This is a genomic window from Mycobacterium appelbergii (genome assembly GCF_032883035.1).
Lineage (GTDB): Bacteria > Actinomycetota > Actinomycetes > Mycobacteriales > Mycobacteriaceae > Mycobacterium > Mycobacterium appelbergii.
Genome location: NZ_JAMQTH010000002.1, coordinates 1 through 113,794 on the forward strand (window position 1 = coordinate 1; position 113,794 = coordinate 113,794).

115 protein-coding genes and 1 pseudogene (1 of these 116 cut by a window edge) are annotated in these 113,794 nt (G+C 65.9%); 62 read left to right on the forward strand and 54 right to left on the reverse strand.

All coding sequences use genetic code 11. The features are described 5' to 3' along the window. The first annotated feature begins 223 nt into the window (after positions 1–223). The 3 genes from M1247_RS04245 (at position 224) to M1247_RS04255 (ending at position 3,120) form a co-directional block, all read left to right on the forward strand. Positions 224–412, forward strand: a complete 189-nt coding sequence (locus M1247_RS04245; RefSeq protein ID WP_317155033.1) for a hypothetical protein — start codon at positions 224–226, stop codon at positions 410–412. Positions 413–438: 26 nt separating this feature from the next. Further along, on the forward strand, positions 439–1,068 hold the full coding sequence (locus M1247_RS04250) for a cutinase family protein (RefSeq protein WP_317155034.1): 630 nt from the start codon (positions 439–441) through the stop codon (positions 1,066–1,068). Positions 1,069–1,170: 102 nt separating this feature from the next. After that, positions 1,171–3,120 (forward strand): hypothetical protein, encoded by a 1,950-nt coding sequence (locus M1247_RS04255; protein WP_317155035.1) that lies wholly within the window; start codon positions 1,171–1,173, stop codon positions 3,118–3,120. An 11-nt stretch (positions 3,121–3,131) separates the two neighbouring features. On the opposite strand, the gene M1247_RS04260 is transcribed toward M1247_RS04255, so the two are convergent. The 5 genes from M1247_RS04260 to M1247_RS04280 all read right to left on the reverse strand — a co-directional run bounded on the left by M1247_RS04260 (position 3,132) and on the right by M1247_RS04280 (position 5,687). Next, positions 3,132–3,518, reverse strand: coding sequence for a phospholipase D-like domain-containing protein (locus M1247_RS04260; RefSeq protein WP_317155036.1), 387 nt, complete (start codon positions 3,516–3,518; stop codon positions 3,132–3,134). Beyond that, positions 3,515–4,279, reverse strand: a complete 765-nt coding sequence (locus M1247_RS04265) for a hypothetical protein (protein WP_317155037.1) — start codon at positions 4,277–4,279, stop codon at positions 3,515–3,517. The genes M1247_RS04260 and M1247_RS04265 overlap by 4 nt, the downstream gene beginning before the upstream one ends. Before the next feature lie 93 nt (positions 4,280–4,372). After that, positions 4,373–5,050 carry a nitroreductase family protein gene (locus M1247_RS04270; protein ID WP_317155038.1) on the reverse strand — a complete coding sequence of 226 codons (678 nt, stop codon included), beginning with the start codon at positions 5,048–5,050 and terminating at the stop codon, positions 4,373–4,375. A gap of 41 nt (positions 5,051–5,091) precedes the next feature. Next, positions 5,092–5,565: a hemerythrin domain-containing protein gene (locus M1247_RS04275; protein WP_317155039.1), complete on the reverse strand. Its 474-nt coding sequence runs from the start codon at positions 5,563–5,565 to the stop codon at positions 5,092–5,094. Further along, complete coding sequence (locus M1247_RS04280) at positions 5,562–5,687, reverse strand: hypothetical protein (protein WP_317155040.1); 126 nt, start codon at positions 5,685–5,687, stop codon at positions 5,562–5,564. Before M1247_RS04280 ends, M1247_RS04275 begins: the two co-directional genes overlap by 4 nt. Positions 5,688–5,814: 127 nt before the next feature. Between M1247_RS04280 and M1247_RS04285 the strand changes: the two genes are divergently transcribed. After that, complete coding sequence (locus tag M1247_RS04285) at positions 5,815–6,960, forward strand: zinc-binding dehydrogenase (RefSeq protein WP_317155041.1); 1,146 nt, start codon at positions 5,815–5,817, stop codon at positions 6,958–6,960. A gap of 8 nt (positions 6,961–6,968) precedes the next feature. Here the strand turns inward: M1247_RS04285 and M1247_RS04290 are convergent, their stop codons facing one another. The 3 genes from M1247_RS04290 to M1247_RS04300 all read right to left on the reverse strand — a co-directional run bounded on the left by M1247_RS04290 (position 6,969) and on the right by M1247_RS04300 (position 8,877). Further along, entirely contained in the window at positions 6,969–7,808 is an 840-nt protein-coding gene (locus M1247_RS04290; protein ID WP_317155042.1) for a glycoside hydrolase family 16 protein, read from the reverse strand. Positions 7,809–7,887: 79 nt separating this feature from the next. Then, complete coding sequence (locus tag M1247_RS04295) at positions 7,888–8,199, reverse strand: GNAT family N-acetyltransferase (protein WP_317155043.1); 312 nt, start codon at positions 8,197–8,199, stop codon at positions 7,888–7,890. 180 nt (positions 8,200–8,379) lie between these two features. Continuing rightward, positions 8,380–8,877, reverse strand: a complete 498-nt coding sequence (locus tag M1247_RS04300) for a MaoC/PaaZ C-terminal domain-containing protein (RefSeq protein ID WP_317155044.1) — start codon at positions 8,875–8,877, stop codon at positions 8,380–8,382. 71 nt (positions 8,878–8,948) lie between these two features. Here M1247_RS04300 and M1247_RS04305 point away from each other — a divergent pair, with 71 nt between their 5' ends. Continuing rightward, a complete protein-coding gene (locus M1247_RS04305) occupies positions 8,949–10,097 on the forward strand; it encodes a DUF993 family protein (protein ID WP_317155045.1) in 1,149 nt (382 codons plus the stop codon). Positions 10,098–10,099: 2 nt separating this feature from the next. After that, complete coding sequence (locus M1247_RS04310) at positions 10,100–10,906, forward strand: sugar phosphate isomerase/epimerase family protein (protein ID WP_317155046.1); 807 nt, start codon at positions 10,100–10,102, stop codon at positions 10,904–10,906. Between the two features lie 12 nt (positions 10,907–10,918). Here the strand turns inward: M1247_RS04310 and M1247_RS04315 are convergent, their stop codons facing one another. The 5 genes from M1247_RS04315 to M1247_RS04335 are packed head-to-tail and all read right to left on the reverse strand — an operon-like array spanning position 10,919 to position 16,471. Next, positions 10,919–11,932 (reverse strand): LacI family DNA-binding transcriptional regulator, encoded by a 1,014-nt coding sequence (locus M1247_RS04315; RefSeq protein ID WP_317155047.1) that lies wholly within the window; start codon positions 11,930–11,932, stop codon positions 10,919–10,921. A 35-nt stretch (positions 11,933–11,967) separates the two neighbouring features. Next, positions 11,968–12,732: an SDR family NAD(P)-dependent oxidoreductase gene (locus tag M1247_RS04320; protein ID WP_317155048.1), complete on the reverse strand. Its 765-nt coding sequence runs from the start codon at positions 12,730–12,732 to the stop codon at positions 11,968–11,970. Continuing rightward, the gene (locus M1247_RS04325; protein WP_317155049.1) at positions 12,729–14,087 is read right to left on the reverse strand and encodes an MFS transporter; all 1,359 of its coding nucleotides are present in this window, start codon (positions 14,085–14,087) and stop codon (positions 12,729–12,731) included. The genes M1247_RS04320 and M1247_RS04325 overlap by 4 nt, the downstream gene beginning before the upstream one ends. A 45-nt stretch (positions 14,088–14,132) precedes the next feature. Then, complete coding sequence (locus M1247_RS04330; protein WP_317155050.1) at positions 14,133–15,665, reverse strand: acyl CoA:acetate/3-ketoacid CoA transferase; 1,533 nt, start codon at positions 15,663–15,665, stop codon at positions 14,133–14,135. Beyond that, on the reverse strand, positions 15,662–16,471 hold the full coding sequence (locus tag M1247_RS04335; RefSeq protein WP_317155051.1) for an enoyl-CoA hydratase/isomerase family protein: 810 nt from the start codon (positions 16,469–16,471) through the stop codon (positions 15,662–15,664). Before M1247_RS04335 ends, M1247_RS04330 begins: the two co-directional genes overlap by 4 nt. 539 nt (positions 16,472–17,010) lie before the next feature. Between M1247_RS04335 and M1247_RS04340 the strand changes: the two genes are divergently transcribed. After that, positions 17,011–17,670 carry a GntR family transcriptional regulator gene (locus tag M1247_RS04340; RefSeq protein ID WP_317155052.1) on the forward strand — a complete coding sequence of 220 codons (660 nt, stop codon included), beginning with the start codon at positions 17,011–17,013 and terminating at the stop codon, positions 17,668–17,670. 11 nt (positions 17,671–17,681) lie between these two features. Here the strand turns inward: M1247_RS04340 and M1247_RS04345 are convergent, their stop codons facing one another. The 3 genes from M1247_RS04345 to M1247_RS04355 are packed head-to-tail and all read right to left on the reverse strand — an operon-like array spanning position 17,682 to position 21,202. Then, positions 17,682–18,497: an SDR family NAD(P)-dependent oxidoreductase gene (locus tag M1247_RS04345; protein WP_317155053.1), complete on the reverse strand. Its 816-nt coding sequence runs from the start codon at positions 18,495–18,497 to the stop codon at positions 17,682–17,684. A 54-nt stretch (positions 18,498–18,551) separates the two neighbouring features. Beyond that, the gene (locus tag M1247_RS04350) at positions 18,552–19,412 is read right to left on the reverse strand and encodes a dihydrodipicolinate synthase family protein (protein ID WP_317155054.1); all 861 of its coding nucleotides are present in this window, start codon (positions 19,410–19,412) and stop codon (positions 18,552–18,554) included. Beyond that, positions 19,412–21,202, reverse strand: coding sequence for a gamma-glutamyltransferase family protein (locus M1247_RS04355; RefSeq protein ID WP_317155055.1), 1,791 nt, complete (start codon positions 21,200–21,202; stop codon positions 19,412–19,414). The genes M1247_RS04350 and M1247_RS04355 overlap by 1 nt, the downstream gene beginning before the upstream one ends. Positions 21,203–21,459: 257 nt before the next feature. Here M1247_RS04355 and M1247_RS04360 point away from each other — a divergent pair, with 257 nt between their 5' ends. The 6 genes from M1247_RS04360 (at position 21,460) to M1247_RS04385 (ending at position 27,251) form a co-directional block, all read left to right on the forward strand. Next, complete coding sequence (locus M1247_RS04360; RefSeq protein WP_317155056.1) at positions 21,460–22,737, forward strand: MFS transporter; 1,278 nt, start codon at positions 21,460–21,462, stop codon at positions 22,735–22,737. Then, positions 22,734–23,771, forward strand: coding sequence for an aldo/keto reductase (locus M1247_RS04365; RefSeq protein ID WP_317155057.1), 1,038 nt, complete (start codon positions 22,734–22,736; stop codon positions 23,769–23,771). The genes M1247_RS04360 and M1247_RS04365 overlap by 4 nt, the downstream gene beginning before the upstream one ends. A gap of 66 nt (positions 23,772–23,837) precedes the next feature. Beyond that, entirely contained in the window at positions 23,838–24,269 is a 432-nt protein-coding gene (locus tag M1247_RS04370) for a cupin domain-containing protein (protein ID WP_317155058.1), read from the forward strand. A gap of 15 nt (positions 24,270–24,284) precedes the next feature. Beyond that, the gene (locus M1247_RS04375) at positions 24,285–25,646 is read left to right on the forward strand and encodes an L-serine ammonia-lyase (RefSeq protein WP_317155059.1); all 1,362 of its coding nucleotides are present in this window, start codon (positions 24,285–24,287) and stop codon (positions 25,644–25,646) included. Then, entirely contained in the window at positions 25,636–26,340 is a 705-nt protein-coding gene (locus M1247_RS04380; protein WP_317155060.1) for a YoaK family protein, read from the forward strand. The genes M1247_RS04375 and M1247_RS04380 overlap by 11 nt, the downstream gene beginning before the upstream one ends. 35 nt (positions 26,341–26,375) lie before the next feature. Continuing rightward, positions 26,376–27,251, forward strand: a complete 876-nt coding sequence (locus M1247_RS04385; RefSeq protein ID WP_317155061.1) for an alpha/beta fold hydrolase — start codon at positions 26,376–26,378, stop codon at positions 27,249–27,251. 12 nt (positions 27,252–27,263) lie between these two features. Here the strand turns inward: M1247_RS04385 and M1247_RS04390 are convergent, their stop codons facing one another. The 8 genes from M1247_RS04390 to M1247_RS04425 all read right to left on the reverse strand — a co-directional run bounded on the left by M1247_RS04390 (position 27,264) and on the right by M1247_RS04425 (position 33,915). Then, positions 27,264–27,878, reverse strand: coding sequence for an LGFP repeat-containing protein (locus M1247_RS04390; RefSeq protein ID WP_317155062.1), 615 nt, complete (start codon positions 27,876–27,878; stop codon positions 27,264–27,266). Positions 27,879–28,196: 318 nt separating this feature from the next. Next, positions 28,197–28,562, reverse strand: a complete 366-nt coding sequence (locus M1247_RS04395) for a hypothetical protein (protein ID WP_317155063.1) — start codon at positions 28,560–28,562, stop codon at positions 28,197–28,199. Between the two features lie 91 nt (positions 28,563–28,653). Further along, positions 28,654–29,853 carry an NAD(P)/FAD-dependent oxidoreductase gene (locus tag M1247_RS04400; protein ID WP_317155064.1) on the reverse strand — a complete coding sequence of 400 codons (1,200 nt, stop codon included), beginning with the start codon at positions 29,851–29,853 and terminating at the stop codon, positions 28,654–28,656. A gap of 116 nt (positions 29,854–29,969) precedes the next feature. After that, positions 29,970–30,263 (reverse strand): DUF4193 domain-containing protein, encoded by a 294-nt coding sequence (locus tag M1247_RS04405; protein ID WP_317155065.1) that lies wholly within the window; start codon positions 30,261–30,263, stop codon positions 29,970–29,972. Positions 30,264–30,375: 112 nt separating this feature from the next. After that, positions 30,376–31,353, reverse strand: coding sequence for a glycine betaine ABC transporter substrate-binding protein (locus M1247_RS04410; protein ID WP_317155066.1), 978 nt, complete (start codon positions 31,351–31,353; stop codon positions 30,376–30,378). Continuing rightward, the gene (locus M1247_RS04415; RefSeq protein ID WP_317155067.1) at positions 31,350–32,117 is read right to left on the reverse strand and encodes an ABC transporter permease; all 768 of its coding nucleotides are present in this window, start codon (positions 32,115–32,117) and stop codon (positions 31,350–31,352) included. Before M1247_RS04415 ends, M1247_RS04410 begins: the two co-directional genes overlap by 4 nt. Continuing rightward, positions 32,117–33,271 (reverse strand): betaine/proline/choline family ABC transporter ATP-binding protein, encoded by a 1,155-nt coding sequence (locus M1247_RS04420; protein WP_317155068.1) that lies wholly within the window; start codon positions 33,269–33,271, stop codon positions 32,117–32,119. Before M1247_RS04420 ends, M1247_RS04415 begins: the two co-directional genes overlap by 1 nt. Beyond that, positions 33,268–33,915, reverse strand: a complete 648-nt coding sequence (locus tag M1247_RS04425) for an ABC transporter permease (RefSeq protein WP_317155069.1) — start codon at positions 33,913–33,915, stop codon at positions 33,268–33,270. Before M1247_RS04425 ends, M1247_RS04420 begins: the two co-directional genes overlap by 4 nt. 156 nt (positions 33,916–34,071) lie before the next feature. Here M1247_RS04425 and M1247_RS04430 point away from each other — a divergent pair, with 156 nt between their 5' ends. Next, positions 34,072–34,992, forward strand: coding sequence for a TauD/TfdA dioxygenase family protein (locus M1247_RS04430; RefSeq protein WP_317155070.1), 921 nt, complete (start codon positions 34,072–34,074; stop codon positions 34,990–34,992). On the opposite strand, the gene M1247_RS04435 is transcribed toward M1247_RS04430, so the two are convergent. Further along, positions 34,993–35,295, reverse strand: coding sequence for a hypothetical protein (locus M1247_RS04435; RefSeq protein WP_317155071.1), 303 nt, complete (start codon positions 35,293–35,295; stop codon positions 34,993–34,995). A gap of 156 nt (positions 35,296–35,451) precedes the next feature. Here M1247_RS04435 and M1247_RS04440 point away from each other — a divergent pair, with 156 nt between their 5' ends. Next, a complete protein-coding gene (locus M1247_RS04440) occupies positions 35,452–35,751 on the forward strand; it encodes a hypothetical protein (protein ID WP_317155072.1) in 300 nt (99 codons plus the stop codon). 514 nt (positions 35,752–36,265) lie between these two features. Next, complete coding sequence (locus tag M1247_RS04445) at positions 36,266–37,630, forward strand: hypothetical protein (protein ID WP_317155073.1); 1,365 nt, start codon at positions 36,266–36,268, stop codon at positions 37,628–37,630. A gap of 42 nt (positions 37,631–37,672) precedes the next feature. On the opposite strand, the gene M1247_RS04450 is transcribed toward M1247_RS04445, so the two are convergent. Continuing rightward, positions 37,673–38,533, reverse strand: coding sequence for an LLM class F420-dependent oxidoreductase (locus M1247_RS04450; protein WP_317155074.1), 861 nt, complete (start codon positions 38,531–38,533; stop codon positions 37,673–37,675). 150 nt (positions 38,534–38,683) lie between these two features. Here M1247_RS04450 and M1247_RS04455 point away from each other — a divergent pair, with 150 nt between their 5' ends. Further along, positions 38,684–40,162, forward strand: a complete 1,479-nt coding sequence (locus tag M1247_RS04455) for an amino acid ABC transporter substrate-binding protein/permease (protein ID WP_317155075.1) — start codon at positions 38,684–38,686, stop codon at positions 40,160–40,162. Further along, entirely contained in the window at positions 40,159–40,932 is a 774-nt protein-coding gene (locus tag M1247_RS04460) for an amino acid ABC transporter ATP-binding protein (RefSeq protein WP_317155076.1), read from the forward strand. Before M1247_RS04455 ends, M1247_RS04460 begins: the two co-directional genes overlap by 4 nt. Before the next feature lie 2 nt (positions 40,933–40,934). On the opposite strand, the gene M1247_RS04465 is transcribed toward M1247_RS04460, so the two are convergent. Next, complete coding sequence (locus tag M1247_RS04465) at positions 40,935–41,639, reverse strand: DUF3060 domain-containing protein (protein WP_317155077.1); 705 nt, start codon at positions 41,637–41,639, stop codon at positions 40,935–40,937. Positions 41,640–41,889: 250 nt separating this feature from the next. Between M1247_RS04465 and M1247_RS04470 the strand changes: the two genes are divergently transcribed. From M1247_RS04470 to M1247_RS04485, 4 genes and pseudogenes are all read left to right on the forward strand, one after another. Beyond that, the gene (locus M1247_RS04470; protein WP_317155078.1) at positions 41,890–42,756 is read left to right on the forward strand and encodes a peptidoglycan recognition protein family protein; all 867 of its coding nucleotides are present in this window, start codon (positions 41,890–41,892) and stop codon (positions 42,754–42,756) included. Then, positions 42,741–42,926: pseudogene (locus M1247_RS04475) on the forward strand (SAM-dependent methyltransferase); the annotation flags it as partial. The gene M1247_RS04470 and the pseudogene M1247_RS04475, both read left to right, overlap by 16 nt. Before the next feature lie 26 nt (positions 42,927–42,952). Beyond that, positions 42,953–43,651, forward strand: coding sequence for a helix-turn-helix domain-containing protein (locus M1247_RS04480; RefSeq protein ID WP_317155079.1), 699 nt, complete (start codon positions 42,953–42,955; stop codon positions 43,649–43,651). A gap of 396 nt (positions 43,652–44,047) precedes the next feature. After that, entirely contained in the window at positions 44,048–45,142 is a 1,095-nt protein-coding gene (locus tag M1247_RS04485; protein WP_317155080.1) for an MmpL3/TtfA transport complex stabilizer, read from the forward strand. Positions 45,143–45,167: 25 nt separating this feature from the next. On the opposite strand, the gene M1247_RS04490 is transcribed toward M1247_RS04485, so the two are convergent. Together M1247_RS04490 and M1247_RS04495 are read right to left on the reverse strand one after the other, a co-directional pair. Continuing rightward, positions 45,168–45,869 carry a response regulator gene (locus tag M1247_RS04490; protein ID WP_317155081.1) on the reverse strand — a complete coding sequence of 234 codons (702 nt, stop codon included), beginning with the start codon at positions 45,867–45,869 and terminating at the stop codon, positions 45,168–45,170. Positions 45,870–45,897: 28 nt separating this feature from the next. Continuing rightward, a complete protein-coding gene (locus tag M1247_RS04495) occupies positions 45,898–47,469 on the reverse strand; it encodes a sensor histidine kinase (protein WP_317155597.1) in 1,572 nt (523 codons plus the stop codon). A 132-nt stretch (positions 47,470–47,601) separates the two neighbouring features. Between M1247_RS04495 and M1247_RS04500 the strand changes: the two genes are divergently transcribed. Together M1247_RS04500 and M1247_RS04505 are read left to right on the forward strand one after the other, a co-directional pair. Further along, positions 47,602–48,969: a cation:dicarboxylate symporter family transporter gene (locus tag M1247_RS04500; protein WP_317155082.1), complete on the forward strand. Its 1,368-nt coding sequence runs from the start codon at positions 47,602–47,604 to the stop codon at positions 48,967–48,969. 127 nt (positions 48,970–49,096) lie between these two features. Continuing rightward, positions 49,097–49,411, forward strand: a complete 315-nt coding sequence (locus tag M1247_RS04505) for a hypothetical protein (RefSeq protein ID WP_317155083.1) — start codon at positions 49,097–49,099, stop codon at positions 49,409–49,411. Here M1247_RS04505 and M1247_RS04510 read toward each other — a convergent pair. Genes M1247_RS04510 through M1247_RS04525 form a run of 4 tightly spaced genes read right to left on the reverse strand, consistent with a single transcriptional unit; the run spans position 49,383 to position 53,487 of the window. Next, positions 49,383–50,078, reverse strand: a complete 696-nt coding sequence (locus M1247_RS04510) for an N-acetylmannosamine-6-phosphate 2-epimerase (RefSeq protein ID WP_317155084.1) — start codon at positions 50,076–50,078, stop codon at positions 49,383–49,385. The genes M1247_RS04505 and M1247_RS04510 overlap by 29 nt on opposite strands. A 27-nt stretch (positions 50,079–50,105) precedes the next feature. Beyond that, a complete protein-coding gene (locus M1247_RS04515; RefSeq protein WP_317155085.1) occupies positions 50,106–51,029 on the reverse strand; it encodes an ROK family protein in 924 nt (307 codons plus the stop codon). Next, positions 51,026–51,976, reverse strand: coding sequence for a dihydrodipicolinate synthase family protein (locus tag M1247_RS04520; RefSeq protein ID WP_317155086.1), 951 nt, complete (start codon positions 51,974–51,976; stop codon positions 51,026–51,028). The genes M1247_RS04515 and M1247_RS04520 overlap by 4 nt, the downstream gene beginning before the upstream one ends. Beyond that, positions 51,973–53,487: an MFS transporter gene (locus M1247_RS04525; protein WP_317155087.1), complete on the reverse strand. Its 1,515-nt coding sequence runs from the start codon at positions 53,485–53,487 to the stop codon at positions 51,973–51,975. The genes M1247_RS04520 and M1247_RS04525 overlap by 4 nt, the downstream gene beginning before the upstream one ends. A gap of 208 nt (positions 53,488–53,695) precedes the next feature. Between M1247_RS04525 and M1247_RS04530 the strand changes: the two genes are divergently transcribed. The 3 genes from M1247_RS04530 (at position 53,696) to M1247_RS04540 (ending at position 55,862) form a co-directional block, all read left to right on the forward strand. Then, positions 53,696–54,415, forward strand: a complete 720-nt coding sequence (locus M1247_RS04530) for a FadR/GntR family transcriptional regulator (protein WP_317155088.1) — start codon at positions 53,696–53,698, stop codon at positions 54,413–54,415. Positions 54,416–54,522: 107 nt separating this feature from the next. After that, a complete protein-coding gene (locus tag M1247_RS04535) occupies positions 54,523–55,359 on the forward strand; it encodes an aldo/keto reductase (RefSeq protein WP_317155089.1) in 837 nt (278 codons plus the stop codon). Continuing rightward, complete coding sequence (locus M1247_RS04540; protein ID WP_317155090.1) at positions 55,356–55,862, forward strand: cupin domain-containing protein; 507 nt, start codon at positions 55,356–55,358, stop codon at positions 55,860–55,862. Before M1247_RS04535 ends, M1247_RS04540 begins: the two co-directional genes overlap by 4 nt. A 19-nt stretch (positions 55,863–55,881) precedes the next feature. Here M1247_RS04540 and M1247_RS04545 read toward each other — a convergent pair whose 3' ends face one another. After that, positions 55,882–56,193, reverse strand: coding sequence for a hypothetical protein (locus M1247_RS04545; RefSeq protein WP_317155091.1), 312 nt, complete (start codon positions 56,191–56,193; stop codon positions 55,882–55,884). Between the two features lie 315 nt (positions 56,194–56,508). On the opposite strand from M1247_RS04545, the gene M1247_RS04550 reads away from it, so the two are divergent. Together M1247_RS04550 and M1247_RS04555 are read left to right on the forward strand one after the other, a co-directional pair. Further along, on the forward strand, positions 56,509–57,135 hold the full coding sequence (locus tag M1247_RS04550; protein ID WP_317155092.1) for a hypothetical protein: 627 nt from the start codon (positions 56,509–56,511) through the stop codon (positions 57,133–57,135). A gap of 57 nt (positions 57,136–57,192) precedes the next feature. After that, entirely contained in the window at positions 57,193–58,821 is a 1,629-nt protein-coding gene (locus M1247_RS04555; protein WP_317155093.1) for a long-chain fatty acid--CoA ligase, read from the forward strand. A gap of 126 nt (positions 58,822–58,947) precedes the next feature. Here the strand turns inward: M1247_RS04555 and M1247_RS04560 are convergent, their stop codons facing one another. Next, positions 58,948–59,778, reverse strand: a complete 831-nt coding sequence (locus M1247_RS04560) for an alpha/beta fold hydrolase (RefSeq protein WP_317155094.1) — start codon at positions 59,776–59,778, stop codon at positions 58,948–58,950. Between the two features lie 63 nt (positions 59,779–59,841). On the opposite strand from M1247_RS04560, the gene M1247_RS04565 reads away from it, so the two are divergent. Next, positions 59,842–60,447 (forward strand): TetR/AcrR family transcriptional regulator, encoded by a 606-nt coding sequence (locus M1247_RS04565; RefSeq protein ID WP_317155095.1) that lies wholly within the window; start codon positions 59,842–59,844, stop codon positions 60,445–60,447. 124 nt (positions 60,448–60,571) lie between these two features. Here M1247_RS04565 and M1247_RS04570 read toward each other — a convergent pair whose 3' ends face one another. Then, a complete protein-coding gene (locus M1247_RS04570; protein WP_317155096.1) occupies positions 60,572–61,762 on the reverse strand; it encodes a lipid-transfer protein in 1,191 nt (396 codons plus the stop codon). Between the two features lie 79 nt (positions 61,763–61,841). On the opposite strand from M1247_RS04570, the gene M1247_RS04575 reads away from it, so the two are divergent. Next, positions 61,842–62,903, forward strand: coding sequence for an NAD(P)H-dependent amine dehydrogenase family protein (locus tag M1247_RS04575; protein ID WP_317155097.1), 1,062 nt, complete (start codon positions 61,842–61,844; stop codon positions 62,901–62,903). 3 nt (positions 62,904–62,906) lie between these two features. Here M1247_RS04575 and M1247_RS04580 read toward each other — a convergent pair whose 3' ends face one another. Further along, entirely contained in the window at positions 62,907–63,950 is a 1,044-nt protein-coding gene (locus tag M1247_RS04580; protein WP_317155598.1) for a zinc-binding dehydrogenase, read from the reverse strand. 47 nt (positions 63,951–63,997) lie between these two features. Between M1247_RS04580 and M1247_RS04585 the strand changes: the two genes are divergently transcribed. Further along, entirely contained in the window at positions 63,998–64,852 is an 855-nt protein-coding gene (locus M1247_RS04585) for a class II glutamine amidotransferase (RefSeq protein WP_317155098.1), read from the forward strand. An 18-nt stretch (positions 64,853–64,870) separates the two neighbouring features. Beyond that, positions 64,871–65,728: a patatin-like phospholipase family protein gene (locus tag M1247_RS04590; protein WP_317155099.1), complete on the forward strand. Its 858-nt coding sequence runs from the start codon at positions 64,871–64,873 to the stop codon at positions 65,726–65,728. A gap of 1 nt (position 65,729) precedes the next feature. On the opposite strand, the gene M1247_RS04595 is transcribed toward M1247_RS04590, so the two are convergent. Genes M1247_RS04595 through lpqV form a run of 3 tightly spaced genes read right to left on the reverse strand, consistent with a single transcriptional unit; the run spans position 65,730 to position 68,907 of the window. After that, positions 65,730–66,680, reverse strand: a complete 951-nt coding sequence (locus tag M1247_RS04595) for a patatin-like phospholipase family protein (RefSeq protein ID WP_317155100.1) — start codon at positions 66,678–66,680, stop codon at positions 65,730–65,732. Next, a complete protein-coding gene (locus M1247_RS04600; protein WP_317155101.1) occupies positions 66,673–68,388 on the reverse strand; it encodes a CocE/NonD family hydrolase in 1,716 nt (571 codons plus the stop codon). Before M1247_RS04600 ends, M1247_RS04595 begins: the two co-directional genes overlap by 8 nt. Positions 68,389–68,436: 48 nt before the next feature. Then, a complete protein-coding gene (lpqV, locus tag M1247_RS04605) occupies positions 68,437–68,907 on the reverse strand; it encodes a lipoprotein LpqV (RefSeq protein ID WP_317155102.1) in 471 nt (156 codons plus the stop codon). Between the two features lie 121 nt (positions 68,908–69,028). On the opposite strand from lpqV, the gene M1247_RS04610 reads away from it, so the two are divergent. Both M1247_RS04610 and M1247_RS04615 read left to right on the forward strand, forming a co-directional pair. Next, complete coding sequence (locus M1247_RS04610) at positions 69,029–69,553, forward strand: cysteine dioxygenase (RefSeq protein ID WP_317155103.1); 525 nt, start codon at positions 69,029–69,031, stop codon at positions 69,551–69,553. A gap of 2 nt (positions 69,554–69,555) precedes the next feature. Further along, positions 69,556–69,924, forward strand: coding sequence for a rhodanese-like domain-containing protein (locus M1247_RS04615; protein WP_317155104.1), 369 nt, complete (start codon positions 69,556–69,558; stop codon positions 69,922–69,924). Between the two features lie 430 nt (positions 69,925–70,354). On the opposite strand, the gene M1247_RS04620 is transcribed toward M1247_RS04615, so the two are convergent. The 3 genes from M1247_RS04620 to M1247_RS04630 are packed head-to-tail and all read right to left on the reverse strand — an operon-like array spanning position 70,355 to position 73,914. Further along, complete coding sequence (locus tag M1247_RS04620; protein WP_317155105.1) at positions 70,355–72,079, reverse strand: alpha/beta hydrolase; 1,725 nt, start codon at positions 72,077–72,079, stop codon at positions 70,355–70,357. Between the two features lie 9 nt (positions 72,080–72,088). Next, positions 72,089–72,865: an enoyl-CoA hydratase gene (locus M1247_RS04625; protein WP_317155106.1), complete on the reverse strand. Its 777-nt coding sequence runs from the start codon at positions 72,863–72,865 to the stop codon at positions 72,089–72,091. Continuing rightward, positions 72,862–73,914, reverse strand: a complete 1,053-nt coding sequence (locus M1247_RS04630) for an enoyl-CoA hydratase/isomerase family protein (RefSeq protein WP_317155107.1) — start codon at positions 73,912–73,914, stop codon at positions 72,862–72,864. Before M1247_RS04630 ends, M1247_RS04625 begins: the two co-directional genes overlap by 4 nt. A 172-nt stretch (positions 73,915–74,086) precedes the next feature. Between M1247_RS04630 and M1247_RS04635 the strand changes: the two genes are divergently transcribed. Then, positions 74,087–74,929 carry a Bax inhibitor-1/YccA family protein gene (locus M1247_RS04635; RefSeq protein ID WP_317155108.1) on the forward strand — a complete coding sequence of 281 codons (843 nt, stop codon included), beginning with the start codon at positions 74,087–74,089 and terminating at the stop codon, positions 74,927–74,929. A 220-nt stretch (positions 74,930–75,149) separates the two neighbouring features. Next, the gene (locus tag M1247_RS04640) at positions 75,150–75,770 is read left to right on the forward strand and encodes a DUF559 domain-containing protein (RefSeq protein ID WP_317155109.1); all 621 of its coding nucleotides are present in this window, start codon (positions 75,150–75,152) and stop codon (positions 75,768–75,770) included. 68 nt (positions 75,771–75,838) lie between these two features. On the opposite strand, the gene M1247_RS04645 is transcribed toward M1247_RS04640, so the two are convergent. Together M1247_RS04645 and M1247_RS04650 are read right to left on the reverse strand one after the other, a co-directional pair. Continuing rightward, entirely contained in the window at positions 75,839–77,056 is a 1,218-nt protein-coding gene (locus M1247_RS04645; RefSeq protein ID WP_317155110.1) for an acetyl-CoA C-acetyltransferase, read from the reverse strand. Positions 77,057–77,087: 31 nt separating this feature from the next. Then, positions 77,088–78,038 carry an SGNH/GDSL hydrolase family protein gene (locus M1247_RS04650; protein WP_317155111.1) on the reverse strand — a complete coding sequence of 317 codons (951 nt, stop codon included), beginning with the start codon at positions 78,036–78,038 and terminating at the stop codon, positions 77,088–77,090. Between the two features lie 193 nt (positions 78,039–78,231). Here M1247_RS04650 and M1247_RS04655 point away from each other — a divergent pair, with 193 nt between their 5' ends. The 4 genes from M1247_RS04655 (at position 78,232) to M1247_RS04670 (ending at position 83,203) form a co-directional block, all read left to right on the forward strand. Continuing rightward, positions 78,232–79,269 (forward strand): alpha/beta hydrolase, encoded by a 1,038-nt coding sequence (locus M1247_RS04655; protein WP_317155112.1) that lies wholly within the window; start codon positions 78,232–78,234, stop codon positions 79,267–79,269. Positions 79,270–79,298: 29 nt separating this feature from the next. Next, positions 79,299–80,693, forward strand: coding sequence for a cystathionine beta-synthase (locus M1247_RS04660; RefSeq protein WP_317155113.1), 1,395 nt, complete (start codon positions 79,299–79,301; stop codon positions 80,691–80,693). Between the two features lie 256 nt (positions 80,694–80,949). Further along, positions 80,950–81,951 carry a DUF2189 domain-containing protein gene (locus tag M1247_RS04665; protein WP_317155114.1) on the forward strand — a complete coding sequence of 334 codons (1,002 nt, stop codon included), beginning with the start codon at positions 80,950–80,952 and terminating at the stop codon, positions 81,949–81,951. A gap of 97 nt (positions 81,952–82,048) precedes the next feature. Then, positions 82,049–83,203: a cystathionine gamma-synthase gene (locus tag M1247_RS04670; RefSeq protein ID WP_317155115.1), complete on the forward strand. Its 1,155-nt coding sequence runs from the start codon at positions 82,049–82,051 to the stop codon at positions 83,201–83,203. 86 nt (positions 83,204–83,289) lie between these two features. Here the strand turns inward: M1247_RS04670 and M1247_RS04675 are convergent, their stop codons facing one another. The 3 genes from M1247_RS04675 to M1247_RS04685 form a co-directional block, all read right to left on the reverse strand. Next, on the reverse strand, positions 83,290–83,958 hold the full coding sequence (locus M1247_RS04675) for a GOLPH3/VPS74 family protein (protein ID WP_317155116.1): 669 nt from the start codon (positions 83,956–83,958) through the stop codon (positions 83,290–83,292). A gap of 37 nt (positions 83,959–83,995) precedes the next feature. After that, the gene (gene greA, locus M1247_RS04680; RefSeq protein WP_317155117.1) at positions 83,996–84,490 is read right to left on the reverse strand and encodes a transcription elongation factor GreA; all 495 of its coding nucleotides are present in this window, start codon (positions 84,488–84,490) and stop codon (positions 83,996–83,998) included. Positions 84,491–84,713: 223 nt separating this feature from the next. Then, on the reverse strand, positions 84,714–85,136 hold the full coding sequence (locus tag M1247_RS04685) for a DUF4307 domain-containing protein (protein WP_317155118.1): 423 nt from the start codon (positions 85,134–85,136) through the stop codon (positions 84,714–84,716). Positions 85,137–85,230: 94 nt separating this feature from the next. On the opposite strand from M1247_RS04685, the gene mca reads away from it, so the two are divergent. The 4 genes from mca to M1247_RS04705 are packed head-to-tail and all read left to right on the forward strand — an operon-like array spanning position 85,231 to position 88,806. Next, positions 85,231–86,112, forward strand: coding sequence for a mycothiol conjugate amidase Mca (gene mca, locus M1247_RS04690; RefSeq protein WP_317155119.1), 882 nt, complete (start codon positions 85,231–85,233; stop codon positions 86,110–86,112). Beyond that, the gene (locus M1247_RS04695) at positions 86,109–86,390 is read left to right on the forward strand and encodes a hypothetical protein (protein ID WP_317155120.1); all 282 of its coding nucleotides are present in this window, start codon (positions 86,109–86,111) and stop codon (positions 86,388–86,390) included. The genes mca and M1247_RS04695 overlap by 4 nt, the downstream gene beginning before the upstream one ends. Positions 86,391–86,447: 57 nt before the next feature. Beyond that, positions 86,448–88,424, forward strand: coding sequence for a thioredoxin domain-containing protein (locus M1247_RS04700; protein ID WP_317155121.1), 1,977 nt, complete (start codon positions 86,448–86,450; stop codon positions 88,422–88,424). Between the two features lie 10 nt (positions 88,425–88,434). Further along, positions 88,435–88,806, forward strand: a complete 372-nt coding sequence (locus tag M1247_RS04705) for a nuclear transport factor 2 family protein (protein WP_317155122.1) — start codon at positions 88,435–88,437, stop codon at positions 88,804–88,806. 54 nt (positions 88,807–88,860) lie between these two features. On the opposite strand, the gene trhA is transcribed toward M1247_RS04705, so the two are convergent. Then, entirely contained in the window at positions 88,861–89,601 is a 741-nt protein-coding gene (gene trhA, locus M1247_RS04710) for a PAQR family membrane homeostasis protein TrhA (protein WP_317155123.1), read from the reverse strand. 54 nt (positions 89,602–89,655) lie between these two features. Here trhA and M1247_RS04715 point away from each other — a divergent pair, with 54 nt between their 5' ends. From M1247_RS04715 to M1247_RS04735, 5 genes are all read left to right on the forward strand, one after another. Then, on the forward strand, positions 89,656–90,447 hold the full coding sequence (locus M1247_RS04715; RefSeq protein WP_317155124.1) for a (2Z,6E)-farnesyl diphosphate synthase: 792 nt from the start codon (positions 89,656–89,658) through the stop codon (positions 90,445–90,447). 12 nt (positions 90,448–90,459) lie between these two features. Beyond that, the gene (locus tag M1247_RS04720; protein ID WP_317155125.1) at positions 90,460–91,821 is read left to right on the forward strand and encodes a hypothetical protein; all 1,362 of its coding nucleotides are present in this window, start codon (positions 90,460–90,462) and stop codon (positions 91,819–91,821) included. 117 nt (positions 91,822–91,938) lie between these two features. Next, entirely contained in the window at positions 91,939–92,376 is a 438-nt protein-coding gene (locus M1247_RS04725) for a hypothetical protein (RefSeq protein ID WP_317155126.1), read from the forward strand. A gap of 98 nt (positions 92,377–92,474) precedes the next feature. Continuing rightward, positions 92,475–92,879 carry a hypothetical protein gene (locus M1247_RS04730; protein WP_317155127.1) on the forward strand — a complete coding sequence of 135 codons (405 nt, stop codon included), beginning with the start codon at positions 92,475–92,477 and terminating at the stop codon, positions 92,877–92,879. Positions 92,880–93,007: 128 nt separating this feature from the next. Continuing rightward, positions 93,008–94,468, forward strand: a complete 1,461-nt coding sequence (locus M1247_RS04735; RefSeq protein WP_317155128.1) for an FAD-dependent oxidoreductase — start codon at positions 93,008–93,010, stop codon at positions 94,466–94,468. A gap of 101 nt (positions 94,469–94,569) precedes the next feature. Here the strand turns inward: M1247_RS04735 and coaA are convergent, their stop codons facing one another. Beyond that, positions 94,570–95,508 carry a type I pantothenate kinase gene (gene coaA / locus M1247_RS04740; RefSeq protein WP_317155129.1) on the reverse strand — a complete coding sequence of 313 codons (939 nt, stop codon included), beginning with the start codon at positions 95,506–95,508 and terminating at the stop codon, positions 94,570–94,572. A gap of 30 nt (positions 95,509–95,538) precedes the next feature. Here coaA and M1247_RS04745 point away from each other — a divergent pair, with 30 nt between their 5' ends. From M1247_RS04745 to M1247_RS04790, 10 genes are all read left to right on the forward strand, one after another. Then, positions 95,539–96,744 (forward strand): DUF885 domain-containing protein, encoded by a 1,206-nt coding sequence (locus M1247_RS04745; RefSeq protein WP_317155130.1) that lies wholly within the window; start codon positions 95,539–95,541, stop codon positions 96,742–96,744. 21 nt (positions 96,745–96,765) lie between these two features. Next, entirely contained in the window at positions 96,766–98,229 is a 1,464-nt protein-coding gene (locus M1247_RS04750) for a glycine hydroxymethyltransferase (protein ID WP_317155131.1), read from the forward strand. A gap of 117 nt (positions 98,230–98,346) precedes the next feature. Then, on the forward strand, positions 98,347–99,627 hold the full coding sequence (gene glyA / locus M1247_RS04755) for a serine hydroxymethyltransferase (RefSeq protein WP_317155599.1): 1,281 nt from the start codon (positions 98,347–98,349) through the stop codon (positions 99,625–99,627). A gap of 52 nt (positions 99,628–99,679) precedes the next feature. Next, a complete protein-coding gene (locus M1247_RS04760) occupies positions 99,680–100,507 on the forward strand; it encodes an acyl-ACP desaturase (RefSeq protein WP_317155132.1) in 828 nt (275 codons plus the stop codon). 208 nt (positions 100,508–100,715) lie between these two features. Next, positions 100,716–102,029, forward strand: a complete 1,314-nt coding sequence (locus tag M1247_RS04765) for an RNA 5'-3' helicase PhoH2 (RefSeq protein ID WP_317155133.1) — start codon at positions 100,716–100,718, stop codon at positions 102,027–102,029. 74 nt (positions 102,030–102,103) lie between these two features. After that, positions 102,104–102,982, forward strand: coding sequence for a polysaccharide deacetylase family protein (locus M1247_RS04770; protein ID WP_317155134.1), 879 nt, complete (start codon positions 102,104–102,106; stop codon positions 102,980–102,982). 70 nt (positions 102,983–103,052) lie between these two features. Further along, entirely contained in the window at positions 103,053–104,030 is a 978-nt protein-coding gene (locus tag M1247_RS04775) for an Acg family FMN-binding oxidoreductase (RefSeq protein ID WP_317155135.1), read from the forward strand. A gap of 9 nt (positions 104,031–104,039) precedes the next feature. After that, a complete protein-coding gene (locus M1247_RS04780) occupies positions 104,040–104,885 on the forward strand; it encodes a universal stress protein (protein WP_317155136.1) in 846 nt (281 codons plus the stop codon). A gap of 10 nt (positions 104,886–104,895) precedes the next feature. After that, the gene (dosR, locus tag M1247_RS04785) at positions 104,896–105,531 is read left to right on the forward strand and encodes a hypoxia response regulator transcription factor DosR/DevR (RefSeq protein ID WP_317155137.1); all 636 of its coding nucleotides are present in this window, start codon (positions 104,896–104,898) and stop codon (positions 105,529–105,531) included. Positions 105,532–105,540: 9 nt separating this feature from the next. Then, positions 105,541–107,214 carry a sensor histidine kinase gene (locus M1247_RS04790; RefSeq protein ID WP_317155138.1) on the forward strand — a complete coding sequence of 558 codons (1,674 nt, stop codon included), beginning with the start codon at positions 105,541–105,543 and terminating at the stop codon, positions 107,212–107,214. Here M1247_RS04790 and M1247_RS04795 read toward each other — a convergent pair. The 4 genes from M1247_RS04795 to M1247_RS04810 form a co-directional block, all read right to left on the reverse strand. Then, positions 107,211–108,170, reverse strand: coding sequence for an Acg family FMN-binding oxidoreductase (locus M1247_RS04795; protein ID WP_317155139.1), 960 nt, complete (start codon positions 108,168–108,170; stop codon positions 107,211–107,213). The genes M1247_RS04790 and M1247_RS04795 overlap by 4 nt on opposite strands. 149 nt (positions 108,171–108,319) lie before the next feature. After that, positions 108,320–109,732 (reverse strand): class II fumarate hydratase, encoded by a 1,413-nt coding sequence (locus M1247_RS04800; protein WP_317155140.1) that lies wholly within the window; start codon positions 109,730–109,732, stop codon positions 108,320–108,322. Positions 109,733–109,771: 39 nt separating this feature from the next. Next, a complete protein-coding gene (gene glpX, locus M1247_RS04805) occupies positions 109,772–110,800 on the reverse strand; it encodes a class II fructose-bisphosphatase (protein WP_317155141.1) in 1,029 nt (342 codons plus the stop codon). A 58-nt stretch (positions 110,801–110,858) separates the two neighbouring features. Further along, positions 110,859–111,668, reverse strand: coding sequence for a GntR family transcriptional regulator (locus M1247_RS04810; RefSeq protein WP_317155142.1), 810 nt, complete (start codon positions 111,666–111,668; stop codon positions 110,859–110,861). Between the two features lie 200 nt (positions 111,669–111,868). On the opposite strand from M1247_RS04810, the gene M1247_RS04815 reads away from it, so the two are divergent. Together M1247_RS04815 and M1247_RS04820 are read left to right on the forward strand one after the other, a co-directional pair. After that, positions 111,869–112,897 carry a zinc-dependent alcohol dehydrogenase gene (locus M1247_RS04815; protein WP_317155143.1) on the forward strand — a complete coding sequence of 343 codons (1,029 nt, stop codon included), beginning with the start codon at positions 111,869–111,871 and terminating at the stop codon, positions 112,895–112,897. Then, positions 112,894–113,794 carry the 5' portion of a TRAP transporter substrate-binding protein gene (locus M1247_RS04820; RefSeq protein ID WP_317155144.1) on the forward strand. 92 nt of this gene lie beyond the right edge of the window, so the window shows 901 of its 993 coding nt (coding positions 1–901); the start codon lies at positions 112,894–112,896; its stop codon lies off the right edge, out of view. The genes M1247_RS04815 and M1247_RS04820 overlap by 4 nt, the downstream gene beginning before the upstream one ends.

Here is a 113,794-nt window from a genome sequence, read left to right on the forward strand (position 1 = left end):
ACGCCAAGCCTGCCGCGCTGGTCCGACGCCGAGCCCACCCCTCCAACTCGGCACGTTCAGCGTCGGTCAACACGATCACGGCAGCCTGAGGACTGGGCACGGCCTAGTTTAACAACTGAGCCGTAATTAATGACTCAGGACACTAGATGAAGTAACTCGGAACCTTTAACTTCACTTACTCAATTAAGTGAAGTTAACCGGGTGCGGTGACTTCACTTCGGTCGTGAACGCTGCGCTGCTGGCGCAGGAATTGGGCATCGAGTCCACCAACGCTCACCGCTATCTCAATCCCCTCGCCGAGGCGGGAATCCTCATCGAGACGACCAATGGGCCCCGCAATCGAGTGTGGCGTTCTCCTGAAGTACTCGCCGCCCTCGATGCTTTCGCCGACCGCGCCGGGCGGCGAGACTGACCGGCACGGCCCTACCATCGGTCGCTATGACCACCAAACTCGCTTTGATCCTGGCGTTCGCGGCAGTGGCCACCGCAGTCCCGACGATTACGCCCGCGTCGGCCTCAGCAGCGCCGTGCCCCGACGTCGAGGTGGTGTTCGCCCGGGGGACCAACGAGCCGCCGGGCTTGGGCAGTGTCGGCGGTCCGTTCGTCGACGATCTGCGCACCCGGGTGGCGCCACGCACCGTCGACGCGGCGCCGGTCGATTACCCGGCCAGCAACGACTTCAACACCAGCACGGCTGCCGGCACGGACGCGGCGCGAGCCCTCATCGAGTCCACCGCGGCCAACTGCCCGAACACGAAGATGGTGCTCGGTGGCTACTCGCAGGGTGCGGGGATCATCGAGTTGGCCACCAACGAGGCGTCTCCGAATATCGCTGAACACGTAGCGGCCACCGCCCTGTTCGGTACGCCGCGCACCAGCTTCTCCGGCATGCTCGCCGCGCGGACCCTGCCGACGCTTGCGCCCCAGTACGCCGCCAACGCCATCGATCAGTGCAATGACGGCGACCCCATCTGTTGGGAAGGCGGCTGGGACATGGGCGCTCACGTGTCCTACGTGCAGTCCGGAAAAGTCGCGCAGGCAGCCGATTTCGTGGCCGGCCACCTTTAGGGAACTGATCTCGTCAAATCCCGCCCGGAATCCCGGTTCGCCGGTTAGCGTGCCAAAGGCCGAGGTCGACGCACACGGGGTCGACGCACAGGGGAGCGGGCAATGACACGAGCAACTGCGTGGGTTGGTGCTGGAGTTTTCACGGCCGGACTGTCGGCGGCCGTGCTGGCCGGGGCGGGGGCCGCCCACGCCGATGACGACGGTGGCTCGAAGCAGGACGCGAAGCCGTCGACCACGCAGAACGACTCCACCCAGCGATCTCAGCACCGGAAAACGCGCGCGGTGAAGCAGCGGCCGAAATCCGAAGCTTCAGGCGACACGGCCGCTGATACGAAGACCAAGGCCGACACGAAGACCAAGACCACACAACGCCTGTCCCGCACCGAGGACACGCAACGGCCCGCCCGCCAACTCGCTGATTCAGTTCGGGCCAAGGCGCGCAGCGAGTTTCGCGAGGCCACCCGCGATGTTCGGAACGCGGTGCGCGGCATCAGCGCGAAGCCGAAAGCCACCGAAGAGCCACCCAGCGCGGTCGAGGTTCGGGTCCGACCGCCGATCAGCATCCGGTCGGCGCTCGCCGCCCACCGTGAGCGGCAGAGCGCACCGGCCTCGAGTCCGGCAACAGCCAGTGAGCAGCTCGGCCTGCAGGTGACGAAGTTGCGCGACGCCCTGAAGCCGGCCACTGCGGACCAGCCCGACACAGACGGCGCGGTAAGCCTGGCTGCGGCGGTCCAAGCTCCAGCCCACGAGGACCCCCTCGAAGCGGTCCACGACGTACTGCGCAGCCTCGGCGCGGTGACGCTCAATCCCGAGCCGCAGCACTATCCCAAACCGTTGTCGGTGATCGGTGACGTCCTGTTCGACACCATGGCCACGCTGGAACGGCTCGTCGGCGGCGACCCGGTGGTACCGCCGCCACTGCGCGACTCGGTTGAGGTCAGTACGTCCACACTGGTCGTCTCGCCGGGCCACGAAGTCGAATCCAACTGGTATTTCCCGACATCCGCGGACGGTGAGGCTGCACCGACCCGGATGATCTACCTGCAGCACGGCTTCCTGGCGAACGGCCCGCTCTACAGTTACACCGCGTCGTACCTGGCCCAATCGACCAACAGCATCGTGGTCACCACCACGTTCACGTCGAACCCGTTCGAGGCCGACGGCATGTGGCTCGGCGGCGACAAGCTGCACGAGTCGGTCGCTCAACTGTTCCTCGACCCGGACCGCACTGCGCTCAACGCCAGCATGGATACCGCGGAGTTGAAGGCAGGCCGTACCGAAAACGTCGACGTACCGATGGAGTTCGTCCTCGTCGGGCACTCGCTCGGCGGCGGCTTCGCGCCCGGGGTCGCCGGGTACTACGCCGAAGGATTGACCCGCCGGCGCGACCAAGGTCTCGAGGCACCGAATCAGCTTGCCGGCGTGGTGGTTTACGACGCGGTGCCGATGGGCTCCATCATTCCCGATGCCATGGACCGGCTCGACGAACTGGAAACGAACGGGACCGCCGATCCCAGCGACGACGACGGAGGCGATTACATCCCGATCTACGAAATCGGTGCCCCGCTGAATTACCTCAACGTGTTCAGCGACGTCAACGCCCAGCTGTCGGAGGCCAGGCCGGGACAGTTCACCGGCGTGGTGCTCGAAGACGGCGTGCACATGGATTCGATGCAGGGCGGGAATCCGCTGATTCAGGTCGTGGCCTACGTGGTCGCCGGATTCCCGCAGCCCCAGAACCCGTTGGCCATCCGTGAGCTGTCAAGCGGATGGATCAACGACATGTTCGACGAGAACATCGATCCCGCCACCGGGGCGTGCAAGACGGGCGCCGACTGTGCGGGGCAATACGGTGACGGCGATGACACGTTTACGATCAGCACGGCTGAAGGCAACGCGGTAGCGGTGCTGATCGGCACCCAGAAGGCCGAGGATCTCACGTCGCTGCGGGCCATCAGCCCCATCGACTTCATCACCTCCATCCCGACCGGCGTGCTCAATGGCGTGGAGACCACGTGCGATCTGTTCACCGGGGGCAAATGCTCGGTGTAACCGACGTCCCCTCAGGCTGTCTCGCTGCGCTCGGCTTGATAGGAGTGTGGTTCGCTGGCTACCAGCGCGACGGTATCGCCGACGTTGACGGTGACAACGTCGGCATCCGACGGCTCCACAAATGGGAGTCGGAGCAGGCCGTAGAAGTCGTCGGTCCGCACGAAAGTGTGCGCCCGGGCGAACAACGGGTGCACGTCGAACACCCGCACCTGGAGTTCCTCTCGGCTGAGCGTGCCCAATTCTCTGCCGGATTCCGGATCGGTGATCACCTGGCCGGTGGTGGAACGCACCGCAAAGACCATTCCCGGGGTCACACCGGCCTCGGCCCCCCGGTTGAGGACGAGCGTGTAGTCGTCCTCGACGAGTGCGACCTGACCCGTGATCTGCTGTCCGCTCACGAGGCCGCCAACGAATTGCTCTCCCGCAAATGCGATTTCGATGCCGATCCGACGCGGATCCGTGGTCGGAGGGTGTGCTCGTCGGCGGGCAGTGGCATGTCGACGTAGCTCGCGGGGTCCTGCTCGGTTCCCAGCGTGAGCTCGACGGCCGTCTTCGCCTGGAAGAGGGCGATCACGGCCTGCTGGTGACGTTCGGTGCCGAACGAGGTGAGTGCCACCGCGAGCTTCTTGTCGACGTACTCGACTGAACGCTGTAGGTCCGAGGCGGCTGGCGCCTCGGTAGCGGTCTGCGTCCGTTGCTCACCGAGACCGCTGTACCAGCGGTGCCCGAGCGCACCCAGGGTGATCGAGCAGACCGGCACCACCACCACGGTGCAGATCAAGCCGAGGGAGTTGGTCAGCGCGATCGACCCGACAAGACCCAGGAGCATGACGAGGCCCGCGACGAAGAGCAGTTGCAGCGTGGGCGGCACTGCGTCGATCGCCCGCCACAGTTGTTTGGCGATGCGCAGGCCGTATCGAGCGACGTCGGCAATGAAACGGGCGATGCTCAGTATGGTTTTGAGCGCAACCCGGCCGATCTCGTCGGCTTGCTCGCGGGTGAGTGGGGCCTTCGGTGCTGACCATGTCCGCTTCGCCGTCGGCGGCGGGGTGGGGGCCGCCTCGGGTTCGGTCGGCGTCTCGGCGGGCTGCGGTTCCTCGGTGTTGGCCGCAGCGGCCGGGTCGGCCGACACCGCGGGTGCCGGATCCGGTTCAGTCACATTTGCAACATCAGCCACACTCGTATCATCTCTCGATTGACGCCAAATCACCGTCCTGGCGCGCCGAGGGCATGTTGAGCGGGCCGGAAACTGTCAATCAGCAGTCGCCCGCAGAAACGCACGATTGCCGTACCGGTCGAGCGATACCAGCTCGCCGACCGGGCGACGCGTGGTGGGACCGTACTTACCCATCGGCCAGCCGAGCGGGATGACCGCGCACGGAGTCACGTTCCACGGCAGGCCCAGGGCGCGCCTCGCCAAGAGCTTGTTCCACAACGGCAAGGTGATCAGCGCCGCGCCCAATCCGGCCGCACGCGCCGCCAGCAGGAGATTCTGCACAGCCGGATAGATGGAGCCGTAGGCACTGGTCGTCGCCACCGGCGGCCAGACGGGGATGACGCCCTTGAGGCAGGCCACCACGACGACCGGGATCGTGTCGAAGTGCTCGGCTTGCCACCGCACGGCCTTCTCGATCTTGAGCATCTGGTCATCCTGGTCACCCATGCGGCGGGCGGCGATGCGCTTGTAGATCCCGGCGCCGACCTGCAGTGCCCGACGGTTCAGGCGGCCAAGTTTTGCGACGATCTCTCGGTCCTTGACGACGATGAACTCCCAGTTCTGCGCATTCGAACCCGTCGGCGCCTTCATGGCCAACTCCAGAAGGTGGAGCACGAGCGCGTCGTCAATCGGGTCGCTCCTCACCCGACGGATCGCACGTTGGGTACGCATCGCCTCTTCGAGGGGCATGGCCAATGGCTCTTGCTGCGTCATGACCACGATTCCAGCATGGCCGGCGCGAGCCGGTGTCGATTTCAGGTGATCGTCACTCCGCCGCACACCCAACCCGCGGGAAGCTCGGCGGTGCTGAGTAACTCGGCCAATTCGTCGAGATCTCCCTGCGGCAGGGTGTCCGCCTGCGGGTAGAGGATGCGCTCCTCCTTCATGTTGTGAGAGTTCAGCATTTCCAACAGGTTCCGGCATTGCTGCGCAGCGTTGTCGAAATCCCGGTCGGCGACCAGTCGTTCGATCTGGTCCAGAAGCGGCCACATCAGTGCGTGCTCGTGCACCATCACCATCACCGGACCGACCAGGCCGGCCGCACGCAGCGGCGGAAACAGGTACTGCTCTTCGAGATAGATATGGCGCCGGAGCACCGCGACGGCGTCGAGCAACGCGATGTGCTGCTCGCGGGTCGCCGCGGAGGGACCTGCGTCGACGAAACGCAGGATCGCGTCATCGATCGTCCGGTGTTCGCGTTCCAGGGTTGCGCCGAGGGGTGTCGTCATTCGAGTTCGGCCCAGGTCACGTCGAGTCCGGTCAAGGCTCCGCTGCCGGAGCTCAGTCGTCCCGTTGCCGATGCGGGCGGACCCTCCCAGACGGTCCCGGTGCTGCGTTCGACGATGCTCATGTGCCACCCTCCGTGTTTTTACAAGATTGATTTGTAGAAACGCTACGCCCTGCAGTCGAATAAGGCCACGGGCGCTCTCGGACGTAGTGTTCAGGTGAGGTTTCGACTACCGGAACGAGGTACACCGATGACCCAGGCGCCACCCGAGACCGGCTTGGAATTGCGGTCGTTGGTGACAGAAGACGGCACGTTGGAGTTGTCGCTGCACGAGGTGCCGGTGCCAGCGCCGAATACTGACGAAGTCGTGGTGCGGGTCGAAGCGGCACCGGTCAATCCGTCGGATCTGGGTGTGCTGACTCCCGGGGCCGACATGTCGGCGGCGACGATCGAAGGCACCCCGGAGCGTCCGGTTGTCAACGCACCACTGCGGCCGGATGCCTTGGCAGGCCTGTCGGCACGCGTCGGCACCTCCTTGCCGGTAGGCAACGAGGGCGCGGGCACCGTGGTGGCGGCAGGGGAATCGCCGTCGGCGCAAGCCCTGCTCGGCAAGACGGTGGGGATCGCCGGTGGCGGGATGTACGCGCAGTACCGGGTGGTCAATGCCGCGGCGTGTCTGGTGCTGCCCGATGGGGCCACCGCGAAGGACGGCGCCTCCTCGTTCGTCAACCCCCTCACCGCGCTGGGAATGCTGGAAACCATGCGCGGCGAGGGACATTCAGCTCTGGTGCACACCGCCGCGGCGTCGAATCTCGGCCAGATGCTCGTCAAGGTCTGCCTCGCCGACGGGGTGCCACTGGTCAACATCGTCCGCAAGGCCGAACAGGAGGAAATCCTGCGAAACCTGGGCGCAGATTACGTCTGCAACTCGACGTCCCCGTCCTTCGAGGCCGATCTCCTGGAGGCCCTCAAGGCAACATCGGCGACGCTCGCGTTCGACGCCACCGGTGGCGGCACGCTGGCAAGTCAGATCCTCAACGGCATGGAGCAGGCGGCCAACGCGACCGCGACGCAGTACTCCCGATATGGCTCGGCCGTCCACAAGCAGGTGTACATCTACGGCGGCCTCGACACCGGCCCCACCATTCTCACCAGGAACTTCGGTATGGCCTGGGGCGTGGGTGGTTGGCTGCTCACGCCGTTTCTCGCCGGTGCAGGCCCAGATACCATCGCCAGGCTGCGCGACCGCGTCGCCGCGGAACTCACCACAACGTTCGCCAGCACCTACACCCAAGAGGTCTCCCTGGCCGGCCTGCTCAAACCCGACGCATTCAACCGCTACCTCAAGCGGGCGACCGGTGAGAAATTTCTGGTGACACCTCAGGCAGTCCCGTAAAGCGACGTCTACCAGACGCGGACGTAGTCCACGAGCATGTCGGCCGGATACGTACCGGCACTGGGATCTTCGCCGCCCGAGCCCGCGACCGCGAGGTTCAGCACCACGAACATCGTGTAACCCGGCTGGCTGAACGGCCAGTCGGGCAGGGCGCTCGCCGGGACCTCGAAGTAGGGTTTCGCACCGTCGGTGTAGTCCTGCCAGAACCGGGCGCCGTTGGCATCCCACTGGGTCCGCCAGGTGTGCCACCCAGTGTCGACGGCGATGTTGTGGGTCTCCCATTCACCGCCGTTCGACTTGGCGTGCACGGTGGTCGCCGACGGCCATTTACCGTTGCCGTACCACTCGACGATGTCGAGTTCACCCTCGCCCAGGGTGCCCAGCCAGAAGGCCGGCCAGGCGCCCGGCGTCAGGCAGTTGAACTTGATCCGGGCCTCCCAGGTGTGCCCGGCGCCGCCCTCCCACACGCTCGCCAATTTGGCGCCGTAGTACGTGTCGCCTTCCTTGGTGGCGCGGATGACGAGATTCGACTTGCCGTCGACGAACGCGTTCTTGCGGTCGTCGCGGTACTGGCCGATCCGGCCGGGCTGCTCCCAGTAGGTGGGGTCCTTGATGGTCTCGCGGGCCTTCGCGATGGTCCACTTCGACGCGCTGGGCGCCGAGCCTGCAGGCCCGTCGAATTCGTCCGCGAACACGTAGTTCACCGCGGACTGCGGTGCAGACGGCGCCGGGACCGGCGGTGTCTGGGGCTTGGTCGGCAGGGCATTGGCTAGCGGGACGGGCGCGGCCGCTGCGAGCGCGCCCAGTCCGGACAGCATCATCATGCGTCGACGATCTAAGTTGGCCACAGTGGTTCACGATAACCCGGATGTCTACGTGGGTGGCAATCGTTCGGTCTGGCCAGCAAAGCCTGCGCCGGTCAGGATCTCACCGGGCGTCGGTGATATCGGCGTACTCCGGATGCTTGTCGATGTACTCGGCCACCATCCAGCATGTCGGCACTATCCGCAGCCCGGCGGCACGTGTGGAACGCAGCGCTTCGGCGATGAGGATGGTGGCCAGCCCGCGGCCACGGCACTCGGGCAGCACCTCGGTGTGCGGAAACGTGCGGCGGCCGTCGTGGTCGTGGTAGTCGGCGATTCCGACCTGGCGGCCGTCGACCTCGATCGTGAACCGGTCGGGGTGTTCGGTGATGGTGGTGGCGGCGCCGGTTCTGTCACGGGGCGTCTCCGAACTCATCTGACCTCCATTCGCCGAAGCACCACGATAACCCCGGGCGACCGAAAAGGCCCAACCACAACGATTTACACCGAGCGCTCACCGGAGGTCTGAAGCAGACGGCGGAAAGACAACCGATTGTTGCCACCAGTCGCACGCGCGTTTCTTGAACGAGTGTCCGAGCCGATCGGCAGTATCGAGCTACTCGATGGCATTAGGTTTTGGCATAGCTCGGGATGGGTCCGTATTCGCCGTGCGCATCAGGATCGCCTTGCGTCCTGATTGAGTCAGTTCTCCGTGCTGGTTGAGCACCCGCACGGAGAAGGTGACGATGCCCTGGTCGGGGTGTGAGGTGCGTTGCCGCAGTTCGACGATCTCGAAGTCAGCGTGGATGGTGTCACCCAGCCGGATCGGTGCCCGGAAGTTCCACTCCGACAGGCCGAGGAAGGCGATGGCATTGTCGCCGAGAAGTCCGCTGCCCAACATCAGCCCGTGCGCGATCGACAGCCCCAGCAATCCATGGGCGATTCGCTCGCCGAACGCCGAGTTCTCCGCGAACTCGCGGTTGACGTGCATCGGGTTGTAGTCACCGGTCATTCCAGCGAAGGACACCACGTCGGATTCGGTGATGGTTCGGGCTGGCGATTGGAACGTCTGGCCTTCGGTCAGGTTGGGCCAGGACAGTCCGCGCGGCATCATCGAAAGGGCCTCCGGTTTTCGTCTGAGGTATTGGTACGCTTAAAAGGTAACCGGTTACCTAAGGTAGGGCAATGTCACTTTCGCTTCCCGCATCCGACGGTTCGAGTTCGGTCATCGAGCTGACTCCACGTCCTGATCTCGATGTCTCGGCGACACCGCCGCGCAGCCGCACGGTCTACGCGGCCAGCCACGTCGTGGCCGACCCGGTATCGACGAGCATCGTTTCGGGGGCCATTGATTGGGAGGCCACGCTGTCTCTGCGCCGCGATATCTGGAGCGTTGGGCTGGGAATCGCCGAGTCGATGGATACCGCGCAACGCAGTATGGGGCTCACAGGGGCCGACGCGATGGAACTGGCCCGGCTGACCCTCACTGAGGACCCGCGCGACGGGGGCGGCACGGTGGTGGGCGTCAACACCGATCAGCTCAAACCCGGTGATACCTCGCTGGATGACATCACCGGTGCCTACGCGCAACAGCTTGAGTTCGTCGAAAGCCTCGGCGGCACCGCGGTGATCATGGCGAGCCGCCACCTTGCCGCCACCGCCCGTACTGCTGACGACTACCTCAGCGTGTATTCCCGACTGCTCGCCAACACCGACCGTCCGGTCATCCTGCACTGGTTGGGAAGCGTGTTCGATCCTGCCCTCGACGGATATTGGGGAGACCCAGATCCTGCGGCTGCACTGGAGACAGTGCTGCAACTCATCAGCCAGAACGCCAGTCGCATCGCCGGCATCAAGATTTCACTACTCGATCCGCGCTATGAGATCGAACTGCGGCAACGCATTCCGTCGGGGATACCGGTGTTCACCGGAGACGACTTCAACTACACCGACATGATTGCCGGTGACGGTAACGGACACAGCCATGCCCTGCTGGGTGCTTTCGCGGCACTGGCCCCGTGGGCATCAGCGGCGTTGAAGGCGTTGGATTCCGGTGACGAGAACGGATTCCGCACGGTACTCGGACCCACCGAGCAGCTGAGCCGGCTCATCTTTCAGCGGCCGACCCAGTACTACAAGGTGGGCATCGCCTGGCTGGCATACCTCACTGGCAAGCAGTCACATTTTCGGATGCTGGGTGGCCTTGAAGCCGGGCGTGACCTGAGCTACCTCGCCGAACTGATCCGCTGCGCCGATGCCATCAGTTACTTTCCCGACCCGGAGTTCACTGAGCAGCGGGCCCGGATGTACTTCGCGGCCCAAGGCCTCGGCTGATAGTGGACGCTGCACAGCTCAGTTTGAATTCGGCCACGGTGCCGTCACTGGATCTGGATGGTCTCATCGAGATCGCCTGTGCCAACAGTATTCCCGGTGTGGGGCTGTGGCGCGACATCTACGCGGCAGAGGGGGTGGTTCGCGCTGCCCAGCGGATCGCCGCCTCGGGCCTGCAGGTCACTTCGGTATGCCGTGGCGGGATGTTCCCTCACCGTACCGAGTCTGAACGTGTAGAGATCCGCGACGACAACCGGCGCGCCGTCGACGAGGCGGCCGAACTCGGCGCCGACTGTCTGGTCGTGGTGTGCGGGGCTGCGCCCGGACGTGATTTGGGCAGGGCGCGTGAGCAAGTCGCGGACGGGCTGGGTGCCCTCAGTGAGCACGCGGCCGCGTCTGGTGTGATGCTGGCGGTCGAGCCGATGCATCCGATGATGATCGCGGATCGGTCGGTGGTGACTTCGTTGGGGGAGGCCCTCGACATCGTGGAGACGATCAGTCATCCGAACATGGGGATCGCGCTGGACTCCTACCATGTGTTCTGGGATATCAGGTATCCGGAACTGCTATCGCGTAGCACGGCACGCATTCACTCGGTGCAGATCAGCGATTGGGTTGTTCCGATACACAATCAACTGCGCGGCCGCGGCATGCCGGGGCAGGGAAGCATCGACCTACGCACGTTCCTCGAACTGTCTCGGGCTGCCGGGTATCGGGGCTTGGTCGAGGTCGAAGTGCTCAGTGACGCTTGGGCATCGGTGCCGGCTCAGGCCGCTGTCAACGCGATGATCGACGGTATCGCCGGCTTGTGACCATCCCACCGTTCAGGGCGGGCAAGGACCGGTGGAATCCCGGAAGATCGGCTCCGCGTGGAATTCGATGTTCGTGGATTCGGGTGTCGCGGACAGCAATTTCTTCATCGCCTCCCAGGCGGCGTGGCCGAGTTGTTCCTCGTGCATGCGGGCCGTGGTCAACCTCGGGGTCACCCAACGGGCGAGCGGAGTGTCATCGAAACCGGAGACCGAGATGTCGGCAGGAACCCGCAGGCCCATCTCTGACAGCGCGTACATTACCGCCGTCGCCGTCAGATCGTTCACCGAGACGATTGCGGTGCAACCGCAATCGACCAGGCGGCGAAGCTCGCAGGTGAGATCGCCGAGCGGTTCGGAAAGATCGGCCATGACCGCATCCGCGCCCGCGGCCGCGACCATTCGCTGGATGACACCCCAGCGGATGGCATTCTGCTGAGAGCCCTGCCCGGTGACGACGAAGGCGAAACGACGGTGGCCGAATTGGAGCAGCCCGGCCACGATCTGCTCGGTGGCATCGACGACGTCTGTGCGCACCGACGACGCCCGGACCGCCTCCGGGAACGGGCGGTTGATCGTGACCACCGGTTTGTCGGCATTGAGGACCGAGTGCAGATCCTTGTAGGACGAGCGCGGGCTGCAGAGGATCAGACCGTCCGAACGCAGCAGCATCTCGGCCGCCAACGGAGCTTCCTCGCGCGGCGAATTCAGAGAGTCTGCCACGAAAACATGCATGGAATCCCTGGTGGAGGCATGGATGACGGATTGCACAATGATCGCGAAGTGCTGGTTGGTCAGCTCGGGAACCAGCACCGCCACATTGCCGTTACGGCCCGTCGCCAGCGACTTGGCCGCGATGTTCACCTCGTAACCAAGTCGCGCGGCAGCGTCCAGGACACGTTTTTGGGTGCGGTCGGACACTGTCTTGGATGCTCCCGCAAGAACCCGGGACACTGTGGCCACGGAGACCTGAGCCTCGGCCGCAACGTCGCGGACCGTCGGCTTCCTTGCTTCGGGCCGCACAGTCATCGGCGAAATTCTATGCGGTCAGCGATTGCGCGCCGTCACGGCATGACTCCGCCACCATTGACGTGAAGGGTCTGACCGTGCAGCAGGGCCGCCGCCGGCGATGCGAGAAACACTACGGTGGGCGCGACCTGTTCGGGGGTGGCGATCTCACGGGTCACCGAGCCCTGGGTGCGCTGGTGCACCCAGTCCGAATCCGTTGCCAGGTCGGTGATCAACGGGGTAAGTACGGGGCCGGGAGCGATGGCATTCACCCGGATGTCTGGCCCGAGTTCGCGGGCCATCGCACGGGTCAGCCCGAGCACACCGGCTTTGGCCGCCGAATACGACACAAAGTTGTGCGCGCCTTTCAGCGCCAGTTGCGACGAGACATTGACGATCGCCCCGCGGGGCTCGGGCTGACGTGTGAAGCGCTGCGACATCAGCATGGGCCCGGTTAGATCGGCGGCGATGGTGCGGTCCCATGAGGCTCGCGGCATGTCGACGAATGCCGTTTCCTCCATCATTCCCGCATTGTTGACCAAGACGGTGCACCGCCCGAACCGTTCGGCAACCTCATCGAACATCCGGTTCACCGCGGCTTGGTCGGTAATGTCACCCTGCACCGCGCAGGCCGCCGCGCCGCCGGCGGTGAGGTCGCTCGCCAACGTGTCTGCACCGTAGGCGTCGTCGAGGTGGTGGACGGCTACTGCAGCGCCGGCAGCGGCGAACGCGCGGCAGAGCGACATTCCGAGACCCCCTGTGCCACCGGTGATCAGCGCGACCTCCCCGTCGAGCCGGAATGGATCGCCGTGCTCCGTCATCGGCCGCCCGCCGTCGCGAGTGTCGGCGTCGCGAGCGATGACTGCCTGCGGATGCGGGCCGCGGCGATACGCAACGACACGAGAGTTACCACGCAGCACACCGCCAGCAGTACCCCGACCAGCCACGGGCTGCCGTCGGCCGCGATGACGAGACTGGCCGCCACCAGCGGGGCAGGTCCGCCGATCAGGGTGCCCGAAAGTTCGCGGCACAGGGCAACGCCGGAGAACCGGACCTCGGCGGGGAACAGCTGGACCAGGAAAGCGCCCTGCCCACCTGCCATCGCACCGAACGACACCGAGTAGGTCAGGATGAGCGCCAGGCCGATGAGGACCGGTGCGCGAGTGTCCATCAGCACGAACATCGGGAACGCCATCAGCAGGCAGAACGCCGCGCCGAACGTGATGACCTTCGACGGGCCGGTGCGGTCGGCCACGGCGCCGAAAACGGCCGCGAGCACGGCGCCGACGAGCGAGGCGATCAGTGACGCGGTGAGAGCGACGCTGCGCGGCATGGACAGGTTCGTGGTGATGTAGCTCAGCGCGAAGGTGGTGGTGATGTAGGACATGGCCTGGTGGCCGACCATCACGCCGAAACCGATCAGGACCGGACGCCAGTGCTCGCGGACCAGACGCGCCACCGGCACCCGGGCTACCTGGTGTTTCCTTTCGGCGCGCTCTTTGGCGGCAACGAACTCCGGTGCTTCCTCCACCTTGTTGCGGATGAATACCGCCACCAGGAAGATGACTGCGCTGAACAGGAATGGCAGCCGCCAGCCCCAGGTGAGGAATGCGTCACCGGACAGGGTGGCGACGATCAGGAAGGTCACCACACCAAGCGCCGAACCGATTGCTGTGGCGCCGTTGGGAACTGCGGTGGCAAAGCAGCGCCGGCTGGGGCGGACCGTCTCGGAGATGATCGTCATCGTGCCGGCGAGTTCAGCCCCGGCGCCGGCGCCTTGGCAGAGCCGTAGTGTCACAAGCAGTATCGGTGCCCAGAGACCGATGTGTTCATAGGTGGGCAGGCATCCCATGAGGAACGTCGACAGTCCCATCAGCACCAAGGTGAAGATCAGCGCGGGTTTGCGACCGAACTTGTCGCCGAAGTTGGCGATCAGCATTCCGCCGATGGGCCGGGCGAAAAAGCCGACGGCAAAGGTGGCGAACGCAGCCAGAGTGGCAGCCGTAGGCGAGAGGTCCTCGGAGAAGAACAGCGGACCGATCACCAATGCCGAGGCCGCGCCGAACAGGCCGAAGTCATACCACTCGACGATCGATCCGACGGTGCCTGCAACCAGAACCCGCCGTTCCTGCACCGGATCCACCGGCGGTGGGGAGGCTGAGTCTTGTTGTGCCATGCGCGAGGTCCTTGTCTGGGGGAAGAGGTGGGGATGGGTTGGTGGTCAGTACGACCGGTCGAAGAGTGCGCGGTCCATTTCCTTGGGTTCATGCGGCAACGCCACGTCGAAACCAATGTGGGACAAGACATCGCGTTCTAGGTCGATACCCGGTGCGATCTCGGCGAGCTCGAGTTGGCGGTGCTCGTTGAGTTCGAACACTGCTCGTTCAGTGATGAACACCACCGTCTGGCCTCGGTCGCGAGCGAGCGCGCCGTTGAACGAGATCTGTTCGACCGCTGAGACGAACCGCTGGAAGTTGCCTTCCTCATCGATCGACAATCTGCCGGTGCCGGGGTCCCAAGAGGTCCGGAGACCGCCCGCGGTCAGGGTGCCGCTGAAGACGACCTTGCGGGCGCTCTGGCTGATGTTGACGAATCCGCCGACCCCGACGATGCGACCGCCGAAACGGCTGATGTTGACATCGCCTTGGGCGGACACTTCGGCAAATGACAGGAAGGCAATATCGAGTCCGCCGCCATCATAGAAGTCGAACTGGTATGGCTGGTCGATCATGGCGTCGTAGTTCACGGCTGCGCCCGCGTCGAGACCGCTCATCGGCAGACCGCCGACCAGTCCCTGTTCATTGGTGAGCACCACCTGGCCGAGCACGCCGGACTCGGCTGCCGCCACCGACACGCCCGTCGAGATCCCCGACCCCAGATTGCAGACCGCGCCGCTGTGCAGTTCCTGTGCCGCGCGGCGTGCGATGAGGCCTCGCGGGCCGGTCGGCAGGGGTTCCAGACTATCGATGGCCACCCGTTCCTGACCGGCGTACGCCGCACTGGTGGTCAGGTAGGTAGTGGGCTGGTGCTCGTCGACCACGACCAGATCGACCAGAAAATGCGGGATCTTGACGTTCTTGGGCGCGATGGTGTGGGTGTCGACGACGCGGGCGACCTGCACAATGACGGTGCCGCCATTGTTGTGCACGGCCTGCGCCATCGACAACATCTCGCCGAAGTAGGCTTCGCCCTCCATCGAGATGTTGCCGAGCCCGTCTGCGGTGGTGCCGCGCAGCAGTGCGATCTTTGCATCGACTGGCTTGTAGTGGATCAGTGGCCTGCCGTCGATTTCTATTGCTACCGAGGGAGTTTCGCCACTGGTTGCACCCTGGCTGCCTCCGCCGTTCCGTGGGTCGACGTAGGTTCCGACGCCGACGTCGGTGAACAGGCCTGGGCGCCGTGCCGCCGATTCGCGCATCAGTTGAGACAAGGAGCCTTGGGGCACTGTGAACAGTTCGATCTCCCCGCGTATGGCGGCATCCGCAATTCCCGGCGCGTCTACGACGGTCCCACAGACCACGCGCTTGAGTAGGCCGCGGTGGCGTAGCCGGTGTACTCCCTTGGTTGCCTTGTCACCCAGGCCAACCGGATGAATTGTGGTGATCTCTCGGGGTTGCGCCTCCTGCAAGAATCGGTTTTCGAGCGCCTCGAGGAGTCGCTCTGGAACGGCGTGGCCGCCGCCTGAGCCGCCGATCAGCACGGTGTCGTAGCAGGCGATGGCCCGGATTGCCTCGTCGGCGTCAACGAGTCTCATATGTTGGAGCCTTCCGGCGTCGTTAATTGGTGGGTGAACTTCGGCGGCCGCTTCTCGATGAAGGCGCGCACGCCTTCGCTGGCGTCAGCTGATCCGTAAACATCAGCGATACAATCGATTTCAGCCTCTCGGCCGGCAGAGCGGCCCTGCGTGAGGCCGGTGTTGACGCAGTGCTTGGTAGCGCGCATGGACAATTGGGGTAGTTGCGCGAGCTGGTCGGCGATTCGCATTGCTTCGGCTTCACCGCGACCCTCGGGTGTCAACGCGGTCACCAATCCCCAAGACAGCGCCGTGGCCGCATCGATCGGTTCTCCGAGCAGGAGCAGGTGGCGGGCGCGCCCCGCGCCGATGATCTGCGGCAGGCGTTGCGTGCCGCCGCCCGACGCGAAGACTCCTACCTTAACCTCGGGCAAACCGATGACAGTAGTGTCTTCGGCCACCCGAATATCGGCGACAAGCGACAATTCCAGCCCGCCGCCGAGTGTGTGCCCGCGGATGACCGCCACTAGTGGTTGCGGCATATTCTCCAGCGCATCGTAGGCCGCGTGTTCGTCGGCTGACACTTCGCGGCCAGACTCTGGCGTCGTTGGAAACCCCTTGATGTCAGAACCGACCGAAAGGGAACCTGGACTCCCCGAGGTGAGTACGACGGCTCGAATGTCCTCGCGGGTAGTGACTGCTTCGGCGATCTCTCGCAGCCGGGTTCGCATGCCGTTAGTGAGCGGATTCAGCGGTGGGTTGACCAGCCGAATCACACCCACTGCGCCGACCGTGCTGAGCTCGACTCGAGCTTCATTGGGGAACATCAAACCTGCCTGAGGTAACCGGTTACATTTTGTGGTGACGGAGGTTACAACCTCGTAGCGGCGACCGCAAGAGCCGGCGTATAGACCCAGGTAGGCGGGCGCCGGTGGCATCGGAGAGACGGTTGGGTAGCTCGGCAGCGCCGGCTGGCAGCGCGCCGAAGGGGGAACCGAATCCCGTACCGCGCAGCGACTGACGCCGGCGTAGGGGAGGGGCACGTTGTCCGACCCGGTAGAAACGTCCGACGGACGAAAACTCGGCTATCTCGAAATGGGCGATTCGGCGACGCGTTGGGATATCGGGAATTCTGCCCGTTCACCTCTGGCAGAGGTTAGACGATCGGGCGGTACCCGATCCGATCAACACGACGGTCCGCGTTGGTTCGCTCCTGTTCGTAGCGCTTGGCCTGTGTGCCAACATGGTGGGATGAAGTTCGCAGTTACCGCTATCGAACTGTGTTCAAGGGACCGGCGCGTTGACTAAAGATGTGTTTGCTGATGCGATCGGTAACGACGGTGATGAGGCGCCGCTGAGTGAGCAGGTGGCGGCCGCGATCCACCGACAGATTCTGAAAGGTGAGATACCTGTCGGGACCTGGCTCCGGCACGAGTCGCTGGCCAAGGAATTCGGGATCAGCCGAACGCCGGTGCGTGAGGCACTTCGCGTCCTGAATGCGCAGGGCATTGTCACGATCGTTCGTAACAGGGGAGCGCGCGTCGACGGGCACTCGAGTCACGACGTGCTGGAGATCGGAGTGGTGCGCGCCGAGCTCGAGGGTTTGGCGGCCGAACTAGCAGCTGAGCGCATCGACGACGATCAGATCGTCCAGCTCGACAACGCATTGCAGGCGTTTCGACAGATAGCAACGTCGGTCTCGGTCGACGACGATGTGGCCGCGAAGTGGGTACAGGCCAACGAGCTCTTCCATGCGGTGATACTGGAGGCCGCTGGGAACAGGCATCTCACGACCAGCATCAAGGAGCTACGCAGGAAGCTCCCGCACAACCTGTCTTACGGCGGATACAAAGGGAACAGCCGTCTGCTCAACAAGAATGTCCAGGAGCACACCGAGATTGCCGATGCCATCAAGGCGCAAGACGGGGCGGCGGCACGCCGTCTGATGTCGGCGCACATCCGCTCATCCAATGAGACAACAGCTCGCTGGGTCGAACAGAACGCGACGCACCGTTCCATCTCTTGACCGCACGAGCATCAGCTGCTGCTGAGTCGGCCGCCGTCGATGACGATGTCATGCCCGTAGACATGTTTCGCGAGATCCGAGATCAGATAGGCAATCGCACCGACGTGTTCGTGCGGTTGCGCGAACCGACCGTCAGGAATTTTGGGAATAGTGTTCTCCACCCACCCTTCTCGTTCGAACAGAGAGTCATTGATGGGTGAGACGGTGGTTCCGGGCGAGATGGCGTTGACACGGACCCCCTGGGGCGCAAGCTCGGTCGCGAGAGCCCGCATCATTCCGAGCACCGCATGCTTGGAGACGTCGTAGCCGACCGCGCCGGCCGCGCCGCGATACGCAGACGTCGACGATCCACAGAACACCACCTGGCCGTGTGAGTCCCGGAGATGAGGAAGTGCGGCCTGAGTCAGGAAGAACGGGGCATAGACGTTGACCCCGACGTGGAATTCGAGATCTTCGCGAGTGACGTCGGCCATCGGACTCCAGCGCGATACCCCGGCGATGTGGACAAGTGTGGTCAGGCTCCCGAACGCATCGAGGGCGGTCGAGACGATCTGTTGAGGCGATTTCGGGTCGATGAGATCCACCGCGAGAGTTTCCAGCCCGGCCTCCGCCGATTCCGCGGTGGCGCGAAGCCCGTCTGCGTCGCGGTCGACGGCGAGAACTCGTGCCCCGGCCGCCTTCAGCGCACGGGCCGTCGCCGCACCGATCCCACTGCCTGCGCCGGTGACAACGATCGTTCGTCGGTTGAGCCCCGGCATGGTCCAGCCGAGCAACTCAGGCAGGTCCTGGCCCATATTGTCGAGGCGGTGTGCTGTGGAGTTGTTCATGAGGGTCTCCTACTTCGAGTTGAGGTTTCGATCTGACATATAAGCCGGCGGTGGTCAGTAGCCGAGACCACGGCTCAGTGGAGCAAACGCCTGCTGATAGGGGATGGCAGGTGGGCGCACGGCGGCGCTCGCCATCACTCCCTGCCTGCGCCAGTGCTCTTTACGAATCCCGATGCTGGTCCCCTGTTGGATTTCGAAGTGGATGAGCGGACCGACCGAGCTGATCAGGTCGCGCGCGGCATCGAGATCCTCACGGCTCCACAAGCGCATGGTTTCGGTGATGATTTCGGGACGCGTGATCCCGATTGCGGCGGCTGTCGCTCCACTTGCGAGATCCTCGATCAGTCCTGAGCCACCCAGGCCCGACATGAGCGTCAAGTGGGGTGCCGCCTCCTTGAGCTGTCGGATGCGATGAAACGTGGGCTGGGCTTCACTCTTGATGATCGTCACTCCGGTTGCTCTCGCCACTTCCAACAGCGCGTCTGTATCGATTGTCACCCCCGATGATGCGGGGTAGTCCTGCAGCGCAACCGTCAGCCCGGACGACTCTTGAACCTCGTGCACCTGTCGAATCAGTTCTCGGGCGTCAGAGGACAGGACGGGAAGCATCAATGCGCTGAGGTCAGATCCGTACCGGGTGCCGAATGCCTGGGCTTCCCTACGCCTCTGCGCTGCGTCGATCGCCATGACTCCCGCGATGACGGGTACACCACCTGCCAGTGCACACTCGATGGATCCGAGTTTCTCGGCCAGGGTGAGGCTGTTGGGTTCGGCGATGACGCCCAACGCGATCAATCCGCTGCACCCGCGGTCAACCAGGGTCGTCGCGCACGACCGCATCGAGGCGGCGTCCAGGGTGAGGTCGTCGGTGAACGGCGTGGCCAGCATTCCCCAGGAAGCTGCAGAGAATGTCATCAACGGCCCACCGCATAGTTCTGTGCGCCACGGGGATTGGCGGCGGCGGTGATCACGCCGCGTGACCTGTCGGCGGTCACGCTGGTCAGTCTGCCGAGTGACCAGTCGCCGGCTTGCCGTATCCGGTGTCCGGCATCGCGGAGTTGCTGAATGACCGGTGCGCCGATGCGATCTTCGACAACAAGTCCGCCCGGCTCCCAGGTTCGTGGCCAGAAGCTTCCCGGGTAGCTCGTGGTGTGGAACATGGGCGACTCGATGGCTTCCTGTGGCGAAAGACCGGACACCAGCGTGCGGAGAAGATAGAGCAGCTGCCACTGGTCCTGTTGATCGCCGCCGGGAGAGCCCAGGACCGTCAACCGCTCGCCGGTATCCACCAGTGTTGGGCTGAGGGTGGTTCGGGGCCGCCGACCCGGACGTAGTGCGGACGGGCTCGCCGGATCGAGATGGCTCATCTGCAGGCGCGTACCGAGTGCGAATCCGAGCTCCGGGATGGTCGGTGAGGATTGCAGCCAGCCACCGGACGGCGTGACGGAGATGGCATTTCCGTGTTGGTCGATGACGTCGATATGACATGTATCGCCGCGCACCGCTCCGGCAAGCGTGACCGTGGGTTCGCCGGCGGCCCCGTCTTGTTCACCGGCCGCTGTGCGAAGAGTTGGGTAGAACGGTGCGGGAAGCGCGTCGCCGCGGCCTGGCCGAAACTCGATGGACGCCTGATCGCTGATGAGCGCACGTCGGGTCGCGGCGTAAGAGCTCGACAACAACTTTGCGAGCGCGGAATTCGAAAGACCGTCACCGAAATACGCCTCGCGGTCGGCAAGAGCCAGTTTCAGTGTCTCCACCACATTGTGAATGCCGTCCTTCGACGTCAAGTCCAGTGCGTCGTCGTCGAATCCCTCCAAGATCTTGAGGCACTGAAGAAGGACGGGGCCCTGCCCCCACGGACCACTCTTGTAGATCCGTGAACCGCGAAAGCCCATGACCACCGGAGCCTCCCACGTAGCTCGAAACGCCGTGAGATCACTGGCTTCGATGACGCCGCGACGGATCGCGCCGGACGAGTGGAGGTGGGGAGTCGACGTACAGAACCCTTCGATGGCTTTTGCGACAAAACCCTGGGCCCACACGGTCCGGGCACTGTCGATCACCTCGGCGCGGGTGGCGCCGGAACCGGCGGCGTCTCGGGCTTCTCGGCACAGCCGGCGCAACATGTCGGCATAGGTGTGGTTGCCCACCATCGTGCCCGTGGGCGGGGTCCTGCCATCGGGTAACCACTGCGCGGCCGATGTCGGCCAATGCTCGAGGAAGAGGTCCTGGACTGCGGCGATCGCGGCCGCGGCGTGGGGGTGCAGCGGCTGGCCGACTGTGGCGTAGTGGATGGCATAGCTGAGAACGCCGTCGAGGTCCCATGTTCCGTGGTCACGCAATAGCAGTAACCACGCATCGACTGCGCCGGGGACCGCGGCCGCAAGCGCCCCCGAACCGGGGACCGCGTCCAGTCCTTCGTTCGCGAAATGCTCGATCGTGGCCTTTGCCGGTGCTGGTCCCTGCCCGCAGAGGACCATGGGTTTCGAACCGATGGGCGCAACGATTCCGACGAGATCGCCTCCAGGGCCGTTGAGGTGAGGCTCCACGATGTGTAGGACGAAGCCGGCGGCGGTGGCGGCGTCGAATGCGTTGCCTCCACGCTCCAACACTGATTGCGCGACGCTGGAAGCCACCCAGTGCGTCGAGGCGCTCGCTGCGAACGTGCCGACCACGTTGGGGCGGGCGAGGAATCCGTGTGTCACTGGTGGCCTTTCGTCGTGCCGCAACCCGGCGGTCGCCGCATGTGAGCGACGAGGGGACAGGTAAACGATGTAAACAGATTGGATGCTATCTTGACAACATCGCATCCAACTATCAGGGTTGATTATGCGCCGTCACCGTCAACTCCTCGGCGTCCGTAAACCCAGGAGGTCCAGAACCCATGCAATCGCATCCACACGCCCCTCCCACGCCCGTCACGCAGGGTGATGAGAGCCAGGGGCGGAGCGGCGACAACCAGTTGCGCAAGGTCGCCTTTGCGAGCTTGGTAGGCACAACGATCGAGTGGTACGACTACTTTCTGTTCGGCACAGCTTCCGCGTTGGTGTTCGGCAAGGTCTTCTTTCCAACCCTGTCCCCGACGGCAGGCACCCTGGCTTCATTCGCGATTCTGGCGGTGGCGTTTGTCGTGCGACCAATCGGCGCTGTGATTTTCGGACATTTTGGCGACCGGATCGGCCGCAAGAAACTGCTCGTCATCAGTCTGCTGATCACCGGGGGCAGTACGTTCCTGATCGGATTGGTTCCGACGCCGGGGGCCATCGGAGTCTGGGCACCGGTGCTGCTCGTGGTACTCAGAATTGCCCAGGGCCTCGGTGTCTCGGGCGAATGGGGTGGTGCGGTGCTCATCGCTGTTGAGCATGCGCCACCGAAAAAACGAGGTCTGTTCGGCAGTTTTCCGCAAACCGGTTTGGCCCTCGGGCTTCTCCTGGCGACCGGAGCCTTCGCACTCATCGGACTGCTACCCCGAGACGCTCTCCTGGAATGGGGATGGCGTGTGCCGTTTCTTGCGAGCTCCCTGCTTCTTATCGTGGCGTTGTACGTCCGCCTGCAGATCAGCGAGACGCCAGCGTTCGTCGCAGCCCATGAAAAGATGAAAGATGCCAAAGCTGAGAGTATTCCCATTGTTGACCTACTCCGGAATCATTGGCGCCAGCTCGTCCAGGCCATCTCGCTACGGCTGGCCGGGGATGTGCAGGGGTACATGGTCACTGCGTTTGCCGTCTCCTACATCGTCAACCAACTTGGCAGCGAAGGATCCCGGGCGACGTCGGCGGTGACGATAGCGGCGCTGACGTCGGTGGTGGCCGTTCCGATCGCCGGATATCTGTCCGACCGGGTCAGCCGGAAGCGGACCTATCTTGCCGGCACCGTCCTGGGAATCGTCTTTGCGTTTCCGTTCTTCTGGTTGATCGATACCAATTCTTTTGCCGCGATAGTGGTGGCGGTCGTCGTGATGTACACCTTCGCCGGGATGGTTCCATACGCGGTGCAGGGAACCATTTACGCCGAGATGTTCCCCACCCGAGTCCGATACACGGGTACATCGCTCAGTTACCACTGCGCCGGCATCCTTGGTGGCGGTATCGCGCCGATGATCGCCGCGGCGCTCGTGGCGTGGTCGGGAGGAAGCTCGTGGCCGATCTCCGTATACATGGTGGCGATGGGTCTGATCACCCTCGCCGCGACCCTGATGCTGAAGGACCGCGACCACGACGCACTGGAGCCGACCACATGAAACAAGTGACATTCGGACGTAATAACGGGCTTCGGGTATCCGAATTATGCCTCGGAACAGGGACTTTCGGATCCACGCTCCGTCCGGGAGCCAGCCTGGAAGAGGCACGCCGCATTGTCGATCGCTATGCCGCGGCCGGCGGAACATTCGTCGACACCGCGAGCAATTACCAGGAAGGAGAATCCGAGGAGTTCGTCGGAGAACTTCTCGCAAGCCGGCGGGAACAGTTCGTGTTGGCCAGTAAGTACAGTCGCGGATCGGGAAAGCCGGGCGATCGGCTTCTCGCGGGCAACAGCCGTCGCAGCATGGTGCGGTCGGTCGAGCATTCTCTGCGGCGTCTCAAAACCGATTACCTCGATATGTACTGGGCGCACTACGACGATCGCGTCACACCGATCGATGAAATCGTGGGGAGCTTCGACAACCTCATCAGGTCGGGCAAGATCCTGTACGGCGGCTTGTCGAATTTTCCGGCCTGGCGGGTCTCGCGCGCACAAACCCTCGCCGAGATGGGCAGGTTCGCGCCGATAGGGGGAATTCAAGTCGAGCACAGCCTCGTCGAACGCACCGCAGAACGCGAACTACTGCCGATGGCGGAGGCCTTCGGAATCGGCGCGGCGCTGTACTCGCCGCTCGGCGGTGGATTTCTGACCGGCAAGCATCGAACCGGTCAGGCCGGGCGCGGAGTTCTTGTCTACCGCGAGGACACCGAGCAACGAACGGCGATCCTCGACAGACTTGTCGAACTGTCGAAGATGCTGGATGTCTCGCCAGGGGTGCTGGCGATTGCCTGGCAGCGACACCTGCACCACCGCTCTTCGTCGGCTCTCGTGACCATCGCCGGCCCGCGAACGGTGGATCAACTCGACGACTATCTACACGCCGTCGATCTCAATCTGACGGCGGACATCGTGGACAGGCTCAACGAGGTCAGCGCCCCTGCCCTTGGTGTGCCTTTTGACAGCATCGGTGGGCCCACGGATATCGGCGATGATCCGGAGCGCCTTGCCGACCGCGTTGTTCCAGTCAATTAAGAAACCCCCTGGTGTTACGCAATCAGTTCAATACGAGGAGAAAACATGGTCGACAATCCATCCAGCGTGCCTGCGGCCGGATACCCGACAGACCCCGGCGACGAACTCGTCTTCGAGAACGACAGAATTCGCGTGTGGGCCATGAACCTTGGCCCCGGTGAAGCGATTTTCTACCACTCGCATCAGCATGACCATCTGATCCTGTGGCCGACGGCGGGGCGTGCCCGATCGCAGGACATCGATGACGAGGAAGATTGGCAGCACGTCCAGAATGCCGAGAAGAACTTTGCGTTCTTCAAAACCGTCGGTCACACAACAGGATTGACCCCACACAGGCTGAAGAATCTGGAGGATTATCCAGTCACCCACTACATCATCGAACTCATCAGTGAGCGCTCGCCCAGCGCCGTCGAGCTGCCTGCCGAAACAAACGGCAAAGGGGAGTTGTCACGCGAGCACATCGTCCGCGAACCCCGTTCCTCTCATCCGCATACCTGATCGGGCCGCCCGACAGTGACATACGGTGTCTTCGATATTTTCCGTATCGGAATCGGCCCGTCGAGTTCGCATACCGTGGGCCCGATGCGGGCCGCTCGGCAGTTCGCACAGGATGTTTGTGACGTCGCGGTTCGGGGCGACGTCGACAGGATCCGCGTGGAGCTCTATGGCTCGTTGTCAGCGACGGGCGTCGGCCATGCCACGGATCGCGCGATTGTGCTCGGACTCTCGGGCGAAGTGCCGGAGACGGTATCGCGATCCCGGGCCGACGCGCTGGTGGCCGGTCATACCGCCAGCGGCACCGTCAATTTGCTTGGCTCGCATGTCGTCTCGTACAGCGCTGACGATCTGATCTGGAAACTTGACCGCTTACCCGGTCATAGCAACGGGCTACGGTTCCTCGCTCTCGATGGAAACGATCGGGTGGTCGTCGACGAAACTTTCTACTCGATCGGGGGCGGATCAATCAGGCGCGCCGGCTACGGTGAACAACAAAGCGGGAATGACGCGGCCCTTCCCTTCGCCTCAGCGCGTGAGCTTCTCGCGGCATGCGCCGCAACAGGTTTGCCGATCAGCGGCATCGTCCGGATGAACGAAGAGGTCGAGCGGTCTCCGAACGAGGTGTCGGCCGGCCTCCAAGGCATCTGGCGGGTCATGGAGGAGTGTGTGCGGGCCGGACTCGCCGCCACCGGTGTGCTGCCGGGTCCGCTGAGTGTTCCGCGTCGCGCCCACGCCATCCATCAACGTCTCCTGCACACTGACGCCGACCCGTTGAATGACCCGCTGATAGCGCTGGATTGGGTCAGTGCGTTCGCGATAGCCGTCAACGAAGAAAACGCAGCCGGAGGGCGCATCGTGACGGCTCCGACCAATGGCGCGGCCGGGATCGTTCCTGCCGTCCTGCACTTCTATCAAAAGTACACACCCGGAGCACACTTATCCGGCGTCGAACAATTCCTGCTGTGCGCGTCTGCAATTGGCTCACTGATCAAGCAGAACGCCTCGATATCCGGTGCAGAAATGGGATGCCAGGGCGAGGTGGGTTCGGCATGTGCGATGGCGGCTGCCGGACTCTGTGAAGTACTGGGTGGGTCGCCGAAGCAGGTCGAAAATGCCGCAGAAATTGCACTCGAGCACCATCTCGGCCTGACGTGCGACCCGGTCGCAGGACTGGTGCAGATTCCGTGCATCGAACGCAACGCGATCGGTGCGGTGAAGGCCATCAGCGCAGCCAGGCTCGCGCTCAATGGCCAGGGCGACCATACCGTCAGCCTTGATATGGCCATCGAAACACTGCGGTCGACAGGCATGGACATGAAAGCCGAATACAAAGAGACATCGCGAGCTGGACTGGCGGTCAACGTCATTGAGTGCTGACCCGACACCTTGTGCCCGACATCATGTTTCACCGGCACCGGTGCTGCTTATGCTCGCACTCACCTTTTCGACCGGCATCGTCGACGCGGTCGGCTTCCTGGGACTCGACCAGGTGTTTACCGGAAACATGACCGGCAACATCGTCATCTTGGGAATGGGTGTGGCCGGCGCAGACGGTCTGCCGGTCGTCGGTCCCGCCGTAGCTCTCGCGGGATTCATGATCGGAGCCGCCTTCGCGGGGCGCATGCTCAAGGGTGGTGCCGACACCGGATGGTCGACGAGGATAGCCGCCTTGATCGCGCTTACCGCTGCGATCGAAATTGGTACCGCGGGTGTATTCATCGCGCGTGTCAGTGCGAGTCAAGGTGCCGCCGGTGTACTGATCGCAGGCTGTTTGGGGGTCGCGATGGGGGGACAGGCAGCCGCAGCACGACACGTCGCGGTCAAGGATGTGACAACTGTTGTCGTCACATCCACCCTCACGGGCCTGGCTGCTGACGCGACATTCGGAATGGGCGCGCAAGGCGGGGCCAGACGTCGCCTCGCGGCGATCGTGGCCATCCTGCTCGGCGCAGTTGTGGGTGCAGCTTTACTCAAGATCCACATCGGGATCGGACTGATGATGGCAGGGTTAGTCACAGCGACCGTCTCAGTGATCGGCCATGCGGCGTACCGAGGCGGCCGAGGATTCTGACGAGCGCCGGCTACCCGACGCGGGGGAGGGGGACGTTGTCCGAACTGGTGACAACTTCCGACGGTCGGAAGCTCGGCTATCTCGAAGTGGGCGATCCGGACGGGCCGCTCGTCATCCACAACCACGGTGGCCCGGGCAGCCGGCATGAGGCGCATTTCTTTGCGGAGGCGGCGGTCAAGAGCGGCCTCCGGCTGATCTGCGTCGACCGGCCGGGAATGGGACTGTCCACTCCGCAGGAGGATCGCACCTACGCCGGCTGGGCTGAGGACCTGACGGCAGTCGCCGACGCGTTGGGGTATCGGGAATTCGGTGTGACCGGCTGGTCGGAGGGCGGCCCGTGGGCGCTCGCGGCGGCGGCCTATATCGACCCAACACGCCTTCGGCACGTCAGCAGTATCGCTCCGGGCAGCTACGGGACATTCGGTGACAATTGGGCGGCGGAGTACCTGTCAAGGATCGATGCCTTCGGCGGAACTCTCGCGCTGCGCTTCGTACCTGGCTTCCGCGCCATGTACGTAACTCTCGGATTGAGTGCCAAGCACTTTCGTCGACGCTTCATCACGCAGGTCCGCAACTCCGTCAACGACTACGACCGGCAGATCCTGCTGCGACCGCAGGTCGAGTCCGTATTCAGCGACGAAATGGCCGAGTGCTTTGCCCAAGGCAGCGGTGGGCTCGTAGCTGACGCTGAACTCCTCTACCGCCATTGGGCTTTCGACGTGACTCAGATCGAACGGCCTGTCCACCTCTGGCAGGGACTGGACGACCGGCTGGTGCCTGATCCGATCAACAAAGCAGTGGCTGACCAAATGCCCGGAGCGGTATGGCATCCCGTCCGCGAAGCCGGCCACTTCGTGGCCATCGGCTCCGCGGACGAGATATTCGGCCTCGCGTCTGTTGAATTAGGTTGACAGGTAGTGGCCCTACTTCGGCGTCACGGTCTCCGCGAAGGTGCCGTCGCCGTTGTTCAGCCAGGTGATCGTGCCGTGCTGGAACTCGCTGATCCAACCACCTTTGGCGACGTCGGGTCCGCCGGCCGTCTCGGCCTCATCGGCGGTGGGGAAGCCCATTGCGCCTGCCGGGCCGCCGTTTTCGGTGTAGACCCGCAAGATCTCACCCTGCACGACGTGCGCGCCGGTCCCCGGCGATGAGTAGATGGTGCCGTTGGCGAAGGCCTGCACCGTGCCGTCGCCCACCTTCTCCGGCTGTGCGGTCGGCAGGCCCAAGGTCGCCTCGCCGCCGGCCTTGTTGTACGCCTCGGCGGTCGGACCGTCGAGGCTCACTTCACCGACGCCGGGGGCATTGATCGTGGAGGGTGCACCCTCGGTGGCTGACGTGACGGCGCTCGACGCGGCGGAGGATCCGGATTTCGCTGCACTCGTGCCGGCATCGACGGCCGACGATGCGGCGCTCGTAGCGCTGGACACTGCATCTTTGGCGGAATCTTGTGCTTCCTGTGAGCATGCGACTAGGGCTGCACCAGAAATGGCGAAAGCTGCAGCTACGGCTCCTGTGCGTTTCATCAGCTTTGGGTTCATGGTGACGAACGTAACATCGTGCCGGCAACTTGTGTAGCAAACCTCGCCGGCGTGGGAAACCATGCCCAGATCTGGGCAACGCATCGAAACTGGATGTTCACGCGCTCGGCGCGGACCAGAACCCCGACCTCCGCACGTGGTGCGGTACTCCAGGTTTCGCCCGTGACCAGTGCATATGCGAGGACTACTCTACGTAGTAGAGAGCAGGTCCGGGCCAGCCGAAATAATCGGCCGGCAGCGTTGAAAAGAAGCGCTACGAATCCAGCTATCGACCCGGCAACCTGATGTTCGATCGGCCGTTACTCAATCGACCGCGACTCAGTAGTCGGGCGTGCTCACGTCTTGGAGTTCTTCCTCCGGTTGCTGCGGCGTAATCGGTCCGGGCATCTGATTCTGTGCCGGGTTCTGCTGGATCTCGGTCGAGCCGCCGCACTCTGCGCCGGTGACTCCGGGTGGGCATACGGAAGCACTCGCGGGGGCAGGCGAGTTAGGCACCAGGTACGGGGCGCAGTTGTCGGTGAAGGTGTCGTTTTCCTCGCCGCCCGGGCACGCGGCGAGCTGGGCGGGCGCACTGTGCGGTGCGGCACCGACGGCCGTGACCACCGGTGCCATGGCGGCGATCGCGAAGCCGCCGGCGATGATCAGTCGTCGAACATTCGGACGTACCGACAGCCTCTTGGTCACGCACCCATTATGGAGCGAGCGGACGGACCGCGCGGGAGTTCGGCGCCGAAGCCCGGTTGACCCAGCGGTTCCAGGTCAACCGGGCTGGCCGTCAGCCGTTGCTGAACTTGCCGGCCTGGGCGAGAAGGGCTTCGGCGGAATCGACGGGCGGGTAGATCCACTGGGAGTTGATGGCCTGCTTCATCGACTTGGCCTCTTGGCCGGTGGTTTCGACGGTCCGCTCCCAGCCGGTGGTCGTGATCGCCCCGGCCGCACCGAGATCCAGCGCATTGCTGTACGGGTCGGGGGTAAAGGGCAGCAGATCTCCGCCCAGCAGGTCGGCCGCCACATTGTGGCCGGCGAACTTGCCCATCGGCAACGCGTGCTGGCAGCTCTGGATGGTGGTATGGCCGGCGTCGGCCATGGTCACTGCGGTGTCCCCGGCCGCGAACACGTCGGGCACACCGGCCACCCGCAGCTGCGGGTCCACGTTCAGCCGCCCGAAGCGGTCACGCTCGCCAGGGATCTTCGCCGTCAACGGACTGGCCGCCATGCCTGCGGTCCACACCACGGTGGCAGCAGGGAGCACCTCGCCGTCGGACAGCACGATCTGGTCGGTCGCCGCCGACGCCACTGTCACCCCCAGCCGCTGCTCGATCTTCAGTTCATCGATGGCCTTGGCGATGTAGGGCCGGGGCGCGTCGCCGAGTTCAGGTCCCAGCACGTCGGCGCGGTCGACCAGGATGACCCGAACCGATTCGCGTGCTTGATCACTGGGGGCCACCGCGCGGAGCCGGTCGCCGAGCTCGGTGGCGATCTCCAGGCCGGTGAACCCGGCGCCCACGACCACCGCCGTGTATTGGCCGGGAGACGCGCTGCGGTGCGGCAATTGACGCACGTGGTCGGCCAGCGCGCTCGCTGCGGCCAGGGTGTCGATGTCGAAGATGTTGCCACCGCCGGGAATTGCGGGCCGAACCAGTTGGCTGCCGGTGGCCAGCACGAGCCGGTCGTAGGACAACTCGACGGTCTGTCCGTCGCGGCCCACCGCATTCACCGTGCGGGACTCGACATCGATATCGGTAACCTTCGCGGCGACCCGCTCGACGCCGATGGGCCCGAGAACCCGGTCCAGCGCCACCCGCATGCGGTCCGGTTCGCTCTCGTAGAGCCTGGGGCGGATCACCAGGTCGTCGCTGTCACTGATCAGTGTGACGCGGATTTCATCGTCCTGCGCGGCGCGCAGAACGCGGACCGCTCCGGCGGCGCTCCATACTCCCGCGAAGCCGCCGCCGACGATCAGGATGTTCTTCACGATTTATTTCCTCCGGGTTGATGGGTGCCTATCCACCCTCGGCCCCGGAGGCCGTTCATCGAGCCCTGGAAACTCCGTAGTCCTGCCCCGGCACGCGGGTGCCGGGGTCTAGCCGGTCAGGCGCAGTCGACGCAGATCTGCTCGTTGCCCCGCTGCCGGGCCATCCGGCTGTGATGGTGCACCAGGAAGCAACTTGAGCAGGTGAACTCGTCGGCCTGCTTGGGGACGACCCGCACGGAGAGCTCTTCGCCGGACAGATCGATATCGGGCAGGTCGAACGAATCGACCGGCTCGTCCACGTCGATCACCGCGGTGTCCACGGCGGTCCGGCGGCTCGCGAGCTGTTCGATCGGCTCGTCGGTGGACTCGTCTTGATCCTTGACGCGGGGCGCGTCGTAGTCGGTAGCCATGATGATCCTCACTTGTTGAGACCAGTGCTTGGGCAACGTCCTCAGCAAGCCCATTTGTTCCCGCTGGCGGTGTCGGCTAAACCTCACGCCGGGGAATCGGTACCGCGCTCTGCTAGCGGGCGGTGATGAACCCCTGATCGACCATCCAGTCGCGGGCAACCACGCTCGGGTCACGCCCCTGGACGTCGACCTGCTTGTTGAGGTCGATGATGACGTCGTTGGTGAGTGCAGCGGTCACCGGCGCCGTGACCTCCGCTATCTCTGGATGTGCTTCGAAAAAGCCGCGTTTCATGGTGACCGATGGATTGTAGTGTGCGAAGAACTGCTTGTCGTCGGCGAGTACCACGAGGTCCAGCGCGGCGATCCTGCCGTCGGTGGTGAACACCTCGCCGAAGTCGCATTGGGTGCCGTCCGCGGTCGCCTGGTAGATGATGCCGACCTGCAGGATGGGGGTCTGTGCCCGTGCCGCGTCGAAAGCGTAGGCCGCGGCCATGCCCGGAAAACCGTCCTGACGGGCCCGGAATTCGGTGTCCACACATGTCTTGGCCGCCGCCGGATTGGTCCTGACCAACTCCGCGTAGTCCGACAGCGTGCGCACGCCGGTGCGTTCGACGACGCGCTTGCTCGCCGCCAGCGCATAGGTGTCGTCCATCGGTCCGGGCTCCAGCCACACCATGTCGTTGCGGGCCAGGTCCTCGTCACGGACCGCCTCGAACTGCGCCCGGGTGTCCGGAATCGGCTTCTCATGCCCCAGATAGTTGATCCACGCGTTGCCGGTGAACTCGTAGGCGATATCGACCTGGTCGGAAAGCTGCGCCTCCCTGGTGCTGCGGGAACCGACGATGCCGGTGAGGTCCCGCACGTCGGCGCCTGCTGCCGACAAGGTGTATTCCAGGATGTAGCCGAGGATGACCTGTTCGGTGTATTCCTTGGAGCCGACGGTGATCTTCACGCCTTCGAGCGCCGGGTTCGGCGTGATCGACCCTGGCCCGACCTGCAACGGCACCGTGCTGCCGGAACCCAGACCGCAGCCGGCCAGCGTCAACCCGCATACCGCCGCAGCGATCACGCGACGCAGCAAGCGGCTCATCGAAGTCCCTTGGGGTTCAGGTAAAACTCGGCTAGCCCACCCAGCCAGTCCACCAGCAGCGCCAGACATACCGCGAGCACGCTGCCCAGGATCAGTGTCACGTTGTCCTGCAGCTTGTATCCGGTGTCGATGAGAATGCCCAGGCCGCCGGCATTGACCAGAAACGACAGTGTCGCCGTGCCGACCGCGAGCACCAGCGAGGTGCGCAACCCGGCCAGGATGTAGGGCACGGCCAGCGGCAACTCGACGCGCAGCAGCACCGACTCGCGGGACATGCCCTGTCCGCGGCCGGCGTCGATCAGCGACTTGTTCACCTGGTCGATGCCCAGGATCGTGCTGGCCAGCACCGGTAGTAGCGAGTACAGCGCGATGGGCAGCACCCCGATCCAGAACCCGGTCTTGGCGGTCCAGAGAAACAACAGCACCAGCAGGCCGATCGCCGGGGCAGCCTGTCCGATGTTGGCAATGCCGATGAACAACGGCCGCAACAGTTTTGCCCCGGGACGGGTCACCAGCACACCCAGCGGAACGCCGACGGCCAGGACAATCGCGGTGACGGCGAAGGTGATCAGCAGGTGCTGCCAGATCAGCGCCGCGACGTTGCCTGCGTTGATGTTCTCTTTCTGGGTGTCGGTCAGATCGCGATTGAACGCCCAGAACACCACAGCTGCACCCACGACCAGTACCAGCGCCGGCTGAATGAGCAGCCGCAGCCGCTCGGTGCCGGTGGGCCCGGCGGCGGGACGTTCGACGGTGGTGGTCATCAGGACGCGCTGTCTTCCTGATTCGCCTCGTCCCGCAGTCTGGTGATGGTATCGATCAGGGTGTCCAATGTGACCACGCCGGCATACCGGTTGCCCGGCCCGGTGACGACGGCCGACGCATGCTGTTCGGCGAGGATGACTTCCAGAGCGTCTTCGAGGGTCGACTGGGTGCTCACCACGTCGAGGGGCTCGACGACCTCGGCCAGGGTGTGCGCATCACCCAGTTTGTTGCTGCGCACCCAGCTGACCGGCCGGTCCCGGTGATCGAGCACCACCGCCCAGTCGAATTCGCTGGCCGCCAGACGATCTCGGGCCTGCCCGACGGTGTCGTCGACCCGCACTGTCACATGCCCCTGCAGCTGAACATCTTTGACCCGCTGCAGACCGAGTTGGCGCAGCGACGCGCCGGAGCCGACGAACCCGGCCACCGTGTCATCGGCGGGATTGGCCAGAATCGTCTGCGGCGTGTCGTACTGGAGCACCTTCGAACGCTGACCCAACACCGCGATGCGGTCACCGAGCTTGACGGCCTCACCGAAATCGTGTGTCACGAAAACGATGGTCTTGTGCAGATCCTCCTGCAGCCGCAGCAGCTCATCCTGCAAGGTGCTTCGGGTGATCGGGTCGACGGCGCCGAATGGCTCGTCCATCAACAACACCGGCGGGTCGGCGGCCAAAGCCCGGGCCACCCCCACCCGCTGCTGCTGACCGCCGGACAGCTGACGGGGGAAGCGGTCGGAGTACTCGTCCGGCTCCAGCCCGACGAGGTCCAGTAGCTCGTCGACCCGATCATCGACCCGTTTGGAGTCCCAACGCAGCAGGCCGGGCACCAGCCCGACGTTCTGCCGAATCGTCATGTGCGGGAAGAGACCCGCCTGCTGGATCGAGTATCCGATCGACCGCCGGAGGTCGGTGGGTTTGATCGACAGCGCATCCTTGTCGTCGATCAAGATGCGGCCCGAGGTGGGCTCGCTGAGCCGGTTGATCATGCGCATCATCGTGGTTTTGCCGCACCCGGATGGCCCGACGAACACCACGATCTCCCCGGCGGGGATGTCCAGGGACGCGTCGTCGACCGCGGGCTGCTCGGCGCCCGGGTACACCTTGGATACGTGGTCGAGCACGATACGTGCTCCGGTCACTGCGGTTGTCATCGAATCCCTTTCGATGTGGTGAGCCGCCCGATCAACACCAGCACGGCGTCGAGGGCGAGCGCGAGAATCACGATCAGCAAGGTCCCGGTCAGCGCCATGGGCAGTGCGGTGGGGCTGCCCACCCGCGCGAGTCCGGAGAAGATCAGGTTGCCCAGCCCGGGACCTTTGACGTACGCGGCGATGGCGAGCACCCCCATCGACATCTGCGTGCTGATCCGGAGGGCCGACAGAATCGACGGCCACACCAGACGCAACTCGACCCGCCGGAGAGTGGTGAGCCGACCCATCCCGATCCCGCGGGCAGCGTCGATCAGGGCCGGGTCGACGGCGTTGAGCCCGACGATGGTGTTACGGATGATCGGCAGTAACGAGTACAGCACCAGCGCCGTGATGCTGGTGATCACACCGAGCCCGAACAACGGGATCAGCAGACCCAACAACGCGAAGGCGGGAACCGTGAGGATGACGCTCGAGGTCGTGGTGGCCAGATTCGCGGCCAGCGGCGTGCGGTAGGTGAGCACCCCGACCGACACCCCGATCACGGCCGCGATCAGCACACTCTGCACCACCGCGCTGACGTGCTGATACGAGTCGAAAATCAATTGCGCGTGGTGTGCGGTGATGTAGTCCCATAAGGCCGTCATCGCCGAACCCCCACGGCCGTCCTCCCGATTGTTGTCCAGGACCAGTTTGCTGGTACCCGAACTCCATTGAAGCAAAACGATCAACAAAGGTTCCCGTTACGCTCGCGTTGAGTCAAACGGTGGTGTCCTGACCAGGCTGTAGTGCACGGTGGCGGCGTGTCCTCGATTGATGTGGTGAAGCTGGGCGCGAACATCGGTGCCCGCATTGACGGAGTCGACGTGAGCGGCAATCTCGACGCGGCCACGGTGTCCGCGATCAACGATGCGTTGCTCGAACACAAGGTGATCTTCTTTCGCGGTCAGCATGAGCTCGACGACGAAGGCCAGCTGGCATTCGCCCGGCTGCTGGGCACACCCACCATCGCACATCCCACGGTGACCTCACGGGGTGACCGGATCCTGCCGATCGATTCGCGCTACGACAAGGCCAACAGCTGGCACACCGATGTGACGTTCGTCGACCGGATCCCGAAAGCCTCACTGCTGCGCGCGGTTACGTTGCCGAGCTACGGCGGCACCACGACGTGGGCATCGACCGAGGTGGCCTACGAGCGGTTACCTGCACCGCTACGCGCGTTGGTGGAGAACCTGTGGGCCGTGCATACCAACGAGTTCGACTACGCCGCGGACTACGACGGTCGTCACGAGCAACTCGGCGACAACGAACGTCAATATCGCGACGAGTTCACCTCCCAGTACTTCGAAACGGAGCATCCGGTGGTGCGGGTGCATCCCGAAACGGGTAAACGGGTGCTCGTGCTCGGCCACTTCATCAAGCAGTTCGTCGGGCTCAGCGCGGCCGAGTCGGCGACCCTGTTCCAACTCCTGCAGAACCGGGTGACCAAGCTGGAGAACACCATTCGGTGGCAGTGGGAGCTCGGCGACCTGGCGATCTGGGACAACCGGGCCACCCAGCATTACGCGGTGGCCGACTACGACGACCAGTTCCGCCGGCTGAGCCGGATCACGCTGGCCGGCGACGTCCCGGTCGACATCCGTGGTGAGCGCAGCCGTGTCATCGCAGGTGACGCATCGCATTATGCCGATGTCACCGTGCCGGTGTCACTGGCCAGCTGATCAGAGCCGGTACATCTCCCGCGACATCAGCGACGTCTCGAGAAAGGTCAGCCGCGACGGGTAATCGTGCCGATCGCCCTTGCGCTCGGAGCGGGTCAGCCACCAGGTGACGGCGGATGACACGGTGTGGGCATGATGCCGGCGCGGTGGCAAGGGCGCGGCCGCAGCGGTGCTGAACAGCACTTGCTGTTCAGTGATCAGTACGGGGGCGGGGACCGAAGCGTGGGCGGCAGCATTGTTTTTAACGACGTTGCTTTTGACGACATCGTTTTTGACGACGGAAGTTGTTGTCAATTTGCTCATTTCGAACTTCCTTCAATCGAAGCGTCGGATAATTCTGACGCTTGATGTCAGGAAACCTACGGCGGTCGGCGACGATTCTCACGCGTAGTGCACTACCTCATTTTGTCCGTCGGCCGTCCGAAGGGACCTCTGTACGGACTGGGTACAGTCAGCGGCGTGTTTGACGACGCCGCAGGACCAGACGACGACATCGCCGACGACGCCGAACTGGAGGAAGGTGAGGCGGAGCTCGACGAGCAGGACGCCAACGGCCAGGTGTTGTCGATCCGCCGCAACGGCGAGGAGATCCTGACGATCGTTGCGCAGGACGACGAGTGGAGTGTTCACCTGCAGCCGGGTGGCGCCGTGCAGAGCGCATTCCTCGGTTCCCGACGGGACACGCCCGTCTGGGTCAACACCGGCGAGCATCAGATCGAGCGTGACGACGACGGCACGTACGTCATCCGCATCGACTGAACCTGTCTTTTCCGCGACGTATCGAGACGGAATCCGCGGTTTACACGACAGCTGAACACGACAGCGAACTGGACACATCGCGAGATTTGTACAGCGGTCGTAGCTGGCGATGACTTCGCGGGGCGAAGGGTGGCGTAGCTGCCCGGGCCCGGCTGTGCGCTCGGCCACGATGCGTCAGCAAAGTGAGCTGCGGCATAGTTCGGAGAAGTTACCGGCCGGTAAAAGTGCTTCCCGCCGCAACTTTGACACGGGTGGCTAATCCCGGCGCGGGCGGTCCGGAAGTCTGAACGCGGTCCGTTGAAATTTGCGCGGACGTCAACTTGTTGAATCCGAGCTTCGTTTGCTGAAGAAGCATTTGCTAACTGGCGACAGCAAACTACGAATTGGATACAGCTTGGCGCGTCTCATCTCGCGAGCGGCAAGGCAAGCGCTTGACGTGCAATTTCTGGATTGCAATTAAGTTACTCTCAGGTAAGTTCCTCGCTGGGGGACTCATCCAGCAAAAGGAGTTTCAATGCAGTTAGCTGTTCGCTCATACCTGGCGACGGGCGTGGCCGTTGCCGGTGTAGGCGCCTTGGCGGTCAGCCCGCTCGCGCCGCCAATGCCCGATGTCTCGGTTCCGGTGGTGCACTCGTCGGCCGCGGTCGAGTTGTCGTCGTTGGTCAACCCGATCGAGGGCTATGCGGCCGCCTTCACCCAGGCATTTCAGAACACGGTGGCCCTCGGTCAGCGAGTTGCGGACAACCCAGCGCCGATCCTGTCGCAGATCGTCAAGAACCAGCTCACCAGCGCCGCCGCCATCGGCACCTTCGTCGATGCCTTCGGGTCGAGCCTGTCCGGTGCGTTCGCGGAGGCGCCGGAGCAGTTGAAGCTCGCGACTGAGCAGTTCGCCGCCGGTGACGTCTCCGGGGCACTCACCACCGTGCAGAACGCCCTGCTCGGGCCTGTGGTCCAGGCAGTGTTCGACACCCTGTTCCTCAACCCGGACATCTGGGCCGGTTTCCAGGGCGCCCTGCGGCAACCGATTGCCAATGCATTGGCCGTCGTCGATCTGTTGAGTGTGAACAACGTGGGCAGCCTCCTCGGCCCGCTGCTCGCGCCTGTTCAGCTGATCACCGACGTGACCGGCGCGGTCGGGACTGCCGGTGACGACCTCTTCGCGGGCGTCAAGGCCGGCGACTTCGAGCAGGTGGCCAATGCTGTGCTCAGCCTCGGCCCGAATCTGACGCAGGCGATCCTCAACGGCGCCCCGGGTTCCGGGGACTTCGGTGCGGGCCTGCTCGGACCGCAAGGCATCGTCGCGGGACTGCTCACGATCCGGGATCTCGTCGCCGAGGCCATCACGCCCCCCGCGGCCACGACGACGCTGACCGGTTTGGCGGCAGCACCGGCCGTGACCAAGGTGACGTTGGATGTGGCTCCGCAGGCCCCCGCCCTCGAGGCGCCCAAGACGGGTACCGAAACCGGTGCGGCGGAGTCGGCATCCGGCGCGGAGTCGACACCCGCCACAGAAGCTGCGGCAGACGCCCCGGCTGCACCCGCGGAGGCGCCCGCAGAAGCGCCCGAGAAGGAGGCCACGGCTGTGGACACGGCCGGCACTGCGGTCGGGAACATCGTGAAGGAAAGCCCGAAGGCTGTCCCGGGTAAGACCGGGACCAGTGTGTCGACGAAGAAGGTCAACCCGCTCAAGAATGTTCGCGACGGCATTCGCGGCGCGTTGAAGAACGTCAACCAGGGCGTGAAGGACGCTGTCTCCGGCCTCAGCGGCAAGACCGCCAAGCAGGCCAAGTCGGAAAGCTCCGCGAAGACCGGTGGCTCCGCCGACAGCTCCGGTGGTTCCAGCTCTGCCGGCGGCTCGTCTGCCGGCGGCGCCGACTAGTCACGTCGACCCGTCAGTAGGCCCTCTCCTTCGGGAGGGGGCCTACTGCTGCGCTGGGGCCAACCGGCCCAGCACGGCCAGATGTTCGTCGACCGTCGTCAGCCCGGCGCCCATGGTGTTGATCGACACGTGCGAGGCGCCCGCCTCGGCCCAGGCCGCAAGCTCCCGGCGCGCGGCGTCGTCGTCGCCACGCCACGTCACCCGGCCCTCCATCCCGATCGCCGCGGGATCCCGCCCGGCACCGATGGCCGCCTGGGCGACGACCGCGCGGGCCTCCTCGAGCTGGGGTCCGGGCGCCATCATCGGGAACCAGCCGTCGGCCAGGCGCCCGGCCCGCCGGAAGCCGGCGGCCGAGGCCGAGCCGATCCACACCGGAATCGGCCGTTGCACCGGCAGCGGCGCCAACCCTGCGCCGGTCACGACGTGATAGGTGCCGTCGAACGTCACCGAGCGTTCCTGCCACAGTCGGCGGAGAAGTTCGATCTGCTCGGCCGACCGCTTCCCGCGGTCGGTGAAGTTCTCCCCGAGAGCCTCGTATTCGACCGCATTCCAACCGATTCCGACGCCAAGGCGTAATCGCCCATTGCTGAGCAGGTCAACCTCGGCCGCCTGCTTGGCCACCAGGGCGGTCTGGCGTTGCGGCAGGATGATCACGCCGGTCACCAGCTCCACCGAGTGCGTGATGCCCGCCAGGTAGCCGAACATCACCAGCGGTTCGTGGAACGTCGTATCCACGTCGTAGGGGCCGTTCCAGCCCGGGTGAACCGCCGGGTCGGCGCCGACGACGTGGTCGTAGGCCAGGATGTGGGTGTAGCCAAACTCTTCGACCTGTTGGCCGTAGGCCCGCACCGCCCCGGGATCGCCCGCCAACTCCGTCTGCGGAAACACCACTCCTACACGCATCTACATTCCCTTCCTCTACCCCCAGGCAGGTACGACAGCCAATCGGGCTCGATGATTCCCGTATCCGACAAGTGCCCCGAATCGTCCCGCCGCCATGGGCGGGACGATAACGTGGGGCGTCCGCACGACCGTCACGATGGAAGGCGCAGCATGCCAGCCGGTTGGTCACAGCACGTTCACAGCCGAGGATCGCGTTCACCTCTACGGTGGCTCACCTTTTTTGCCGCGGTTCTCGTCGGCCTGGTAGGCACCGCGCTGCTCTCCCCGGCAACCGCCTCGGCGGAGGGCGAGACCTACACCATCGCCACCGACACGACCTTCGCGCCGTTCGAATTCCAGGACAGCAAGGGCAATTTCGTCGGTATCGATATGGATCTCATCCGGGAGATCGCCAAAGACCAGGGCTTCAACGTCGACATCAAACCACTGGGGTTCGACGCCGCGCTGCAGGCCGTACAGGCGAATCAGGCCGACGGCGTGATCGCGGGCATGTCGATCACCGATGAGCGCAAGAAAGTGTTCGACTTCTCCGACCCCTACTTCGAGTCCGGCGTCCAGATGGCCGTTCTCGAGGAAAACACCGACATCAAGTCCTACGAGGACCTCAAGGGCAAGCGGGTAGCGGTCAAGAACGGCACAGAGGGTGCGGAGTTCGCCAACTCGATCAAGGACAAGTACGGCTTCGAAGTGGTGTCCTTCGCCGACTCGTCGACGATGTTCGACGAGGTCAGGACCGGGAATTCGGAGGCCGTCTTCGAGGACTACCCGGTGCTGAACTACGGCATCGCCACGCAGCGCAACGGATTCAAGACGGTGACTCCGAAGGAAGCCGGATCGAGCTACGGGTTCGCGGTGAACAAGGGCCAGAATCCCGAGCTGCTGCAGAAGTTCAACACCGGGCTGAAGAACCTCAAGGACTCCGGTCGTTATCAGGAGATCATCGACACCTACCTCGGGAAAGGCGCCACGACCGACGACAATTCGTTCCTCGGCCTGCTGCGCAGCACGTTCCCGATCCTGATGGAAGGCCTGAAGATGACCGTCATCCTGACGGTCGTCTCCATCGCCATCGCGCTCGTTCTGGGCATCATCTTCGGGCTCATGCGGGTGTCCCGGTCGATCTGGCTGCGCGCCATCGGCACCACGTTCGTCGACATCTTCCGCGGTACGCCGCTGCTGGTGCAGGCGTTCTTCATCTACTTCGGCATCCCGACTGCGCTGGGCTTCCAGATGTCGGCGTTGACAGCAGGCATCATCACGCTGTCTCTGAACGCGGGTGCCTACATGACCGAGATCGTCCGCGGCGGAATCCAATCGGTCGACAAGGGGCAGATGGAGGCTTCCCGCAGCCTTGGCATCGGGTATCTGCCAACCATGCGGAAAGTGATTCTTCCGCAGGCGATCCGCACGATGATCCCGTCCTACATCAACCAGTTCGTCATCACCTTGAAGGACACCTCGATCCTGTCGGTCATCGGCATCGCCGAGCTGACCCAGACCGGCCGCATCATCATCGCCCGCAATTTCCAGTCCTTCTACATGTGGCTGATCATCGGCATCATCTACTTCATCGTCATCATGGCGCTGACCAAACTGTCCGACCGCCTGGAAAAGAGGATGGTGAAATGAGCCAGCTGGTACCCGAGGCCGTCGCGGCCGAACCCGAAGGCACCGTCAAGATCCGCATCGAGAATCTGCAGAAATCGTTCGGTGATCTGGTGGTGCTCGACGGCATCAACACCACGATCAGTCAGGGCGAAGTCGTCTGTGTCATCGGGCCTTCCGGATCCGGTAAGTCGACGTTCCTACGATGCCTCAACAAGCTTGAGGACATCACCGGCGGCAAGGTGACAGTCGACGAATTCGACCTCACCGACAAGAACGTGAATCTGGACAAGGTCCGTCAACACATCGGCATGGTGTTCCAGCACTTCAACCTGTTCCCACACATGACGGTGATCGAGAACGTCACGCTGGCACCGCTGTTGACCAAGAAGATGGACAAGTCGACGGCGGAGAAGCGGGCGCTGGATCTGCTCACCCAGGTGGGGCTGGCCGAGAAGGCGCACGTCAAGCCCGCCACGCTGTCCGGTGGACAGAAGCAGCGGGTGGCGATCGCGCGTGCCCTGGCGATGAGCCCGTCGATCATGCTGTTCGACGAGGCCACCAGTGCGCTTGATCCCGAAATGGTCGGCGACGTGCTCGAAGTGCTGCGGGCGCTTGCCGTCGAGGGGATGACGATGGTGGTGGTCACCCACGAGATGGGCTTCGCCCGTGAGGTGGCGTCTCGCGTCATCTTCATGGACGGCGGGAACATCGTCGAGGACGACACCCCGGCCGAGGTGTTCGACAATCCCAAACATCCGCGGCTGCAGGAGTTTCTGTCGAAGGTGCTGTGAGCTCAGCCCTGCTCGATGACGTTCGACTGACCGGAGTTGGCGATCTCCGGCTGCCCGGTGTGGAACGTGACCTGATTCTCGATGCCCGAAACCACGATGGCTTCGACGGAATCGACCGTGATGTTGTGCCCGATACCCGACACCGCCACGTTGATGCAGTGGCCGGTGATCGTCAGCGTGTTCTCGATGCCGCTGACGGTGACCGTGTTCTCGGCGCACTCGATCGTGCGGTGCTCGTTGATACCGGTCACGACGATCGTTTCGCCCGGCGCCGCGCTGGCGGCAGTCTCCGACGCAATCACCGGGGGCAGCGCTGTGGCCGTCGGTAAGGTGCGGCTCGGCGGTGACGGCGGCTCGTCGGCGAAGACCCCACCGGCATCGGAGGTCTCGCGGTCACTGGTGCTGAGCATCAGGTAAGCCGAGATGCCGCCGGCCACCAGACATGCCGTCACGGCGGCCAGCACGAGCAGAATCCGCCCACCGGAACCCGAGTGCGTCGGCTGGGTGACCGGGACGGGGCCACCATAGGACGGCCACGGCTGTGTCGGTGGCGGCGGAGGAGGGGGGAATGCGTTGCCGTACGTCCACGGCTGTGTCGGTGCGGCGGTGTGCCCCGTGAACTCGTCGGTCCCGAGTTCTGACGCGCGCTTGGAGAGTTGGTGTTCCAGCTCGCCGATGCGGGCCTCGGGGTCATCCTGCGGATCCATGCGCAGATGCTTGCACATCTGCCGGGGCGGTGCGGGGCAAACCTGTTGGAGTGCGCGGTGGTCATTTGCTGTCCGCCATGGCGGCGAACGCTTCGCGGATGGATGATCGGCGTGCGGCGCCGATTCGCGATGGCGAGCAAATGCATTGCCCGATAACCAGTATCGACGAATGATCGGCGTCGGGGCGGTTGTCGGCGACTCGACGTAGCATCGATGTTGTCAGGGTTTGCCAAGGCCGAAAGGAGTCGCCGTGCCGCAGACAGGACCTTGGACCGGTGATCCGGTGTGGCTCGCCGACGTGCTTCGGGCCGAGGGGGTCAACCTCGTCGAATACCCGGGTTGGCGCACCCGCGGGCATGGCGATTTCAAGGACATCCGCGGTGTCATGGTGCATCACACCGGATCCGACAACGCCACTGCGGCGTCCATCGCCAACGGGCGCCCTGATCTGCCCGGCCCGTTGGCGCAATTGCACATCGCCCGCGACGGCACCGTCACCGTGATCGCGGTCGGGGTGGCCTGGCATGCCGGCGCCGGTATGTATCCGTGGGTGCCGACAAACATGGGCAACTGGCACCTGATCGGGATCGAGTGCGCCAACAGTGGTACCAGTCCGACTGCGCCGCACCGCCAGAACTGGCCGGACGCACAGTACTGGGCGCTGGTGCGGTGTTGCGCCGCGATCAACCGCCGTCTCGGGCAGACCTCTGCGCGCACCATCGGCCACAAGGAGTACGCCGGCCGCTCCCAAGGGAAGTGGGATCCCGGCGCCATCGATATGGACATCCTGCGCGCGGACATCCAGGCGCAGATCGGCGCGGTACCGCAGCCCGCGCCCACGCCCCGGCCAGCGGTACCGGTCGGGGAGTACGCGGACATCCTGCTGTTCCGTTCCATGGAAGGGCCGCAGGTGGCCCAGCTGCAACGCCGGCTCCGCTCCGACTATGCCGAATATGCCGGTGACCTCAAGGTCGACGGGGTGTTCGGACCCGCGACCGAAGCCGCCGTCAAGGAATTTCAGCGCCGCACCCGTGGGCTCAAGGTGGACGGCATCGTCGGACCTGCCACCGCGGCAGCGCTCCGTCTGCGATTCGTCGACACCGACCGCGCGGTGTGATCGCCGACGAGGGAGTGCTGGGCGCGCTGCGGATCCTCGGCAATGCCCTCACCCATCCGGCGGCCCGCAGACGGGTGCTGAGCATGCGGCGGACGTTCAACCGGTACCGCGACCAGCTCACCGCTGTGGCGATCGTCGCGGTGGTGCCCGGCGCCGCCGCATCGAAATGACCGCTGCGCCACGGCATGATGGGTTCATGCCGCGGCACGGTGACCATGTGGAAGCAGACCGGTCCGTGGGGCAGCAGCGTCAACGGGTACTCGGGGTGCTGCGCAATGCCGACGGCCCGGTCGAGGTCCAGCAGATCGCCGACGCGCTGCAGATCCACGTCACGACAGCCCGCTTCCACCTCAGCACGCTCGAGGAGCAGGGGATGGTCCGCCGTGGCGGAGTGCGCGGTCGCGGCGTGGGCCGGCCCAGGCTGACCTACGAGATGGTCCCGCGGTTGGACTACGCGGACATCGTCGCGCTCTTCGCGACGCACCTCGGTGGCACGCCGGAGGAACGGGAAGCCCGCGCGCTGCGGATCGGCGCCGACCTGTCGCACCGGGTGCGGCTGGCGCGGGTCCGCGACGAAACCTCGATCACCGATCTGGTCATCGTGACCCTCGGCGAACTCGGATTCCAGGTCCGGTCGGTGCTCAACTCGTTCGGCGAGGTCACCGTGCAGATCTGCACCTGCCCGCTGGCTGAGGTGGCCGTCGACGCCCCCGAGGTGGTGCGCGGCATTCAGCAGGGGCTGATCCAGGAGGTGATCGACCTGAACGCGGAGGTCATCGGCGGTCGGTATGTGGTCGAAGTGCGCCCAGACTCCCGGAATGGTTCGTGCGAGGTCAGTCTCCTGGTCCGGCCGGCGAACATCCGCCCCGCCAGCACTCAGCTTTCACAGGCGTAACAGGGCCGGAGTACGCTGCTGACACATCCACGGCACGGGCAATATGAAATGTTTGCTGGCGTGTCGCGGTGTGATTTGGCGCTCACTTTCCTCGGGAAGGGTAAGAGCCTATTGTGGCGATATCGGTTATAGGGAACGACGTGGCCATTGCCAGTGTCGGTATACCGCCAGGTAATCCGCACGTAACCTATAGCTATTCGAAAATAACGAGTGGGTAACGAAGACTTTTCTAAGTGCACCCTGAGAATTCATCGCCGGGCTTCGCTGATTCGCTGGCGAGCTGTCCCGACGGCTCGATTTTGGTCGCTAGACTCGTCTCAACCGCGTCACCCTGGCGCAGCTAAACCCTGGAATCTACAGCCGGTGTATGTCACACCGGCGGAGGTGCCGATAAGCATGGCAAAAAACTTCTTGCGCGCTGTCAGCAGCGTGCTGCGGCGCGACGCCGCTCCCGACGCCGCGACCGACGGCAGCGTGACTTTCGACGGTGCGCTTGACGACGTCGACGTGGCCGGCCTGACCACCGTGGGCCGTGGTCCGATCGGCGACATTGCCGTCGATGCCGACCGGGAAACCATCGTGGTGACCAACTGCGGCACCCGGAGCATCACCGTCATCAACCCGGCGACGCTGGGCGTCGTCGGCTCGGTGCGCGTCGAGGGTGAGCCCTTCGCGATCGCCGCCGCCTACGACCGCGCCTACGTCAGCACCTCTTCGGCCGGCCACGACGCGATCGTGGAGATCGACACCATCACCGGTGTGGTGCTGACCGAGTATCCGCTGGCGCTGAGCGTGACCGCGCTGGCGACCAGCCCCGACGGCAAGCGCGTGTTCGCGGGCCGGACCGGCGAGGGCCGGGTCGACATCGCGGTCATCGACACCACCGCCGAGCGGGTCGGCACTATCGACATCGCGACCGGCATCGGGATCAACCTCGACGCGCTGCATGTGGACGCCGACGGCACACGGCTCTACGCCGCGACCTCGGATGCGCGTGGCAGCCGCCTGGTCACCGTCAACGCCGAGACCGCTCAGGTCGAGTCGACCGTGTGGATCGGCGCGCCGATCCGTGACCTGGCATTGGGCGCGGACGGTATCGCCTACGTCCTGACTTCGGACCGCGCCCGTCGCGGTGTGGTCAACATCGTGGACCTGGCCGCGGGCACCGTCGTCGGCAGCGTCGAAACCGGCGGCGCCCCCACGCAATTGATGCTCAGCCCGGATGCCACGCGCGCCTACATCGTCGACTACGACCGGGTCACGGTGCTGTGCACCCTGACCTACGAGATCCTCGGCAGCATCGACGTGCAGGCCCAGCCCGCGGCCGTTGCGGTGCGCCCCGACGGCGCCCGGCTCTACATCGCCGACTACGCCGGTCACGTCAATGCGTTCGACGTGGCAGCCTCGCTGCCCGCGCTGTATTCACAGCTGGTCTCCGCCGAGCCCGTGGCAATGCCGCGGCTGCCGGTGCTGGAGATCGCCAGCGCCTGACCCGGCACCGCCTGATCCACCGCCGTCAGCGCCACTGATAACGGGTGCGAGGACGGCCGGCCTTGCCGTACTCGGTGCTCCGTGTCAGCGTGTTGTCGTCGGCAAGACGTTCCAGATACCGCCACGCCGTCACCCGTGACACCCCTACCTGTTTGGCGACCTCGTCGGCGGTCAGCCCGTCGGGACGGTCCCGCACCGCGCGGGCGATCTCATCGGTCGTCTGTGGCGCGGCGCCTTTGGGCGCGACGGATTTGTCTGCAGCCACCCGCAATTCGGACAACGCACGGTCGACCTCGGCCTGGCTGGCGGCATCAGTCCCGGCGGGCAGTGCCGACCGGTAGCGGCGGTAGCGGTCCAACCGGTCACGGAATGCTGCGAACGTGAACGGCTTCAGCAGGTAGGCCAGCGCGCCGTGGGCCACCGCGGCGCGCACCATCTCCAGATCACGCTCGGAGGTGATCGCGATGATGTCGGGCGCCGGCCTCAGCCCGGACAAGCCCGACGCCAATGCGATTCCGCTGGCATCGGGTAGCCCGAGATCCAGCAGCACCAGGTCGATCGGCTGCTCGGAGGCGGCGGCCTCACTCGCGGCCCGCATCGCGTCACGGGCGGTGTGCACCACCGCGGCGGCCGAAAACCCTTCCAGCCGACGGAGATAAGTGTGGTGGGCCTCGGCGATCAGCGGATCGTCCTCGACGATGAGGACGCGGATGGGTGGGGTGCTCATCGGGGCCCTCGGCTCTTCGCGCAAGCGCTCATCGCGGAACCGTCACGGTGACCACCGACCCATACGTCACATCGGCGCGCAGCGCACCACCATGCTTGCTGACCACTTGTCCCACCAGGGCCAACCCGAGACCGTGGCCCGTGGTGTCACCGGCTTTCGTCGAATAGCCACGCTGCATGGCCTGGTCGAATGCCGCGGCATCCATGCCCGCTCCGCTGTCGGCCACCCTGATCAACAACTCGGTGTCGTCCTGGGTCACTGTGACCTCGATCCACGGATCGTCGCGGTCACAGGCATCCATCGCATTGTCGATGAGATTACCGAGAACGGTGACCATTTCCTGCCCGGACAACACGGCATCGGTGGACAACTGGGTGTCCTCGGTGACGGTCAGCGCGATCCCGCGCTCGTCGGCCTGCGCGGCCTTGCCGAGCAGCAGCGCCACCAGCGCCGGCTCGTCCACGGCCTGCGAGAGTTGGTCGACCAGCCGCTGGGACAGTTCGAGTTCACTGGTGGCAAAGCGGACGGCCTCCTCGGCGCGGCCCATCTCGACCATGGTGACCACGGTGTGAAGTTTGTTGGCCGACTCGTGCGCCTGCGCCCGCAGGGAGTCGGCCAGCACCTGCAGTGAGCTGAGTTCCCCCAGGGCTCCCTGTAATTCGGTGCGGTCCCGCACGGTGACCACTTCGGAGTCGACCCCGCGGTCGCCTCGCTCCTGCCCGCCGGAGCCGGAACCGACCACCCCGGACCGGTTGACCACCAGCACGCGGTCGTCGGTGACATGCAACTCGTCCCGGGCCCCCGGGGCATGGATCTGCAGGAACTCCGGAAGGTCCGCGAGCTTCACCGGCCCGGACGGCAACGCCAGCAGGCGCCGCGCCTCATCGTTGACCAGCGCCACGCCGCCGCGGTCCAACACGATCAATCCCTCGGACACCGAATGCAGGATCGCGTCGTGATGGTCGTACATCACGCGCAATTCGTCGGGACGGAGACCGTGGGTCTGACGCAGCAGCCTGCGCCGGATCGCCCATACTCCGACCATCGAAACGCCCAGCGCGGCAGCGGTGACCGCCGCGATGACCGGAATCTGCGCGCGCCAACGCTGTGCCAGGGTCTGTTGGGTGATACCGGCGGACACCAATCCGACGATGCAGCCGTCCCGGTCACGCACCGGCGTGATCGTCCGCACCGAAGGGCCGAGCGTGCCGGTATAGACCTCGGTGAAGGTTTCCCCGCGCAGCGCCGGCTCGACTGTTCCCAGGTAGTGCCCGCCGATCTCGCCGGGGTCGGTGTGGGTGAAGCGGACGCCGTCCGGGGCCATGATCGTGATGAACGCGATGCCGGTGCTTTCCCGTACGGCCTTGGTGACCGGCTGCAGAATCTCCGTCGCCCTGCCCGACTGGATGGCCTCGGCTGTCGACGGTGAATCGGCCAGTGCGGTGGCAATCCCGATGACCTGTTGACGCGCGGCCGCCTCGCCGTCATGGCGGGCATCCAGCAGGGCCAACGCGGTCCCGGCGAGCACCACCACCGCCACCACGAGGACCTGCAGGGCGATGGCCTGCCCGGCCAGGGATCGTGGCCGCGAGCGGCCCAGCAGCGTGCGCCACCACCGCGCCACGGCGACCTCCGGGTTATGTGAACGTAATGAACTAAAACGTGACCTGAGTCACGCATTGGCCGAACCTACTTGCAGAGGACATTCGATGTCGACCTGGAGGTAAGTCCGATGAGCGTCACCCTGGACCGTCAACCGGATCCGGATACGGATCCGCCGCGACGTCGCGATCGTACGCACTGGCTCTATATCGCAGTGATCGTCGCGGTGCTGGCCGGCGTCGCGGTGGGCATCCTGGCACCCGAGGTCGGCAAGAGCGTGGGCGTGCTCGGCACCATGTTCGTGAACCTGATCAAGATGATGATCGCGCCCGTCATCTTCTGCACGATCGTGTTGGGCATCGGTTCGGTCCGCAAGGCGGCCACCGTCGGCAAGGTCGGCGGCCTCGCGTTCGTCTACTTCCTGGTGATGTCCACGTTCGCGCTGGCCATCGGCCTCCTGGTCGGCAATATCATGCACCCGGGCACCGGAATGCACCTGACGGAGGCGACCGCGGGCAAGGGCGCCGAGTTGGCCGAAACGGCTCATGAGGCCGGCGGCCTGATGGACTTCGTGCAAGGCATCATTCCCGAGACCCTGTTCTCGTCGCTGACCGCAGGCAGCGTGTTGCAGGCCTTGTTCGTCGCGCTGCTGGTCGGCTTCGCTCTTCAAGCCATGGGTACCGCGGGCGAGCCGATTCTGCGCGGCATCGAACACCTGCAGAAGCTGGTGTTCAAGGTGCTGATCATGATCCTGTGGCTGGCCCCGATCGGTGCCTTCGGTGCGATTGCCAACGTGGTCGGACAGACCGGGTGGACGGCCGTCGTGCAACTGCTGACCCTGATGCTCGGGTTCTACATCACCTGCGTGGTGTTCGTATTCGGTGTGCTGGGCACGCTGATGCGGGTAGCGGCAGGCGTGTCGATCTTCAAGTTGGTCCGCTACCTGGCCCGCGAGTATCTGCTCATCGTGTCCACCTCGTCCTCGGAGTCGGCCCTGCCCCGCCTGATCGCCAAGATGGAACATCTGGGCGTGGATCGCACCACGGTCGGTGTGGTGGTGCCCACCGGATACTCGTTCAACCTCGACGGCACTGCGATCTACCTGACGATGGCTTCGCTGTTCATCGCAGGCGCGCTGGGCGATCCGCTGTCGGTGACCGAGCAGATCGGTCTGCTGGTGTTCATGATCGTGGCGTCCAAGGGCGCGGCGGGGGTCAGCGGTGCCGGTCTGGCCACCCTGGCCGCCGGGTTGCAGAGCCACCGGCCCGACCTGCTCGACGGCGTCGGCCTGATCGTCGGCATCGACCGGTTCATGTCCGAAGCGCGTGCGGTGACCAACTTCTCGGGCAACGCGGTGGCCACCATCCTGGTCGGCTCGTGGACGAAGACCATTGACAAGGACAAGGTCGACGCGGTGCTGCGCGGCGACGATCCATTCGACGAACTCACGATGGTCGACGACCGTCCGGCGGTCACTCAGGAACCCGCCCGCGTGTAGCAGATGCACAAGGCCCGGCCGGTGATCCCGGCTGGGCCTTTCTGCGTTGAACCGTCTCCCGCTCCCACTCGTAACAAAGGTGAACGATTCACCGAAAAGCTATACGGGAAAACAAGGGAGACAGGCCATGCGCGCATCATCGGCCATGCTGGCTGCAGCCGCGGTGGCAGTGGGAACCATCTTGGCGCCGGCCGCACCTGCTGCGGCAGAGACACCCATCGTGACGATCGGCCAGCTCGAGGCCGACGGGTATCACGTCAACGTCGACCGGGTCGGCAGTGCGCCACTGGATCAATGCACGGTGACCAGCGTCCGTAACCCGCAGACCCAGACCAAACTCATCCGAGTCGAGCGTTTCGGCAAGAACGGCAAGCGGGACTTCGACCTGGTGCCGGTCGTCGTCCGGCGCACCATCACGGTGTCGCTGGATTGCTCGCGGTGAGCGCCTGCCGGAACCATCCGGTGATGGTGGTGGGGTGGGTGATCGCGGTACCGACGACGACCGCATAGGCGCCTGCGTCGAGCGCGGCACGGGCCTGCGCCGGGGTGTGCACGCGCCCCTCGGCCACAATCGGTATCTCGGGCAGATGAGTGACCAGTTGTGCCAGGAGTTCCAGGTCCGGGCCGTCGGTCGGGGACCGGTCACCGGTGTATCCGGCCAGCGTCGTGCCGATGATGTCGGCACCGGCATCATGGGCGCCCAGGGCGTCGTCGAGTGATGCGCAATCGGCCATCACCAGTGTTGGGGCACTTGCCCGTAGCCCTCGGATGGTCTCGGCCAGGGTGAGGCCATCTGGCCTCGGGCGGCGGGTGCCGTCCAGCGCGACGATGTCCGCGCCTGCGTCCCGCACGGCGGTGGCGTGGCGCAGTGTGGGCGTGATGAAAACCCCGTCGCGACCGTCTTTCCAGAGGCCGATCAGTGGAACTGCGGTGCGGCCCTTGATGAATGAGATGTCGGCCAATCCCTGGGCGCGAATGGCGATTGCGCCACCCGCCACCACCGCCTCGGCCATCTGAGCCATGGTTTCGGGATGGCGTAGCGGTTCGCCGGGGTAAGCCTGGCAGGACACGATCAGTCCGCCGGCCAGGGCTTGGATCGGGTTGGGCATGGCTGATCTCCTGGGTAGGACCATATTTCAGGCGGCCCGGGCGTATGCGGCCGCGCCGAGGATTGCCGCGTGCGCCCCGCGTTGCGCGGGTAGCAGCGGGCAGCCTGCGACGGCATCGATGTACTCGCGGTTGGCGGCGTCGGTGACGGCAGACCACCACAATTGACCCGATTCGGCCAGCCCGCCGGAGAGGATGACGGCGTCCGGGTCGAGCAGGTTGACCCAACCACCGATGGCCCGACCGAGGGCCGTGGCCGAGACGGTGAGGCATTCCAGCGCGACCGGATCGCCCGATTCGGCGAGCATGACGATCCGGCGGGTGTCGGGCGCCGCCCCGCCGCGGCGTCGATGCAGCGCGAGAAGTCCGGTCCCGGAGGCGATTGCCTCCAGGTGCCCGGTCCGTCCGCACGTGCACAGCAGGCCCTCGGCTTCCGGCACGGGGGTATGGCCCAGATGGCCTGCCGCGTGCCGGGCCCCGCCCAGGGGAGCGCCGTCGAGGATGAACGAGCCACCGACTCCGGTACCGACGGCCACCATCAGCACGCTGTGCAGGCCCCGCGCCGCGCCGTAGGTGGCCTCGCCGATCGCATGCGCATGCACGTCGTTGATGGCTCGCACCGGCAGGCCGGTCCGCGCCGATACGAGTTCGGCAAGTGGTGTGCCACCCCAGTCCGACAGGTTATGGGTGGCAGAGAGCACCATGCCGTGGTCGCTGTCGATGACCCCGGCCGACCCGATCCCGATGGCGACCGGCGCGGGCAAGCCGCTCTGCGCGGCCTTGTGCCGGATTCCGGTGACCAGCGCGCTCAGGTTGTCGATCATCGCGATCGGACCACTGCCCGCGGGTGTGGCTGCGGTGCAACAGAGTTCGATGTCTCCTCCGGGAAGCACCAGGGCGGCGGCCGTCTTGGTCCCGCCCAGGTCCACACCGATCGTGGCGGCCTCGGTCATCGGCCGCTTGGGGCGGGGCTCAGCTCGCGGGGACCTACCGCGGCCAGGATGGTGCGGACGGCGTCGACGTCGTCACCGGTCAGCGCGTCGAACGGTTCCGGGACCTGGTTGGTGGCGATGACGCCCTGCAACATCAGCGCAGTCTTGAAGGCCCCGACGCCGGCACCCCAACCGGTGACCCCCTTGGCAGACAGGCAGATCTCCATCAGCGCGGCCAACCGATCCTGCTCCGTGCGCCCGGCGGCCCAGTCCCCGGCCGCCAACGCCCGGTGCAGACGCACATATCCGTCGGGATCGACGTTGGCCAGGCCGGGGACGGCGCCGTGTGCACCGCTGAGGTAGGCACCGTCGACGACGAACTCGTGGCCGGTGAGCAACGTCAGCGGTTCACCTGCGGCACGGTTCTTCAGGCACAGGCGACGAAACGAGATGTCGTCGCCCGACGAGTCCTTGACCCCGGCCACGGCACCGCTGCGGCCGAGGTCGACGAGCATGTCGGAGTCCAGCTTGGTGTGCACGCAGACCGGAATGTCGTAGGCATACAACGGAATACGGGCACGGCTGCCGAGGATCTCGAAGTGCCGCCGGATCTGCGGGGTGTCGGTGACGGCGTAGAACGGTGCGGTGGCGACCACCGCGTCGACGCCGGCGTCCTGGGCGACCTTGACGTGGTCGAGCACCCGGGCGGTCTGCGTGTCGATGACACCGGCGAGCACCGGCACCCGGCCCGCGACGATCCGGACCGCCTCGCCGATGATCTGGGCGCGCATCGTGTCGGTGCAGAACGCGACCTCGCCGGTGGAGCCGAGGACGAACAGCCCGTCCACTCCGGCGGTGAGCAGGCGGTCGATCACCCGCTCGAAGGACTCGACGTCGAGTCGGCGGTCTTCGGTGAGCGGAGTGACGACGGGGGGAATGACCCCGGTGAGTCTTCCGGCGCTGTTCATGCTGGTGGCTCCTTGATGTGTTGGTGCTCTTGGGTATTGATCGGTGCGGGCTCGGGCATGGTCTCGGTGCTGTCGGTCGGCCAGACATGCTGAGGTTTGATCAGTCGTTGGACACGCAGTGGGGCGTTGATGCCGATCAGCACGATGACCACCGCGGTGAGCCCGAAGGACAGCACCGCCAAGGCAGTGCCGAGGGGCATTTTCGTGGCGAGGCCTGCGCCCAGGACCGGGGCTACCGCTCCGCCCAGTGCGCCCACGTTGTAGGCGAATCCGAGCCCGGCGGCCCGCTTGTCGACCGAGAAGTAGCCGCCGATCCATTTGGGCAGCAGACCCGAGATCCCTTGTCCGAACACCTGTTGCAGGAACAACAGCAGTCCGAGGAGGAACAGGTTGCCGCCCCCTACCAGGAACACGGGGAAGATCAGGACCTGTGAGACGACCAGGCTCACCCAATATGCGCGCCGGGTGCCGAACCGGTCCCCGGTGAACCCGGCGACGATGCACCCTACGGCGGCGCCGAAGCCGGAGAAGAACAAGATGTTCGCGACGTGTGCCGGGTCGAGAGAGAGGTCGGTCTTGAGGTAGGTCGGTAGCAGGGCCTGGATGGGCCACGAGTAGAGGAATGCGGTGAAGATGATCAGCATCACCGTCAGCCCCGTCGGCCAGCGGGTGCCCTCGAACTGCACCATGAACGATACGAACACGGCCCCGGCGAGGACGGCCAGCGCGGCCACGCCGAGGGCGTTGCCGACGGTGTGGGTGAAGATGAGCAGCAGCGCGCCGAAGGCCAGAAGCGTTGAGACGACGTTGATGATCGATCGGCGGCCCTTGTAGAGCGTGCTGAACATGTCGGGTGCCGCGGTGCGGGTGCCTGCCCGGTGTTGTGCCCGGGCCTCCTCCCAATCGTCGGACTCCGGCAGCGAGCGGCGCAGCCACAGCGCGAGCGCGATGGGGACCAGGCCGATCGCGAACAGCGCGCGCCAACCCCACTCGGGTACCACGAACCGGTACGCCTGCGCCGAGAGGACGGCGCCGATCGAGAAGCCACTGATCAGGAATCCGGAAGCCTTGTTGCGGATGGTCTTCGGCCAGGACTCGATGACGTAGGTCGAACTGGAGCCGTACTCTCCGGCCATTCCGAGGCCGATCAACAGCCGTGCGCCGAAGAGCACCCAGTAGCCCGGAGCCAGTGCGCACAGCACCGAACCCACCGAGAACAGGGTGATGCTCAGGACCATCGAGTTCTTGCGGCCGAACCGGTCGCCGAACGCACCCAGCGCCAGGCCGCCGAACCAGCGGGAGATGAACGCGGCGGACACCAGCGTGGCGCCCATCACCGGCGTCAGCCCGAACTCGCCGATGACCTCGGTCAGGACCAGCGTGATGATCACGAAGTCGAAGCCGTCAAGCAGATAACCGAGCCAGGCAGCGACAAAGGCTTTCCACTGTCGCCGGGAGAGTTGCCGGTACCACACGCTGGGTTCCTCGGCGCTTCTGCTGACCGCGCTCACCACATCGCTCTCCCTTGAACGTCGGATGTCGGATGTCCTATGTCGTGTAGACGGTAGGGCGTCGTGACGTGCAACACAAGCGCTCGGGGTCGGCCTGGTAGCGCGGTTGCTCCTCATCGGTGGACATCTGATGTAGTACGTTCGTTGCTACGGCCGGGACGCTGACCCGACCGGCGGTGTGTGAGAGCTGGAAGGACCGGATCTGTCGATGCAACATGATGTAGCGAGCCTGGTTGCTCCCCGCGAACTCGGCGGCGGAACCGTGGTCAGCCGCATCAAGGAGTACATCCTCACCAATCACCTCTCCCCGGGTGATCCGCTGCCCACCGAAAACGAACTCAGTCAGCAGCTCAACGTCAGCCGCTCCCGCATCCGGGAGGCCGTCAAGACGCTGTCCGCGCTCGACATCGTCGAGGTCCGTCACGGCTACGGCACCTACGTCGGACAGTTGAGTTTCCGCGCCATGGTGGAATCGCTGGCGTTCCGGGGCATGCTCAACGCCGAGGACGGCCTACACGTTTTCGCCGAGCTCGTCGACTTCCGCGAGCTGATCGAGACCAGCCTCGCCGGACAGATCATGGACCGCCTCACCCCGCAGGCGGCACTGAGCATGCGCCGGCTCACCGAGGCGATGGCAGAGAAAGCCGCCAGGGGAGAGGAGTTCCCCGCCGAGGACCGCGAGTTCCATCTGCTGCTCATGGAGACCAGCGGCGCCCTGGCGGTGGGTATGACGGGGGCGTTCTGGGACGTGCATGCGCTGGCCTCCCGGTCGTTGGGCCCACCCGATGACCTGCAGGAGACCGTCGACGGGCACGTGGCAATCCTCGATGCGATCGAAATGGGGGACGCAGATCAGTTGCGGAAGGCGATCAGCGCGCACTACGCCCCGGTCCGGGAACGGATGACGCGCCAGCTTCCGCGAAAGTAGTTGTTCGGCACAGCAACACCGGCGCCGCAACCAGCCGTGTCGACAAAGTCGGCTTCGACGGCAATCCTGGGGACGGGCACCACATCCACCAGGGGGAGAATCAACTCATGATTCCAGCGATCGAACTGAACGACGGCACTCAGATCCCGCAGGTGGGTTTCGGGGTCTTCAAGATCGGACCCGACCAGACGGCGACCGCGGTGCGCAGCGCGCTGGAGGTCGGCTACCGCCACATCGACACCGCGCAGATGTACGGCAACGAAAGCGGCGTCGGCCAGGGCATTCGCGACGCCGGCGTGGACCGGGCCGAGGTCTACGTCACGAGCAAGCTCAACAACGGTTTCCACCGGCCCGACGACGCACGGCGCGCATTCGAGGAGACCCTGACCGCGCTGGGCTCCGATTACGTCGATCTCTTCCTCATCCACTGGCCGTTGCCGACGCGCTATGACGGCGACTTCGTCTCCACCTGGCAGGTGTTGGAGGAGTTCGCCGCCGACGGCCGGGCCCGCAGCATCGGCGTGTCGAACTTCCAACCCGAACACCTCGACAGGCTGGCCAAGGAATCCGACACCGTGCCCGCGGTCAACCAGATCGAGGTTCACCCGTATTTCGGCAACGAGGCCGCCAGGGCCTACGGAATCGAGCACGGCATCGCCACCGAGGCCTGGTCACCGATCGCCAAGGGGAGGGTGCTCGATGATCCGGCGGTTGGACGGATCGCGGAGACCGTGGGCCGCTCACCCGCGCAGGTCGTGCTGCGCTGGCACATTCAGCGCGGTGACATCGTGCTGCCGAAATCGGTGTCACCCGAACGGATGCGCTCGAACCTCGAGTTGTTCGACTTCGAACTCTCGGCGGCCGACATCGCAGCGCTGGTGGCCCTCGACCAGGGCGAAGCCGGCCGAACCGGCCCCAACCCCGACACGTTCGACCGCATATGAGTCGCCACGACGCGTTCCATCCGGACCTGACGGGCACCACGGCGATACCGGCTGCGCAGCGCACGCGGGTGTATCACGTGAAAGCCGGGGATCTCAGCTCGGCGACGGCCCAGACCGACGGCATGCGGCGACTCGCCGCGATCAGTGGCCAGTCGGTCGGCTCCGAGCGCGTCTGGATGGGCGAGACGCACGTCTCGCCGTCGACCCTGTCAGCGAACCATCATCACGGTGAGTCGGAGACGGCCATCTTCGTCCGCAGCGGAAACCCGGTGTTCGTGTTCCACGACGGCATCGGGGAAGTCCGGATCAACACCGCGCCGGGCGACTATGTGTTCGTCCCGCCGTACGTTCCGCACCGGGAGGAGAATCCCGACCCCGACACTGAGGCGGTCGTCGTGATCGCCCGCAGCACCCAAGAGGCGATCGTGGTGAACATCCCACAGCTCTACGCCCTCTCGGACGCTCCCGCCGAACCGCGCCGAGGCCGACACCGGTCGGATTGAGCTGATCAGCTGCCCGCGGTCACCGTTGGCAGTTCAGCGACACCGACACCGTCTGGCTGGTGACCTCGGGGACCAGGATCCGGTCGCCGCCCAGGCCCGGGCCGACGTAGGGCACCAATTGGGAGACCTGCTGAGGGTTGCGCACGCTGGTCACGACGCACTTGTCCAGCGGCGCCGTCCCGATGCGGTCGATGTTGACCGTGTAGCCCTCGGACTGCAGCCGGCTGATGACCTGCTGTGCCGATTCCTCGGCCGACGCGAGTCCGGCCGGCGCGGCGATCACCCCGAACACAGCCACCGAGACTGCAACCAGGGACCACTTCACGCGCATTGACCGCACCTCTTCTGTCGTTTCCGGCCATCATCCTCTCCATACATCGTTTCGGAAACTCAATTCGTTCCCGATCCCGGTGAGATGAATTTCTGCACGGGTTCCGAAACGCCGGCAGCAAAGGGCTCAGGATGTGCGCAGCTGCGTCCTGCAGCCGCATTTGTGGGTGTTGCGGTGTTGCTGCGATTGCGACAGTTCAACCGGTAGGCCACTGCGATACGTGTCCGGCCGCAAAACGGAGCCCCCATCGCTGTGCACGACTTGTTTTATGTTGCTTGGGATTCAGGCATTTCACGGCGGGGAGGGGAACGGAACGTGCCGACACAGGTGTTGCAGATCGACCGGATCGAGAGCACTGACGAGCGGTTCGCAAGCGCCAAGCGTTGGGAATATCAGATCTTCGGGCTGGAGAACGGATACACCACCCGCGAAGACGACGCGGCGACAGAGATGTGCCGGTACCGGCGGTGGGAGCAGTCATCGGAGTTCTTCGTCGGCTTTGACCGTGACGAGCAGGCCGTGGCGATCCTGCGGGCGCTGCGGTGTGACCCCGAACTCGGCATCGACAGCTTCAGCACCGTGTGCGAGGCGGGGGCCTACCCCTTGAGCGCATTGGGCCCGACGAACATGATCCACCGGGACTGGCAGGCGTTCTTCGCCACCGTATCGCCCACGCGCGTCGTCGACCTGGCAAGCCATGCAGTCAGTCGTCGGCATCGTAAAACCGGTGTGATGGAACAGCTTTGGCGTCAACTGTGCGACACGCTGACCACTGACGGCGTCAGTTACGTCACCGTCGCTCTGGCTGTGCCGCTGTTCAACCGGTACCGGACCCGGTTCGGCGAGGCCGTCGAGCAGTTCGGCGAGGTGCTGCCCGGCTATCTCGGCGTCGACAGCGTCCCCGCCATCGTCGACCTCACCCTGCTCGAACCTCGGCGATGACCCCGCCGGGAGCGGAATCTCCCCACGCGCGGCTCCGGCGCAGCTAGCATCGCGCCCGTGGACAGCACTATGCAGAACTGGCCGTTGACGATCACCGCGATCCTGCGGCACGCCTGCGGCGTGAACGCCGATCGCACCGTCACCACGGCCACCGGAGCAGGCGGGTACCGCACCATCAACTACCGGGAGGTCGGCGAGCAGGCCGCCCGGCTGGCGCATGCGCTGCGCCAACTCGGCGTCACCGGTGATCAGCGGGTCGGCACGTTCATGTGGAACAACGCCGAACACCTCGTCGCCTACCTCGCGGCCCCGGCCATGGGTGCGGTGCTGCACACGCTGAACATCCGTCTATCGCCGGAGCAGATCGCCTACATCGCCAACGAAGCGCAAGACAGCGTCATCATCTCCGACGTCTCGCTGGTCGGTCTGCTGGCGCCGGTGCTGCCGCTGTTGGACACCGTGCACACCGTGATCGTGGCCGGTGACGGCGACCTGGCGCCGTTGACCGCGTCGGGCAAGACGGTGCTGCGCTATGACGAGGTGCTGGCCGCCCAGCCCGCCCAGTTCGACTGGCCCGCGGTCGACGAGAATTCCGCCGCCGCCATGTGCTACACCAGCGGAACCACCGGTAACCCGAAAGGTGTTGTTTACAGCCACCGTTCGAGCTACCTGCACGCGCTGAACACCTGCACGGCCAACGCGCTCGACGTGAGCAGCGCCGATGTGGTGCTGCCCATCGTGCCGATGTTCCATGCCAATGCATGGGGTCTGGCCTATGCCGCGCTGATGGCGGGCGCCGATCTGGTGATGCCGGACCGGTTCCTCGACGGCGCCTCGCTGATCGAGCTGATCGAATCGCAGCGGCCCACCCTGGCCGGCGCCGTCCCGACCATCTGGAACGACGTGATGATCACCCTGGAAAAGACTCCGGGGCATGATATCTCGTCGCTGCGCCTCGTGGCTTGCGGTGGTTCTGCGGTGCCGGTCTCGCTGATGCAGGCGTTCGAGGAACAGCACGGCGTGTACATCCAGCAGGCGTGGGGGATGACCGAGACCTCACCCCTGGCGACGGTCGCCAAGCCGCTTGCCGGCGTGTCCGACGAGCGGCACTGGGAGATGCGGGCCACCCAGGGCAGGCCGATGTGCGGTGTCGAGGTCCGCATCGTCGACGACGAGGGCAATCAACTGCCCGCCGACGGTACGGCGGTCGGCGAGCTGGAGGTGCGCGGGCCTTGGATCACCGGTTCGTACTATCTGGACCGGGACACCGAGAAGTTCGAGAGCGGTTGGCTGCGCACCGGCGACGTCGGCGTGATCGACGAGTCCGGCTACGTCACCCTCACCGACCGCGCCAAGGACGTCATCAAGTCCGGTGGCGAGTGGATTTCGTCGGTGGAGCTGGAGAACCACCTCATCGCCCACCCGGCCGTGCTGGAGGCTGCCGTCGTCGGGGTGCCCGACGACCGCTGGCAGGAACGCCCGCTGTCAGTGGTGGTGCTGCACGAGGGCGCCGGCGCCAGCCCGGAAGAACTGCGAGAATTCCTGGCCGACAAAGTGGTTCGCTGGTGGCTGCCGGAACGGTGGACATTCGTCGATCAGGTGCCGCGCACCAGCGTCGGCAAGTACGACAAAAAGACCATCCGGGCCCGCTACGCCGACGGTGAGTATGAGGTGGTCACCCTCTAGTTCCCCGTCGGTTCCCCCGTCGGTTTTCCCGTCGGCTTTCCCGGCGAGCAGACAGTTCGGTACCCGTCAGCGCGCATTTTCGGGTACATATGTGTCTGCTCGGCGGGGAAGTGGCACCCGCCCCGACTATGCGCGCACGGCGATCGTCGACAGCAGGTCGGCCAACAGGTCCGGCTGGTCGACCATGGAGAATGTGCGTGCCCCGTCGATGACTTCCAGCCGTGCGTTCGGGATGGTCGCCGCCAGCCGTTTGCCGTCACCGAGTTCGAAGAACACGTCGTCCGCTGACCATGCAATGAGCGTCGGCTTGTCGAACTCGGGAAGTCGCCTCGCCACCGCGGTGGTGACCTCGGTTCGCAGCGACAAGGTGAACTGTCGAAGATCCTCGGCGACAGCCGGATTCGACAATGCGGGGCGCACCCACTCACGGGTGAACGCGTCGAGGTTCGAATGTGCCAGCCCCGCGTAGGCGCGTCTGCGTACAACCGGGATCCGCACCGCCTGAGCGGCGGTCCGGAACACCGCCTTCGACCGGGCGGCCACGATCAGCGGCTTGAGTATGGGCGGTGGAAAGTGTTCGAACGCGTCGCAACTCGTGAGTGTCAACGCGCCCACGCGTTCGGGATGATGGATTGCGACGAGTTGAGTCACCACCCCGCCGGTGTCATTGCCGACCAACACCACGTCTTCGAGGTCGAGCGCTGCGAGCACGTCGGCCACGATGCGCGCGACGCCGGAGATGGTCCGGTCGGCACCGGGACGCAGTGGTTCCGGGTGGGCGCCCAGCGGCCAGGTCGGGGCGATGCACCGCAGCCCGCGTGCCGCCAGCCGTGTGCTGACCTGGCGCCACAGTTGGCCGCCCATCAGATAACCGTGCACGAACACGACCGGTCTGCCGTGTTCGGGGCCGACTTCTTCGTAATGGATGGTTCCGGCGTTAATGTCAATGGTCGACATGGAGCACTCCCAACTCGATATCGCAGATACAAACAGGCTGCCGGTAACTTACCAACAGGGTGTATGGAAATCAAGAGACGTACTCAGGAGGAGCGCTCCGCGGCCACCCGCGAGGCGCTGATCACGGCCGCCCGCGAGCTGTGGGGCGAGCGTGGCTACGCCGAGGTGGGCACGCCCGAGATCGCCAAGGAAGCGGGCGTGACCCGCGGCGCGATGTATCACCAATTCGCCGACAAGGCCGCCCTTTTCCTCGAGGTGGTCGAGGTGGTGGAGCAGGACGTGATGAATCGCATGGCGACCCTGGTGGCAGCGTCGGGGGCGGCCACGCCGGCCGACGCGCTGCGGGCGGCCGTCGATGCCTGGCTCGAGGTTTCGGGTGACCCGGTGGTGCGCCAGCTGATCCTGCTTGACGCGCCGAGCGTGCTCGGCTGGGCCGGGTTCCGCGACGTCGCGCAGCGCTACAGCCTCGGCATGACCGAGCAACTGCTGACCGAGGCCATCAAAGCCGGTCAGCTCGCGAAGCTGCCGGTACGGTCACTGGCCCACGTGCTGATCGGGGCGCTCGACGAGGCTGCCATGGCCATCGCCACCGCAGACGACCCGAAGCGAGCCCGCAAGGAGATCAGGCAGGTGTTGCGACGGCTGATCGACGGGATGTTGACCGGCTAGTTTCCGCGCAAATTTCCCCGGCGAGCAGACGCGTATGTACCCCAAATGCGCGTCCGAAGGGTACCGGCGCGTCTGCTCGCGGGAGGTTCGCGGGAAGGTTCGCGGGAAGGTTCGCGGGAAGGTTCTACCGCTCGGCGCGCTGGTAGGCCGTCACGACGGCCGCCCCGCCGAGCCCGATGTTGTGCTGCAGCGCGGCGTTGACGTTGTCCACCTGACGCTTGTCGGCGGTGCCACGCAGCTGCCAGGTGAGCTCGGCGCACTGCGCCAGGCCGGTGGCTCCCAGCGGATGGCCTTTGGAGATCAGCCCGCCTGACGGGTTGACCACCCAGCGTCCGCCGTAGGTGGTGTCGTCCTTGTCGATCAGCGACGGGGCCTCGCCCTCACCGCACAGTCCCAGGGCCTCGTACAGCAGCAGCTCGTTCGCGGAGAAGCAGTCGTGCAGCTCGATGACCTGGAAGTCTTCCGGGCCAAGGCCCGACTGCGAGTAAACCTGCCTGGCGGCTTGAACATTCATGTCGTAGCCGATGACGTTTTTGGCACTGCCGTCGAAGGTGGAGGCGAAGTCGGTGGTCATCGACTGCCCGACGATCTCGACGGCCTGTCCGGCCAGCCCGTGCTTGTCGACGAATGCCTCACTGGCCACGATCGCCGCGCCCGACCCGTCGGAGGTGGGGGAACACTGCAGCTTGGTCAGCGGGTCGGAGATCATCTTGGAGCCGAGGATGTCCTCAAGGCTGTAAGGCTCCTGGAACTGGGCGTAGGGGTTGTTGACCGAGTGCTTATGGTTCTTGTAACCGATCTTGGCGAAATGCTCAGCGGTGGAGCCGTATTGCTTCATGTGCTCGCGGCCGGCCGCACCGAACATCCACGGCGCCACCGGAAACGCGAACTCGTCGATCTCGGCCAGGGCCTTCACATGCCGTCCCAAGGGCGACTCGCGATCGTCCGCGCCACCGCCCAACGAACCCGGCTGCATCTTCTCGAAGCCCAGGGCAATCGTGCAGTCGGCCAGGCCACCACGAATCGTCTGTGCGGCAAGGTAGAGCGCCGTCGACCCGGTGGAACAGTTGTTGTTCACGTTGACGATCGGGATGCCGGTCATGCCGAGCTCATAGAGCGCGCGCTGGCCGGACGTCGAGTCTCCGGAGCAGTAGCCGACGTAGCCCTGCTGAACCTCGGAGTACGCGATGCCGGCATCTTCGAGTGCCTTGGTACCGGATTCGTTGGCCATCTGCGGATAGTCCCAGCCTTCGTTCCTGCCGGGTTTCTCGAACTTCGTCATCCCCACCCCGACGACGAATACTTTGTTAGCCATGGCCTGAAAGATACAGATAGCGGCCCACTTCGTGTAGAGATAAGTAGAACGCGTTCTAGTCCCGTGGGAGGGGTGCACCGTGACGCTCAAAGTCGTGCAATGGGCCACCGGAGGGGTGGGCGTGGCGGCCATCAAAGGCGTGCTCGACCACCCCGACCTGGAGCTGGTCGGCTGTTGGGTGCATTCGGAGGCCAAGAACGGCCGCGACGTGGGCGACCTCATCGGGGGTGAGCCGCTCGGTGTCATCGCGACCAACAACATCGAGGACATTCTGCGGCTGGAAGCCGACGCCGTGATCTACGCGCCGCTATTGCCGAATCCCGACGAGGTCGCCGCCCTGTTGCGGTCCGGCAAGAACGTGGTGACCCCGGTCGGCTGGGTGTATCCGAGTGAAAAGCAGGCCGCACCCCTGCGTGAGGCCGCGCGGGAGGGCGACGTCACCCTGCACGGCACCGGCATCGCGCCCGGCGGCATCAGCGAGAAGTTCCCGCTGCTGTTCTCGGTGATGTCGACGGGCGTGACATTCGTTCGCGCCGAGGAGTTCTCAGATCTGCGAACCTACGAGGCGCCCGATGTGTTGCGGCACGTGATGGGCTTCGGCGAAGTGCCGGAGAAGGCGTTGTCCGGGCCGATGCAGAAGCTGCTCGATGGCGGCTTCATCCAGGCCGTCAAGATGTTGACCGATCAGATCGGCTTCAGCGGCAGTCCGAAAGCCGACCCGGACATCCGGACCCGCCAGGAGATTGCGGTCGCGACAGCGCCGATCGATTCGCCGCTGGGCCCGATCCAGCCGGGACAGGTGGCCGGACGCAAGTTCCACTGGGAGGCCCTGGTCGGCGACGAGGTGGTGGTCAGGGTGACCGTCAACTGGTTGATGGGTGAGGAAAACCTCGACCCGCCATGGGATTTCGGTCCGGAAGGCCAGCGCTACGAGATGGAAGTGCGCGGCAACCCGGACTTCTCCGTGGTGATCAAAGGGTTCCAGGGCGAGGTCGGTGAGGCCGGCCCGGAACCCGGCGTCGTGGCCACCGCGGCGCACTGCGTGAATTCGGTCCACGCGGTGTGTGCGGCCGAGCCCGGCATCGCCACCTACCTTGACCTGCCGTTGTTCAGTGCGAAGGCGGCGCCGCAACTGCGCTGACCGTCACGGCCGCACCAGGATGCGGATCGGGTTACCCTCCTGCCGGTCGAGCTTGTCGATGCCGACCGCGATGTCTTCGAGGGGCAACACCTCGCTGATCGACCGCGACAGGTCCAGCCGGCCCAGCGACACCAGCGTCGCCAGCGTGGAGATGTCGACGTTCTGGTAGCCGAGATGGCCCAGCACCTTCTTCTGGGTCAGGCCGAACATCGACGTCGGACCCACCGTCGGACTCTCGGCACTCATCCCGACCGCCACCAGCCGGCCGCCGACGGTCAGCCGGCTCAACGCCTGCTCGAACGTCGAGGCCAGCCCGACCGCGTCGAACGCCACGTCGAGCCCGCGGCCGCAGGTGACCTCGGCGATCTTTTCGCCCAACTCCTCGTCACGAGCGTCGAACGCATAGTCGGCGCCCAACTCCACGGCGCGCTCGAGCACCTCGGGCTTGATGTCGACGGCGACCACCGGAACCGCCCCGACCAGCCGCGCCAACTGCACGATGTGGGTGCCCACTCCGCCGAGACCCCACACCCCGACCGACTCTCCGATGCCCACCTGGCCGGTGCGCACCACCGCGCCGTACGGCGTCGACACCGCATCGGCGAGGATCGCGGCCTGTTCGAGCGGCACATTGTCGGGCACCCGGGTCAACCCGGCTGCCTGCGCGACGGTGTATTCGGCCCACGCCCCGTCATAGGCGAACGCCATCAGCTGGATACGCATGCAGTTGGCGGTGTCGCCGCGCCGGCAGTTCGCACACTCCATGCAGGGCCTGCCCGCGGCAACGATCACCCGATCGCCCTCTGACCAGCCCGTGACACCCGGACCCAGAGCGGCCACGGTGCCCGACGCCTCGTGCCCCTGGGTCACCACCGGCACCTGGGCCGGAAAGGTGCCGTTTATCAAACTCAGGTCGGAATGGCAGATGCCGCAGAACGCCACCTTGACCAGGACCTCACCCGGGCCCGGCTGGGGTATCGGAACATCCTCGACGGCAACTCTTTTGGTCTCGGCATAGAAGCGTTCGGCCCGCATGGTGGCGCCCAAGTCGGTTGTCATGTCGCTCCCTTCCTTTGCCGGATACTATCGGCACCATGTGCCGGCTGTTCGGATTGCACGCGGGCGCCGAGCCGGTGACCGCGACGTTCTGGTTGCTGGACGCGCCCGACAACCTCCTCGCACAGAGCAGACGCAACCCGGATGGCACCGGGCTGGGCTACTTCGACGCCACGGGAAATCCGGTGCTGCACAAAGAGCCGGTGGCGGCGTGGCAGGATTCCGAGTTCTCCACCGAGGCCCACCACGTCACCGCGACGACATTCGTCGCGCACGTCCGATATGCCTCGACCGGGGCACTCGATGTGGCCAACACCCACCCCTTCCTGCAGGACGGCCGGATCTTCGCGCACAACGGGGTCGTCGGGGGACTCGAGGAGCTCGACGCCCGGATACGCGAGATGGGTGTCGAGGAACTGGTGGGTGGCCAGACCGACTCCGAACGGGTTTTCGCGCTGATCACCGCCGCCATCCGGGCCCGCGACGGCGACGTCGGCGCCGGCATCGTCGACGCCGTCGGCTGGCTGGCCGAGAACTCCCCGCTGTATGCGGTGAATCTTCTGCTGAGCACCGCGACCGACAGCTGGGCACTGCGCTATCCGGAAACCCACGAGCTGTATCTGCTGGACCGCCGCGATGTCGCCGACCGGCGGTTGCAGTTGCGCAGCCACCGGATCCGCGCCGAGTCCGAACACCTGACCTCACAGCCGGCGGTGGTGTTCGCCAGCGAACCGATGGACGGCGAACACTGGCAGCTGATCGCCCCGGGCGAGCTGGTCCACGTCGATGCCGGCCTGGACATCACCCGGAAGCTGGTCTTCGGCGATCCGCCGCGCCGTCAACTCCGGGTGGAGGAACTGACCGCGCAGGCGGCCGCCTCGCAGCACCCGTAGCCCTGGCACACTCGACGCGTGACGTCAAAACGCGCATTGGTGCTCGCCGGTGGGGGAGTCGCCGGAATTGCTTGGGAGACAGGTGTTCTGCGGGGCATCGCCGACGAGGATCCCGGCACCGCAGACGCGCTGCTGAGCAGCGATGTGCTGGTGGGCACGTCGGCGGGGTCGGCGGTCGCCGCCCAGCTGGGCAGTGGCCGCAGCCTCGGCGAACTGTTCGAACGGCAGGTCGGCGCCGCCTCGGCCGAGATCGATCCGGGTGTCGGACTCGACGGCATCACCGAGCTGTTCATCACCGCCATGCTGACTCCGAACACCACCATGGCCCAGAAGCTGCAGCGGATCGGTCAGATCGCGCTGGACACCCCGACGGTCGACGAGGCGGTGCGCCGCGAGGTGATCGCCCAGCGGCTACCCGCCCATGACTGGCCGCGGCGGGTGCTGCGGATCTCGGCGATCGACATCGCCACCGGTGAGCTGGTCGGTTTCGACCGCACCTCGGGCGTGGACCTGGTCGACGCGGTGGCGGCCAGCTGCGCGGTGCCCGGGGCCTGGCCGCCGGTCACGATCGACGGTCGGCGCTACATGGACGGCGGGGTGGGCAGCAGCGTCAACATGGTGCTGGCCGACGACTGCGACGCGGCGGTCGTGCTGGTGCCGTCCGGCCGCGCGGCGCCCGCTCCGTTCGGGGTGAGCACGGCCGAGGAGATCGACGGATTCCCCGGAGCCACGCTGGCGGTGTTCGCCGATGACGACGCACTGGCGGCGTTCGGCTCCAACCCGCTCGACCCGGCGTGCCGGGTGCCCTCAGCGCAGGCCGGGCGGGCACAGGGGCGCCGGGTTGCCACCGAGATCGCCGCGTTCCTGGCGGGCTGACTCAGCCGTCCAGCGCCTTCGCGGCGAGTTGCTGCCCGACGGCGATGACCTCGGCAGCGCGGTGAAAATCGAGGCTGCGGCACACCGTGCGCGGCACTTCGATCAGCAGGTCGGGTGGATAGGCCGCCAGCATGTGGCGGGCCAGCGCGGCCTGGGCGATGTCGATGGTCCGGTTCATCACCTCGAAGCTGCCGAGCCTGGGCACCGCGACCGGATCCTCCACGAGCTCACCGGGATCCGGTACTTCATCCACGGGCTGATCCTCAGAATCGGTGACCACGCCGGAGCGGCTCGGCACCACGGTGTCCAGCAGCGCTGTCGTGCTGCGCAACATCCGGTTGAGCCATTCGGTGGTGGGCCGTGCCTCCGAGGTCTCGGGTTCGGGCTCAACCCCGCCGGCCTCACTGCCGGACAGGCTCACCGCGATGGTCAGGTCGGCGTTGACCGCAGCGATCGGTGCCATCGGCAATGGGTCGAGGATGCCGCCGTCGCCGAGCAGCCTGCCGTCGAGCACATGCGGCGCGATCACCCCGGGGATCGCGATCGACGCCCGGATCGCGGCGTCGACCGGTCCGCGTTGGAGCCACACCGACCGGCCCGTGATCAGGTCTGTGGCCACCGCGGTGTAGGGGATGGCCAGGTCCTCGATGGTGACCTCGCCGAGGATGTCGCGTACCGCGTCGAGGATCTTGCCCGCCCGCAGGATCCCGGCGGCGCTGATGGACGGGTCCAGCAGCCGCAGCACCGCCCGCTGCGTCAACGTCCTTGCCCAGTCGGCGAAGTCGTCCAGCTTCCCGGCGGCGTGCAGGCCGCCGACCAGCGCGCCCATCGAGGACCCCGACACCCCCACGATGTCGTAGCCGCGCTCACAGAGTTCGTTGATGACACCGATGTGGGCGTATCCGCGAGCACCGCCGCTGCCCAGGGCAAGCGCAACGCGGGTGTCAGCCATGCTGTCTATTGTGCGCCCTGCGCGGGATGACAGGTACGAGCAGATGGGCGTCCCGATCGGGCCCCCAGTGCAGGGTGCAGGTGCCGCGGGGGCCGCGCCGGTAGCCCGCCGGGAATTGTCCGGTCAGCGGGTTGCGTGGCCACAGCCAGCGGCAGGCCACCACCAGTCGCAGCTGCTCACCGGCGCGGAACAGCGTTGCCGAGGGCCCCAGCGGAATATCAACCGGCACAACCTCACCGGCGTGCAGCGGGGCCGGTGTGGTGTAGGCCGGCACGGGGTCGAACGGCCGGGACCGTTCCAGGTCCAGCGCCCGCAGCGACGCCCGTAACCACCCCGTGGTGATCCGGTCGCGGCCGAATCCGTAGGAGCCTTCGAACGGCACGTACTTGGACCCGCGCCATTTCTCCACGCCGACGAACAGGTCCACGTCGTCTGCGCCGTCCATCTCGATGAACAAGCGCAGCGCCATGGGTCCGGTGATCTCGGTATCAGCGGGCAGCGTCCACCCGAAACACACTCCACCGGAACGGGTGTCGAACGAAATTGCACCCGGCTCGTGGGCTGCCGACGTAGACAAACCGCCTGCGCCCAGATGCAGCGGTGTCCATTGCGTGGACTCCAACGGCCAGCTGGTTTCGTCGCGAACCGCAACGATCTCGTCGCGACTCGCGCGGACCTCCAGCCGCACCCGCGGCAGGGCAGCGTCGCCTCCGCGCAGGTGGCGGTCGAGGAACGCCAACTGGGTTTGACGCGCCGTGGGGGAATAGAAGTTCGCCCACTTTCCTGCGCGGTGCGTGTAGAGGTGGCGATCGCCGGATGCGATCTGCTCGAAGCCGCGGATCGAGCCTCTGCTGTGCAGGTTGTTGTCGGAGAAGCTGCCGCAGATCAAAGCGGGAACCTCGATGCCTTCCAGCTCCGGAACGCGCGAACGCCACCAGTCTTCGTACCGGGGGCGTTTCGAGTTCTCTTTGCCCGGTTGGTATTTGATGCGTGCGGAACGCTGTAGCAGGCGGCTCCAGATCTTGACGAAGCCGACCTCCTCGATGCCGCCGGGGCGGAACAGGTCGCGGTAGGCGTCGGTGAAACCTTCCCATGGCACGATCGCCTTGAGGTGCGGCGGGCGCAGTGCCGCCGCCTTCCACTGTGAGATCGCCAGATACGACACCCCGATCATGCCGACGGCCCCGGTGCTCCACGGCTGTGCCGCCGCCCACTCGACGAGGTCGTAGACGTCCTCGCCCTCCTGGTCGGAGAGCAGGTCACACGCTCCGTCGGAGGTTCCGGCACCGCGCAGATCGCAGTTCACCACAGCGAACCCCTGCGCTGTCCACCACGCCGGATCGGGCGCTTCCCAACCGGTCAGCGTGGAGAACCGGACGGGTGCCGGCTGGCGCAGCAGGTGGTACTGGATCGGCACCGAGTAGCCCCGCCTGCGCTTCGTCGGGAGGTTGTCCTTGCCGTAGGGGTGGGCGCAGAGCAACACCGGGAACACCCCGCCGTCGCCGGGCAGATGGACGTTGACGCGCAGCACCGTGCCGTCCCGGGTCGGGACCGCCACATCGTGGTCGACCACCACGGAACCGGGCGCGGGTTCATAGACCTCGACCGGTGGCCGCGGGAACCCACGCAGCCGTGCCAGCGCATAGCGGGCGGCGCCCGGCCGCCTCCAGGGCCGGTCCGGTGCCGCGCTGTTCGGTGAAGTGGACATGGTGTCGGTGTACCACTGCCGGGGTGGATTAACGCAAGATGATTCGAACTAACTGCACAGTTGGTCGGCGGCCGCCCGGACCGCGACGATGACCGCGGCCTGACGGGCCGGTTCGAGCTCGGCCCAGGCCTTGTTGTAGGTGCCGGGGCCGGGGACCGCGTCCGGAGCCTGCAGGCTGCCCAGATACGGCTCGATCTGGGCCTTGGAATCGCCGCCCTTCTCGTCCATCCACACCCTCGCGGCATGGCAGGCCTGGAAATACTCGTCCTCGGTGGACTGGGCGTCGGCGCCGACCGCGGTGGTCACCCCGCCCGGTGACACGCCGACCTGCCCTGGTTCCGCGGTCGGAGTCTCGGATCCGGTGGCCGAAGTCGTGGTCGTGGACACCGACGACGATGCCGGCGACGACTCGGCGGATTGATCCGAACCGGACTCCGAACCGCACCCGGCCAGCAGGCTCATACCGGCTACTGCGATGGCTCCGACTGACAGCTGAGCGGCCCACGTGTAACTGCGCATGTCGCCAATCTATGCAACACTGGCCGCCATGACGGTAGGGACCGGATATCAGGAGTGTTGTCGGGCTCGGTAGAGCGCCGACCGACCTCTCATATCCATCCGTCATTTCTGGAGTTCTCTCATGCTGTCGACCCTTGCGTCCACCCCTGTGCCCGCCGTGTCCGCGCCAACCCGGCTGCGGGTGCCCGACCTGCTCCACACCACCGACCGCGTCGCTGACGACGCCCTGTCCGGCCGCTACGACCGACTGCTGCGGGGACTACCGCAGGACGAACGCTGGTACACCCGGCTCGAAGGTAACGACGAACTCGACGTCTGGCTGATCAGCTGGGTCCCTGACCGCTCCACCGAACTGCACGATCACGGCGGATCACTCGGTGCGCTGACCGTGGTGTCGGGGGCTCTGACCGAAACCCGCTGGGACGGTGGCGCGTTGAAGCGCCGGCGGATCGGCGCAGGCAGCCAGGCGGCATTTCCACTGGGCTGGGTGCACGACGTGGTACGGGCTTCGGGTCCGGTGGTCGAGCCGACGCTGAGCGTGCACGCCTATTCGCCGCCGCTGACCGCGATGTCGTACTACGAGGTGACTTCGCAGAACACCTTGCGCCGCAACCGCACTGAACTCACCGACGCTCCGGAGGGATGACCATGAGCCGTATCGATGCCGTCCTGGCGGCCGCCCGCGCTCGGTTGGATCGCCTGCCCGCCGCAGACGTGTCCGACGCGCTGGCCGGGGGAGCGGTGCTGGTCGACATCCGCCCGGCCGCGCAGCGCGCTGCCGAAGGGGAGGTGCCCGGCGCGCTGGTCATCGAACGCAATGTCCTTGAGTGGCGGTGCGATCCCACCAGTGACGCACGGCTGCCGCAGGCCGTCGACGACGATGTGTACTGGGTGATCCTGTGCTCGGAGGGTTACACCTCCAGCCTGGCCGCTGCCGCACTACGCGATCTGGGCCTGCACCGGGCGACCGACGTCGTCGGCGGGTACCACGCGCTGGTTGCGAACGGGCACCTGTAACAACCCTTTTCGCTGGCGTGTCCTTTGGCCTGGCGTGTCGCCCGGCGCGAATGGGTGTTGCCCGGCCCGCCTATTAGCGACTTTGTCGCTGAAATCGCCCCGTGGGCACCACTGGTAGCTGCAGCACCTGGCCGCTGGTCACAGGTGCCACTGTCGACACGGTGGCACCTGTAGTAACGCGATTTTGGCTGCCCGCCTATTAGCGACTTTGTCGCTATTAAGCGGGCAGGTCAAAATCTGTGGCATATGTGGCCGAGCTGACTGAGGTGTCCAGTGTGATTTCCCGGTTGGGGTTGACGTGGGCCATGTGCCTGCTGTGGCGTTTTCAGCGACTTTGTCGCTATTAGGCGGGCGGGTCGACACACCCGCGTGGAGCCGGAACTGCTGTGACCGATGTGACCCCAGAGGTGACGCCCAGAGCCGCAGGGGCTCAAGCGTTCTCGTTGTTGGACAACAGCGGGCGCAGCTTTTCGGTCTTCTCCGGTGTCCACCCGGGCGGTTGCATGATCGCCGCCCACGCATTGGCGACATCCTTGACATACACGTGGCCGTGCCCGTCGGGAACGTCTACCGCCACCGCCATATCGGCCGACACCTGCAAGAACGTGACCACCGGGATCCACTCCATCCGCGGCGACACGTCGCCGCCCCGCGGTTCTTTCAGCCAGTCCGGCTTGGCGAACAGTAGATCCGGCGTCCACCACGAAATCGGGTCGGAAGCGTGTTGCAGGTACACCACTCGTGGGTCGTCCCACGGTTGGTCGGGCCGGTTCAGATTCTCGGGCCGCGCGACGAACCGGGCGTTCTCGCCCTTGTCGTAGATCGGCAACCATTCGGGTGAACCCGCGTCGCGATTACGGGTCAGGTCGGTCCAGATCGTGTTCTTGAACGTGGGTCCGGAGAACAGGGCGCCGTCGGTGCGGGCGACGAGATTGTTCAGCGCCAGGAACGGTGCCTCGCCGCCGAAGGACCCGAGGCTTTCGCCGAACACCACCAGCTTGGGTCGGCGATCTTCGGGCAGTTCCCGCACCAGCGCGTCGATGGCCTCGAACAACACCTGGCCCGCCTCCCTGGCGTTCTCCTGGTCCACCAGGAATGACAGCCAACTCGGCAGGAACGAGTACTGCATCGACACGATCGCAGTGTCGCCGTTGTACATGTACTCCAGCGCCGAAGCCTCGGCCTCGTTGATCCAGCCGGTGCCGGTGGTGGTGGCCACCGCGATCACCTGGCGGTCCAGACCGCCCGTGCGCAGCAGCTCCCTGGCCGCGAGCGCGGCGGTTGCCCTGATGCCGTCTGCGGAATGCAGCCCGGCGTAGGCGCGGATCGGTTCCACCGCGGGTCTGCCGTTGAACCTCGTGAGTTGCTCGACGCTCGGGCCCGCCGAGACGAACACCCGGCCCTGGTGGCCGAGTGACTCCCAGTCCGTCAACGACTGCGGGCCGCCCGAACGCAACGGGGACATCGGAGCCGGGAAGTCCGGATCGGTCTCGTCGTTGACCGCGGCGAACGTCTTGTTGATGGTGTCCATGGCGACCCGGGCCACCACGCCGTTGAGCAGTGCAACGCTCAATGCCAACAGCAGTGCCACCACGACCACCGCCGAAACGCGGGGCGGGAGAAAGCGATCGAACCGCAGATCGAGGAAATGCACGAGTCTTCCGATCAGCTGACCGATCTCGACGAAGAAGAACAGCACCACGATCGACAGCACGGCGGTCAGTGGGTGGTCCCAGAATTCGAGCCTGGGCACACCCATGAGATCGCGGATGTCGTCCTGCCAGACGTGGAAGTAGATGATCATCAGGATCTGCCCGACGATGCCGACCACCACCAGCGTCAGCCATGCCCATCGCGGGGCCTTGGGGCTGGTGTCCACCGAGCGCATGTAGCGCACCAACCACACCCCGAATACGCCGAGGCCGTAGCCGACCGCGCCGGCGCCGCCGCTGACCAGGCCCTGGAACAGGGGACCGCGCGGCAGCAGTGACGGCGTCATCGAGGACCACAGGAACACCAGACCCACGGCCGTCCCGAAGAACGTGTAATGCCGCACCCACCACGCGGGTTTGACGGGTGCCTGCTCGACGGGTGCGTCGGTGGTGCCCCCGGCGGCGTCCGCGGTGTCTGCAGTGTCTTCCGGGGCGTCGGTCACCCCAGCACTTTAGCGATGGGTGAAGTTCGCGGCGCGCTTCTCGGTGAAGGCGGCCATGCCTTCCTTCTGGTCCGCGGTCGCGAACGCCGAGTGAAACAGCCTGCGCTCGTAGAGCAGCCCCTCGGTGAGAGTCGACTCGAACGCGCGGTTGACCGCTTCCTTGGCCATCCGCGATGCGGACAGCGACATGCCTGCGATGGTCTCCGCGACGGCGAGGGATTCGTCGATGAGGGAATCGGCGGGCACGATCCGCGAGACCAGCCCGGCACGTTCGGCTTCGGCTGCGTCGATGGTGCGGCCGGTCAGGATGAGATCCATGGCCTTGGCCTTACCGATGGCGCGGGTCAGCCGCTGGGACCCGCCCATGCCGGGCAGCACACCGAGCTTGATCTCGGGCTGGCCGAATTTGGCGGTGTCCGCGGCGATCAGGATGTCGCACATCATCGCGAGCTCGCAGCCGCCGCCCAGGGCGTACCCGGCGACCGCGGCGATGGTGGGGGTGCGGGTGGCGGCGAACTTCGACCACAGTTCGAAGAAGTCGGCCGAGTAGACGTCGGCGAACGACAGTTCAGCCATCTCCTTGATGTCCGCACCGGCGGCGAACGCCTTCTCGTTGCCGGTGACGATGATCGCCCCGACGCCCGAATCCTTGTCGAGTTCCGCTGCGGCCGTGGTGACTTCGGTCATCACCTGGCTGTTGAGGGCGTTGAGTGCCTTGGGTCGGTTCAGGGTGATGGTAGCGACGCGGTCGGTGTGGGTCACCAGGATCGTCTCGAAGTTGCTCATCGGTTGTCCTCCTGAAACATCAGATCGGGGTCGGCGGGAACGAAATACGCGTCGACGTCAGCCTGGGTCACTGCCGCGATCGAGGCCGGGGACCATTGCGGGTTGCGGTCCTTGTCGACGAGCTGCGCACGGATGCCCTCGACGAGATCATGGGACCGCAGGGACGCCGACGAGGTGCGGTATTCCTGACGCAGCACGTCCTCAAGCGTCTCCAACTTCGCCGCGCGGCGCACCGCTTCGAGTGTCACCGCCACGGAGACCGGGGAACGGGTGGCGATCAGGTCGGCTGCGTCGACCGCGGCGGTGCCGGCGGCGTGACCCTGCAATGAGGCCATGATGTCGGCGACGGTGTCCCCGGCATAGCAGCTGTCGATCCAGTCCCGTTGGGCCAGTAGTTCGCTGGCCGGTGGCTCGATGGCGTGGGCGGTCAGGGCCGCGTCCACGCCATCGTTGACGACCGCTTCGGTGAAGTCGGTGAGCGCGGCATGCGGCACGTAGTGGTCGGCGAAGCCCATCGCGATCGCGTCGGCGCCGGTGAACGGCGCACCGGTGAGCGCGGCGTGCAGGCCCGATCCGCCTGGGGCCCGGGACAACAGGTAGGTGCCGCCGACGTCGGGGATGAACCCGATGCCGACCTCGGGCATCGCCATCTTCGTGGTGTCGGTGACCACGCGAGCGCTGCCGTGCCCGGCGACTCCGACGCCACCGCCCATCACGATGCCATCCATCAGTGCGACATACGGTTTCGGATAGCGGCCGATGTAGGCATTGAGCAGATATTCGTCGTGCCAGAACCGACGCGCGTCGGCCCCGCCTGCCTTCGCACTGTGATAGATCGCCACCACGTCGCCGCCTGCGCACAACCCTCGTTCACCGGCGCCGGTGAGAAGCACGGTGTGCACCGACTCGTCGTGCTCCCACCCGCGCAGCGCGGCTGAGAGGGCCGTGACCATCGGCTCGGTGAGCGAGTTGATGGCCTTTGGCCGGTTCAGGGTGAGGATGCCGACGCCGTTCCGCACACTTACTAGGACGTCCTCGTTTTCTGCCACGAACTGCAATCTAGTTCGGTACCCCACAGCGGCGCGCGACGGGTAGGGTTTGCCTCAAGATCGAACCTGGACGTTTCCTGGGAATGTTTTTTGGCAAACCGGGAACCTGCCCCCATCCAAGAACGTTGACCGAGTAGTTCGTAGTAGAACCAGCACAGGAAAGGACCCGACGGTGCGCGAATCAAGCAACCCGGTATTCCGGAGTCTGCCCAAGAATCAGGGCGGATATGCACAGTTCGGTACCGGAGCCGCCGGCTTCGGTGCGCAGCAGGTACACGCGCAACCGCACGAGTACCTGGAACAGCAGCAGACGGGCGTCTCCCGCCCGATGACCATCGACGACGTCGTCACCAAGACCGGCGTCACGCTGGCGGTGTTGTCGGCCGTCGCGGTGGTTTCCTACTTCCTGGTCTCCGCCAATATGGCCTTGGCGATGCCGTTCACGCTCATCGGCAGCCTCGGTGGCCTCGCACTGGTGTTGATCGCCACGTTCGGCCGCAAGCAGGACAATCCGGCCATCGTGTTGAGCTACGGCGCGCTGGAGGGCCTGTTCCTCGGTGCGATCTCATTCGTCATCGCCAATATGTGGTCCACCGGCGGCGGCGCGATGATCTTCCAGGCGATCGTCGGCACGCTCGGCGTGTTCTTCGGCATGCTCGTCGTCTACAAGACCGGCGCCATCCGCGTCACGCCGAAGTTCACCCGGATGATCGTGGCCGGCATGTTCGGTGTCTTGGCGCTGATGCTGCTCAACCTGGTGCTCGGACTGTTCGGCGTCGGCGGCGGGGCGGGCCTCGGCTTGCGTGACGGTGGCATGCTCGCCATCGGCTTCTCACTGCTGTGCATCGGCCTGGCGGCATTCAGCTTCCTGATCGACTTCGACGCTGCAGACCAGATGATCCGCGCCGGTGCACCGGAGAAGGCCGCGTGGGGCGTTGCCCTCGGCCTGACGGTCACGCTGGTGTGGCTGTACATCGAGATCCTCCGGCTGCTGTCGTACTTCAACAGCGACTAGCAGCCCCACCCCGAGAAAGGCGTCCGCGATTGCGGGCGCCTTTTTCATTTGGGTTGAGCCATCGACGTTGACTGTGCAGTGAGGGCGCACGCTACTCGCACGAATGCGCCCTCACCGCAGAGTCAACGTCGACGGCAGCTATCCACAGTGACCGTTTCATCCACAGCCCGGCGGTGCCTCTGCCTCGTCGCTGCACGGGGCTAAGTGGATCGGTGAGGACATGCCGGTCGAGTTGATCTGGTCCAATCCACGGCCACCACTACAGATCATCTGCCGAAACGACCTGCTCTTCGAGGAGGAGATTCAGCGCATCGACGGTTTGCCTGTCACGACACCCGATCGCACGGCATTCGATCTCGGTCGTCGGGGGCAACTCGGAGCTGCAGTTGCCTGCCTTGACGCGCTGTCCGGGGCCACGGGCTTCAAAGCCGATGACGTTCTGCTGCTGGCCGAAAGGCACCGTCGCGCACGCGGATTGCGGCAGCTCGAGGCCGCGTTGGACCTGTTTGACCCCGGCGGCCAGTCGCCGCAAGAGACGCGACTGCGCCTGATGCTCATCGATGAGGGATACCCGCGACCGCAAACCCAGATTCCCGTACTCGGACCCGACGGCTATCCGAAGTACTACCTCGATATGGGGTGGGAGGACATCATGCTGGCGGTCGAGTATGACGGTGTGCAGCATGCCGATCAGCTCGGTTACGACATTGTGCGCCATGAGTACATCACCGACGTCGGCTGGACGACGGTCAGGGTGGCAGCCGGTCATCGTCGCCCGGGAATCCTCCGCCGGGTGTACCGCGAATGGAACCGTCTCCGGTCCCCGTTGACTGTGCGGTGAGGGCGCACGCTACTCGCACGAATGCGCCCTCACCGCAGCGTCAACGCCACAAGCGTCAACGCCACAAACTAGGAGAGGCGCTCCACCACCATCGCCATGCCCTGTCCGCCACCGACACACATGCTCTCGATGCCGAACGTCTTGTCATGGGTCTGCAGGTTGTTCAGGAGCGTGGCGGTGATGCGGGCGCCGGTCATGCCGAACGGGTGACCCAGCGCGATCGCGCCGCCCGAGACATTCAGCCGGTCCACATCCATGCCCAACTCGCGGGCCGAGCCCAGCACCTGCACCGCGAACGCCTCGTTGATCTCGTAGAGGTCGATGTCGGACAGCTTCATCTTCGCGTTGCCCAGTGCCTGCTTGATGGCCTCGATCGGACCCAGGCCCATGATCTCCGGTGACAGGCCCGAAACGCCGGTGGACACGATGCGGGCTAACGGGGTCAGTCCGAGCTCCTTGGCCTTGGTGTCGCTCATGATCACCACGGCGGCCGCGCCGTCGTTGAGCGGGCACGCGTTGCCGGCGGTGATGGTGCCGTTGGGGCGGAACACGGGCTTGAGCTGGCTGATCTTCTCGTAGGTGGTGCCCGCGCGCGGCCCGTCGTCGGTGCTCACGGTGGTGCCGTCGGGCAGGGTCACCGGCACGATCTCGCGCTCGAAGAAGCCGCTCTTGATGGCTTCTTCTGCGCGGTTCTGGCTGCGCACGCCCCAGTGGTCCTGGTCCTCACGGCTGATGCCGGTGAACAGCGCGACGTTCTCGGCGGTCTGGCCCATCGCGATGTAGACGTCGGGGATGTTGCCGTCCGCGCGGGGGTCGGTCCAGGAGTCGGCACCTTCGGCCTGCTTGACGGTGCGGGCCTGAGCCTCGTCGAACAGGGCGTTCTTGCTGTTCGGTGCGCCGTCGGCAGCGCCGACACCGAAGCGCGACACCGTTTCCACGCCCGCGGAGATGAAGGCGTCGCCCTCGCCGGCCTTGATCGCGTGGAACGCCATCCGGGTCGTCTGCAGCGACGAGGAGCAGTAGCGGTTGACCGTGGTGCCGGGCATGAAGTCGTAGCCGAGCTCGACGGCGACCGCGCGGGCGATGTTGTAACCCGCCTCGCCTGCGGGCTGTGCGCAGCCCATCATGAGGTCGACGACGTCGTGCGGATCGAGGGCCGGGACCTTGTCGAGCACGGCCCTGACCATCTGCGCGGCCAGGTCGTCGGGACGCATGGTGGCCAACGAGCCCTTGACAGCCCGGCCGATCGGAGAGCGGGCAGTGGCGACGATGACGGCTTCGGGCATGACGACTCCTAAGTGGTTGCTTAGGGCAAACTTAACCGGCGTGCACGACGATGGGCGCGGGCACCCCGGTCGAGCGCCGCCACAGCCTGCTCACGTCGCCGAACCGCGACAGCAGGGAACTGCCGTCGGCCGCTCCGGACTCCAGTGCCGCATCACCGTCCCACTCGCCCAAGGCATTACACAGAGCAGGAAGCAGCTGACTGGCGGCGAGCGCATAACCGGCCGCCGACGGATGGAACATGTCTTTGGAGAACAGCAACTCGGGGGCCTTGTAGAACTCGGGCGCGAGCAGGTCGGAGAACGGCACTGGAACGCCCCCGGCCGCGCGGACGGCGGAGGCCTGCACGCGGGCGAGGCGTAACCCACGGGTGCGGGCGACCAGGCGTAACGGCTGCGGGATCGCGGTGATCACGCCGAAATCCGGGCAGGTTCCGACCGCCACGACGGCGCCACTGGCCCGCAACCGGCTCACCGCCCGGCCCAGTCGGCGTGCCGAGGGCCCGATGCCGTTGAGCGCGGTGATGTCGTTGGCGCCGATCATGATGACCGCCGCGTCCGGGGGTGGTCCGGCCACGAACATCGCATCGATCTGGCCGGACAACCCCTTGGAGGTGGCGCCCACGATTGCCTTGGTGCTCAACCTCACGCGTCGGCCGAACTGTTCGGCCAGGCCGCGGGCGATCAGTACGCCGGGCACTTCGTCCGCGTCATGGCAGCCGTAGCCGGTGGCGGTGGAGTCGCCGAACACCATCAGGTGCAGATCGAACGGGACACCGCGTTCCCAGCGCTGCACCGGGCCGCCGTCGGGCACGTAGACGCCGTCGGCGCGGGGCGGGATCTCCCACGATTTCGGGATGACGCGTCGGGCCTGGTCAGCCTGCCCGGAGAGCAGGCTGCGCGCTCCCACATACGCGGAGCCGGTAGAGGCCAGCGTTGCCGCGGCCGTGAGGGCGATGGTCGAGCGACGCGAACGAATGTCCACGCTGAACATATTAGTGCGATATCGCGTGTTCTCTGCGTGGCAACGCGGTCCGCCGATCACGGTGCGGTATCAAGTCCGGTATCAAAATAGATTCTTTGATTGTTGAAACTATTAACGATGGCAAGCTAAGTTACCCGGGTTGTCTGAGTGACGTAGCACACCGAGCACTACAACGGCGTAGGAAGTGGTGGCGATGACCGCACCGAGCAAGGTATCCCGCTCTCCGAGGGCTGGCATAAGCCCAGCTAGATTGCACCGCGCGCGCAAGTTTCCCGTCAGTGACGGCGCACCCGTCGAGGTGGTCGAGGACGGGCCGAGTCTGGCAGGCCGACTGACTTCGCTGGCGGCGATGCTGACAATCAGGCCGACGCTGGCAATTGGTAGCCACGCCCCCCGTCTCCCGTGGCCATTCGGGATCGTCGACTTCGCGGCGCGGATCCTGCGTCCGGCCCCCGGCACCATCAGGGCCACCATCGGACTACCGCACTGCACGGCGCGGCTGGTGCGTGCCTCCGGCGTGCTCCCGGCCGACGGCAAGCGCAGCGTCATCCTCTACCTGCACGGCGGTGCGTTCCTGGCGTGCGGCGCCAACACACACTCCGGGATCGTGACGGCGTTGTCCCAGTACGCCGACAGCCCGGTGCTGGTCGTGGACTACCGGATGGTGCCGAAGCACTCGGTGGGCACGGCGCTCGACGACTGTTACGACGCCTACCAGTGGCTGCGGCTGACCGGTTACGAGCCCGACCAGATCGTGCTGGCGGGTGATTCCGCGGGCGGGTACCTAGGGTTGGCGTTGGCTGAGCGCCTGCTCGATGAGGGTGAGGAGCCGGCCGCGCTGGTCACGATGTCGCCGCTGTTCGAGGTCGACAACACCGCACGCGCCAATCATCCGAACATCCGTCGTGACGCCATGTTCCCGGCGAAGGCGTTCGACGCGCTCGTCGAACTCGTCGAGGCCGCGGCGCAACGCAAGGGCGAGGACGTCTACGAGCCGCTCGATCACATCGAACCCGGGCTGCCGCGCACGCTCATCCATGTGTCCGGCTCCGAAGTGCTCATCAGCGACGCCCGCAAGGCCGCTCGCATGCTTGCCGCGGCCGGGGTGCCGGTCGAGGTTCGGGTTTGGCCAGGTCAGATGCATGTTTTCCAGCTGGCGTCGCCGTTGGTGTCCGAAGCGAACCGCTCGCTGCGGCAGATCGGTGACTACATTCGTGAGGCCACCTGGTGAGTGTTACGAGGGCCTGACACGATGGACACATGCGCATCGCCAGGCACGTCAGTGAGCTCATCGGCAACACCCCTCTGGTGCAACTGAACTCAGTTGTGCCCGAAGGCGCGGGTCTGGTTGCGGCCAAGATCGAGTACCTCAACCCGGGCGGCAGCGCCAAAGACCGCATCGCGGTCAAGATGATCGACGCCGCCGAGGCCAGCGGCGAGCTCAAGCCGGGTGGCACCATCGTCGAACCGACCTCCGGCAATACCGGCGTCGGCCTGGCCCTGGTGGCGCAGCAGCGCGGCTACAAGTGCGTCTTCGTCTGCCCCGACAAGGTCAGTGAGGACAAGCGCAACGTGCTGCGCGCGTACGGCGCCGAGGTCGTGGTGTGCCCGACGTCGGTGCCGCCGGACCACCCCGACAGCTACTACAGCGTTTCCAACCGGCTCACCGAGGAGATCGAGGGCGCCTGGAAACCAGACCAGTACTCCAACCAGATGGGGCCCGCCAGCCACTATGAGACGACCGGGCCGGAGATCTGGGCGGACACCGACGGCAAGGTGACACATTTCATCGCCGGCGTCGGCACCGGCGGGACCATCACGGGCACCGGGCGGTACCTGAAAGAGGTGTCCGGCGGGAAGGTCCAGATCATCGGTGCGGACCCGGAGGGATCGGTGTACTCCGGCGGGACCGGGCGGCCGTACCTGGTGGAAGGGGTCGGTGAGGATTTCTGGCCAACGGCCTACGACCCGACGGTTCCCGACGAGATCATCGCGGTCTCTGATGCCGACTCGTTCGACATGACCCGGCGGCTCGCGCGTGAGGAGGCGCTGCTGGTCGGCGGATCGTGCGGCATGGCCGTGGTGGCCGCGATCGAAGTGGCCCGCAAGGCCGGGCCCGACGCCGTGGTGGTCGTGTTGCTGCCCGACGGCGGTCGCGGATACCTGTCGAAGATCTTCAACGACGGATGGATGTCGTCCTACGGCTTCCTGCGCACCCCGCTCGACGGGTCGATCGAGCAGCCGACCGTCGGCGATGTTCTGCGTGGCAAATCTGGTGCGCTGCCGGACCTGGTGCACACCCACCCGTCGGAAACCGTGCGCGACGCGATCGGCATCCTGCGCGAGTACGGCGTCTCCCAGATGCCGGTGGTCGGCGCCGAACCTCCGGTGATGGCAGGCGAAGTGGCAGGCAGCGTGTCGGAGCGGGTGTTGCTGTCGGCGGTGTTCGAGGGCCGGGCGAAGCTGGCCGATGCAGTGTCGGAGCACATGAGTCCGCCGCTGCCGCTGATCGGTGCGGGGGAGTTGGTCAGCACCGCGGCCAAGACGTTGCGTGAGTACGACGCGGTGATGGTGGTCGAGGAAGGCAAGCCCGTCGGCGTGTTGACCCGTCACGACCTGCTCGGATTTCTCTCGGCCGCAAGCGGTCGGCGATAGGTCGCGTCAGAACCGCTGCTATCAGCACCTTCTCAGGTATGGTGAGCTGGCTCAGGGCCAGCAAACTCAGTACCGGAAGGCCTCCATGACCGATCAACCGTCACCGCACCCTGGAAATTGTTGTCGCCGCTCCCGTCAAATGTGGTGCGCAGTGCGTAATCTGCCCTCTGAGCCATACCGCTCGCCATGGATCTAGGTGCTGGCAGGACGTGACGGCCATATCGAGGTCGTCACCCGAGATGAGGAGCCAACAGTCGTGACTGATCAACCGCCGCCGCCCCCCGGTAACTACCCGCCGCCGCCCCCCGGTGGTGGCTACCCACCGCAACCCCCTCCGGGCGGCTATCCGCCACCCCCGCCTCCGGGCGGCTATCCACCACCGCCGCAGGGTGGTTACCCACCGCCGCCCCCGCCGCAGGGTGCTGGCTATCCGCCACCGCCGCCTCCGGGAGGGCAAGGAGGCCCGGGAGGCCCGGGTTACCCGCCCCAGGGTGGTTACCCACCGCCGGCCGGTTATCCGCAGCAGGGTGGTTATCCACCGGCAGGCGGCCCCGGTTTCGGTGCGCCCTACAGCGTCGGTGAAGCGTTCTCGTGGGCGTGGAACAAGTTCACCAAGCACCCGACCGAACTGGTTGTGCCGACGTTGGTGTTCGGTCTGGTCTATGCCGTGCTGCAGGGCATCATCCAACTGATCTCGAGTTCGTTCGGCACCGTCGACAGCTCGTCCTATGGCGACTATGACTACTCGGCGAGCTACTCGATGGGAACCGGCGGGATCGTCGTCAGCATCATCGGCGGGCTGGTGATGCTGGTGGTCGTGGGGGTGATTCAGTCTGCGTACATCAACGGCATGCTCGACATCGCCAACGGCACCCCCGTGACGATCGGATCGTTCTTCAAACCACGTAACGTCGGCAACGTCGTCATTGCCTCGTTCGTGTCCGGCATCATCGTGGGTATCGGCACCGTGCTGTGCATCGTCCCCGGCATCATCGCGGCGATCATGTTGATGTTCACCACCGTTGCGGTGCTCGACCGCAACGTCTCCGGTATCGAAGGCATCACCACGAGCTTCAACGTCGCCAAGGCCAACTTCGGCCCGGTGGCGTTGACCTGGCTGGTCACCGTGGCGCTCGCGATTGTCGGCGCACTGCTCTGTGGCGTCGGCCTCCTGGTCGCCTATCCGGTGCTCTCACTCATCACGGTCTACGCCTACCGTCGCCTCACCGGCGGCCAGGTGGCACCGCTGAGCCCGTAGTCACACCCGTTTGACGCTGCGCCCGCGGTGCACAAGGCCGAGAGGCCTGCACCGTGGGCGCACTGTCATTGCGGGGTCCCGATAGGCTCAACGGGTTATGAGTGAACAGCGCAAGTGGCACGGTCTGGCCACGAAAGCCATCCATGCCGGTTACCGCCCCGACCCGGGCACCGGAGCCGTCAACACCCCGATCTACGCCAGTTCGACGTTCGCCCAGGACGGCGTCGGCGGGCTGCGCGGCGGATTCGAATATGCCCGCACCGGCAACCCGACGCGCTCAGCGCTGGAGGCGTCGCTGGCCGCCGTGGAGGAGGCCGCCTACGGCCGGGCATTCAGCTCGGGCATGGCCGCCACCGACTGTGCGCTGCGCGCGGTGCTACGCCCGGGCGATCACGTGGTGATCCCCGATGATGCCTACGGCGGCACGTTCCGGCTCATCGACAAGGTGTTCACGCAGTGGGGCATCACCCACACTCCTGTACCCCTGAGCGATGTGGACGCGGTGCGCTCGGCGTTGACGCCGAACACCCGGCTGATCTGGGTGGAGACGCCGACCAACCCGCTGCTGTCCATCGCCGACATCGCGGCGATCGTGCAGATCGCGTCGTCGTCGGGTGTGAAGGTGTTGGTGGACAACACCTTCGCCTCACCCGCGTTGCAACAGCCGCTGCTGTTCGGCGCCGACATCGTGCTGCATTCCACCACCAAGTACATCGGTGGCCATTCCGACGTCGTCGGTGGTGCGCTGCTGACCAACGATGAGGAACTCGACACCGCATTCGCGTTCCTGCAGAACGGGGCGGGTGCGGTCCCGGGGCCGTTCGACGCCTACCTGACGATGCGTGGGCTCAAGACCATGGTGCTGCGGATGCGTCAGCACAGTGAAAATGCGGCCCTGATAGCCGAATTCCTCGACGGGCATCCGGCGGTCGAGTCGGTGCTGTACCCCGGTCTGGCGAGCCATCCCAATCACGACGTCGCGGCGCGACAGATGACCGGCTTCGGCGGCATGGTCTCGCTGCGGCTGCGGGGTGGAGCGCAGGCGGCCCGTGAATTGTGCTCCCGCACAGAGATTTTCATTCTCGCCGAATCGTTGGGCGGAGTGGAGTCGCTGATCGAATACCCGGGCGCGATGACGCACGCGTCGACGGCGGGCTCCCAGCTCGAGGTACCCGATGATCTGGTGCGGCTCTCGGTGGGTATCGAGCACGCCGCCGACCTGCTGGCCGACCTCGAGCAGGCACTCACCTGACCCGGCGAGCAGACGCGCCGGTACCCAATTGCGGGCACTTCCGGGTACCCAGGTGTCTGCTCGCGCAGGAAACGCAGGGACGTCTGCTACATCAACGCCGCACGTAACGCCGACGTCGTCACTGCCAGATTCATCTCGGGCAGTGCGGTGGCGGCGTCGTCAACCCAACCGCCGGTCGAGATTTCGGTGGCGCGGGCATGCACCCAGCGCCAGCCGCGCTCGTTGAGGCTCAACACCGCGCCCAGGCCGTCTACGGCGTGCAACAGACACACGATTGCCGCGACGGCGGGCACCGGAGTCTGTCCGTCGAACAGGGCCGCCAGCAGCGCCGACCGAGCCTGACTCACCCGTTCGCGATCGGTGAGCGGCCAGCAGTACGCGGGACTGGTTCGAAAACCTTTGCCCGGCAAGCGGACTCGACGGATCTGACCGGTGCGCTCCAGATGCAGCTCGAGGTTCTGCTGAGTGTGCTTGCGTAGCTTGCCCAGTGCCGCGGCGGCAGGCAACGGTCGTCGCTGCAGCAGCTGAAAAGCCGGATCTGCCACCGGATCCGGTGGCCAATCGCCCGCGAGCGCCACCAGCAACCCCGCCTGGATCGGCTCGTCGGCCATGGCGGGCCGAATTCGGCAGGCGTAGGCCAGATCCAGCAGCACCGCCGCGCTCAACACCCGTTCCCGGCGACGCTTGTCCAATGCCGGCTGTGCCGACGCGTTGTCAAGAAGCAGCAGGAACAGATCCTCGGCGATTTGCGCCATTTCCCCGACTGTAGTGCTTTCCCCCGAGCGTCGTGCGCTAGGAGTGGTAAGGCTCTGCGCTCACCAGCGTGACCTTGACGGTGTTGCCGTTGGGCACGGTGTAGGTGCGGGTTTCGCCCACCTTGGCATCCAGCAGGGCCCCGCCCAGCGGCGAGTTGGGGGAGTACATCTCGAGTTTGCCGTCGGTGATGCCTTCCTGGCGGGTCGCGATCAGGAAGGTCTCGGTGTCGTTTTTGTCGTCGTCGTAGTAGACCTTGACGACCGAGCCGGGCAGCGCCACACCGGACTGCTTGGGTGCCTCGCCGACCTTGGCGTTGTTCAGCAGCTCCTGCAGCTGACGGATACGGGCCTCCTGCTGACCCTGCTCTTCGCGGGCGGCGTGGTAGCCGCCGTTCTCCCGCAGATCGCCCTCTTCGCGGCGGTCGTTGATCTCGGCAGCGATGACCGGGCGATTGGCGATCAGCTGATCCAATTCTTCCTTCAGCCGGTCGAATGCATCCTGGGTGAGCCAGGTGACCTGCGTGTCGGTCATGTTCGCGCTCCTGTCGTTCGTTGCCTCGCGCTTACCGCGTACGAAGTTCTGTAGTTTCGGGCTGGGCGCATCAGCGTGTATTGCCGCGATTGCCGGGGTGATCTGCCCGCTAATGCAGCAATACACGGCCCCAGCGAGGAACCGTGTATCGCACAATCGTACCACCGTGAGGTCGGCTGATCTTCACGGTTTAGCCCTTCGGCATTGGTTGCGCCAGCTCAGATCAGGGTGCCACCAGATAGGAAGGCACGTCCATGCCGCACCCGTAGACATCGCCCATGGCCGGCGGACGGCTGGTCTTCACGGGCGCTGTGACCTGCACTGTCTTGTGATCCGACGGGGCCACCAGCACCTCGCGGCGGCCTGTCTCACTCCCGTCGACCGAGCGGGCCCGCACGATGCACACCACGGATCGAGACGGATCCGCACGGGTCACCCCGATCGTCACCGACACGGTCTCGTCGTCGATCACCTGATAGGCGGTGAGCTCGCCTTTCACATCGCCGCTGCCGAAGCGTTGCGAGGCGACAACCGCCACGATCACGCCTGCCACCACCACCAGCGCAGCGATCGCGATCACGATCCAACGCCGGGTCCGGCGGGGTAGCGGTTGCCGTCCGTAGCGGGCGGCGGGACGTTCGATCATCAGAACTGGAACTATAGGACGAGAGTCGCCGGGCCAAGGTATCCGGCCGGGTACAGGAATTAGGTAAGAGGTCGCCGTAGTTAGATGAGACGAAATGAGTGAACTGCGGTTGATGGCGGTGCATGCGCACCCGGACGACGAGTCCAGCAAGGGCGCGGCGACCACCGCGCGGTACGCGGCCAAAGGTGCACGCGTCATGGTGGTGACCCTGACCGGCGGCGAGCGCGGCGACATCCTGAACCCGGCGATGGACCTGCCCGAGGTGCACGGGCGGATCTCCGAGGTGCGCCGCGACGAGATGGCCAAGGCCGCCGAGATCCTCGGCGTCGAGCATCACTGGCTGGGGTTCGTCGACTCCGGGCTGCCGGAAGGCGATCCGTTGCCGCCCCTGCCCGAGGGGTGCTTCGCGGTGGTGCCCCTGGAAGAGCCCGTCGAGCGCCTGGTCCGCGTCATCCGGGAGTTCCGCCCACACGTGCTGACCACCTATGACGAAAACGGCGGGTATCCGCATCCCGACCACATCCGCTGCCACGCGGTATCGGTGGCCGCCTACGAGGCGGCCGCCGACTACCTGCGGTATCCCGATGCAGGTGAGCCGTGGAGCGTCTCCAAGCTGTACTACAACCACGGCTTCCTCAGGCAGCGCATGCAGCTGCTGCAGGACGAGTTCGCCAAGCACGGTCAGCAGGGGCCATTCGCCAAATGGCTCGAGCACTGGGATCCTGATCACGACGCGTTCGCCGGCCGGGTGACCACCCGCATCGAATGCTCCGAATACTTCAGTCAGCGTGACGATGCGCTACGGGCACACGCCACGCAGATCGACCCGAAGGGTGATTTCTTCCATGCGCCGATCGAGTGGCAACAGCGGTTGTGGCCGACCGAGGAGTTCGAGCTGGCCCGGTCCCGCGTGCCTGTGACGCTGCCGGAAGACGACCTGTTCGCCGGCATAGACCCCGGGGCTGACCAGCCATGATCGACACGCTGACCGCCGTGGTGACGCTGCTCGCCGACGAGCCGCGCAACACCGGCCCGGACTTCGGCAAGGCCAGCCCGTTCGGCCTGGTGATCGTGGTGGTGTTGTTGATCGGAACGTTCGCCCTGGTGTGGTCGATGAACCGGCATCTGAACCGCCTGCCCGAATCCTTCGACCCCGAACACCCCGAACCCGATCAGGCGGTCGACGAAGGCACCGTGGGTGCCGAGCCCGAGCCGCGGCCCGAGAACGGAAACTCCACGAGCGGACCGGACTGACCGTTCGGGCGTGAGACCGGCCGCGCGGACGATCACCGGGGAGGCCAGACTGGTCCTGTGGCCAACCGACTGAGCGCGTCCACCAGCCCGTACCTGCGCCAGCACGCCGACAATCCGGTGCACTGGCGTGAATGGACGCCTGAGGCACTTGCCGAGGCGGCCGAGCGGGACGTTCCGATCTTGCTGTCCATCGGCTACGCGGCCTGCCACTGGTGCCACGTGATGGCGCACGAATCGTTCGAGGACCCCGACGTCGCCGCGGCGATGAACGCCGGGTTCGTCTGCATCAAGGTCGACCGGGAGGAACGGCCCGACCTGGACGCCGTCTACATGAACGCCACGGTTGCGCTGACGGGGCAGGGCGGCTGGCCGATGACGTGCTTTCTGGCCCCGGACGGGCGGCCGTTCTTCTGCGGAACCTACTACCCCAAGCCCGGTTTCATGCAGCTGCTGGCCGCGGTCGCCGAGACCTGGCGGGACCGCCGCGACGAGGTCGAGCAGGCCTCGGACCGGATCGCCGACGAACTGCGGTCGATGTCGGCCGGTTTGCCAGGCGGCGGTGCGCCGGTCGGGCCCGAACTGTGTGACCACGCCGTGGCAACAGTGCTCAACGACGAGGACACCGCGCACGGTGGATTCGGTGGTGCGCCCAAGTTTCCGCCGTCCACACTGCTTGAAGGTCTGCTGCGACACCACGAACGCACCGGGTCCGGTGAGTCGTTGGCTGCGGTGGAACGCGCGTGCACGGCGATGGCCCGTGGCGGGATCTACGACCAGTTGGCCGGCGGGTTCGCCCGCTACAGCGTCGACCCGTACTGGGTGGTGCCGCACTTCGAGAAGATGCTCTACGACAATGCGCTGCTGCTGCGCGCCTACGCACATTGGGCGCGGCGCACCGGGGATCCACTGGCCAAGCGGATTGCCACGGAGACAGCGCAATTCATCATCGAAGATCTCGGTGCCGGTGGAATGTTCACCTCGTCGCTGGACGCCGACGCCGCTGGCCGCGAAGGCCTGACGTATGTGTGGACTCCTGCGGAATTGCGCGCGGTGCTCGGCGAGAGCGACGGAGACTGGGCCGCTTCACTTTTCGCGGTGACCGCCGACGGGACGTTCGAACACGGCGCCTCGGTGCTGCAACTGCCCGCCGACCCTGACGATGTGGACCGGTTCGTCTCGGTGCGGTCCACGTTGTCGGCCGCACGGGGTCAACGGCCCCAACCCGGCCGGGACGACAAGGTGGTGACGGCGTGGAACGGGCTGGCCATCACCGCGCTGGCGGAGGTCTCGGTGGCCTTGGACCGGCCCGAATTCCTTGACGCGGCTTCGGAATGCGCGCGCCGCCTGCTGGAGCTGCATGTGGTGGACGGGCGGCTGCGCCGGGCAAGTCTGGGTGGCCGGGTGGGCGAGAGCGCAGCGATCCTGGAGGACTACGCGTGCCTGGCGACGGGCCTGCTGACGCTGTATCAGCTGACCGGCGCCTGGCTCACCGAGGCCGTCGGATTGGTCGACGTCGCGTTGCGGCACTTCGCCGATCCCGAGCAGCCGGGGCGTTGGTTCGACACCGCTGACGACGCCGAGAAGCTGATGGTGCGCCCTGCCGACCCGATCGACGGCGCGACGCCGTCAGGGGCGTCGACGATCGCCGAGGCACTGCAACTGGCCGCACACCTGACGTCGTCGGAGACCTATGCCGCCGCGGCCCAGGACACGTTGTCCTCCGCGACACCGATTCTGGCCAGGGCGGCGCGCTCAGGCGGGCACTGGCTGGCGGTGGCCGAGGCCGCGGTCCGCGGGCCGATCCAGATCGCGGTGGCCTGTGACGGATCGACATCCGAATTGTTGTCCGCCGCGCGGAAACTGGCACCGGGCGGGGCCATCGTCGTCGGGGGTGCGGTGAATTCCTCGGAGCTGCTGATCGACCGTGACGGGGTGGGCGGTGCAGACGCCGCGTACGTGTGCCGGGGGCGGGTCTGCGATCTTCCGGTCACCACCGTCGCAGAACTCGCCGCTGCCCTGGGCGTGGCCGTGTAGCCTCGCGGCCATGCCCAACGCCGAGCAGATCACCCAGACCGTCAACCGCTATCTCGAGCTGGTTGCCAGTGGCAGTGCCGACGACATCGCCGATCTGTATGCCGACGACGCCACGGTCGAGGATCCGGTGGGTGGTGAGGTCCACATCGGCCGCGCCGCGATCCGCGGGTTCTACGCCAACGTCGAGAACGTCAAGGCCAAGGCCGAATTGGTGACGCTGCGGGTGGCCGGGCACGAAGCGGCGTTCCATTTCCGGCTGACCCTGGACTTCGGCGAGAACAGCATGCGCATCGAGCCCATCGACGTGATGGCGTTCGACGGTGAGGGCAAGATCGCGGCGATGAAGGCCTACTGGTCACAGAGCGACGTCACCCCGCTGTAACTGTGATTTCGGCGTGATCGGTTGCGCTCAGCGCAACCGATCACGCCGAAATCACTAGAACACGGCGAACCACATGGCGATGTAGTGGCAGATCGCCGCGACCGCCGTGCACGCGTGGAAGAACTCGTGATGGCCGAACGTCGTCGGCCAGGGGTTGGGCCACTTGAGTGCGTAGAGCACGCCGCCGACGCTGTAGAGCGCACCGCCGACGATCAGCAGCACCACCGCCGCCACACCGGCGCCCTCCATGATCGGCCCGATGAACCAGGCCGCCACCCAGCCCAACAGGATGTAGAGCGGCACCCCGAGCCAGCGTGGTGCTGACGGCCAGAACATCTTGAGCAGCACGCCCGCGATGGCGCCGCCCCAGACGATCCAGAACAACACCATGCCCTTGGATTCGGGCAGCGCGAGCAGGGCAAACGGGGTGTAGCTACCGGCGATGAAGACGAAGATCATCGAGTGGTCGAGCCGCTTCATCCATTTGCGGGCGCCGTCCGATTTCCACGTCACGCGGTGATAGGTGCCGCTGACTGTGAACATCGCCACGATGGTGAAGGTGTAGAGCAGTGTCGCCAGGCCGGCGCGCGTGGATTCCACCGACCACGACACCGATACCAGCGCCGCCCCGGCGATGAGCGCGATGATCGCCGAATACACGTGGATCCAGCCGCGGGCGCGTGGTCTGCCGAGGAACTGTGCCACGCCGTCGGCGACGGCCTCGGGCAGGTCTTCGGCTTGGCGGTTCACCGCGGCTGCACGGTAAGGCTTGCTGGCATTGATTGGAGCGGTCATCTCACCTCCATTAAGCCATGGGGTACCCCGACGATCACAGTAGTCTGGATTCTCGTGGACATCATTCCCCCGCGGCTCAAAGAACCGGCCTACCGGCTCTATGAGATGCGGTTGCGTCATGAGCTGTCGCAGTCCAAATCCGAACTGCCGCGCCACATCGCGGTGTTGTGCGACGGCAACCGGCGCTGGGCCCGTGACGCTGGTCACGATGACGTCAGCATCGGCTACCGGATGGGTGCGGCCAAGATCGCCGAGATGCTGCGCTGGTGCCAGGCCGCGGGCATCGAGATGGCGACCGTGTACCTGTTGTCGACGGAGAACCTGCAGCGTGACCCCGACGAATTGGCCGGGCTGATCGAGATCATCACCGACGTCGTCGAGGAGATCTGCGCACCACCCAACAGATGGAGCGTGCGCACCGTGGGTGACCTGGAGCTTCTCGGTGAGGAGCCGGCCCGACGGCTGCGTGAGGCCGTGCAGTCCACCAACGGCAACGGCAGTGGTTTCCATGTGAACGTCGCGGTCGCCTATGGCGGGCGACAGGAAATCGTCGATGCGGTCCGCTCGCTGCTGAACAAGGAGCTGGCCAACGGCGCCACCGCCGAACAACTCGTCGAGGCGGTCAGCGCCGAGGGCATCTCGGAGAACCTGTATACCTCCGGCCAGCCGGACCCCGATCTGGTCATCCGGACGTCGGGGGAGCAGCGACTGTCCGGATTCCTGTTGTGGCAGAGCGCCTATTCGGAGATGTGGTTCACCGAGGCGTACTGGCCGGCGTTCCGTCGCGTCGACTTCCTGCGCGCCCTGCGCGACTACACCGCGCGCCACCGCCGCTACGGGAAGTGACACACTTAACAGATGGCTGCGTTGTCGGCAGTGGTCTTCACGCTCAGCTGGTGGTTGGGGCTGTATCTGCTCGCCCGCGACCCACGCAAACCCGTCCTGGTGCTCGCCGCCATCGGGCTGACGAGCTTCGCCGCAGTCGTCGCGCTTGACGTCGTCCGGGTGGCCGCCGGTTCGGAACTACTCGGCCGCATCGAGATCTACCTCGTCGCGGTGCCCGGCATCGCCTGGTTCGCCGTGCTGATCGAACTGGCGCGGCCCCGCGACACGTGGCGGGCCCGTGCCGGTGAGATGGCCGCCATCGGGGTGGTCGCGGTGCTCGCCTTCGCCGGGGCTGCCATGGCGGGCAGCGTCGACGGTCCGCTGCGCACCGGCCACTGGGTGCTCTTTGCGGTGATCTCGCTGTCCTCGCTGGGGGCGATGATCAAGGCGGTCATCGGCGGTGCCAAACCGATGCCGGTGGTCGGCGTGGTCGTGATCGCGACACTGTTCTTTGCGCTGGGCAACGCGATCCTGATCATTCCGCTCGGGCTGGTACCCAGCTGGCTGGCGTTGGCCTCCACCGGGTTCGACGTCGCACTCCTCGGTATCGCGGTCGCGATCTGGGATGCCTTCGACGAGGGCCAGGCGCTGCGCGCCGATATGCGGCGCTCCATCATCGGCACGCTGGTGGTCGCGGTGCCGTTCGGCGCGCAGGCCCTCATCGGGATGGCCGTCCTGGATTCGGGCGACGGCCGGTTGGCGATGACGGTACTGCTCTTCACCAGCCTGGCGGTCGCCGTCGCCGTCCAAGTCCTCGCAGGCCCGCTGTCGGGGCTGTTCGACCGGCTGGCGTTCTGGCGTTCACCAGTGTTGCGCGCCGATCGTGAGGCGCTGCGTCAGACCGAGGCCGCGTTACCGCTGCGGTCGGGCAGTCCGCTCGACGGCATCGAGGACGACGCGTTCGTCCGGCTGACCCGTCGCGCGCTGGGCCATTACGGCGACCTGTCGAAACTGGTGGCCAGCCCGCTGACCGCGCTACCCGCAATCGATGTCCGCCTGGCCGAACGCGGCGCACCCGATCAGCCCCTGGAACGGGCCAACGAACTCAAGGCGTTGCTCGCCGACCGGATCGCTGCGCTCAAACCGCGCGACGGCGGCGACTTCGGCACCACCGAGCAGTGGCGCCACTACAACTCGCTGTATTTCCCGTACGTCGTCGGGGTGCGGGCCTACGCGCAGAATGCCACCGCGGCCGGGCTCGATCCGGTCGCCCGGCAGGCGTGGCAATGGTTCGTCACCGAGGTGCCGCAACGGTCTCTGCACAACTGGCAGAACGCCGCGGCGCGGGTGATCGCCGCGGATCTGCGCGGCAGTTTGGTGACCGCGGCCGACTGAGTTCACGCCGCTGACCTGGGGTTGGCAGTGCTTGGCAGCGTCTGGCGTCGATCTGGCAGCACGATCTGAGCAGTCTCGGTGGTGTTCCACAAAAGCCTCACTGCCGAGGAGCTCGACATGACCGCCATCACCACCCGACCACTGTCCGACTCCGAGCCTGATGTCGCCGCAGGCGCGGCTCTTGGCGATTCACTACTGCGGTTCGCGCTGCGCGCCGACGCGACACTGTGCGCCGCGGTCGGCCTGCTCGTCGCGATGACCGCCGATTCACTGGCGCGCATCTCGGGCCTGTCTGCGACGTCCGGATGGATCGTCGGCGCGGGCCTGGCCGGCTACGGCGTGCTGCTCTATGTGCTTGCCGCGGTGCCCGATATCCGCCGCGTCGGCATCAGCGTCGTCGTCGGCAACGTGCTGTTCACGGTGGCCGCAGTCACCACCGTGATCGCCGGCTGGCTGCCGTTGACGGGCTTGGGTGCCGACCTGGTGCTCAGCTTCGTCGCCGCCACGGTAGGCCTGGCCTGGCTGCAATACCGCGGAGTGCGCCGTCTGGCGTGACTCCCTTCCCGCCGGTGCGGGGGCTGCAGCCGAAAGAGGTTGCGGCTGTGGGTCCCCGCACCGTGCTCACCAGTAAAAACACCACCAGAAGGAGAATCATGACCGCCCTCACCGCCTCAGGCACCGCCACCGCTTCAGATTCGCTGCTACGTCTGGCGATGCGGGTCGACGCCGTGCTCGTCGGCATCGCCGGTATCGCGCTCTTGGCCGCCGCCGGGTGGTTCTCGGAGCTGACCGGCCTGTCGAAGCCCATCGAATACGGGGTCGGCATCTTCTCGGTCGCCTACGGTGTCGTCGTGTTTGCGCTCGCCGCGATCGAACGCGTCCGCCCCGCAGGCATCGGCACCGCGATCGCCAACGCGCTGTGCACGGTGATCGCGGTCACCGCCGTGCTGACCATGTCGCTCACCACCGCAGGTGTCGTGGTACTCATCGCCACCGGCATCTACACCGCGGTGATGGCCGAATGGCAATACGCCGGGGTGCGCCGCATCAAGGCCTGAACCGATTCGACATCGCCCGGAGCCGCCGGTTCCGGGCGATATCGCCGTTCAGATTCGAGTAGCCGACTACCTGCCTCGACTGCGGTATACCCGCGCACACTGATCCCTGGAACACCAGGGAGGCGGCCATGACCACGACAGCTGCTGAGCGATGTGACGTCTGCATCGTCGGTGCAGGTATCGCCGGGCTGAACGCTCTGTTCGTGGCGAGCCGATACCTGGACCGGGACCAGACCGTGATTCTGATCGATGGGCGGCAGCGGGCCGGCGGGATGTGGGTCGACACCTACCCGTACGTGCGACTGCACCAGCCGCATCCGATGTTCACCGCGGGCAACATCGCCTGGACGCTGGGACGCGAACCGTCGTACCTGGCTACGAAAGATGAAGTGCTGGGCCATTTCGCGCACTGCCTGGACGAGATCCGCAAGCGCGTCACCGTCGACGAACGGTACGGCTGGGCTTTCGAATCAGATGAAGCCTCCGACGAGAGAACGGGCGAGCGGGTACGCATCACCTGCCGGACCGCCGATGGCCGGCCACGGGTGATCGAGGCCAGGAAGCTCATCAAGGCTTACGGCCTCCGGGTGACGCCCAACGAGGCGCTGGAGATCTCCAGCGCACGGGTCAGGTCGGTGTCGCCCGACTACTGCGATGTGCGCGACGGTGAGATGAGGGAGAACGACACCCCGGTGTGGATCATCGGCGGTGGCAAAACCGCCATGGACACCGCCCACACACTGATCACCCAGTACCCCGGTCGCGAAGTCAACCTGGTGGCCGGCTCCGGCACGCTCTTCACCAGCCGGGACAAGTTCTTCCCCACCGGCTTGCGGCGATGGTGGGGGAGCACGCTGTTGAGCGGCGTGGCCATCGAACTGTCCCGGCGGTTCGACGGGACCAACGAAGGCGACGTCGCGAGCTGGTACCGCGCCAATTACGGCACGTGGCTGACCTCTGAAACCGGCAATTTCCTGTTGGGTGTGCTGTCGGAGTCGGAGAACCGCGCCATCGCAGCGGGATTGAACGACGTGATCATGGATCACTTCGTCGATGCCGTGGACCGCAATGGAACAGTCGACCTCGTATTCCGCAGCGGCGCGTCAAAAGCCATCCAGGCGGACAGTTGGATCGTCAACTGCACCGGATATGTCACCAACAACGAGCATCCCTACGAACCCTATGTCGCGGCCGGCGGTGCGGTCCTGTCGATACAACCCCGCTCTGCCACAATGCATTTGACGTCATACATGGCGTATTACCTCACCCACCTGATGTTCTTGGGCAAGCTGCGTGACACGCCGCTGTATGAGCTCGACATGCAGGAGCTGTGGAAGAAGTCCAAAACAGTTTTCCCGTATACGTTGTTCGCGCTGGCACAGTACAACCTTGGTCAGATTGTCGACGTCGTGCCGACCAAGGTGTTCGGCGAATGCGGGCTCGACTTCGACCGGTGGTATCCGCGCCCGCGGCGCACCCTCGGTGGCATACGGTTCATGCGAACCCACCGGGGCGCCCGCGAGCACCTGCGTCGCACCCTGGACACCGTGCATGACCGGTTCGACGTCCGGTGTGGACCGCTCACCTAACCCCGCGAGCAGACAGTTCGGTACCCCAATTGCGGTGTTTTCCGGTACCTACGTGTCTGCTCGCCGGGGAAAAAGGCCGGAGAAAACCGGAGGAAAAGCAACTACAACTTGCGCAGGCGTAACCGGTTGATCGAATGGTCGGCATCCTTGCGCAGCACCAGGGTGGCCCGGGGGCGGGTCGGCAGGATGTTCTCGATCAGGTTGGGCCGGTTGATGGAATGCCAGATGTCGCGTGCGGCGAACACGGCCTGCTCATCGGTCAGCGTGGAGTAGTGGTGGAAGTGTGACGCGGGGTCGGCGAAGGCCGTCGAACGCATCGTCAGGAATCGCGAGATGTACCACTGCTCAATGTCTTCCAGACGCGCATCGACGTAGACCGAGAAGTCGAACAGGTCCGAGACCATCAGCGCCGGACCGGTCTGCAGAACGTTGAGGCCTTCCAGGATGAGAATGTCGGGATGGCGGACGATCTGCTTCTCATTCGGCACGATGTCGTAGAGCAGGTGTGAATACACCGGCGCGCACACCTCGTCGGCACCGGATTTCACCGCCGTGACGAACCGCATCAGCGCCCTGCGGTCATAGCTTTCCGGGAAACCTTTGCGATGCATCAGGTTCCGGCGGTTCAGCTCACTGTTGGAATACAGGAACCCGTCTGTGGTGACCAGGTCGACGCGCAGATGACGCTCCCAGCGGGCCAGCAGCGCCTGCAGCACACGCGCAGTGGTGGATTTGCCCACCGCGACGCTGCCCGCCACCCCGATCACGAACGGCACCGGCCGGTCCGGATTCTGCTGTGGCTCACCGAGGAACTCGGCGGTGGCGGCGAACAACCGCTGCCGCGCCGCCACCTGCAGCTGGATCAACCGGGCGAGCGGCAGGTAGACCTCTTCGACCTCGAGGATGTCGAGTTTCTCACCCATACCGCGCAATCGCAGCAGCTCATCCTCGGTGAGTTTGAGTGGCGTGGACATACGCAATGAACGCCATTGACTTCGGTCGAACTCCACGTAGGGGCTCGGCTCGCTTGGCCGCGGCATTCCGTCAGTCTTGCATTTACGGTTGAGGGCATGGACTCCGGCATGGGCTCAGACGCCCTCATCCGCGAATATCTGCTGCTCGGTTTGCGCTTCGACCGGGTGGAGGAGGGCTACGTCGACTCCTTCACCGGTGACCCCGCGTTGCGCCGCGCCGTCGAGAATGAACCGGCGCCGGACCCGGCCGACCTCGCCCGGCAGGCCGACCGCCTGCTCGCCGCGATACCCGAGGACCTGGATCGCACCCGCGCCGAGTACATCCGCGCGCACCTGCGCGCCCTGAACTGCGCGGGCCGCAAGTTCGCCGGTGAACAGGTCGGCTTCGTCGACGAGGTGGCGGCCTACTTCGACGTGCAGATCAGCAAGGGCGATCCGGAGAAATACCGCGCGGCCCACGTCAAGCTCGACGAGGCGCTCGGCGGCACAGGTCCACTGGCCGACCGCATCCAGGCGCACCGGGCCGGCGATGAGATCCCGCCGGAACGCCTTGAGGAATGCATCCACGCGTTCTCCTCGGCGCTGCGTGACCGGGTGCGCGCCGAATACCCGCTGCCGGAGACCGAAACCATCACCTACGAGGTGGTCACCGACAAACCGTGGTCGGGGTTCAACTACTACCTGGGCAATTACCGCTCGACGGTGGCCGTCAACGCCGACCTCAAGCAGCAGATGGCCAACCTGCCGCGGCTCGTTGCCCACGAGTCCTATCCGGGCCACCACACCGAGCACTGCCGCAAAGAGGCCGGGCTGGTGGTCCGCGGCAACCAGGCCGAACAGACGATCTTCCTCGTCAACACCCCGCAATGCCTGATGGCCGAGGGCCTTGCCGACCTGGCCCTGCACGCCGCGGTCGGTCCCGGTTGGGGAGCCTGGTCCGCCGAGATCTACGCCGATCTGGGGCTGCGGTTCGACGGTGAACGCGCCGAGGCGGTGTCGGAGGCGATGGCCGGGCTGGCCGACGTGCGTCAGGACGCGGCGCTGATGCTGCACGACGAGCACCGCGACGTCGACGATGTCGTCGCGTTCCTCAAGCAGTGGCTTCTGGTCAACGACGAACGGGCCCGCCAGATGCTGCGGTTCCTGTCCTCGCCGCTGTGGCGCGCCTACACCAGCACCTACATCGAGGGATACCGGCTACTGCGGGGCTGGTTGGACTCCCGGCCGCCCGAGGTCAGCCTCACGGCGCGGTTCGGCCGGCTGCTCGATGAGCCACTGATCCCGTCGACGCTGCGAGGATAGGGGCCGACTAGGCTGAATGCCATGGCAGCTGACCCGTCATCCACCTTGCCCGCGGCTACCGGCGCCGATTACGCCGACACCGCCAGCGCCGCTTACCAGGCCGCCTTGCAGGTCATCGAATCCGTCGAACCCCGGATCGCTGCCGCGACCCGCAAAGAACTTGCCGATCAACGCGATTCGCTCAAACTGATCGCCAGCGAGAACTACGCCTCCCCGGCGGTGCTGCTGACCATGGGCAGCTGGTTCTCCGACAAGTATGCCGAGGGCACGATCGGGCACCGGTTCTACGCGGGCTGCCAGAACGTCGACACCGTCGAGGCCCTGGCGGCCGAGCATGCCCGTGAACTGTTCGGCGCGCCGTACGCCTACGCGCAGCCGCACTCCGGCATCGATGCCAATCTCGTTGCCTTCTGGGCGATCCTGGCCACCAGGGTCGAAGCGCCAGAGCTGGCCAAGCTCGGCTCCAAGCACGTCAACGACCTGTCCGAAGCCGACTGGGAGACGCTGCGCAACAAGCTGGGCAACCAACGCCTGCTGGGCATGTCGCTGGACGCAGGCGGGCACCTCACGCACGGCTTCCGCCCCAACATCTCCGGCAAGATGTTCCACCAGCACAGCTACGGGACCAACCCGGAGACCGGCTTCCTGGATTATGACGCCGTCGCCGCTGCCGCCCGCGAGTTCAAGCCGCTGGTGCTGGTCGCCGGTTACTCCGCGTACCCGCGCCGGGTGAACTTCGCCAAGATGCGGGAGATCGCCGACGAGGTCGGCGCCACGCTCATGGTCGACATGGCCCACTTCGCCGGCCTGGTCGCGGGCAAGGTGTTCACCGGTGACGAGGATCCGGTGCCGCACGCCCACGTCACCACCACGACCACACACAAGTCGCTGCGCGGGCCGCGCGGCGGCATGGTGCTGGCCACCGAGGAGTTCGCGCCTGCCGTGGACAAGGGCTGCCCGATGGTGCTGGGCGGCCCGCTGAGCCACGTGATGGCGGCCAAGGCCGTGGCACTGGCCGAGGCGCGCCAGCCTGCCTTCCGGACCTACGCCCAGCAGGTCGCCGACAACGCCCAGGCGCTGGCCGACGGGTTCGTCAAGCGCGATGCCGGCCTGGTCACCGGCGGCACGGACAACCACATCGTGTTGCTCGACGTGCGTTCGTTCGGGCTGACCGGCCGCCAGGCCGAATCGGCCCTGCTCGACGCCGGCGTCGTCACCAACCGCAACTCCGTCCCGGCGGACCCGAACGGCGCCTGGTACACGAGCGGTGTCCGGCTGGGCACGCCCGCATTGACCAGTCGCGGATTCGGCGCCGACGACTTCGACCGGGTCGCGGAACTGATTGTCGACGTGTTGAAGAACACGACAGCCGAGGGGTCGTCCAAGGCCAAGTACAAGCTCGCCGACGGCACTGCCGACCGGGTGCACGCGGCGTCGGCGGAACTGCTCGCCGCCAACCCGCTCTATCCAGGCCTCACGCTCTGAACCCATTGAGCCGTTCTCAGCAAACTCACAGGGGCTGTACAGGGTAGGGCCCCATACCCCCATGGCGTATGCCATTCTGGCCGCGTGACATCCCGAACGCGCGTCTCCACGTCCGTCATGTCCGCCCCGGTCGCTGAAGTCGATCCCGAGATCGCCGAGCTGCTCGACAGAGAACTCGGCCGCCAGCGCGACACGTTGGAGATGATCGCGTCGGAGAACTTCGCGCCCCGATCGGTGCTGCAGGCCCAGGGCAGCATCCTGACCAACAAGTACGCCGAGGGGCTGCCGGGGCGTCGGTACTACGGCGGCTGCGAACACGTCGACGTCATCGAAAACATCGCCCGGGACCGGGCCAGGGCCCTGTTCGGCGCCGAATTCGCCAACGTGCAGCCACATTCCGGCGCCCAGGCGAACGCCGCGGTGCTGGCCGCGCTGATGTCGCCGGGGGAGCGGCTGCTCGGCCTCGACCTGGCCAACGGTGGTCACCTGACCCACGGCATGAAGCTCAACTTCTCCGGCAAGGTCTACGAATCCGGGTTCTACGGCGTGGACCCCGCGACGGGCCTGATCGACATGGACGCGGTGCGTGAACGCGCGTTGGAATTCCGGCCGAAGGTGCTGATCGCCGGATGGTCGGCCTACCCGCGGACGCTGGACTTCGCCGCGTTCCGATCCATCGCCGACGAGGTCGACGCGCATCTGTGGGTCGACATGGCACACTTCGCCGGACTGGTCGCTGCGGACCTGCATCCCAATCCGGTACCGCACGCCGATCTGGTGTCCACCACCGTGCACAAGACCCTCGGCGGCGCCCGGTCCGGGCTGATCCTGGGCAAGTCGCGGTTCGCCAAGCAGTTGAACTCCGCGATGTTCCCCGGCACCCAGGGCGGCCCGGCCATGCAGGTCGTGGCGGGCAAGGCGATCACCTTCAAGATCGCCGGGACGGCGGAGTTCGCCGACCGGCAGGCGCGCACACTGTCCGGCGCCCGCATCCTGGCCGACCGACTGCAGGCCGCCGACGTCGCCGGATCAGGCGTCTCAGTGGTCACCGGCGGCACTGACGTGCACCTGGTGCTGGTTGATCTGCGCAGGTCGCCGCTGGACGGCAGGGCCGCCGAGGATCTGTTGCACGAGATCGGCATCACGGTCAACCGCAATGCCGTGCCCGACGACCCACGCCCGCCGATGGTCACCTCCGGGGTGCGGATCGGCACGTCGGCGCTGGCGACCCGCGGCTTCGACGACACCGAGTTCACCGAGGTCGCCGACATCATCGGTACCGCGCTGGCGCAGGGGCCCGCGGCGGATGTGGCTGCGCTGGCCGACCGGGTGACCCGGCTGGCGCGTGAGTATCCGCTGTATGACGGGTTAGAGGACTGGCAGTTACACAACCGGTGACACGGGCAGGTTGATTTCGAGAAACATGTGAACTCGGGTTACAGTTACTTTCATGGCACAGAAACCTGTCCCTGATGCGTTGACGCTCGAGCTGGAGCCCGTCGTCAACGCCGAACTGCGTCGTCACCTCGACACCGAGGACCTCTGGTACGCGCACGATTACGTGCCGTTCGACCAGGGCGAGAACTTCGCGTTCCTCGGTGGCAAGGACTGGGATCCGTCACAGGTGACGCTGCCCAAGGCCATCACCGATGCGTGCGAGATCCTGCTGATCACCAAGGACAACCTGGCCGGATATCACCGCGAGCTGGTCGAGCACTTCATCCTGGAGGAGAAGTGGGGCCGCTTCCTCGGCCGGTGGACCGCCGAAGAGCACCTGCACGCCGTTGCCCTGCGCAACTATCTCGTCGTCACCCGTGAGATCGACCCGGCCGCCAATGAGGACGTCCGCGTCGAACACGTGATGAAGGGCTACCGCGCCGACAACTTCAGCCAGATCGAGACGCTCGTGTTCATGGCGTTCTTCGAACGGTCCCATGCGGTGTTCTGCCGCAACCTGCAGGCACAGGCCGACGAGCCGGCGCTGGTCGCCATGCTCGGCCGTATCGCCGCCGACGAAGCGCGGCACGAGGAGTTCTTCGCCAACCTCGTCTCGTCGTTACTCGCACAGCACCGCGGCGAGGTCATCGCCGCGATCGCCGCACGGGCCGCCGGACTCGACGTGATCGGCGCTGACATCGACGCCTACCAGGACAAAGTGGCCGTGCTGGCGGAGTCCGGCATCTTCGACAAGGCCGCCCTGGGCCGCGTGATCTCCGACCGGATCACCGCGTGGGGACTGGCCGACGAAGCCGAACTCCAACAGTTCATCCAGGCGTAACTCGCCGGGCGCGAAACACCGGCGCGCCAGAGGACAACCCCGCCGCGGCGGGAGTAGCGTCGAATCCGATGGCTAGCGACATGCTCTGTCGTCCGGGCGGTACCGATCGTTTTGATCGCGAAAGGACCGGCCCCGGTCCTGGCACCGCAGCGTCCACCGAGAAGTTCGTGTGGGGCCGCATAACGAGCTTCGCCTCTAGGAGCGCCACGTGACTGATTCGCCTGTCCGTACCTATGTGCTCGACACCTCCGTGTTGCTGTCCGATCCATGGGCATGCAGCCGGTTTGCCGAGCATGAAGTGGTGGTTCCGCTGATTGTCATCAGCGAATTGGAAGCCAAACGGCATCACCATGAGCTGGGCTGGTTCGCCCGGCAGGCGCTGCGGATGTTCGACGACCTGCGGCTCGAGCATGGACGGCTGGATCAGCCGATTCCCGTTGGGACACAAGGTGGAACCCTGCAAGTCGAACTCAATCACAGCGATCCCTCGGTATTGCCCGCCGGGTTCCGCACCGACAGCAATGATCACCGCATCCTGACCTGCGCGGCCAACCTGGCCGCGGAGGGCAAGTCGGTTACGTTGGTGAGCAAGGATATTCCGCTGCGGGTCAAGGCCGGCGCGGTGGGGATCGCCGCGGACGAGTACCACGCCCAGGACGTCATCGTGTCCGGCTGGACGGGGATGACCGAAATGGATGTCGCCCCCGAGGACATCGACACCATGTTCGCCGACGGGGAAACCGATCTGGCCGAGGCCCGAGACCTTCCCTGCCATACCGGAATTCGTCTGCTGGGCGGAAACTCCCACGCACTGGGGCGGGTCAACGCGGCCAAGCGTGTGCAGCTGGTCCGCGGCGACCGCGAGGTGTTCGGGCTGCGCGGCCGTTCCGCCGAACAGCGCGTGGCACTGGATCTGCTGCTCGACGAGTCGATCGGCATCGTGTCGCTCGGCGGCAAGGCCGGGACCGGGAAGTCGGCGTTGGCGCTGTGCGCGGGCCTGGAGGCGGTGCTGGAGCGTCGTACCCAGCGCAAAGTGGTGGTGTTCCGGCCGCTCTATGCCGTCGGTGGACAGGAACTGGGCTACCTGCCCGGCAGTGAGAGCGAGAAGATGGGGCCGTGGGCGCAGGCCGTCTTCGACACCCTGGAGGGGCTGGCCAGCCCCGCGGTGCTCGAAGAGGTGCTCTCCCGCGGCATGCTCGAAGTCCTACCGCTGACCCACATCCGGGGTCGTTCACTGCACGATTCGTTCGTGATCGTCGACGAGGCCCAGTCGTTGGAACGCAACGTGCTGTTGACCGTGTTGAGCCGCCTCGGGAGTGGATCGCGTGTGGTCCTCACCCACGACGTCGCCCAGCGCGACAACCTGCGGGTGGGCAGGCACGACGGCGTGGCAGCGGTGATCGAGAAGCTCAAAGGTCACCCGCTGTTCGCCCACATCACCCTGCAGCGCAGCGAGCGTTCGCCGATCGCGGCGCTGGTGACCGAGATGCTGGAGGAGATCAGCCCCGGTGCCCTGCCCTGAGTGCGATTTCGGCGTGATCGGTTTCGCTGAGCGTGACAGATCACGCCGAAATCGCCGCCCGGTAGGCTGCCAACGTGCCGCAGAGTCGTCGCCGTAGCCAATCCTGGCGCTGGACTGTCGTCGGCGTGGCCGCCGCGGTCGCGGTGTTGGTCATCGGCGGGCTCACCGGACACATCCGCCGTGACGACCCCGACGACGTCGATTGCGGCAAGGTCAACTGCATCGCGCTGACGTTCGACGACGGCCCAGGCCCCTACACCGACCGGTTGCTGCAGATCCTCAAGGACAACGATGCCAAGGCGACGTTCTTCCTGATCGGCAACAAGGTGGCGGCCAACCCCGAGGGTGCCGAACGGATCGCCGCGGCGGGCATGGAGATCGGCAGCCACACCTGGGAGCACCCCAACATGACCGCGATCCCACCGCAGGACATTCCGGCCCAGTTCAGCCGGTCCAGTGACGCCATCGAGGCGGCGACCGGGACGAGGCCGAAACTGGTCCGCACCGCCGGTGGTCTGGTCAACGATCAAGTGTTGGCCGAGGCGAAAAAGCAAGGGCTGGCAGACATCAACTGGGACGTCATCCCGTTCGACTGGGCCAACGACGCCAATACCGCGGCCACCCGCTACATGCTGATGACGCAGATCAGACCGGGTGCTGTCGTACTTTTACATGACACCTACTCCTCGACAGTGGACCTGGTGCAGCAGTTCATCCCCGTGCTCAAGGCCAACGACTACCACCTGGTGACGGTGAGCCACATGCTCGGGGAACGCGCACCGGGCAGCAGTTACGGCAGCCGCGAGAACGGTCCACCGGTGAACGGTCTGCGCGACATCCCGCCCGAAGACATCCCGTCGCTGCCGAACACCCCGTCGCCGGCGCCGATGCCCAACTTCCCGATCACCGACATCCCCGGCGCCAACTCCGGCGGACCGAACAACGGGGCATGAGACTTAGGTCGCACCGGACTGAGGACCAAAGCCTCTAACCGCTGGAGGCCGGGTCGGCGAGGCTGTTGGCATGCCCGACACCATGATCGACCCCGCAGTACTCTCCAACGCCGTGCAGTTGGCATCCCGTGCGCCGTCGCTGCACAACACTCAACCGTGGCGATGGGTGGCCGACAAGGCGTTGCAGCTGTTCCTGGACCCCGACCGGGTGGTGCGCTCGACAGACCGGTCGGCCCGCGAGGCGGTGATCAGCTGCGGGGTGATGCTGGACCATCTGCGAGTGGCGATGGCATCGGCAGGCTGGAGTACCAGCGTGGAGCGGTTCCCCAACCCGAACAACCGGGATCACCTGGCCACACTGCAGTTCCACCCGATGGAGTTCGTCACCGACGCGCACCGTCGGCGCGCCGGCGCGATCCTGTCGCGCCGGACCGACCGGCTCCCGATGGCAGCACCGCCCGACTGGGCGTCGTTCGAACCGCTGCTGCGCCTGCGACTGTCGGACGGGCCGGTGCATCTCGACGTCGTGGCCGACGAGGCCCGCGCCGAGCTTGCCGAGGCTGCCGCGCTGAGCGAGTCTCTGCGCCTATACGATTCCTCGTATCACGCCGAGCTCACCTGGTGGACAACGCCTTTCGCAACCGAAGAAGGAGTACCGCAGAGCTCGCTGGTGTCGGCAGCCGAGAATGACCGGGTCGCGTTGTCCCGTTCCTTCCCCGTGACCAACCACAGTGACCGGCGGCAGAGCATCGGCGCCGACGCCGCGGCGATCCTGGTGCTCTCCACCGACGGGTACAGCCGCGAAGACGCTCTGGATGCCGGGGAGGCCCTTTCGGCAATGCTGTTGGAGTGCACGCTGATCGGCCTGGCAACCTGCCCGGTGACGCATGTGACCGAACTGCACGCCAGCCGCGACATCGTCGCGAAGCTGATCGACCGGGACGCCTGCCCGCAGGCCCTGATCCGGGCGGGCGTCGCACCGGCGCTGGAAGGCGTCCCGCCGCCGACGCCACGGCGGCCCATCGACGACATCCTCACCTTCGCTTAGGAGTTGACCATGAGGCCTTTGCACGCTGTGGTCGTCGGGATCGACGGCTCACGCACCGCGGTGGACGCCGCGCTGTGGGCGATCAGAGAAGCGCTCAGCCGTGATGTTCCGCTGCTCCTGCTCTACGCCGTCGGGCCTGCGGGCACAGCCGATGATCACCACGACGCATCCCGCGCGCTGGCCGCCGCCGAGGCAGCGGTGCGGCAGCGGTTCACCGGGGAATCCTCCGAAGGCCCCGTGAAGATCGAACAGGAAGTGGTGCGGGACAATCCGGTTCGGGCGCTGATCGCCGCCTCGCACACGGCGGCCATGGTATGTGTGGGCACGATTGGGCTCAAGCATGCCAGCCGGGGCCGGATCGGTTCCACTGCAGCAGGTCTCGTGAAGGCCGCACACTGTCCGGTCGCCGTGGTCCGGGCCTCCGCGCCCCAGCGTGACCGCAGGGTCGTGGTCGAGGTCGACGGCAGGCCGTCCAGTGCCGCGGTGCTGCAGACCGGTGTCGACGAGGCGCTGCTGCGTGGTGCGCCGCTGTGCGTGCTGGCCACGTGGCAGAACCGGAACCGCGAGATGTACGACGCATCGGCGGTGGCCGACCGCAATCGGCTCGCACAGGCGCAGCTGGACCGGCGGCTCTCGCGCTGGCGTCGTCAGCACCCGGGGCTGGAGGTGGAAACGATCACCGGCCACCGCAGCATCCTGGAATACCTGGCTGCGCATCGGGAGTCTGTGCAACTGGCCGTGGTCGGTGCGGAACGCGCCGGCGGCACCGGTGAGCTCGCCGGGCCGCCCGGGATTGCGGTGCTGGCCGGCTCCGACTGCTCGCTGCTCACTTGCCATCGACAGCAGCGGTTGTGAGACTCGAAGGATGATCAGAGTTTTCCTGGTCGACGACCACGAGGTGGTGCGGCGCGGCTTGATCGACCTGCTCGGCGCCGACCCGGAGCTGGAGGTCGTCGGCGAGGCGGACTCGGTGGCCCAGGCACTGGCCCGGATACCGGCGTTGGCGCCCGACGTCGCAGTGCTCGATGTCCGGCTACCCGACGGCAACGGAATCGAGTTGTGCCGGGATCTGTTGTCGCGCATGCCGGATCTGCGATGCCTGATGCTGACGTCGTTCACCTCCGACGAGGCGATGCTGGATGCAATCCTGGCCGGCGCGAGCGGCTACGTCGTCAAGGACATCAAGGGCATGGAGCTCGCGCAGGCGATCAAGGATGTCGGCGCGGGCCGGTCCCTGCTCGACAACCGGGCGGCTGCGGCGTTGATGGCAAAACTGCGCGGTGACGCCGAACGCTCCGATCCGTTGTCGGGGCTGACCCAACAGGAACGCGTGCTGCTCGACCTGCTCGGTGAGGGGCTGACCAACAAGCAGATCGCCGCCAGGATGTTCCTTGCCGAGAAGACCGTCAAGAACTACGTCTCCCGGTTGTTGGCCAAGCTGGGAATGGAGCGACGTACCCAGGCCGCGGTGTTCGTCTCCAAGCTCGACCGCCACGGATAGGTTGGTGCAGTGACCGACGATCAGGGTGCCTTGCGGACGACCCTGTCCCAGTTGCGGTTGCGCGAACTGCTGACCGAGGTCCAGGACCGCGTCGAGCAGATCCTGACCGGCCGGGACCGGCTCGACGGGCTGGTCGAGGCGATGCTCGCGGTGACCTCCGGGCTGGATCTAGACGTCACCTTGAGCACCATCGTCCACACCGCGATCGAGCTGGTCGACGCCCGTTACGGCGCTCTGGGCGTGCGTGGTGAGGGCCATGAGCTGGTCGAGTTCGTCAACGAGGGCATCGACGACGCGACGCGGCAGCGCATCGGGCATCTGCCAGAGGGACGCGGTGTGCTCGGGGTACTGATCGACGACCCGCACCCCATCCGGCTCGACGACATCCACGAGCATTCCGCTTCGGTCGGCTTCCCGCCGGGTCACCCGCCGATGCGGACCTTCCTCGGTGTGCCGGTCCGGATCCGCGACGAGGTGTTCGGCAACCTGTACCTCACCGACAAGAAGAACGGCCAGCCGTTCAGTGAGGACGACGAGGTGCTGGTCGAGGCGTTGGCTGCGGCTGCGGGGATCGCCGTCGACAACGCCCGGCTCTACGAGCAATCGCGCGCCAGGCACGCCTGGATCGCCGCGACCCGCGACATCGGCAGCGCCCTGCTCGCGGGCACTGACCCGGCCACGGTGTTTCGTCTCGTCGCCGATGAGGCGCTCAAACTGACCGGTGCCGACGGTGCGCTGGTGGCGGTTCCGGTCGACGCCGAGGCGCCTGCTTCCGAGGTGGCCACGCTGGTGGTGGTCGCGACGGCGGGCACCGTCGCCGAATTGGACACGATCCCGGTGACGGACAGCCCCGTAGGCACCGCGTTCCGCGCGGGCGTTCCGCAGCGCCTGGACCGGCTCGACCTGGCCGGCGGACCCGCGCTGGTGCTGCCGTTGCGGGCCACCGACACCGTGGCCGGGGTGCTGGTCGCGGTGCGCGGCGAGGGCGGCCGGGTCTTCAGCGCAGAGCAGTTGGACATGGCGGCGGGCTTCGCCGATCAGGCCGCGCTTGCCTGGCAGCAGGCGACGTCGCAACGCCGCGTGCGTGAACTCGAGATCCTCGCCGACCGCGACCGGATCGCCCGCGATCTGCACGACCACGTGATCCAGCGTCTGTTCGCGGTGGGCTTGAACCTGCAGGGGACAATCCCGCGGGCCCGGTCGGCCGAGGTGCAACAGCGGCTCACCGACAGCGTCGACGATCTGCAGGCCGTCATCCAGGACATCCGCACCGCCATCTTCGACCTGCACGGTCCTCCCGCAGGCGCGACGCGGCTGCGGCAGCGGCTGGATGAGGTGATCGCACAGTTCGCCGGGGCCGGGCTGCACACCACGGCGCAGTTCGTGGGACCGCTGTCGGTGGTCGACGCCACGCTGGCCGAGCACGCCGAGGCGGTGTTGCGTGAAGCGGTGAGCAACGCCGTAAGGCATTCCGGGGCAACCGAACTGACGGTGCGGGTGAAGGTCGAGGACGACCTGTGTATCGAGGTCGCCGACAACGGCAGCGGCATCAGTGGCCCCGTCACGGAAAGCGGTTTGGCGAATCTGCGTGACCGCGCCGCCTCGGCGGCCGGCGAGTTGAACGTCGAGAACCGTTCCGGCGGAGGCACTGTGCTGCGCTGGACGGTGCCCCTGCCGGTTTAGACGCGGGGTTTGCGGCGTGGCGTGGCAGGCAGTAGGTCGGCGTCCGCGGCTGGCCAGCCCACCCGGACCAGCATCTGCGGATATTCGCGTGAATCGAAAAGCTCGTCGCGCAACGCCGCCCGCGTTTCTGCCACCTCGAGTGGCTCGGTGATCGGGCAGGTCGCCATGCCCAGCGCGGTCGCGGTGAGCAGCAGCAGGCTGGTGGCTTCACCGGCGCGCAGCCGCGCCAGCGCATCGTCGTCGCGGGTGCCCAGCGCCAGCACCACGCCGTGATCGCCGGCACCGCTGCTGTTGGTCGGCTGCATCAGGACCGGCCCGGCGAACAGGCGCCCGGGCACGGGCGCCGACGGATCCGGGGCGGGCGTGCTGTGTGCGGGAATCCCGGCCAGCGACGCGTAACGCCCGCTCCACCTGGTCAGCTCGCTGAGATACTCGTAGTCCGACACGTGACGCGAAACTGCCTGGTCGATAACCGCATTCAGGTCAGTCAGCGACTCCACGCGACGCATCGCCACACCCGAACGGGCGACCCGGGCGCCGATCAGCGCGATGTCGGCGGGGGATACCTCTCTGGCGCTGTAATGGCGACGATCGGTGCGGCGGTCCTGTATCGCGGTGGCCAGCTTCACCTCGACGTCGGCGCTCGGGTGCGGCGTCATGGTGATGGCGGCAAGGTGATTCGGGTCGCCGGGGTCGGGTAGCCGGTGCACCGTGGCCTTCCAGTCCAGGCTGGCCAGCGCGACGACGCAGTGGTGCAGCGTGGCACCGCAGCTCAGCTGTAGGTCGCGGCAGTCGGGGTCGGTGGCGGGCAGGTGGCGTTCGGGGTCGGCGTACAGGTGCAGACTGTGGCCGCGGACCACCCAGCGCCACGGCTGCGAGTTGTGCACCGACGGCGCCCGGACCGCCAGCGACAGGGCGGCTCGCAGGGTCTCGGCGTCGGGAAACCTACTACTCACTCCTCCACGGTGCGCCCCCGCGGGACGCCGCGGTAGGGCACAAAGTCCCACATTCTTGCGGTCACCTTCCCCGGCGAGCAGACACTCAGGTACCCCGCGAGCGGTGTTTTCGGGGACCTAACTGTCTGCTCGCCCAGGAAAAGGTGGGCTTACTCGCCCGGCTTGACCTTCGCCATGGCGAGCACGTCGAGACGCTTGTCGAGCTCGGCCTCCGAGAGCTTGTCGCCGATCAGGCCGCGGTCGATCACGGTCTGGCGGATGGTCTTGCGCTCCTTGAGCGCTTCCTTGGCCACCTTGGCGGCCTCCTCGTAACCGATCGCCGAGTTCAGCGGCGTCACGATCGACGGCGAGGACTCGGCCTGGTCGCGCATGTGGGCCTCGTTGGCGACCAGGCCGTCGATGCAGCGCTCGGCGAACAGCCGCGACACATTGGACAGCAGGGTGAACGACTCCAGCACATTGCGGGCCATCATCGGGATGTACACGTTCAGCTCGAAAGCACCTGACAGCCCGCCGACCGTGACGGCGGCGTCATTGCCGATGACCTGGGCGGCGACCTGGGTAACCGCCTCGGGCAGAACGGGATTGACCTTGCCCGGCATGATCGAGCTGCCCGGCTGCAGATCGGGCAGCTGAATCTCGCCTAGCCCGGTCAACGGGCCGGAGCCCATCCAGCGCACGTCGTTGGCGATCTTGGTCAGCGAGGCCGCGATGGTCTTGAGCGCACCCGAGGCCTCCACCAGGCCGTCGCGGGCCGCCTGCGCCTCGAAAGCGTCTGTGGCGGTGCGCAGTTCGGCCAGGCCGGTTTGGCTGACCAGCACCTCGACCACCTTGGCGCCGAACCCGTCGGGCGCATTGAGCCCGGTGCCGACGGCGGTGCCGCCGATCGCCAGCTCGCCCAGGCGCGGCAGCGTCGCCTTCACTCGTTCGATGCCTGCCTCGATCTGGCGGGCGTAGCCGCCGAACTCCTGGCCCAGGGTCACCGGCACGGCGTCCATCAGGTGGGTGCGGCCGGATTTCACCACGGTGCGCCACTGACGAGCCTTGCCGGCCAGCGACTCATGCAGTACCTCGAGGGCCGGGATCAGGTGACGCACAGCGGCTTCCGTCGCCGCGATGTGGGTGGCGGTGGGGAAGGTGTCGTTGGAGCTCTGTGACATGTTGACGTCGTCGTTGGGATGCACCGACACACCGTTGGCAGCCGCGATGGACGCGATCACTTCATTGGTGTTCATGTTGGAGCTGGTGCCCGAACCGGTCTGGAACACGTCGATCGGGAACTGGTCGTCGTGCTTGCCGTCGGCGATCTCACCGGCGGCGGCGATGATCGCGTCGGCCTTCTCCGGTGCCAGCAGGCCGAGGTCCTTGTTGACCTGTGCGCATGCTGCTTTCAGCAGACCCAGGGCCCTGATCTGGGTGCGCTCCAGGCCGCGGAAGGAGATCGGGAAGTTCTCCACTGCCCGCTGGGTCTGCGCGCGCCACAGCGCATTCTTCGGCACCCGCACTTCACCCATGGTGTCGTGCTCGATGCGGTACTCGACGTCGTTGTCGGCGGTGGCCATGTGCTCCCTGTTCGTCGGATTGAGTAGGTAGATGTCGGGTTATGGAAGGGGATAGGCGGCGGACTTGTCGCCGGTGAAGTCGACCGAGGAATACTCGTTGAGCTTGGCGAGGCGGTGGTAGGCCTCGATCATCCGGACGGTGCCGGACTTGGATCGCATCACGATCGACTGGGTGGTGCAGCCGCCACCGTAGTACTGGACGCCCTTGAGCAGGTCGCCGTCGGTGACGCCGGTGGCCGAGAAGAAGACGTTCTCGCCCGACACCAGGTCCTCGGTGTGCAACACCCGATCCAGGTCGTGCCCGGCGTCGATGGCCTTCTGGCGTTCGGCGTCGTCGGTAGGCGCCAGCACTGCCTGGATCGCGCCGCCCATGCAGCGGATCGCGGCCGCGGTGATGATGCCCTCGGGGGTGCCGCCGATGCCTGCGAGCAGATCGGTGCCCGAATTGGGCCGGCACGCCGAGATCGCGCCCGCGACGTCACCGTCGGAGATCAGCCGGATCCGCGCGCCGGCGTCGCGCACGTCCTGGATCAGCTGCGCGTGGCGGGGCCGGTCCAGCACGCACACCGTGAGGTCGGCGACGCTGGAGTTCTTGACCTTTGCGACCTTGCGGATGTTCTCGCCGATGGGGGCGGTGATGTCGATGACGTCGACCGCGTCGGGGCCGACGGCGATCTTGTTCATGTAGAACACCGCCGACGGGTCGAACATCGCCCCGCGCTCGGCGACCGCGAGCACCGAGATCGCGTTGGGCATGCCCTTGCTCATCAGTGTGGTGCCGTCGACCGGGTCGACAGCGAAGTCGCATTCCGGGCCGTCGCCGTTGCCGACCTCTTCGCCGTTGTAGAGCATCGGGGCGTTGTCCTTCTCGCCCTCGCCGATCACCACCACACCGCGCATCGAGACCGAATTGACCAGCTCACGCATGGCGTCGACGGCAGCCCCGTCACCGCCCTCCTTGTCGCCACGGCCCACCCAGCGGCCTGCGGCCATGGCGCCCGCCTCGGTTACCCGGACGAGCTCGAGGGCAAGGTTACGATCCGGGGCTTCACCGCGCGAGGGACTCATGGCTGGGATTCTCCCAGAACGGGGTCGTCAATTGGGAGCCGGGATGCGGGCGGCCTCCTCAGGGTTGGCCGGGGGTGAACAGCGTCGTCAACTCCGCGACAAGCTCACGCACCCGACCCAAGTCGGGGGCGGTCGAATCTTCGGCTGCGACCCTCGCGTCGACGTCGAAGACGGTCGAGGGCTCATGCCACACCGTGGACCATTCCAGCCCGCGTCCGTGCGCGTCGTTGGTGACCGCATGCAGCAACAGCACCGGTGTCCCGACGTCGATGCCGAGGTAACCGGCAACGGTCGGATCCGCCGGCACCGCCCGCATCTGGCGCGGGCCGCCGACCGGGACGACGCCGGCGGACCGCATGTATCCGAGCAACGACCCTTGTATCGCGTCGGCGGTGAGCTCCGGGAACAGCTCCCGTGACACCCATGACCGCATGAACACCAGCGGCTCGTCGTCCACGAAGCGCAGGCGCTCGATGCGCCAGGCGTCGGAAGTTTCCAACGCCGCGACCGCGGCCTCCGGTGCGGTGGCGGCGGTCAGGTCGATCACCACGGTCCGCAGTTGCTCTCCCGCCGCGGCCAATTGACGACTCAGGCCGCCGGCCTGTTCTGCCCGCCTGCGATGTACCCGGGTGGGCACGACGACGCTGCCCCGGCCGCGCTCGCGCCGGATGAGCCCGGCGTCGGCCAGCTCTGCGAGGGCCTGCCGGATCACGCTGCGCGCTACGCCGAAACTCTCCTGAAGCTCCAGTTCGCCGGGCAGGTGTTCGCCCGGCGCAATGTTCTGTCCGAGGATCTGGCTGCGCAGGACTTCACGCACCTGGGCGTACAAGGGAACGCCGCTCGCACGGTCCAGCGCCTGCTCTGGCACCACGGCGCTCCCTCCGACAGCATCAGCGTTCAAGGCTAGGACAGAAATCACGGTGACGATTGACACCTCATGTGATCCACAGCATACTTGTCCGGACTTGTTGTACGTACAAGTATGCCACTGAAGAAGCTCTGGAGTCGCCTCATGGCCCGAACCGGCCCTGCCCCTACACCGTGCCCGCCGGCCGGGGAGTTTCTGGCGTGAAAGCGGCCGTACTCACCGCGACCCGTCACGTCGAGGTCCGTGACATCGCCGACCCCGAGCCGTGCCGGGATGAGATCGTCATCGCCGTCGAAGCCTCGGGAATCTGCGGTTCGGATCTGCACGCGTGGCACGGGCGTCACCCATTCCGGCAGCCGCCCGTGGTGCTGGGGCATGAGCCCGCGGGCACGGTGGTCGCCCGTGGATCGGACGTCGCCACGGTCGAACTCGGCGACCGGGTGGTGATCGAACCGCACCGCATCTGCGGCGCGTGCGACGCCTGCCGGCGGGGCGACAACGAACTGTGTGAATACAAGCAGTACCCGGCGACCCACGGTTGGCACGGCAGCCTGGCCGACTTCTTCGCCGCTCCGGCGAACATGGTGCACCCCGTGCCCGACGGCCTCCCACTTGAGCTGGCCGCCCTGGCCGAACCGCTCGCCGTCGCATGTCACGCGAATCGGCGCGGCCAGACCGGTCCCGGAATGACGGTCAACATCGTCGGCTCGGGCACCATCGGCCTGTTGTGCACGATGGTTGCCCGCCACCTCGGCGCCCAGGTGGATGTCGTCACCGACATCGATGCCGAAAAGCTCGGCGTCGCAGCTGAGCTGGGGGCGCGACGCCCCTCCGACGTCCGCACGTCGGACATCGTCGAGGAGCTTCGGGCAAGCCGTTTCGAGCGCGCCGATACCACCATCGTCGCGGCCACCGCGCCGCAGAGTCTGGTGGACGGTGCCGCGCTTACCCGGCCGGGCGGCCGAATCGTGCTGCTGGGCCTCTACCGCGACACCGCCATGATCGCGGCGTCGTCGATGGTGACCGATGAGCAGACCCTGGTCGGGTCGCTCACCTACAACAGTGCGGACTTCGACGCCGCACTGAGCCTGCTCGCCGCTGATCCGGAGTCCTACGGGCGGTTCATCACCAAACGCGTCGGCCTGCATGAGGTGGGTGCGGAGTTCACCCGTCAGTCCGAGGGCGGCGCGGCCATCAAGACGCTCGTCCTGCCGGGGTTGACGGAATGACGTCACGACGAACGAAGGCGCTGCGGCTGTGTGTGGCGGTCCTGACGTTGAGCGCGCTGGTGGGCTGTTCGGGAGGCCGCCACGACACGATCCAACTGCGGCTGGGGCACGTCAACTCCGTGACCGATCCGTGGCAGACCTCGGCTCAGGAGTTCGCGGACCTGGTGAACGAGAACAGCGGGGGAGCCGTCGAAGTCAAGGTGTATCCCGGTGCCCAGCTCGGTGGAGACCGGGACATGGTCGAGGGCATGCAGATCGGGTCGGTCGATTTCACGTTGGTCGCCGGAGTGCTCTCGTCGGTCGTGCCTGCGATGACGATGCTGGAGATCCCGTACATGTTCACCAGCCAGCAATCCCTCAACAAGGCCCTTGCCGGACCAGGTGGTCAACAGCTGTCGGAAATGTTGTCGGAGAAAGGGATACGCAACTTGTCCTGGCTTGACCGGGGCCCGCGAGAGCTGACCGCCAACCGCGAGATCACCGCACCGGCGCAGCTTGACGGCGCCAAGGTCCGCGTGCCCGAGATCCCGGCGGCGATCGACGCCTGGCGAGCCATGGGCGCCAACCCCACCCCGATGGCATTCTCCGAGGTGTACGGCGCACTGCAGCAGGGGGTGATCGACGGCCAGGAAAATCCTTACGCCATCATCGAATCGGGAAACCTCTACGAGGTGCAGCGCTACGTCATGCGCACTGATCACGTGTACGGCTACGTGATGCTCGCGATGTCCGAAGATGCCTGGAACCGGCTCTCGACCCAGCAGCAAGAGGTGGTCACCGAGGCGGCGGCCACGGTGCGGGAGCACCACAACGAACGCACTGCCGCCGATGAGCAGAAGTACCAGAAGATGTTGCGGGACAAGGGCATGACCTTCGTCGACGTCGACCGCGAGGCGT

Bases quoted from the DNA above. Each gene is read 5' to 3' on its own strand.
- M1247_RS04250 (WP_317155034.1), top strand. From the start codon at position 439: ATGACCACCAAACTCGCTTTGATCCTGGCGTTCGCGGCAGTGGCCACC.
- M1247_RS04255 (WP_317155035.1), top strand. From the start codon at position 1,171: ATGACACGAGCAACTGCGTGGGTTGGTGCTGGAGTTTTCACGGCCGGA.
- M1247_RS04270 (WP_317155038.1), bottom strand. From the start codon at position 5,050: ATGACGCAGCAAGAGCCATTGGCCATGCCCCTCGAAGAGGCGATGCGT.
- M1247_RS04275 (WP_317155039.1), bottom strand. From the start codon at position 5,565: ATGACGACACCCCTCGGCGCAACCCTGGAACGCGAACACCGGACGATC.
- M1247_RS04280 (WP_317155040.1), bottom strand. From the start codon at position 5,687: ATGAGCATCGTCGAACGCAGCACCGGGACCGTCTGGGAGGGTCCGCCC.
- M1247_RS04285 (WP_317155041.1), top strand. From the start codon at position 5,815: ATGACCCAGGCGCCACCCGAGACCGGCTTGGAATTGCGGTCGTTGGTG.
- M1247_RS04295 (WP_317155043.1), bottom strand. From the start codon at position 8,199: ATGAGTTCGGAGACGCCCCGTGACAGAACCGGCGCCGCCACCACCATC.
- M1247_RS04300 (WP_317155044.1), bottom strand. From the start codon at position 8,877: ATGATGCCGCGCGGACTGTCCTGGCCCAACCTGACCGAAGGCCAGACG.
- M1247_RS04305 (WP_317155045.1), top strand. From the start codon at position 8,949: ATGTCACTTTCGCTTCCCGCATCCGACGGTTCGAGTTCGGTCATCGAG.
- M1247_RS04315 (WP_317155047.1), bottom strand. From the start codon at position 11,932: ATGACTGTGCGGCCCGAAGCAAGGAAGCCGACGGTCCGCGACGTTGCG.
- M1247_RS04320 (WP_317155048.1), bottom strand. From the start codon at position 12,732: ATGACGGAGCACGGCGATCCATTCCGGCTCGACGGGGAGGTCGCGCTG.
- M1247_RS04325 (WP_317155049.1), bottom strand. From the start codon at position 14,087: ATGGCACAACAAGACTCAGCCTCCCCACCGCCGGTGGATCCGGTGCAG.
- M1247_RS04330 (WP_317155050.1), bottom strand. From the start codon at position 15,665: ATGAGACTCGTTGACGCCGACGAGGCAATCCGGGCCATCGCCTGCTAC.
- M1247_RS04335 (WP_317155051.1), bottom strand. From the start codon at position 16,471: ATGTTCCCCAATGAAGCTCGAGTCGAGCTCAGCACGGTCGGCGCAGTG.
- M1247_RS04345 (WP_317155053.1), bottom strand. From the start codon at position 18,497: ATGAACAACTCCACAGCACACCGCCTCGACAATATGGGCCAGGACCTG.
- M1247_RS04350 (WP_317155054.1), bottom strand. From the start codon at position 19,412: ATGACATTCTCTGCAGCTTCCTGGGGAATGCTGGCCACGCCGTTCACC.
- M1247_RS04365 (WP_317155057.1), top strand. From the start codon at position 22,734: ATGAAACAAGTGACATTCGGACGTAATAACGGGCTTCGGGTATCCGAA.
- M1247_RS04390 (WP_317155062.1), bottom strand. From the start codon at position 27,878: ATGAACCCAAAGCTGATGAAACGCACAGGAGCCGTAGCTGCAGCTTTC.
- M1247_RS04405 (WP_317155065.1), bottom strand. From the start codon at position 30,263: ATGGCTACCGACTACGACGCGCCCCGCGTCAAGGATCAAGACGAGTCC.
- M1247_RS04410 (WP_317155066.1), bottom strand. From the start codon at position 31,353: ATGAGCCGCTTGCTGCGTCGCGTGATCGCTGCGGCGGTATGCGGGTTG.
- M1247_RS04415 (WP_317155067.1), bottom strand. From the start codon at position 32,117: ATGACCACCACCGTCGAACGTCCCGCCGCCGGGCCCACCGGCACCGAG.
- M1247_RS04420 (WP_317155068.1), bottom strand. From the start codon at position 33,271: ATGACAACCGCAGTGACCGGAGCACGTATCGTGCTCGACCACGTATCC.
- M1247_RS04425 (WP_317155069.1), bottom strand. From the start codon at position 33,915: ATGACGGCCTTATGGGACTACATCACCGCACACCACGCGCAATTGATT.
- M1247_RS04435 (WP_317155071.1), bottom strand. From the start codon at position 35,295: ATGAGCAAATTGACAACAACTTCCGTCGTCAAAAACGATGTCGTCAAA.
- M1247_RS04445 (WP_317155073.1), top strand. From the start codon at position 36,266: ATGCAGTTAGCTGTTCGCTCATACCTGGCGACGGGCGTGGCCGTTGCC.
- M1247_RS04450 (WP_317155074.1), bottom strand. From the start codon at position 38,533: ATGCGTGTAGGAGTGGTGTTTCCGCAGACGGAGTTGGCGGGCGATCCC.
- M1247_RS04455 (WP_317155075.1), top strand. From the start codon at position 38,684: ATGCCAGCCGGTTGGTCACAGCACGTTCACAGCCGAGGATCGCGTTCA.
- M1247_RS04460 (WP_317155076.1), top strand. From the start codon at position 40,159: ATGAGCCAGCTGGTACCCGAGGCCGTCGCGGCCGAACCCGAAGGCACC.
- M1247_RS04465 (WP_317155077.1), bottom strand. From the start codon at position 41,639: ATGGATCCGCAGGATGACCCCGAGGCCCGCATCGGCGAGCTGGAACAC.
- M1247_RS04480 (WP_317155079.1), top strand. From the start codon at position 42,953: ATGCCGCGGCACGGTGACCATGTGGAAGCAGACCGGTCCGTGGGGCAG.
- M1247_RS04485 (WP_317155080.1), top strand. From the start codon at position 44,048: ATGGCAAAAAACTTCTTGCGCGCTGTCAGCAGCGTGCTGCGGCGCGAC.
- M1247_RS04490 (WP_317155081.1), bottom strand. From the start codon at position 45,869: ATGAGCACCCCACCCATCCGCGTCCTCATCGTCGAGGACGATCCGCTG.
- M1247_RS04500 (WP_317155082.1), top strand. From the start codon at position 47,602: ATGAGCGTCACCCTGGACCGTCAACCGGATCCGGATACGGATCCGCCG.
- M1247_RS04505 (WP_317155083.1), top strand. From the start codon at position 49,097: ATGCGCGCATCATCGGCCATGCTGGCTGCAGCCGCGGTGGCAGTGGGA.
- M1247_RS04510 (WP_317155084.1), bottom strand. From the start codon at position 50,078: ATGCCCAACCCGATCCAAGCCCTGGCCGGCGGACTGATCGTGTCCTGC.
- M1247_RS04515 (WP_317155085.1), bottom strand. From the start codon at position 51,029: ATGACCGAGGCCGCCACGATCGGTGTGGACCTGGGCGGGACCAAGACG.
- M1247_RS04520 (WP_317155086.1), bottom strand. From the start codon at position 51,976: ATGAACAGCGCCGGAAGACTCACCGGGGTCATTCCCCCCGTCGTCACT.
- M1247_RS04530 (WP_317155088.1), top strand. From the start codon at position 53,696: ATGCAACATGATGTAGCGAGCCTGGTTGCTCCCCGCGAACTCGGCGGC.
- M1247_RS04535 (WP_317155089.1), top strand. From the start codon at position 54,523: ATGATTCCAGCGATCGAACTGAACGACGGCACTCAGATCCCGCAGGTG.
- M1247_RS04540 (WP_317155090.1), top strand. From the start codon at position 55,356: ATGAGTCGCCACGACGCGTTCCATCCGGACCTGACGGGCACCACGGCG.
- M1247_RS04545 (WP_317155091.1), bottom strand. From the start codon at position 56,193: ATGCGCGTGAAGTGGTCCCTGGTTGCAGTCTCGGTGGCTGTGTTCGGG.
- M1247_RS04560 (WP_317155094.1), bottom strand. From the start codon at position 59,778: ATGTCGACCATTGACATTAACGCCGGAACCATCCATTACGAAGAAGTC.
- M1247_RS04565 (WP_317155095.1), top strand. From the start codon at position 59,842: ATGGAAATCAAGAGACGTACTCAGGAGGAGCGCTCCGCGGCCACCCGC.
- M1247_RS04570 (WP_317155096.1), bottom strand. From the start codon at position 61,762: ATGGCTAACAAAGTATTCGTCGTCGGGGTGGGGATGACGAAGTTCGAG.
- M1247_RS04585 (WP_317155098.1), top strand. From the start codon at position 63,998: ATGTGCCGGCTGTTCGGATTGCACGCGGGCGCCGAGCCGGTGACCGCG.
- M1247_RS04595 (WP_317155100.1), bottom strand. From the start codon at position 66,680: ATGGCTGACACCCGCGTTGCGCTTGCCCTGGGCAGCGGCGGTGCTCGC.
- M1247_RS04600 (WP_317155101.1), bottom strand. From the start codon at position 68,388: ATGTCCACTTCACCGAACAGCGCGGCACCGGACCGGCCCTGGAGGCGG.
- lpqV (WP_317155102.1), bottom strand. From the start codon at position 68,907: ATGCGCAGTTACACGTGGGCCGCTCAGCTGTCAGTCGGAGCCATCGCA.
- M1247_RS04610 (WP_317155103.1), top strand. From the start codon at position 69,029: ATGCTGTCGACCCTTGCGTCCACCCCTGTGCCCGCCGTGTCCGCGCCA.
- M1247_RS04615 (WP_317155104.1), top strand. From the start codon at position 69,556: ATGAGCCGTATCGATGCCGTCCTGGCGGCCGCCCGCGCTCGGTTGGAT.
- M1247_RS04625 (WP_317155106.1), bottom strand. From the start codon at position 72,865: ATGAGCAACTTCGAGACGATCCTGGTGACCCACACCGACCGCGTCGCT.
- M1247_RS04640 (WP_317155109.1), top strand. From the start codon at position 75,150: ATGCCGGTCGAGTTGATCTGGTCCAATCCACGGCCACCACTACAGATC.
- M1247_RS04645 (WP_317155110.1), bottom strand. From the start codon at position 77,056: ATGCCCGAAGCCGTCATCGTCGCCACTGCCCGCTCTCCGATCGGCCGG.
- M1247_RS04655 (WP_317155112.1), top strand. From the start codon at position 78,232: ATGACCGCACCGAGCAAGGTATCCCGCTCTCCGAGGGCTGGCATAAGC.
- M1247_RS04660 (WP_317155113.1), top strand. From the start codon at position 79,299: ATGCGCATCGCCAGGCACGTCAGTGAGCTCATCGGCAACACCCCTCTG.
- M1247_RS04670 (WP_317155115.1), top strand. From the start codon at position 82,049: ATGAGTGAACAGCGCAAGTGGCACGGTCTGGCCACGAAAGCCATCCAT.
- M1247_RS04675 (WP_317155116.1), bottom strand. From the start codon at position 83,958: ATGGCGCAAATCGCCGAGGATCTGTTCCTGCTGCTTCTTGACAACGCG.
- greA (WP_317155117.1), bottom strand. From the start codon at position 84,490: ATGACCGACACGCAGGTCACCTGGCTCACCCAGGATGCATTCGACCGG.
- M1247_RS04685 (WP_317155118.1), bottom strand. From the start codon at position 85,136: ATGATCGAACGTCCCGCCGCCCGCTACGGACGGCAACCGCTACCCCGC.
- mca (WP_317155119.1), top strand. From the start codon at position 85,231: ATGAGTGAACTGCGGTTGATGGCGGTGCATGCGCACCCGGACGACGAG.
- M1247_RS04695 (WP_317155120.1), top strand. From the start codon at position 86,109: ATGATCGACACGCTGACCGCCGTGGTGACGCTGCTCGCCGACGAGCCG.
- M1247_RS04705 (WP_317155122.1), top strand. From the start codon at position 88,435: ATGCCCAACGCCGAGCAGATCACCCAGACCGTCAACCGCTATCTCGAG.
- trhA (WP_317155123.1), bottom strand. From the start codon at position 89,601: ATGACCGCTCCAATCAATGCCAGCAAGCCTTACCGTGCAGCCGCGGTG.
- M1247_RS04720 (WP_317155125.1), top strand. From the start codon at position 90,460: ATGGCTGCGTTGTCGGCAGTGGTCTTCACGCTCAGCTGGTGGTTGGGG.
- M1247_RS04725 (WP_317155126.1), top strand. From the start codon at position 91,939: ATGACCGCCATCACCACCCGACCACTGTCCGACTCCGAGCCTGATGTC.
- M1247_RS04730 (WP_317155127.1), top strand. From the start codon at position 92,475: ATGACCGCCCTCACCGCCTCAGGCACCGCCACCGCTTCAGATTCGCTG.
- M1247_RS04735 (WP_317155128.1), top strand. From the start codon at position 93,008: ATGACCACGACAGCTGCTGAGCGATGTGACGTCTGCATCGTCGGTGCA.
- coaA (WP_317155129.1), bottom strand. From the start codon at position 95,508: ATGCCGCGGCCAAGCGAGCCGAGCCCCTACGTGGAGTTCGACCGAAGT.
- M1247_RS04745 (WP_317155130.1), top strand. From the start codon at position 95,539: ATGGACTCCGGCATGGGCTCAGACGCCCTCATCCGCGAATATCTGCTG.
- M1247_RS04750 (WP_317155131.1), top strand. From the start codon at position 96,766: ATGGCAGCTGACCCGTCATCCACCTTGCCCGCGGCTACCGGCGCCGAT.
- glyA (WP_317155599.1), top strand. From the start codon at position 98,347: ATGTCCGCCCCGGTCGCTGAAGTCGATCCCGAGATCGCCGAGCTGCTC.
- M1247_RS04760 (WP_317155132.1), top strand. From the start codon at position 99,680: ATGGCACAGAAACCTGTCCCTGATGCGTTGACGCTCGAGCTGGAGCCC.
- M1247_RS04775 (WP_317155135.1), top strand. From the start codon at position 103,053: ATGCCCGACACCATGATCGACCCCGCAGTACTCTCCAACGCCGTGCAG.
- M1247_RS04780 (WP_317155136.1), top strand. From the start codon at position 104,040: ATGAGGCCTTTGCACGCTGTGGTCGTCGGGATCGACGGCTCACGCACC.
- dosR (WP_317155137.1), top strand. From the start codon at position 104,896: ATGATCAGAGTTTTCCTGGTCGACGACCACGAGGTGGTGCGGCGCGGC.
- M1247_RS04800 (WP_317155140.1), bottom strand. From the start codon at position 109,732: ATGGCCACCGCCGACAACGACGTCGAGTACCGCATCGAGCACGACACC.
- glpX (WP_317155141.1), bottom strand. From the start codon at position 110,800: ATGAGTCCCTCGCGCGGTGAAGCCCCGGATCGTAACCTTGCCCTCGAG.